This is a genomic window from Aureimonas glaciei, from assembly GCF_014643375.1.
GTDB lineage: Bacteria > Pseudomonadota > Alphaproteobacteria > Rhizobiales > Rhizobiaceae > Plantimonas > Plantimonas glaciei.
Genome location: NZ_BMJJ01000001.1, coordinates 731,240 through 846,582, shown reverse-complemented (window position 1 = coordinate 846,582; position 115,343 = coordinate 731,240). Strand labels below are relative to the sequence as shown.

Sequence of the window (115,343 nt, the reverse complement as noted above, 5' to 3'; positions counted from 1 at the left end):
GATCAGCCCGAGCGGCCAGTCCGGCCGGAAGGCGGCGCAGAGCCCGTAGCCGAGGCTCGCAATCACGCCATTGGCGACCAGCACATCGCGGAACCCGAAGCGCTTGAGGAGGCGCGGTGCCAGCGCCTTCATCAGCAGCGAGCCGAGCGCCGTCGCGATGGTGATCGCGCCGCTCATCGCGGCCGAGAGGCCGAAGCCGAGCTGCATCATCAGCGGCAGCAGGAACGGGTGAGCGCCCTGCGCGATGCGGGTGAGCGAGCCGGCGATCACCGAGGTGCCGAAGCTCGGCACCTTCATCAGCGACAGGTCGAGGATCGGCACGGGATGACGCCGGGCATGGTGGACATAGAACAGGCCGAAGACGAGGCCGATCGCGGCCAGCCCGAGCGCGGCAAGCCCCTCGCCGTCGCGGCTCGCCATCTCGAAGCCGAAGAGCAGCGTGCCGAGCGAGATGCCGGAGAGGAAGAAGCCGCGATAGTCGAAGCGGCCGACGGCTTCGCCTTTCGTCTCGTCGATGAAGAGGGAGACGAGGACCATGCCGAGAAGGCCGATCGGCACGTTGATGTAGAAGATCCAGCGCCAGTCGGCATAGGTCACGATCAAGCCGCCGACCGGCGGGCCGAGGACGGGGCCGATCAGCGCCGGCACCAGCATCCACGACATGGCGGAAACCAGATCCTTGCGCGCGACGCTGCGCATCAGCACCAGCCGCCCGACCGGCAGCATCAACGCCCCGCCGAGGCCCTGCAGCAGGCGCGCGGCGACGAGCCAGGACAGGCTCGGCGCCAGGGCGCAGAAGATCGATCCGGCGACGAAGACGGCGATGGCGGCGCGAAACACCGTGCGCGAGCCGAAGCGGTCGGCCAGCGCGCCGCTCGCCGGAATGAACACGGCGAGGCTGATCAGATAGGAGGTGAGCGCGATGCTCATGGCCGGCGCGCCGACCCCGAAATCGCGCGCCATGGTCGGCAGCGCCGTCGCCAGGATGGTCGCGTCGAGCTGCTCCATGAACATGGCGCTGGCGACGATCAGGGCGATGGTGCGGAAACCGCGCGTGGGCAGGACCGCCGCCGGCGTGGCGTCGGCACAGGACAGGGGGGCCGGCATGGGCAGTCAATGTTTCCGAGGCGGCGAGGGCCGGGCCGCCGGACGGCATGCGAACGGGCGAAAATCGCAAGGCACCCATACGGACTGTCGACAGGCGATGCCATTCACACATGGGGACGAGCGGAGACGTTCCGTGAGCCGGATCGCCCGCGACCCGTGCCGGAAGAGCGTCAGGCCGCCTGCAGGGCGAGCCACGGCGCGAATGCCGTCGCCTCCATCGGCCGCGCGAAGAAATAGCCCTGCGCCTCCTCGCAGGCCAGGTCGCTGAGGATCGTGGCCGTTTCCGCCGTCTCGACACCCTCGGCGACGACGCGCAGGCCGAGATCGCGCGACAGCGCGATCATCGAGCCCACGAGCTTGCGTTCGCGGGAGTCGGCAGCGATGCCGCGGATGAAGGACTGGTCGATCTTCACGACATGCATCGGCAGGCGCTGCAGATAGGCCAGGCTGCTGTAGCCGGTGCCGAAATCGTCGATGGCCAGGCGCACGCCGAGCTGCGCCAGCGCGTTCAGCTGCTGCAGGGCGAGGCCCGTATCCTTCATGATGGCGCTTTCGGTCATCTCCAGTTCGAGCTCCTGCGGCACGACATCGTGCCGCGAAAGGATCTGGCCCATGCGCTCGGCGAAATCCCGCTCCTGAAGGTTGGCCGCCGAGATGTTGAGCGAGAGATTGACGCCGATCCCCGCCTTGCGCCAGCTGGCCAGCTGGCGTGCGGCCGCGTCGACCACGAAGGCCGTCATGGCGCGCGCATGCGTCGAATGCTCGACGATCGGGATGAATTCGGCGGGCCCGATGTTGCCGAGCGTCGGGTGGGTCCAGCGCAGCAGCGCCTCCGCTCCGATACAGGCGCGGCTGGCGAGATCGACGCGCGGCTGGAAGACCAGGCGCAATTGGGACGGATCGGCGATGGCCGCATCGAAGTCCTGCAGAAGCTGGAAGCGCCGGCGGTGCATCTCGTCGATCGCCGGCGAATAGATGCGGACCGGCGCGCCGCCGGTGCGGGCCTCCTTGGCGGCACTGTGCAGCCCCCGCAGGAGGTCTTCGGTCTTGCAGACGCCGAGCCTGAACGGTGCCAAGCCGATGACCGTGGTGGCGATGAAGCGGAATTGGGAGAGCGCCCGGCTCTCGATGAGGCCGGCGGCGACGCTCTGGGCATAGGCGTCGAGCTCTGTGCCGACCGGCGCCAGGAAGGCGAACTGGGTGGCGGAGACATGATAGGCGGCCCGCTCCGGTCCAAGCCTCTCACGCATCAGATCCGCGGCGTATTTCACCATGCCGTCGACATGGGAATAGCCCATGACGCGCGCGAAGTTGTCGAGCTGCGCCGTGTCCGCCAGATCGACCAGAACCGCCAGCCGCGTGCCGCCCGGGTCGCTGCGCGCGAGGTCGAGCAGGTCAGCGACGAACTGGGCGCGGTTGGGAAGGCCGCTGATCGGATCGATCCGGCCAAAAGCATGCTCCAGTTCGACCTGAGTCATCACCATGGCCGCCAGATCGTGCAGGGCCGCCATCTCGGCATCGGTCGCCTCGCGGGGATCGGGCCCCAGCACGCAGAGGGCGCCAATGCCCTGTCCGTCACGCGTCACCAGGGGTGCGCCGGCATAGAAGCGGATGCCGCTGCGCACCAGCTCGCCGTCCCTGAAGCCGTCGTCGGCAGCGAGATCGGCGATAACGGCCGACATGGTCTTTTCGGCCACCTGCGAGCAGGGCGCCTCGCTGCGCGCCATCCAGGCGGGATCGATCCCGACGCGCGATTTGAACCACTGCCGGTCCTGGTCAGTCAAAGAAATGGCCGCATAGGGCAGACCGAAGACCAGACAGGCCGTTCGCGTGATCCGGTCGAAGCTTTCGCTGGCCGGGGTGCCGAGGAGTCTCAGCTGCTGCAGCGACATCAGTCGGGCACCTTCAGCGACATCCGTCATCCCACCATCCTCGTTCGCCGCCCGCATTGCAGTCAGGCGCAGTCTCAGTCATTGCCCCATTGCCGCCCCGGCCCGTTATTTTTCTTCTTTCCCTTGCCGCCGATTTCCTACCAAATCGATGTTCTGACATGCACAATCGGTCGCAAATGCCGATTTAGGCGACGCATTGTACGCTAACGTACGGTCTTTTTCGCCCGTCGAGGAAGCACTCCATCCGTCGATAACTGTCCCGGCGAGCCATGGATGCCCCGCATTATCCTCAGTTGCTTTGCGACAACAGTGCCCGCGCGGTGATCAGGCGCATGATCTCGTTGGTGCCTTCGAGGATCTGGTGGACGCGCAGATCGCGGACGATCTTCTCGATGCCGAAGTCGGCGAGATAGCCGTAGCCGCCGTGCAGCTGCAGCGCCTGGTTCGCGACGTCGAAGGCGGCGTCGGTGACGAAGCGCTTGGCCATGGCGCAGAATTTCGTGGCGTCCGGCGCCTTGGTGTCGAGCTTCCAGGCCGCCTGGCGCAGGAAGATGCGCGCCGCCTGGAGCGCGGTCTCCATGTCGGCGAGGCGAAACTGCAATGCCTGGAAATCGGCGAGTTTCTGGCCGAAGGCCGAGCGCTGCTGGAGATAGAGCACCGACTTGTCCAGCGTCGCCTGCGCCGCGCCGAGGGCGCAGGCGGAAATGCTGAGCCTGCCGCCGTCGAGCCCCTGCATGGCATAGGCAAAGCCGCGGCCCGGCTCGCCGAGGAGGTTCTGCGCCGGCACGCGGCAGGCATCGAAGCGCACCTCGGCGGTCGGCTGCGCGATCCAGCCCATCTTCCTCTCCTGTGCGCCGAAAGAGAGACCCGGCGTGCCCTTGTCGACGAGGATGGCGGAAATGCCTTTCGCGCCGGGCCCGCCGGTACGGGCCATGACGAGATAGAGGTCGGAGAAGCCGGCGCCCGAAATGAAGCTTTTCGTGCCGTCGAGAACAAAGCTGTCGCCGTCGCGACGCGCCGTGGTGCGCAAGGCCGCCGCGTCCGAACCCGAGCCCGGCTCCGTCAGGCAGTAGCTGGCCACGCAGGCCATCGTCGCCAGTTCCGGCAGAAGCTCGGCGCGCTGCTCCTCGCTGCCGAAGGCGTCGATCATCCAGGCGACCATGTTGTGGATCGACAGGAAGGCCGAGACCGAGGGACAGCCGTAGGAGAGGCCCTCGAAGATCAGCGTGGCGTCGAGCCGCGACAGGCCGGAGCCGAAATCGTCGCGGACGGTGATCGCCGCCATGCCGAGGTCGCCGAGCTCCGACAGCACCTCGGACGGCAGCGCCTTGGCATCCTCCCAGGCCTGCGCCCGCGGTGCCATGCGCGTCACGGCGAAATCGCGGGCGATGTCGAAGATCTGGGTCTGCTCGTCGGTCAACGCGAAATCCATGCCGTCCTCCCCGGGCAATCTGTCCGGCGGACTTTCCAGTCCCCGCCGCGTCGCCTATGGCAAAGGTCTAGACGCTCAGACGGGGTGGCGACAATGCGACATTGGCCGGGCTCATCCGAGCCGGGGACACCCCGGTGAGCGACGGCGAGGTCGAACTGACGGCGGCAGGCCCCTTCGGCGACGCCGACCGTGCGGCCGTCTACCGCGCCATCGCCACGCGGCGCGACATCCGAAGCGAGTTTCTCCCCGATCCGATCGATCCGGCGGCGCTCGCCCGCCTTCTCGACGCCGCCCATCACGCGCCCTCGGTCGGCTTCATGCAGCCGTGGAATTTTCTGCTGCTGCGGAGCATCGAGACCCGCGCTCGCGTCCACGCCGCCTTCGTCCGTGCCAATGCGGAAGCGGCGGACCTCTTTGGCGACGCCAAACAGGCGCTCTACCGGCAGCTGAAGCTCGAGGGCATCCTCAAGGCCCCGCTGAACATCTGCGTCACCTGCGACCGCGCGCGCGGCGGCACGGTCCTCGGCCGCACGCACAACGCCGAGATGGATCTCTATTCGACCGTCTGCGCGGTGCAGAACCTCTGGCTCGCGGCGCGCGCCGAGGGCATCGGCGTCGGCTGGGTTTCGATCTACCACGAGCCGGAACTGCGGAAGATCCTGGAGATCCCGGCCGGGATCGCCATCGTCGCCTACCTCTGCGTCGGCCATGTCGCGCGCCAGCATGCCGAGCCGGAGCTGGCGGCGAAGGGCTGGCGGCAGCGTCTGCCGCTGGAGGACCTGGTGTTCGAGGAGCGTTGGGGGCAGAGGCAGGGGTGATGGCTGTCGGCCCAAGCCTTTCTGTCCCTCATCCTGAGCTTGTCGAAGGGCGAGGGACACGGCACCACGCTTCAACGGCGTGCCGACCCTCGTGGTTCGACAGGCTCACCATGAGGGTTTGGGGGTTGTGCCGAACCTGTCGACCTCTCCCTCGCCCTGACGCCCCTCGCCCTCACGCCGCCTGCGCGGCCCCGTCCCGCACGCTGTCGCGGATCGCCTGCATGTTCGCCTCGTAGTGTTCCGGCGTGCCGCCCTTGAAGATGGCGCAACCGTCTTCTCTGTCCCTCATCCTGAGCCTGTCGAAGGACGAGGGACACGGCACCCCGTTTCAACGGCGTGCCGACCCTCGTGGTTCGACAGGCTCACCATGAGGGTTTGAGGGGATGCCCGCCCTCACGCCGCCTGCGCGACCCCGTCCCGAACGCTGTCGCGGATCGCCTGCATGTTCGACTTGTAGTGTTCCGGCGTGCCGCCCTTGAAGATGGCCGATCCCGCGACGAGGACATTGGCGCCGGCGGCGACGACCAGAGGCGCCGTCTCGGGTGTCACGCCGCCGTCGATCTCGATGTCGATCGGCCGGTCGCCGATCATTGCCTTCACCTTGCGCACCTTTTCGACGACGGAGGGGATGAAGGCCTGGCCGCCGAAGCCGGGATTGACGGTCATCAGGAGGACGAGGTCGAGCCGGTCGAGGACGTATTCGACGACGCTTTCCGGCGTCGAGGGATTCAGCGACACGCCCGCCTTCTTGCCGAGCGCGCGGATCGCCTGCAGCGAGCGATCGAGATGTTTCGTGGCCTCGGCATGCACGGTGATGATGTCGCAGCCGGCGGCGGCGAAGGCCTCGAGGTAGAGATCGCAGGGCTCGATCATCAGGTGGCAGTCGAAAACCTTTGCCGAGGACGCCCGGATCGCCTTCACGATCGGCGGGCCGAAAGTGATGTTGGGAACGAAATGCCCGTCCATCACGTCGAGATGGATCCAGTCGGCGCCCGCCGCATCGACGGCGGCCACTTCCGCGCCGAGGCGGGAAAAATCCGCCGAGAGGATCGATGGGGCGATGATCAGGCTCATTGCCAGGTCCTTCCAGAAACGCTCAAGCGGTTGTCGAGGGCGACGGCTTCACATCGAAGACGCGGCTGGCGGCGATGTCGACCGCCTCGATCCGCGATAGCTGCTCGGCCCCGAGCGGTCCATCCATGGTTTCGAACAGGCGGTTCGCCTGCCGAAGCCGCGCCCGGTCGAGCGCGTTGCGGATCGAGCGGGCATTGGCGAAATGCGGCTGCACCCGCCGGTGCTCAATGTAGCGCGCCAGGGTCTCGCGCGCCTCCCCGCTCAGCGTGTAATTCTGCCGCTCCAGCATCCCCTCCGAAATCTGCAGCAGCTCGCCGTTGGAATAATCGGGAAAGTCGATGTGGTGGGCGACGCGCGAGCGAAAGCCCGGATTTGACTCGAAGAACTTGTCCATCCGATCAGCATAGCCAGCGAGGATCACCACCAGGTCGTCGCGCTGATTTTCCATGATCTGCAGCAGGATCTCGATCGCCTCCTGGCCATAGTCGCGCTCGTTGTCGGGCCTGTAGAGATAGTAGGCCTCGTCGATGAAGAGGACGCCGCCCATCGCCTTCTTCAAAATCTCCTTCGTCTTCGGCGCGGTGTGGCCGATATACTGGCCGACGAGATCGTCTCTTGTGACCGAGACGAGGTGACCCTTGCGGATATAGCCGAGGCGGTGGAGGAGGTCGGCCATTTTCAGGGCGACCGTGGTCTTGCCGGTGCCGGGATTGCCGGTGAAGCTCATGTGCAGCGTCGGCGTCTCGTGCGCGAGGCCCATGGCCTTGCGGGCCCGCTCGACCAGCAGCAGCGCCGCGGTCTCCTTGATCCGCTTCTTCACCGGCTTCAGGCCGACCAGCGTGCGGTCGAGCTCGTCCAGCACCTCGCCGACGCCCGCTTCTTCGTATTCGCGGCGGAGATCGACGGTGAGCGGCGGGGCGGGTTCGGCGGTGATGCTCATATGAACTCCTTCATCGAAGAACAGGGCGCCATTCTTCTCCCCTCGGGGGAGAAGGTGGCCGCGTAGCGGCCGGATGAGGGGACCGCCGGATCCGAATAAGTCGCTATTCAGTCAGCTTCCGCCGTCGTGACGACTGGAGCCCCTCTTCCCGCTGCCGCGACCTTCTCCCCGGAGGGGAGAAGAAAGCTTGCCGCCCAAGTCGCGGCTTCAGCAAACGTGGTCGGCGGGCCGTCGGGAGGACCGGCCCACCGACCGGCCGGTCGGAGCGATGCTCAGGAGGAATAGCGATCGCTCTCCGGCAGATCGACCGAATAGCCTTCGGTCGAGTAGCGGATCGTCCGGCCTTCGGTCTCCTGGCGGCGGAGACGGAAACCGGGCTCCGTTGCCGGGCGGTTGACGATGAAGGAGAGCTTCACCGATTCCCAGCCATGGGTGGAGTCGAAGGCGGACATGCGGATGTAGCGATTGCCATAAACCTTGCGGCACTCGTTCAGTTCCATCATCACGCCGGCCGCGTCCGGGACGTCGAACATCGGGTGGCCCCACATGTCCCAATAGGTGTTGCGCGGATGCGGGTCGTCGGTGAACTCGATGTTCACCGCCCAGCCATTGTCGATGCAGTACTGCGCCTGCGCGGCGATCTGGGTGTCGGTGAGGTCGGGCAGGAAGGAAAAGGCGCCTTGGGTGATGCGCATGACAAACTCCTCTCGGGTCGAGTGCCGTCGCCACGCGGGGGCGAGCGGTCGCGGGGGTGAAGCGGAGCCGGGCGAGCCTCGCCCGGCGGACTGCGGGTGTCAGGCGGCGGTGGCCGAGACCTGGTAGTCCGGCGCGTCGGTCGAGGCGTAGTTGAAGGTGACGTCCTTCCAGGTATCCAGCGCCTGACGCAGCGGCGCGCAGGTCTTGGCGGCCGTGGCGAGGATTTCCGGACCCTCGTTGACGATGTCGCGCCCCTCGTTGCGGGCGAGCACCATGCATTCCAGCGCGACGCGGTTGGCGGTGGCGCCGGCGGCGATGCCCATGGGATGGCCGATCGTGCCGCCGCCGAACTGCAGCACGGTGTCCTCGCCGAGAAGGTCGAGGAGCTGGTGCATCTGGCCGCAATGGATGCCGCCGGAGGCGACCGGCATCATCTTGTTGAGCGAGGCCCAGGGCTGGTCGAAGAAGATGCCGTTCTGCAGGTTCTGCGGCGTGAACTCGTCGCGGCAGATGTCGTAATAGCCCTTGGTGGTGGCCGGATCGCCCTCGAGCTTGCCGACGACGGTGCCGGCATGGATATGGTCGACGCCCGCGAGCCGCGACCATTTGGCGATGCAGCGGAACGACACGCCGTGGATCTTCTGGCGCGTATAGGTCGAGTGGCCGGCGCGGTGGAGGTGCAGGATCATGTTGTTGCGCCGCGCCCATTTCGCCATGGACTGCATCGCCGTCCAGCCGATGACGAGGTCGATCATGATGATGGTCGAGCCGAGCTGCTTGGCGAACTCGGCGCGCTCGTACATGTCCTCCATGGTCGCGGCGGTGACGTTGAGATAGGTGCCCTTGATCTCGCCGGTGGCGGCCTGCGCCTTGTTCACCGCCTCCATGCAGTAGAGGAAGCGCTCGCGCCAATCCATGAAGGCCTGGCTGTTGATGTTCTCGTCGTCCTTGGTGAAGTCGAGCCCGCCCTTCAGCGCCTCGTAGACGACGCGGCCATAATTGCGGCCGCTGAGGCCGAGCTTCGGCTTGACGGTGGCGCCGAGCAGCGGACGGCCGAACTTGTCGAGGCGCTCGCGCTCGACGACGATGCCGGTGGCCGGGCCCTGAAACGTCTTCACATAGGCGGTGGGCAGGCGCATGTCTTCCAGGCGCAGCGCCTTCAGCGGCTTGAAGCCGAAGACGTTGCCGATGATCGACGCCGTCAGGTTGGCGATCGAGCCATTTTCGAACAGGTCGAGATCGTAGGCGATGTAGGCGAAGTAGCTGCCCTCGCCGTTCGGCACGGGATCGACGCGGTAGGCCTTGGCCCGGTACTTTTCCGCCGCCGTGAGGCGGTCGGTCCAGACCACGGTCCAGGTCGCGGTCGAGGATTCGCCGGCGACCGCGGCGGCGGCCTCGATCGGGTCGACGCCGTCCTGCGGCGTGATCCGGAAGCAGGCGATGATGTCGGTGTCCTTCGGCTCGTAGTCGGGCTCCCAGTAGCCCATCTTCTTGTATTCCATGACGCCGGACTTGTAGCGGTCCTTGCCGGTAACGGTCTGTGACTTCTCTTGCATGTCCATTCTCCCAAATGCTGCGTTGACTGAGCTATCGAACTCCAGGCCGATCTACTAAGCCGGCTTACTATTATCCTGTACCCCGCCCGGCGTGCCGGCGGTTTTCCCCGCCGGCCTGGGCCGACAGCCTACTCGGCGGCCTCCCTGAGCGCGATCTTCGGCGCCAGCTCGCCCGAGGCGTAGCGGGCCGCCATGTCGTCGAGCGAGATCGGCTTGATCCGCGCCGCCTTGCCGGCGGTGTTGAACTGCTCGTACCGCTCGACGCAAAGCTTGCGCAGCGCGTCCATGGCGGGCGTCAGGAACTTGCGCGGATCGAATTCCTGCGGCTTCTCCATCGCGACGCGGCGGAACTGGCCGGTCATCGCCATGCGGCAGTCGGTGTCGATGTTCACTTTCCGCACGCCATGCTTGATGCCGCGGATGATCTCCTCGATCGGCACGCCCCAGGTCTGGGGCATCTCGCCGCCGTATTTGTTGATGATGTCCTGCAGTTCCTGCGGCACCGAGGAGGAGCCGTGCATCACGAGATGCGTCGTCGGCAGCTTGCGGTGGATCTCCTCGATGATGCCCATGGCGAGGATGTCGCCGTCCGGCTGCCGCGTGAACTTGTAGGCGCCGTGCGAGGTGCCCATGGCGATGGCGAGCGCATCGACGCCGGTGCGGCGCACGAACTCGACCGCCTGGTCGGGATCGGTCAGGAGCTGGTCGTGGCTGAGCACGCCCTCCGCCCCGTGGCCGTCCTCGGCCTCGCCCTGGCCGCTTTCCAGGGAACCCAGCACGCCGAGTTCGCCCTCGACCGAGGCGCCGACCCAGTGCGCCATGTGCGTCACCCGCTCGGTGATGCCGGCATTGTACTCGAAGTCGGCGGGCGTCTTGGCGTCGGCCTTCAGCGAGCCGTCCATCATCACCGAGGTGAATCCGTGGCGGATCGCCGTCAGGCAGGTCGCCTCGTCATTGCCGTGGTCCTGGTGGATGCAGACGGGAATGGTCGGGTGGATCTCGACCAGCGCATCCATCATCTTCGACAGCATGATGTCGTGGGCATAGGTGCGCGCCCCGCGCGAGGCCTGCAGGATGACCGGGGCGTCGCAGGCCGAGGCCGCCTGCATGATCGCCAGGCCCTGCTCCATGTTGTTGATGTTGAAGGCCGGGACGCCGTAGTCGTATTCGGCGGCGTCGTCGAGAAGCTGGCGCAGGGTGATCTTGGCCATGGGCAGGTCTCCTAAACGGTCGATGCGGCGAGCGTCGCCTGGGTCTTGAGGATGTCGATGCCGGGCAGGTCGCGGCCTTCCAGCCATTCGAGGAAGGCACCGCCGGCGGTCGACAGATAGGTGAAGTCCTCGGACGCCCCGGCGGCGTTCAGCGCGGCGACGGTGTCGCCGCCGCCGGCGACCGTCACGAGCTTGCCGGCCTTGGTGAGGCGCGCCGCCTCCTGCGCCACGGCATTGGTCGCGGCGTTGAAGGGTTCGATCTCGAAGGCCCCGAGCGGGCCGTTCCAGAGCAGCGTCTCGCAGGTGGCGAGCGCCGCGACGATCTCGGCGACCGTCTTCGGCCCGACGTCGAGGGCCATGGCGTCCGAGGGGATCGCATCGACGCCGACCGTCTCGTTCTCGGCATGCGCCTTGAACTCGCGGGCGATGACGACGTCGACCGGCAGGTGCAGCTGGCACCCCGATTCCTTTGCCATGGCCATGACCTTTTCGGCCGTTTCCATGGCGTCGGCCTCGTAGAGCGACTTGCCGACATCGTTGCCGAGGGCGGCGAGGAAGGTGTTGGCCATGCCGCCGCCGATGACGAGATGGTCCATCTTCGGCACCAGGAATTCCAGCACCCCGATCTTCGACGACACTTTCGCGCCGCCGACGAGGGCGGCCACCGGCCGCTTGGGTTTGTCGAGCGCCGCTTCCAGCGCCTTGACCTCTGCCATCAGCGATGGGCCGGCATAGGCCGGCAGGATCGTCGCCAGTTCGTAGGTCGAGGCATGCGCCCGGTGGGCACAGGAGAAGGCGTCGTTGACGTAGAGGTCGCCGCCGATGGAGAGGCGGAGCGCGAAACTCCTGTCGTTCTCCTCCTCGCCCTTGTGGAAGCGCAGGTTCTCCAGGACGGCGATCTCGCCGTCCTTCAGATTGCCGACGACCTTTTCCGCTTCCGGCCCGACGCAGTCCGAAGCGAACTGCACCGGACGGCCGAGGATCTCGCCGAGCTTCTCGGCGACGGGCCCGAGGGTGAAGGCCATGTTGCGGTCGCCCTTGGGGCGGCCGAGATGGCTGAGCACCACGACCTTCGCCCCGCGATCGGCAAGGCTGGCGACGGTCGGCGCGAAGCGTTCGAGCCGCGTCGCGTCGGTGATCACGCCATCCTTCATCGGCACGTTCACATCGGCGCGGATCAGCACCGTCTTGCCCTTGACCTCGACGCCCTCGATCGGGCGCAGGGATCCGGCGCTCACCGCGCCAGTTCCTTGCCGGCGGCCAGAACGGCCTCGGCGGTGATGCCGAAATGCTCGTAGAGCAGCGGCGCCGGGGCCGAGGCGCCGAAGGAGTTCATGCCGATGAAGCGGCCGGTCTCGCCGATCCAGCGATCCCAGCCGAAGCGCGCGGCGGCCTCGATGGCGATGCGCGGCGCCGTGCCGAGGACGGAAGCGCGGTAGGCGTCGTCCTGCTCGACGAAGAGCTCCCAGGACGGCATCGAGACGACGGCGGCGCGGATGCCCTCGGCGGCGAGCTTGTCGGCGCCGGCCAGCGCGATCTCGACTTCCGAGCCGGTGGCGAGAATCGTCACCTGACGCTCGCCTTCGGCCTCGCGCAGGACATAGGCGCCCTTGCGCGAGCGGTTCTCGGAAGCGCCGCCGGCGACCGTCGGCAGGTTCTGGCGCGACAGCGACAGCACCGAGGGACGGTGGCGCTCGGTCAGCGCGATTTCCCAGCACTCGGCCGTCTCGATGGCATCGGCCGGGCGGAAGACGAGGATGTTCGGCGTCGCCCGGAGCATGGCGAGGTGCTCGATCGGCTGATGCGTCGGTCCGTCTTCGCCGAGGCCGATGGAGTCATGCGTGAAGACGTAGACGACGCGCAGCCCCATCAGCGCCGACAGGCGGATGCCGCCGCGGGCGTAATCGGCAAACACCATGAAGGTGCCGCCATAGGGAATGAAGCCGCCATGCAGGGCAAGGCCGTTCATCACCGCCGCCATGGCATGCTCGCGGATGCCGTAGTGGATGTAGCGGCCGTCATAGTGGCCGGCCTGGACGCTCTGCATGCCCTTGGTCAGGGTGAAGACCGAATGGGTGAGGTCGGCCGAACCGCCGATGGTGAGCTCGGTCAGGTCGTTGACGAGGCCGAGCGTCGCCTCGGACGATTTGCGGGTGGCGATCTTCGGCTTCTCTTCCGACAGTTTCGCCCGGTACTGGCTCATGCTCTCGGCAAAATCCGCCGGCAGGTCGCCGGTGAGCGAGGCGTCGAAGGCGGCGGCCTTCGGCGAGGCAGCATGGCGCTTTTCCCACTCGGCGCGGGCGGCGGCGCCCTTCTTGCCGACTTCGCGCCAGCCGGCGACGACCTCCTCCGGAATGGCGAAGGGCTCGGCGGTCCAGAGCAGCTGCTTGCGGGTGGCGGCGATCTCCTCGTCGCCGAGCGCGGCGCCGTGGCTCTTCTCCGAGCCGGCGAGTTTCGGCGAGCCGAAGCCGATGATGGTCTTGCAGGCGATCATCGAGGGCTTGTCCGACGCGCGGGCCCGCTTGATGGCTTCGCGCACCGCGTCGGGATCGTGGCCATCGACATGCTCGGCATGCCAGCCGGAGGCCTCGAAGCGCTTCACCTGGTCGGTGGAGGTGGCGAGCGAGGTCTTGCCGTCGATCGAGATGCCGTTGTCGTCGAAGAGGACGATCAGCTTGGAGAGCTGGAGATGTCCGGCGAGGTCGATCGCCTCGTGGCTGATGCCCTCCATCAGGCAGCCGTCGCCGACGAAGACATAGGTGTAGTGGTCGACGAGGTCGTCGCCGTAGCGGGCATTCTGCATGCGCTCGGCGAGCGCCATGCCGACGGCGGTGGTGAGGCCCTGGCCGAGCGGGCCGGTCGTGGTCTCGATGCCGAGCGCGTGGCCGTATTCGGGATGGCCGGCGGTCTTGGCGCCGAACTGGCGGAACTGCTTCAGCTGGTCGATCGTCATGTCGGAATAGCCGAGCAGATAGTGCACGGCATAGAGCAGCATCGAGCCGTGGCCGTTCGACAGGACGAAGCGGTCGCGGTCGGGCCAGGACGGATTGGCCGGGTCGAGCTTGATGAAGTCCTGGAAGAGGACCGTGGCGACATCGGCCATGCCCATCGGCATGCCGGGATGGCCGGAATTGGCCTTCTGCACGGCATCCATGGCGAGCGCGCGGATGGCATTCGCCATGTTGCGGGGATGGTCGCCGGGAGCGTTTGCGGCGGGGGACTGGGTTTTCACGTCGGACATTCTGGCCTCGATGTTCAGGACGCGCGGCGCTTGCGCTCGGTGAGCTGCAGGATCAGCGGCGTCAGGATCAGTTGCATGGCGAGATCGAGCTTGTTGCCCGGCGCCACGATGGAATTTGCCCTCGACATGAACGAATTCGGAATCATCGAGAGCAAGTAGGGGAAGTCTATACCGCGCGGATTGGCGAAGCGAATGACGACCATCGATTCGTCCGCCGTCGGGATCCAGCGCGCGATGAACGGATCGGAGGTGTCGACGATCGGCACGCGCTGGAAGTTGATGTTGGTCAGGGCGAACTGCGGGCAGATGTATTTCACGTAGTCGGGCATGCGACGCAGGATCACGTCCATCACCGCCTCGGTGGAATAGCCTCTTGTCGCTTTGTCGCGGTGGATCTTCTGAATCCATTCGAGATTGATGACCGGCACGACGCCGATCTTGAGATCGGCATGCGCCGCGAGGTCCACCGTGTCGGTCTTCACGCAGCCGTGCAGGCCCTCGTAAAACATCAGGTCGCTCTCGTCGGCGAAGGGCTGCCAGTCGCTGAACGTGCCGGGCGGACTGCCGTAGATCTTCGCCTCCTCGGCGTCGTGGATATAGTGCCGGCTCTCGCCCCGCCCCTTGCGGCCATAGTCCTCGAACACTTCCTGCAGCTTCTCCAGGATGTTCGCCTCCGGGCTGAAGTGCGAGAAGTGCTTGTTGCCGGCGGCGTCCTCCTCGGCGATCTTCTTCTTCATCGCCTCGCGGTCGTAGCGGTGGAAGGCGTCGCCCTCGATGTAGACGGCCTTCACATGCTCGCGCCGAAAGATCTGGTCGAAGGTGTTCTTGACCGAGGTGGTGCCGGCACCGGAGGAGCCGGTGATGGCGATGATCGGATGCTTGGCAGTCATCTCAGCGCCCCTCCCAGAGCATTCGGCGACACGGATCCCTCGGTCTGCCGGGCGTCAGGCCCGGAACAGGCTTCTTTTTCCAAACAGCGGCGAACGCTCGCCGATGGCAGAGGGGTCTGTCAGGTAGCGCGTGACGCGCGCCACTTCGCGCTTGGAGCCGAACACCAGCGGCGTGCGGGCATGCAGGTCCTCCGGCACCAGATCGAGGATGCGGGTGATACCGTCGGTGGCGCTGCCGCCGGCGTGCTCGACGCAGAAGGCGATCGGATTGGCCTCGTAGACCAGCCGCAGACGGCCCTTCGCGTAGCCCTGACGACCGTCGCCGGGATAGAGGAAGATGCCGCCGCGGATCAGGATGCGGTAGCAGTCGGCGACGAGCGAGGCGATCCAGCGCATGTTGAAGTCGCGCTCGCGCGGGCCGTCGGCCCCGGCCAGGAGATCGTCGATGTAGATCCGCATGGCCTCGTCCCAGTGACGATGGTTCGAGGCGTTGATGGCGAATTCCTTCGCCTTTTCATCCACGGCCATCGAGGCATGCAGCTCGACGAAGCCGCCGAAGCTCGGCGAGAAGGCGAAGACATGCGTGCCGTTGCCGAGGCTGAGGACGAGCTGCAGCTGCGGCCCGTAGACGAAGAAACCGGCGGCGATCTGCTTGGAGCCGGGCTGGCGAAACGCGCTGGCGGGATCGGTGCGATGGGCCTCCTCGACCGGAAGCAGCGAGAAGATGGTGCCGACGGAGACGTTCATCTCGATATTGGACGAGCCGTCGAGCGGGTCGATGGCCAAAGCGAAGGCGCCGTCCTTCGACAGGACGACCGGCAGGTCCTGCTCCTCGGAACCGTAGAAGGCGACGGACGAGGCCTTGGCGGCATCGAAGAACAGCCGGTCGGCGACGACGTCGAGCTCCTTCTGGATGTCGCCGCCCGCATTGGCGACCTGGCGCGACTGGCCAAGATGGTCGCTGGTGCCACCGTCGATGATGGTGTTGCGCAGCTTGACGGCGGCCGATGCCAGATGGCGAATGGTCTCTGCGACCTTCGAGCGAAGCGGATCGGCCCCGGCATACGAGCCGAGATGGGCGTCCAATGACGATGGCATGATGTTCTCCCTGTCGGTTCGGAGCTCTGCGGCCCCGTTACCCGATTACAACGAGACTATGACGAGCGCGACGCAGTTAGTAAAATTTAATCTCTTTACGTATGACGTAAGTTTTTATACCAGAGTACCATGCGCACGCTCTCACTCCGCCAACTTCGTTCCATCCAGGAAATCTCAAGGCTCGGCACCATCGCCGCCGCGGCCCGGTCGCTCGGCCTGACGGCGCCCGCCATCACGCTGCAGGTCAAGCAGATGGAGGAGGAGTTCGGCCTCACCCTGTTCGACCGCACCAGCGACGGCATGCACCTGCGCGAGGCCGGCTATGCGGCGCTGAAGGCGGCCGACGCGATCGAAACCGTGCTGCAGGGATTGCAGGACGATCTCGACGCCATCAAGGGCGTGCGGCGCGGCCTGATCCGGCTTGGCGTCGTCTCCACGGCGAAGTATTTCGCCCCCTCGATGATCGCCGGCTTCCGCAAGGACCACCCGGCGATCGAGATCAAGCTTCTCGTCGGCAACCGGTTCGAGATCGTCGAGCAGTTGCGCGCCTACGAGCTCGACATCGCCCTGATGGGCCGGCCGCCGACGGAGATCCCGATCGAGGCCAAGGTGTTCGGCGACCATCCGCTGGTGATGATCGCCGCCCCCGGCCATCCCCTGGCCGCGCTCCGCAGTATCGATAAGGCGCGCCTCCTGCAGGAGCCGATCATCATCCGCGAGCCGGGATCGGGCACGCGAAAATCGCTGGAGACCTTCTTCTCGGCCATTCCCGATGCGCTGGAACGCAACACGACGCAGATGGGGTCGAACGAGACGATCAAGCAGGCGGTCATGGCCGGGCTCGGCATCGCCTTCATCTCCGCCCACACCATCGCCTTCGAGGTCGAGATGCGGCGCCTCGTCATCCTCGACGTCGTCGACATGCCGATCCGCAAGCAATGGTTCGCCGTGACGAGAGGCGACCACGTCCCGGCGCCGGCCGAAAAGGCCTTCGCCACCTTCCTTTCGCAGAAGGGCGCAACCTTTCTGCCGATGCTGGACCGGCTCTATCCCTCCGACGCCAGCCGCCTCGAGCGCTGACTAATCAACCGATGAGCGGCGCGTGCCGCAGCGCCGAGAGGTCGCGCGAGCCGGTGCAGAAGCAGGCGATGCGCAACTGCTCGATCACCGCGGCAAAATGCGCCGTCGCCGCCTCGGCCGAGTGATCGGCGCTGGCGAGCCCCGCGGCCGCCTGGCCGGCGAGATCGGCGCCGAGCCGGATCGCCTTGGCGGCATCGAGGCCCGTGCGGATGCCGCCGGAGCCGATGAGGCCGATGTCGGGGCAGGCGGCGCGCACCGTCCGGATCGCCGTCGCCGTCGGAATGCCCCAATCGGCAAAGACCAGCGCCGTCTCGCGCGTCGCGGCATCGCTCGCCCGCTCGGCCTCGACGGCGGCCCAGCTGGTGCCCCCGGCACCCGCGACGTCGACGATGCCCACCCCCGCCTCGGCGAGCCGCCGTGCCGTCGCCGCGGAGATCCCGGCGCCGACTTCCTTGACGACGATCGGCACGCCGAGATCGCGCACGAGGCCCCCGATGGCGGAAAGGACGCCGCGCCAGTTGCGGTCGCCCCCGGCCTGGACGGCCTCCTGCAGGGGATTGAGATGCACGATCAGGGCATCCGCCTCGATCATGTCGACCGCCCGGCGCGCCTCGTCGCGGCCGTAGCCCATGACCAGCTGGGCGGCGCCGATATTGGCGAGGATGGCGACGTCCGGGGCGCGGGCGCGCAGCGAGCGGTCGAGTCCCCCCTGCCCTCGCCCTTCCAAAGCGATGCGCTGCGAGCCGACGGCGAGCGCGATCTTCAGCGCCTGCGCCGCCTCGGCGAGATGGGCGTTGATGCGGGCCGAGCGGGCCGGCCCGCCCGTCATCGAGGAGATCAAGAGCGGCGCCGCCAGGCTGCGGCCGAGAAACCGCGTCGACAGGTCGATCTCGGCAAGGTCCAGTTCCGGCAGGGCCTGATGCTCGAACACGATCGCGTCGAAGCCGCTCTGCGCCTGACGGGCGGAGAGGCGCGGCGACAGCACGATGTCGAGGTGGTCGCTCTTACGGGCGTCGATGCCCGTTGCCGCGGGGGTCACGATGTCGTCACCGTCGTTCATCACCGGTCCCCCGTCGCGCCCGCCGGGCCGCGCGCCTGATCCGGCAGGATGGACAGGGCCGCTTCCGATCCGTCGCAAACCTGCCTATGGTCTGGCACCGGCACTTGGCACCGGCCGCGGGAAGAACAAGTATCAGGGACGATGGGGACACTGCCAGTGGGCAGCCGAGGAAAGCGATCGCTTTGGGAATGACTGCCGACCTGAACGCCAGTACCGACGAGGCCCGGCGCCGCATCGACACGCGGCTGGGAGAACTGATGCCGCAGGCCCTGCCAGGTCAGCCCGAACTCGCCGCCGCGCTGCGCGACGGCGTGCTGACACCGGGCAAGCGCCTGCGCCCGCTGATGACCCTTTTTGCCGCCGAAGAACTCGGTGGCGCCCGCGAGCCCGCGATCGATGCCGGCTGCGCCGTCGAGATGATCCATGCGGCATCGCTGATCCTCGACGATCTTCCCTGCATGGACAACGCCCTCCTGCGCCGCGGCCTGCCGGCCGTCCACGCCGGCCATGGCGAGGACCTCGCGCTCCTCGTCTCGGTCGCCGCGATCAGCCATGCCTATGGCCTGCTCGCCGGCATCGAGCCGCTGTCGGCGCAGGCGCGGATCGACTGCGTCGTCATCCTGACGCAGGCCGTCGGCGTCGGCGGGCTCGTCGGCGGCCAGTTCGCCGATCTGCGCGGCGGCCGGCACAAGCGGCCGGCGACCGAAATTTCCGCGGCCAATGGGATGAAGACCGGCTCTCTGTTCATCGCCGCCGCGGAGATTGGTGCGGTCGTTGCGGGCGCGGATGCCGAGACGCGCGCGCGCCTGCGACAATTCGCCGACGAACTCGGCCACGCCTTCCAGCTCATCGACGATCTGCTCGACCACGGCACGAACCCCCTCGTGATCGGCAAGGATGTCGGCAAGGACTCGGGCAAGTCGACCCTGATCTCGCTGGTCGGACGCGCCTCGGTGCAGCAGCGCATCGAACGCCATCTCGATGCCGCCGATCTCGGCCTCACCCGCATCTTCGGTCCCCGCAGCCGCCTGCACTGGCTGGTCGAGACCATGCTGGCCCAGGCCCAGCCCGCGGCCCCCGTGCAGGACCGAACGACGCACGGCCTTCCCGAAGAAGTCGGCGCGCGGTAGACTAGCCAAATGGATTTCTCGAGCTGGCCCGTGCTGATCGCCATCGTCCTCCTCGCCGTGGTCGGCATGGAGGGTTTTGCCTGGTGGGCGCACAAATACATCATGCACGACTGGGGCTGGGGCTGGCACCGGTCGCACCACGAGCCGCATGAGGGCATGTTCGAAAAGAACGACCTGTATGCCGTCGTCTTCGCCGGTTTCTCGATCCTGCTCTTCGTCGTCGGCACCGGCTTCGGCATCCCCGTGGTGACGGCCTTGGCGACCGGCATCACCATCTACGGCTTTCTCTATTTCGTCGTGCATGACGGGCTGGTGCACCAGCGCTGGCCGTTCCGCTACATCCCGCACCGCGGCTATGCCAAGCGACTCGTCCAGGCGCACCGGCTGCACCATGCGGTGCGCGGCAAGGAACACGGCGTCTCCTTCGGCTTCCTCTACGCGCCGCCGATTGAAGACCTGCAGCGCCGCCTGAAGGATTCGGGCGTGGTGGCGCGCGAGCAGGCCGAGATCCGGCGCAGCGCCAAGGCCGTCGCCCCGACATCGGACGCTTCGCCGACCCTCTGACGATCCGTCAGCGCGGCTGGTCGTGGCACCAGAGGCCGCTCGGCCGTGGCGCGTCGTCGCCGCGCCTTCGGGCCGCCACCGCAGCGCCACGCAGCACCTGCGACAGCTTTTCCGCCCGCGACGTCGAGACCCTGGTGTCCCAGGCCCGGGGGCCGCGCCGGACGACTTCCGTGCCGATCGCGCGGTAGACGCCGTGCGCGGTCGCGACGGCCCAGGCCGAGCGCCGCGGCAGCGCGTCGATGCCGATCCTAGCCGAGGCGTAGTAGGGCTCGGCCAGCGCCACCAGCCGGGCGGCCAGAACCGCCACCTTGCCGCGGTTTTCCGGCAGCGCGACGCCCTCGGGATCGAGGCCGACCTCGGCGAGCCAATCCGCTGGCAGATAAAGCCGCCCGGCCAGCGCATCGGGGACGATGTCGCGGGCGATGTTGGTCAGCTGGAAGGCGAGGCCGAGATCGGCCGCCCGCTGCAGCGTCGCTGCCTCGCGCGCGCCCATCACCATCGACATCATCGTGCCGACGACGCCGGCGACATGGTGGCAGTAGTCGAGCGTGTCCTCGATCGTCCGATAGCGCCGGCCCTCGACGTCCATGCGAAAGCCGTCGAGATGGGCGAGCGCCAGGGACAGCGGCAGGCCGTGCCGCCGGGCAACGCGCTGCAGAGCGCGAAAGTTCGGATCCTCCAGCGCCTCGCCGGCAAAGGCGCGGCGCGTCAGCCGCTCCAGCGCGGCGATCCGCTCCTCGGGCGTGCCGGGGCCGGCCACGTCGCGGTTGAAGCCGAGATGCTGGTCGTCAACGACGTCGTCGCAGTGCCGGCACCAGGCATAGAGCAAGAGCGCGCCCTCGCGCGTCACCGGATCGAACAGCCGCGCCGCCGTGGCGAAGCTCTGCGACCCCCTGGCGATGGTCTCGGCGGCCTGCGCGGCGAGATCGTCGTCGGGCGGAAGGCTTTCCTCAGGCAAGGGTGGCATCCGCGATCATCAGGCCGGCGGTCGCCTTGGCCGAACCGACGACGCCGGGAACGCCCGCGCCCGGATGCGTGCCGGCCCCGACGATGTAGAGGTTCTCGATCTCGTCGTCGCGATTGTGCGGGCGGAACCAGGCGCTCTGCGTCAGCACCGGATCGAGCGAGAAGGCCGAGCCGACATGCGCGTTCAGCTCGTCGCGGAAGTCGAGCGGCGTGAAGATGCGGCTGGTCACGAGATCGGCCTTGAGACCCGGAATATAGCGCTCCTCGAGATAGTCGAGGATGCGGTCGCGGTAGCGCGGACCCTCCACCTCCCAGTCGATGTCGGCATTGCCGAGATGGGGCACCGGCGACAGCACGTAGAAACTGCCCGCGCCGGGCGGCGCCAGCGAGGGATCGGTGGCGCACGGATTGTGGAGGTAGAGCGAGAAATCCTCCGGCAGCACGTCGCCCTTGAAGATCTCGCCGATCAGCTCGCGGTAGCGCGCGCCAAAACAGACGGTGTGGTGCTGGATGTCGGGGCGGTGCGTCTTCAGGCCAAAATAGACGACGAAGAGCGACATCGAGAATTTCTTGCGCTTCAGGCTTTTGGCCGCCGTGGCACCGCGCGGGGTGCCGGCAAGCAGCTTGTCGTAGGTGTGCACGACATCGGCATTGGACGCGACGAGATCGGCGGCAAAGCGTCGCCCGTCCTTCAGCACCACGGCCTTGGCGCGGTCGCCCTCGACCTCGATGCGCTCGACCTCGGCCGAGAGGTGGACGGTGCCGCCGGTGTCCTCGAACAGTTTCACCATGCCGGCGACGAGCGCGCCGGTGCCGCCGCGCGGGAACCAGACGCCCCACTGCCGCTCCAGTGCATGGATCAGCGCGTAGATCGACGAGGTCGCGAAGGGATTGCCGCCGACAAGCAGCGAATGGAAGGAGAAGGCCTGGCGCAGCTGTTCGTCCTCGATGAAGCTGGCGACCTTGGCATAGACGCTGCGCCAGGCCTGCAGCCGGGCGAGCTGCGGGCCGGCCCGCACCATGTCCTTGAAGTTCAGGAAGGGCACGGTGCCGAGCTTCAGATAGCCCTCCTCGAACACTTCCTTGGAATAGGCGAGGAAGCGGCGATAGCCCTCCAGGTCTTTCGGGTTCTTCGCGCCGATCTGGCGGTCGAGCTCGGCCTGGTCGTTGACGTAGTCGAAGGCGTACCCGTCCTCCCAGCACAGCCGGTAGAAGGGGCTGACCGGCAGGAGCTCGACATAGTCGGAGAGCTTTCGGCCGGTCAGCGCGAACAGCTCCTCCAGCGCCGAGGGGTCGGTGATGACCGTTGGTCCGGCGTCGAAGGTGAAACCCTGGTCTTCGTAGACATAGGCCCGGCCGCCCGGGCGATCGCGCTTCTCGACGAGCGTCGTCTGGATCCCCGCCGCCTGCAGGCGGATTGCCAGGGCCAGGCCGCCAAAGCCCGAGCCGATGACGACGGCGGTCTTGGCGATGGGTCGATCAAGCATCCGAGACAGCCTTGCGGGAACGGGAGGGAAAGGCGAGCACGCGCAGCGCGCTCGAAATGGGGACCGGCGGCTTGCCGGTGAGGATACGCAGCCGGTCGAAGGGTCTCAACCGGTCGGCGTAGAAGCGCTCCACCAGCCCGTCGGGCAGGCGGTAGAAATGCTGCAGGATGCGGTAGCGCAGCGCCGGTGCGCCGGCGAGGAAGAGCAGCCGGTTCAGCATGCGGAAGTACCATCGCCCCTTCCAGCTGCGCACCGAATGCTTTCGCGTCGCGGCGAAGACGGAAGGGGCCGACAGGTCGTGGAGGCCGGCGAGGCGGTCGGCGAGGCGCACGGCGTCCGGCAGCGAATAACCCGTCGTCGGGTGGAAAAGCGCAGCGGCCAGACCGACCGAGGCGATGCCGGCCTTGGCGGCCCAGAACTTATTGATGTCGCCGCCAAGCGCGATCGGCAGGACGCCCTCTTCCTCCCGCAGAATCTCGGCCGCCGTCCAGCCGTGGATGCGCAGATAGGCCGCGATCGACTGCCGCAGCCTGTCCGGTTCGAGCACCGGACCGTCGGCATAATAGGTGTCCTCGACGAGGACGGTCGTGGGAGAGAGCGGCAGGACATAGACGAAATGGTAGCCGTCGGCCTGCGGGATGGTCGCATCCATGATGATCGGATGGGCGAGACCGTGCGGGGCCTCGAGGGCGATTTCCTGGCCGAGGAATTTCTGGAAGCCGAGGGTGAGATGGGGACTGTCCGTCGGCCCGCGCCCGTCGACGACGCAGGCGGCGCGGATGCGCTCGCCGCCGGCCAGCGTCACCGAGCGCGCGTCGAAACCAGTGACCTCGGCGCCGCAGCGCAGGCTGTCGCCGAGCTCAGCTGCCAGCACCGCGGCGAAACGCTCCGAGGTGACGCTCTGGTAGCCGGTGGCGAGGTTGCGCGTCAGCTGCGGAAAGCGAACGCTGTAGGCCGGCCAGCGGTGCACCACAAAGGGCTCGAGCCAGGCATGCTGCTCGGGCGTCAGGTCGCCGTCGTGGAAGGACCAGGTGTGGTTGCCGCCGATGCACTCGCCCGCTTCCAGCACCAGAAGGCGCAAAGTCGGACGCAGCTGCGCCAGGCGAAAGGCGAGGAGCCCGTTGGCCAGACCGCCGCCGACGAAGACGAGGTCGTAGGGATCATCGTGCTGCGACGGGCGATCGGTCGCCATCGTCATCGCCAGCCGACCGCAGGCAGGGCCCTTGCCGTCTCATCGCGCGTCAGCAACCGCTCCGCCCCCCCGTCCCTGCTCTCTTATCCTCAACCGTTAGGTAGCGGCTGGAACGATTGACGCAAGAGATCCGGCACGCGTCAAGACAAGAGGCCGCAGGACACGGCACCTGCCCGCCGGCGCGAGCGGCGCGCCGGGCGGCTTGGCTCACTGCCCGCTGAGGCGTGCGGCACGGCGCAGGCGCGCCTCTTCCATCGCCGCCGGCAGTTTCGGCGCATTGCCGCGCTGCGAGGCGCGCCAGGACGTGCCGGCGATGGTGACGACGCGGTTGCCGCGAAAATCCGCCTCGGCGGTGATGAAGCCGCGATCGGCCATGAAGCCGAGCAGGAACCGCCCGCGCGAGGGCGAATGGCTGCCATAGGCCCGGGCGAGGGCCGCGTCGTCGGGGCATTCCTCGCCGTCGCGCGCGGCGCGCGCCAGCATGAGATAGACGCCCTGCATCTCCTCCGGCAGCGCCTCGGAGCGCTGGATGACGCCCTGCCATTCCTCGTCGGCATCCTCGTCCGAGACACCGGCGCGGGCGAGCGACAGGCGGCGGCGGAAGGCCGGCATGTCCGTCTCGGCGCCGCCGAGGCGCTTCAGCCGGCAATGGACGAGAAAGTCCTGGTAGAGAATCGGCACCGGGCGGAAGGCGGCCTCGGGATCGGTCAGCATCTCGGCAAAAATGTCTTCCACCAGGGCGCGGCGATCCTCGGGGCTGCGGAGATCCTCGCTTTCGGGCTCCGGACGGGGCGCGGAGACGCGCTCCAGGAGTTCGCGCATCGGCGCCGGCGTGCTGCGCGCCGCCCGCGGCGGGGCCGGCAGGGCATCCTCGGCACCGGAAGAGAAGATCAGGTCGGCCATGGCCTCGGGCGCCATTTCCGGGCGCGCCAGAAGCGTCGGTCGCCCCGTCCGCCCGGCGGTCTCCACCGTGCCGATGCGAATCGGCACCGGGCGGCGCGACAGCGCCGGGCCGAGCGCCACGAAATGCCCAGGCTCCAGATCGCGAAAGCGCTCGGCCTGGCGGCGGTCCATGCCGAGGAGATCGGCGGCCCGGGCCATGTCGATGTCGAGAAAGGTGCGGCCCATCAAAAAGTTGGAGGCCTCGGCGGCGACGTTCTTGGCGAGCTTGGCCAGCCGCTGCGTCGCGACGATGCCGGCCAGACCGCGCTTGCGGCCGCGGCACATGAGATTGGTCATCGCCGCCAGCGAGACCTTTCGCGCGTCGTCAGAGACGTCGCCGGCTATCGCCGGTGCGAACAGCTGCGCCTCGTCGACGGCGATCAGCATCGGGAACCAGAGCGAATGGTCGACGTCGAAGAGGCCGTTGAGGAAGGCGGCGGCGCACTGCATCTGCACCTCGGCGTCGAGACCCTCGAGGTTGAGGACGACCGAGGCGCGGTGCTGGCGGATGCGCCCGGCGATGCGCGTCAGTTCGGCCGGCGTGCGGTCGGCGTCGACGACGATGTGGCCGTAGCGCTCGGCGAAGGAGACGAAGTCGCCCTCGGGATCGATGATCGCCTGCTGCACCCATTCCGCGCTCTGCTCGAGCAGGCGGCGCAGGAGATGCGACTTGCCCGAGCCGGAATTGCCCTGGACCAGAAGCCGCGTCGACAGCAGCTCCTCGAGGTCGAGCTCCGCCGGCTCGCCCGTGGCGGTCGTGCCGAGGTCGACGGCGATGGTCATGGACGTTCCTCCTCGGACGGGTTGCGGGACAGGTTTCGTCTAGCACCTGCGGTTAGCGAGGAGTCGCCGCCGGCGGGGTCTCTCCACAGTTTCGGTGCCGGCCGGGAGCGGCTGCCGGTCGCCCGCCGCGGCAAGGCGTTGGGCGGCTCCCCGCAGGCTGACATGATCAGCCTTCTCTGGCGAAGAACCGGTCGTAGTCCGAGACCAGGAGATGCATCGGCGCCTCGTCCTCCTCGATGGTGGAAAAGCGCCCGATCGGCTCGCGAAAGATGTTGTCGGTGACGTCGTCATTGACGGTCGAGACCTCGCCGATGAGGACGTCGGCGCCCTCGCCCCAGAAGGCGTGCCAGTGGTTCGGCATCAGGGTGACGCTCTCGCCGGGGGTGAGGCGCAGCTTGTCGCCGGCGGCAAGCGTCCGGGCGATGCCGTCGCAAAAGACGCTGACGGGCGCCTCCTCGTCGATCCCGCCGTCGGGGGCGCGCGAGAAGAGCTGCAGCGTCAGCGTGCCGCCGCCGCGGTTGATGATGTCCTCGGCCTTGATGTTGTGCCGGTGCATCGGCGAGATCTGGTCTCGGCGCGAGATCATGATCTTCTCGGCGTAGAGCATGCCGCGGCCGGAGGCGAGATCGGCATTGTCGCCATTGCGGACGGTGAACAGGAACAGGCCGAGCGAATCGAAATTGCCCTTGCCGTAGTCGGTGACGTCCCAGCCGAGGCGGCGCTCGCGGATCTGCGTGAGATCCGCGGCCCGCGCCTCCATCTCTTCGGGCGAGAGATAGGCGAAGGGCGGCATGACATAGCCGAAGGAGCGGATGAAGGCGTCGCCCTCGGTGAGGATCTCGTTGACGCGGCTGCGTTTCATGCTCGGTCTTCCCTGTTCATCCAATCGCTCGCGCGAAGAGGCATAGCGCCGGCGGCGTTCTCACGCCATGCCGCCGCCGACCAGAATGATGCGGCAATCGTTCACATTCGTCAGCGTCGGGCCGGGCACGAAGAGGTCGTTCAGCGTCTCGAAGAAGGCGGTGGAATCGTTGTTCGCCAGCGCCGCCTGCGGGTCGAGGCCGGCCGCGCGGGCTCTTGCCAGCGTGTCCGGCGAGACGAAGGCGCCGGCGGGGTCCGAGGCAAGGCCCGTGCCGCCGTCAGTGCCGTCCGTGTCGGCGCTGAGCGCGACGATGCCCGCCGCGCCATCCAGCGCCAGGGCCAGCGCCAGTGCGTATTCCTGATTCGGGCCACCGCGGCCCGACCCCGTCATCGTCACGGTGAGCTCGCCGCCGGAAAGGATCGCCACGCGCTCGCCGCGCGCGCGGGCGTCCAGCGCCAGCGCCGCATGCTCGCGGGCGACGTCGCGCGCCTCGCCCTCGACATCCGTGCCGAGGAGGATCGGCCGGTAGCCGGCAGCGACGGCTGCGGCGATGCCGGCCTGCATGGCCGAATGCGGCGTCGCGACGATGGTGTAGGCCTGGCCGGCAAAGACGGGATCGCCGGGTTTGGGCGTCTCGCAGGAATCACCTTCCAGAACGCGGCGGCAGGACTCGGGCAGGGCGATGCCGCGGCGGGCAACGATCGCCAGCGCATCTTCTCGCGTGGTGGGATCGGGCACGGTCGGGCCGGAGGCGATGACGCTCGGATCGTCGCCCGGGACGTCCGAGATGGCGAGCGTCACCAGCGTCGCCGAGCCGCAGGCCACCGCCAGCCGGCCGCCCTTGATCTCGGAGAGGTGTTTGCGGATGCAGTTCATTTCGACGATGCCGGCGCCGCTGCGCAGCAGCGCGCGGGTGACGGCCTGCTTGTCCTCCAGCGTGATGCCATCGCGCGGCAGCAGCCAGTTGGCCGAGCCGCCGCCGGAGATCAGCGCCAGCACCAGGTCGTCCGGCCCCGCGCCCCGCGCCAGGTCCAGCACGCGGCGCGTCGCGGCGAGGCCGGCGGCGTTGGGCAGGGGGTGGCCCGCCTCGACCACCTCGACCGGCCCGGCCGCGCAGCCATAGCCGTCGCGGGCGACGGCTATGCCGACCAGCCGCTCATCCCCGACGCCACGCTCGCGGTAGTAGGCAACGGCCGCCGCGGCCATGCTGGCGCCCGCCTTGCCGGCGCCGAGCATGATCACCCGGCCCTTCGGCGCTTCCGGCAGATGCGCGGCGAGGACGCCGCCCGGATGGCTGGCGGCCACGACGGCATCGAAAATGGCGCGCAGGGTCTCTGTTTCCGATCCGCCCATGCTATCGGCCAAGCCCACTGTCCTGACGGTTGGTCGCACCCATGCCTTCGTCTCCTGCCGCTCACCATTCGTGCGATCGCTTCTAGCCCAGGCTGCCCGCATATTGAACGGGGAACCGGTCTTTGGAGCACAAGCCCTTACCCGGAACGGCACAAAAGGTCGCATGGCGGTCTTGCCGCATCGCAACCGGCGCTAGTTCCTGAGAGAACACGGCCTGACAACGCCACCGCCCGGCACCGATGCCCGCGAGGAGACCGCCATGTTCGAAGGTTTCGATCCCGTCCTTCTGGCCCGCATCCAGTTCGCCTTCACGATCTCCTTCCACATCATCTTCCCTGCCTTCTCGATCGGCCTCGCCTCCTATCTGGCGGTGCTGGAAGGGCTGTGGCTGTGGACGGGCAAAAGCGTCTATCACGACATCTTCAATTACTGGCTGAAGATCTTCGCCATCGTCTTCGGCATGGGCGTCGTCTCCGGCATCGTGATGAGCTACCAGTTCGGCACCAACTGGTCGGTGTTCTCCGACAAGACCGGACCGATTCTCGGACCCTTGATGGGCTACGAGGTGCTGTCGGCCTTCTTCCTCGAGGCCGGATTCCTCGGGGTGATGCTGTTCGGGCAGCAGCGGGTTGGCAAGGGCCTGCATTTCGCCGCCACGGTCATCGTCGCCGCCGGCACCTTCATGTCCGCCTTCTGGATCCTGTCGGTGAACTCCTGGATGCAGACGCCGGCCGGCTACGGCATGAACGCCGCCGGCCAGTTCGTCCCCGAGGACTGGTGGGCGATCATCTTCAACCCCTCCTTCCCCTACCGCCTCGTCCACATGCTGCTCGCCGCCTATCTGACGACGGCCTTCATCGTCGGTGCCGTCGGCGCCTTCCATCTCCTGCGCGACCGCACCAATGCCGCCGCCCGGGTGATGTTCTCGATGGCGCTGTGGATGGCGACCGTGGTCGCGCCGATCCAGATCGTCGCCGGCGATTTCCACGGCATCAACACGCTGGAGCACCAGCCGGCCAAGGTCGCGGCGATGGAAGGGCATTTCGAGACCAACACCGACGGGCCGATGCCGCTGACCCTGTTCGGCATCCCGAACATGGCGGAAGGCCGCGTCGACTACGCCATCGAGGTCCCCTACCTCTCCTCGCTGATCCTCACCCACAGCCTCGACGGGCAGGTGAAGGGGCTGAACGAGTTTCCGCGCGATGACTGGCCGAATGTCGGCATCGTCTTCTGGACATTCCGGGTGATGGTGGCGATCGGCTTCGCCATGCTCGGCATCGGTCTGTGGTCGCTCTATGCCCGCTGGCGCTCGTCGATCTACGAGGCGACCGGGCTGCAGCGCGCCGCCATCGCCATGGGCCCGGCCGGCTTCGTCGCCGTGCTCTGCGGCTGGATCACCACCGAGGTCGGCCGCCAGCCCTTCACCGTCTACGGCCTCCTAAGGACGTCGGAGAGCCACTCGCCGATCGCCGCCGAAGCCGTCGGCACCTCGCTCATCGCCTTCGTCGTGGTCTACTTCCTGCTCTTCGGTGCCGGCACCTTCTACATCCTCCGGCTGATGGGCAAGACGCCGCATCCCGGCGAGGAGGAGCCCTCGCGCGACGAGCCGACCCGGACCGCCGGCATCACCCCGGCGTCACAGGCGATGCACCCGGACAACAAGGTCGGCGGCGCCAGAGCCGCCCCGGCGGAGTAGGAGAGCACCATGGACCTCACCATCGTCTGGGCCGGGCTCATCGCCTTCGCCGTCCTGGCCTATGTCGTTCTCGACGGCTTCGACCTCGGCACCGGCATCCTGTTCCCGCTGCTCGGCCGGCACGAGAACCGCGACACGGCGATGAACACCGTGGCGCCTATCTGGGATGGCAACGAGACCTGGCTGGTGCTCGGCGGTGGCGGGTTGTTTGCCGTCTTCCCGCTCGCCTATGCCATCATCATGCCGGCGCTCTACGCGCCGATCATCGTCATGCTGCTCGGCCTGATCTTCCGCGGCGTCGCCTTCGAGTTCCGCTTCAAGACGGTGCGCGGCCGGGTGCTGTGGGACTTTTCCTTCGCCTTCGGCTCGATCGTCGCGGCGCTGGCGCAGGGCATTGCCCTCGGCACGCTCGTGCAAGGCATCGACGTCGAGGGCCGGGCCTATGCCGGCGGCTGGTTCGACTGGCTGACGCCCTTCTCGATGATGACGGGCCTGGCCGTCGTCGTCGGCTACGCGCTGCTCGGCGCGACCTGGCTGATGATGAAGACCGAGGGCGAGTTGCACGGCATCGCCCGGCGCTACGCCTTCATCACCGGCATCGGCACGCTCGCCCTCATCGGCGCCGTCAGCCTGTGGATGCCATTTCTGCAGTCGGGATTCTATTCGCGCTGGTTCGGCTTTCCGCAGATCTTCTACGTCGCGCCGGTGCCGATCCTCGTCGCCGTCGCCGCCTGGAGCCTCTTCGACAGCATCGCCCGGGAAAAACATGTCCGGCCCTTCCTGTCGGCGCTGGCGCTGTTCACCCTGTCCTTTGCGGGCCTCGGCATCAGCTTCTGGCCACACATCATCCCGCCCTCGGTGACGATCTGGGACGCGGCGGCGCCGGAATCCAGCCAGGCCTTCCTGCTCGTCGGCGCCGCGGTCCTGATTCCGCTGATCCTCGCCTACACCGCCTATGCCTACTGGGTATTCCGCGGCAAGGTGGTCGAGGGTGAGGGCTATCACCATTAGCCCGCGCCCCGACCAGCTGAGCGACGCCGGGACCCGCCCGTCCCGCCTGTCGCCGCGGGCGCGTCAGATCCTCTGGTTCGCCGGCCTCTGGCTCGGCAGCATCCTGGCGCTGGGCACGGTCTCGCTGGTGATCCGGTCAGTGCTGCTGTAGCGGCCGGCCTCGCCCCGCAGCGCCGCCCGATCAATCCGCGCGGTATACCGCGAGTTCCGGCACGGCCGACAGGACCCGCCCCATATCCTCGCGAAACAGCACCGTCTCGCGCGCCTGCGCTTCCGGATCCGGCAGGCGAAGGATGTAGGAGGGGTGCACCGTGACAAGCAGCTGGGTGTCCGCGTCGAGATCGATCAGGCGCGAACGGGTGTCGCGGATGGAGACGGTCTTGCCGAGCACAGCCGCCGCCGCCGTGGCCCCGAGGGCGACGATCAGCCGGGGACGCACGAGGTCGCGCTCGAGGTCGAGCCAGAAGCGGCAGGCCTTCACCTCGCCGATGGTGGGCTTCTGGTGGATGCGGCGCTTGCCGCGCGGCTCGAACTTGAAGTGTTTGACCGCATTGGTGACATAGGCCCGGCTCCGGTCGACTCCCGCCTCCGCCAGCGCCTGGTCGAATACCTTGCCGGCCGGGCCGACGAAGGGATGGCCGGCCAGATCCTCTTGGTCGCCCGGCTGCTCGCCGACAAAAATCACCGGCGCGTCGTCCGGTCCCTCGCCGAAGACGGTCTGCGTCGCCGGCTCCCAGAGCGGGCAGGCCTTGCAGTGCTTTGCCTCTTCCCGCGCCTGCGCCAGCGTCTGCGGCTGGTTGCCCTGCCGTGCCGGTCGCTGTGCTATCTCAACCATGTCGCGCTCCACCTGTCTCTCGTGCCGGAAACTCGGCAGGCTCGGCGCGGTTTCCAGCATGCGCTGCGCCGCCGCCTCGGCGCCGGCGATGAGCGGCGCGATGAGCTTCGCCTCGGGCAGGTTGTGCCAGTATTTTCGCGGCATTTCCGCCTGCATCGCCTTCACCTTCAGCCGCGCCGGGTTGAAGATCGAGGCGTAGTAGGTCAGCCACAGCGCCTCCATGTCGTCGTCCGCGGGACGGTCGGCGACCGAGCCGCCCGGGCCGAAGGTCAGGCGCTCGCCATCCCAGGCGACGGAGCGCAGCGGCGTCAGGATCGACCAGCGCATGCCGGCAAAGCGCCGCGCGAAGAAGGGCGCCGTGCGCTCGACGATGTGGTGGAACGGCTCGAACCAGGCGACAAAGAGCTTTTCCGGCGGCCCTTCCGGCACCGCGACCTCGATCTCGCGAAAGCGCACGAAGGCCTTCATCTTGTGGCTGTCGCGCCGGACTTCCTTCTCCATCTCGACCGCCTTCAGGACGTCGGGATCCGACGCGATCTCCAGCAGCTTCTTCTCCCGCTGCAGCCGCCAGAGCAGGCGATAGGCGAGATCGAAGCGCTCCGGCCCAGCATGGCAAACGAGGGTTTTCGCCAGCTCCGGAAAGGCCTTTGCGACGCTCGGCTGCGGGGCGGCGGCGGGGGCTTCCGGCAGGGGGTCGGCGAAGAGGCCGGGGGCTTCGTCGCCGACGGTGAAGCTCATCTGGTCGGGGGCAAGGCCGAGCGCCAGCGCGGTGCGCGCGGTCGCGCGCCAGCCGTCGAAATCGGCGGGGTGGTCGAGGCGGGCAAAGAACATGGAAGGCTCCTTTCCAGCCAGACGCTTTGGGGGCGGCGAGGGTTGCAGCTCATCCTGCGCGACGGCGATGGCAAGCCGCGAGGCCGACGCATTTTCTTCTCCCCTCCGGGGAGAAGGTCGCGGCAGCGGGATGAGGGGCCGGCGCAGCCGGGCCACGCTAACGAGGTCGCTCCCCTCATCGCCCTGCCGGGCACTTCTCTCCGAAGGGAGAAGAACAAGCTTTGCCGTGGTGCGTGACTCTTGCACTTCGACAGGCTCAGCATGAGGGTCAGGGATGCGGCGGAGGGCACTGACGCCAAACAAGTGGCTGACCCTAACCTCAAAACAGCGACAGCTGTTCCGCCTTCGGCTTCGGCGCCACCACGGCGCGCAGCCCGGCGCTGTCGGTCAGCCCGCCCGGCGTCCAGTCCAGCGTCTCGATGAAGGGCCGCGCCTTGGCGATCGACTGGCAGAGTTTGGCCACGTCGTCCAAGCGGAGCGTGCGGTGACGACGGGTGGAGAGGATGCGCTTCACCGCTTTGGTGCCGAGGCCGGGCACGCGCAGCAGCATCTCGCGGTCGGCGCGGTTGACGTCGACCGGAAAGCGCGCGCGGTGTTTCAGCGCCCAGGCGAGTTTCGGGTCGATGCCGAGATCCAGCATGCCGTCCTCGCCGCCGGAAACGATCTCGCCGCGGTCGAAGCCGTAGAAGCGCATCAGCCAGTCGGCCTGGTAGAGCCGGTGCTCGCGCATCAGCGGCGGGCGCAGCAGCGGCAGGCGGGCGGAAGCGTCCGGAATGGGCGAGAAGGCTGAGTAGTAGACGCGCTTCAGCTGGTAGGAGCCGTAAAGGTTCTCCGAGCGGGCCAAAATGTCGTTGTCGTCGGAGGCGTCGGCGCCGACGATCATCTGCGTCGACTGCCCGCCGGGCGAGAATTTCGCGGGCTTTGCCCTGTCGCTGCGCTCGCCCTTGTGCTCCTCGATCTTGGCCCGGAGCTGCGCCATGGCGAGGCGGATGTCGCGCGCGTCCTTTTCCGGCGCCAGCGCCTCGAGGCCAAGATCGGTCGGCATCTCGATGTTGATCGACAGGCGGTCGGCATAGAGGCCCGCCTGCTCGATCAGCCGCGGCGCGGCGTCGGGAATCGTCTTCAGGTGGATGTAGCCGGCAAAATTCTCCTGCACGCGCAGCCGCCGGGCGATCTCGACCATCTGCTCCATCGTGTGGTCGGAGCTCTTGATGATGCCGGAGGAGAGGAACAGGCCCTCGATGTAATTGCGCTTGTAGAAGTTCATCGTCAGGGCGACGACCTCCTCCACCGTGAAGCGGGCCCGCGGCACGTTCGACGAGGAACGGTTGACGCAGTAGACGCAGTCGAAGACGCAGAAGTTCGTCATCAGGATCTTCAGGAGCGAAATGCAGCGGCCGTCGGGCGCATAGGCGTGGCAGATGCCTGAGCCCTCCGTCGAGCCGATGCCCTTCGTCTTGGCGGAATCGCGCCGCGTGGTGCCGCTGGAGGCGCAGGATGCGTCGTATTTCGCCGCATCGCTGAGGATCGCCAGTTTCTGCTGAATGTTCATGACTGCCATGGGCATGACATAGCGTTCATGCATTGTTCTGGCGAGGGCGACACGGATTGTTGACCGGCCGAAACGCCGGCCTGGCGAGTGACCCGGCGCGGCGCGCGGTTCATTCATCGTTCGTTCAGCCGGGCTTTGGCACAGTCGGGTCGAAATCTGCACCAGGCCGAATGGCGCAGTCCGCGGAACACGCGGCACCAGCCGGCGTTATGGTTCTTTTCTCTATCGTCGCGGGCTCCGACGATACGGTGGTTGTGCACCGGATCCACTCGAGCCCCAGAGGTGTGTCATGAAGAAGTTTCTTGCAGCATTGAGCGCCGTCGCCATTCTCGCAACCGGCGTGATCGTGCCGTCGGCACCGGCTGCGGCCGATGGCTATTATCGCGATTACGGCCGCCACGGCCACTATCGCGGGCACTACCGGGGCGGCTACCGCGACCACTATCGTCACCGCGGCTATCGTCACCATGGCGGTGGCGATGCGCTGGCGGCCGGCGCGATCGGCCTGGGCGTCGGCGCCCTGATCGGCAGTGCCATCGCGGCCGACCGGCCGAGCTACTCCGACCGCGGCAGCTACCAGATTCTCGAAGGACCCGTGGAATACGGCCGTCCGGCGCCGGTCTACCGCGCGCCCTACGATCGCACGGCGGCCTGCTATGCGCGCTACCGCACCTACGACGCCAGCTCGAACACCTTCATCGGCAATGATGGACGCGCCCATCCCTGCCGGCTCTAGAGCCTCCTAGCCCCGGACCGCCGCTCGGCGACGGTTCGGGGGGACGGCCCCATCGAAAGGCTCGCCCCGTGGCGAGCCTTTTTCGTTTTCAGACGACGCCGCTTCGCCTCAGGCGAGGCTTTGCCTCAGTGGCTCTGCGCCTTGCGGACCGCGCGCTTGGTGACGACCTTCACGAGATTGGCGCGGTAGGCGGCCGAGCCGTGCAGGTCGGAGAGCATGTTGTCGGCGCTGACGGAAAGACCGTCGATCGCCGCGGCATCGAACTGCCCGGACAGGGCGGCCCCGGCCTCCTCCCACAGATAGGCCCCGCCCTGGCTGGCGCCGGTCACGCCGACCTTGGCGCCGTCGGAGCGCTTCGAGACGAAGACGCCGCACATGGCGTAGCGCGAAGCCGGGTTGCGGAATTTCTCGTAGCCACACTGGTCGGGCGCCTCGAAGGAAACGCCGGTGACGATCTCGCTCTCTTCCAGGGCCGTCTCGAACATCGAGACGAAGAACTCGCTCGCCGCGATGTCGCGGTTGTTGGTGTGGATGGTCGCCCCGAGCGCCAGCAGCGCCGCGGGATAATCGGCGGCCGGATCGTTGTTGGCGACCGATCCGCCGATCGTGCCCATGTGGCGCACGGCCGGGTCGCCGATCAGGCCGGCGAGATGCCGGAAGCCCGGGCAGACCGCGCCGATTTCCTCGCTGGCGGCGATCTCGGCATGGGTCGTGCCGCCGCCGATGCGGATCGAGCGGCCGTTCACGGCCATGCCCTTCATCTCCGCGACATGGCGCAGGTCGACGAGATCGCTCGGCGCGGCGAGGCGCTGCTTCATCGTCGGGATCAGCGTCATGCCGCCCGCCAGGAATTTCGCTTCGCCGCCGCCGCCGGCGACGAGCGCGGAGGCTTCGGCGAGGGTCGTCGGGCGATGATAGTTCGTCTCGTACATCGGTTCGTCCTTCGTGATGGGCCGGGTCTCAGGCATCCCCTCGGGATGGAGCCGCACGGCGGAGGAAACGGGCGGCCCCATGGCCACCCGCAGTACGGATCAGGCGACGGCGTTGAGCGCCTTCCAGACCTTTTCGGGGCTCGCCGGCATGGTCAGGTCGTTGTTGCCGATGGCGTCGGTGATGGCGTTGATCACCGCCGGCGGCGAGCCGATGGCGCCGGCCTCGCCGCAGCCCTTCATGCCAAGCGGGTTGGAGGGCGACAGGGTCTCGGTGGTCGACACCTTGAAGTTCGGCAGGTTGATCGCGCGCGGCATGGCGTAATCCATGTAGGACGCCGTCACCAGCTGGCCGGTCTCGTCGTAGGAGGTGCCCTCGAGCAGCGCCTGGCCGATGCCCTGCGCGATCCCGCCATGCACCTGGCCGTGCACGATCATCGGGTTGATGACGCGGCCGAAATCGTCGGAGGCGACGAACTGGATGATCTCGACGCCGCCCGTCTCCGGGTCCACCTCGACCTCGCAAATGTAGCAGCCAGCGGGGAAGGTAAAATTCTGCGGATCGTAGAAGGCGCCTTCCTTCAGGCCCGGCTCCATGCCGTCCGGCAGGTTGTGGCCGGTATAGGCGCCGAGCGCGATCTCGTGCCAGCCGAGCTTCTTGTCGGTGCCCTTCACGCGCACTTCGCCGTTCACGATCTCGATGTCGCCCTCGTCGGCCTCGAGGAGGTGGGCGGCGATCTTTTTGGCCTTGGCCTCGACCTTATCGAGCGCCTTGACGATCGCCGACATGCCGACGGCGCCAGAGCGCGAGCCGTAGGTGCCCATGCCGAACTGCACCTTGTCGGTGTCGCCGTGGATCACCTGGACATTGTCGATGGGCAGGCCGAAGCGCTCGGCGATGAGCTGGGCGAAGGTCGTCTCGTGGCCCTGGCCATGGCTGTGCGATCCGGTGAGGATCTCGATCGTGCCGACCGGATTGACGCGGACCTCGGCCGATTCCCACAGGCCGACGCCGGCGCCGAGCGAGCCCACCGCCTTCGACGGCGCGATGCCGCAGGCCTCGATGTAGCAGCTCATGCCGAGACCGCGCAGCTTGCCGCGGCCCTTCGCCTCCGCCCGCCGCGCCTCGAAGCCGGCGACATCGGCTTCCGCCATGCCGGCATCGAGCGAGGCTTCGAAATTGCCGGCGTCATAGGTCATGATGACCGGCGTCTGGTGCGGGAAGGAACGGATGAAGTTCTTGCGGCGAAGCTCGGCCGGCGAGATGCCGAGCTCGCGCGCCGCCGTCTCCATGGTGCGCTCCATGACATAGGTCGCCTCCGGCCGCCCGGCGCCGCGATAGGCGTCGACCGGCACGGTGTTGGTGTAGACGGCCCGGACATTGGCGTGGATCGCCTTGATGTCGTACTGGCCCGACAGCAGCGTCGCGTAGAGATAGGTCGGCGTCGCCGAGGAGAACAGCGACATGTAGGCGCCGAGATTGGCGATGGTGTCGACCTTCAGGCCGAGGATCTTGTGGTCGGCATCGAAGGCCATCTCGACCTCGGTGACGTGGTCGCGGCCATGCGCGTCGGTGAGGAAGGCTTCCGAGCGCTCGCTGGTCCACTTCACCGGCACGCCGGTGCGCTTGGAGGCCCAGAGGCAGACGATCTCTTCCGGGTAGATGTAGATCTTGGAGCCGAAGCCGCCGCCGACATCGGGCGCGATGACGCGCAGCTTGTGCTCGGGCGCGACATTGTAGAAGGCGCTCATCACCAGGCGCGCGACATGCGGGTTCTGCGACGTCGTCCAGCAGGTGTAGTGGTCGTCGGCCGCCTCGTAATGGCCGAGCGCGGCCCGCGGCTCCATGGCGTTGGGGATCAGCCGGTTGTTGACGATATGGAGCTTCGTCACATGCGCGGCGCCGACGAAGGCGGCGTCGGTGGCGGCCTTGTCGCCGATCTCCCAGTCGAAGACGATATTGCCCTTGGCTTCCGGATGCAGCTGCGGCGCGCCCTCGAGGATGGCCTTGGCGGCGTCGACGACGACGGGCAGCTCGGTATAGTCGATCTCAAGCGCCTCGGCGGCGTTGCGGGCCTCGGCCTTGGTCTCGGCAACGACGACGGCGACGGCCTGGCCGACATGGCGGACGGTGCCGACGGCGAGCGCCGGCCAGGCGCCCATGGCCATCGGCGAGCCGTCCTTGGAATTGACCGCCCAGCCGCAGATCAGATTGCCGATGCCGTCGGCCTGCAGCTGCGTGCCGGTGAGGACGTCGATGACGCCGGGCATCGCCTTGACGGTGGATGTGTCGATGGCACCGAAGGTCGCATGCGCGTGCGGCGAGCGCACGAACACGGCGTGCTTCATCCCCGGCACCTGCATGTCGTCGACATATTTGCCGCGGCCGGTGATGAACCGCCGGTCTTCCTTGCGCAGAACGCTCGCGCCGATACCCTCAATGCCCATCGTCAAAACCTCCCAGTTTCGGTTGCCGCCCTCGCCGGTCGCCCTGTGGCGCCGCGTCGGGCCTGAAAATCCTCGCCGTCGCCGTTCTTGTTGTTATTCGGCGGCGATCCGCTCCGGCGTTCCGCCCATGGTCTCGGCCGCGGACAGGATCGCCTTGACGATGTTGTGGTAGCCGGTGCAGCGGCAGATATTGCCGTCGAGCTCCTCGCGCACGGTCGCCTCGTCGAGCTTGCCGTCATGACGCGCGATCATGTCGACCGCCGTCATGATCATGCCGGGCGTGCAGAAGCCGCACTGCAGGCCGTGATGCTGGCGGAAGGCGGCCTGCACCGGGTGCAGTTCCTGGCCGTTGGCGAGGCCCTCGATGGTCAGAATCTCGCTGCCGGACGCCTGGACGGCGAGCAGCGTGCAGGACTTCACGGCATGACCGTCGACGTGGATCACGCAGGCGCCGCACTGCGAGGTGTCGCAGCCGACATGGGTGCCGGTGAGGCCGAGCTGGTCGCGCAGGAACTGCACCAGCAGCATCCGGTCCTCGACCTGGCCGGTGATGGCGCGGCCGTTCACCGTCATGGAAACTTCGGTCATGGAAATCCTCCCCTTCGGGCGGAGCCGCGCTCTTGAAGCCGTCGGCCCGCCTCACTCCCTGTCCACGGGGGAAGCCCCCGGCTCGGCGCGAGATTGCCCCCAACCGGCCGCGGACGGCAAGCGCTTTCTGGAATTATTCCATCATGGCTGGGTCCCCGGGAAGCGCCGCCGCAGGGCGTTCGGGCCGGGTGACGACCGCCGAACGACCTGTCCGGACAGCGTCTTTCAGCCGCGCGCCGCTGTGACCGCGTGACAACAAACTCCCACCCGAATGGGCCCGATCACGGGATGGTCAGCCAGAGGTAAGCGTCACCTGTTGTTATTTAACGTTTTATCCGCATTTTAGCCTCGACATGTCCCGGCGCGGCTTCGAGCCCCACCGTGATGGAGGAAGCGCGTCCCGCGGGCGCAGTGTCGAGGTGCGTGTGATTTCTCCCAAGCCTTTCGCCCTGCTGAGAAGATCAGGCCGCCCCGTCGCGCAGGCCCGGTCCCGCCTGCAACGGACCGGCTTCGGGCTTTTTGCCGCACTACCCTGCCTCCTCCTGCTGCCCCAGCCGGCCCGCGCCTTCGAAATCCTCGGCTTCGAGTTCTTCTCCAAGAAGGACAAGGCGGCCGAGGGCGTCATCGATCCCCTGAACTACAGCGTGACGCTCGCCGTCACCGAGGAGATCGAGGACCTCAAGGAGGACCTCGGAAAGGCATCGACCCTCGTCTCCGACGAGGACCAGCCCGTCTCCGGCTCGCTCGGCCTCCTGTCCAAGGCCAAGAACGACCGCAAACGGCTCGTCGCCTCGCTCTACGAGAACGGGCGCTATGACGGCGTCGTCACCATTTTGATCGAAGGCCGCGACATCGACGACCTTGCGCCCGATGCCGAGTTCGGCGCCGGCCCGGTTCCCGTCACCATCACCGTGGATCCCGGCCAGGAATTCACCCTCGGCGCGGTCGCCATCACCGCCAACGGCGTTCCGGTCGATCCGACGACTTTCGACCTCGATTCCGGCTCGTCCGCCGCCTCGACGCGCCTTCTCGCCCAGGAGGCCAAACTTCTCGAGGCGCTGCGCAATGAAGGCCGACCCTTCGTCGCGGTGACGCAGCGCGACGTCGTCGCCGATTCCAAGACCGGTAGGCTCGACTATACGCTCGGCATCTCGCCCGGCGATCCCGTCCCATTCGGCACGACCTTCGTCGAGGGCGCCAAAGACGTCGACCCCAGCTTCATCGCCTACATGGCCGATATCGAGCCGGGCAAGACGTTCAGCCCCGAAGACCTGAAGCTCGCCCGCGAACGGCTGCTCGGCCTCGACGTCTTCTCCAGTGTCACGGTCAAGGAGGGAAAAGGCCAGGCGGCGGACGGTACGCTGCCGGTGCAGGTCGAGGTCGGCGAGCGCAAGTTCAATTATTACGGCGTCGGCGCGACCTATTCCAACACCGAGGGCGCCGGCGTCTCCGGCTACTGGGGGAACCGCAATCTGTTCGGCCGGGCCGAGAGCCTCAGGCTCGACGCCTCGGTATCGCGCATCGGCGCGACCGCGCTCAGCGACACCGTGCGCGAGACCGACGAGTTCGACTACAAGGCCTCGGCGGTGTTCAAGAAGCCGGGTGTGCTGGGTCCCGACTCGGTCTATGTCGGCTCGCTCGAGGCGACGTCCGAGCATCCGCTGGCCTATGACCGCCGCTCGATCGCGGCCACCAGCGGCGTGCAGTACAAGCTGACGAAGGAACAGACGATCGAGGCGCGCATCCGCGGCGAGTACGAGGAGATCACCGACTATCTCGGCGATGCCAACTATCTCATCGCCTCGGTGCCGATCACCTACACCTATGACGGCCGCGACGATAAATTGAACCCGACCGAGGGCCTCTTCGCCAAGTTCTATGCCGAGCCCTCCTACGAGTTCGAGAACGCCAAACCCTTCGTCAAGACGCGGATCGACGCCTCGACCTATCTGTCGCTGACGGAGTCCAACCGCTTCGTCCTTGCCGGGCGCGTCGCCTACGGCACGATCTTCGGCGCCGACCTCCAGGACATTCCGAACGACCGGCGCTTCTACGCCGGCGGCGGCGGTTCGGTGCGCGGCTACCAGTTCCAGACGATCGGGCCGTTCTTCCCCGATTTCGACCGGCCGGGCGGCGATTCCAACTTCAACGACACGCCGACCGGCGGCCTGACTTTGTTCGAAGCCTCCGCCGAGGTGCGGATCGGGGTCACCGAGAACATCCAGATCGTGCCCTTTGTCGATGCCGGCACGGTTTCCGACGACCTCGTGCCGGACTTCGGCGACCTGAAGATCGGCGCCGGCGTCGGCGCGCGCTATCTGACGAGCTTCGGCCCGATCCGCGTCGACGTCGGCATCCCGCTCGATCCGGGATCGCGCGATGCCAGCTACCAGATCTATGCCGGCATCGGACAGGCGTTTTGACCATGAATTTCGGCCTCTTTCCGACCCGCCCGATCGTCGCACGCACCGGTGGACTCGTGCGCGCGGTGATGATGGCGCTTGTCGTCCTCGCCGGCCTCGGCGCCCTCGCCCGTCCCGCGGCGGCGCAGGATTTCCTGGCGCGGCAGATCGAGGGCCTGATCTCGACCGACACGATGCAGGTGAAGATCGACGGCCTCAGCGGCGCGCTGTCGGGGAACCTGCGCATTTCGAGCGTCACCGTCGCGGATGCCCAAGGCGTGTACCTGACCGCCCGCGACCTCGCGATGGACTGGTCGCCGCTGGCGGTGATCCGCTCGCGCGTCGCGGTGGAATCGCTGACGGCCGGGCAGATCATCCTGGAACGTCTGCCGGAAAGCCCACCGGCCGATCCCAATGCCAAGCCCTCGTCGGGCCTGCCCAACATCACCGCCGATATCCAGAAGATCGCCATCAACGAATTCGTGCTGGGCGAGGCCATCGCCGGCGTCCGGGCCCGGCTCTCGGCCAGCGGCAAGCTCGTCCTCGACAGCGACCCGACGAAGCTCGACGTCGCAATCGGCGTGAAGCGCCTCGACCAGCCCGGCGACATCGCCGCAACCCTCGTCTTCGCTCCCGAGGAAAACCGGCTGGAGATCAAGGTCGATGCCAGCGAGCCCGCTGGCGGCCTCGTCGCGACGCTTCTGAAGCTGCCCGGCGCCCCGCCGGTAGCGCTCACCGTCAACGGCTCGGGCCCGCTCGGCGCCTTCATGGCCAATGGCGCGCTCACCGTCGACGGCGAGCCGGCCGCGACCCTCACCGCCAAGGTCGACGACGTCGCCGGCGGCCGCCGCATCGGCGCCGCGCTGCAGGTCGCTGCCGAACGCTTCGTGCCCGAGGCCTACAAGGCCTATGCCGAGGGCGGCGCCAATCTCGACGTCCAGGCGGTGCTGCGCGACGACGGCGTGGTGGCGATCGACCGGGCGCAGCTCGCCTCCGGCCAGATTACCGCGACGGTGTCCGGCACGCTCGACCGCGCCGGCCCGCAGACCGCGCTCGACCTTGCCATCGCCTCCCGCGACGGCGGCTCGATCCCGCTGCAGTTCGGCGCCGAGGACAGCCGGACGATCATCGACATCGCCTCGCTGAAGGGCAGGATCGCCGGCGCACTCGCCGCCGCCAATGTCGACCTGACGGCGACGCTGCCGACCGCCGGCTACGGCGCCTATGTCGCGACCGACCTCACCGCGCATGCCGTCTCGGCCGACTTCGATCTCGCCGACCTCGCCGGCCCGCTGCAGATCGAGCTCGCCGCCGCCTCCGTCGCCGCGCCCGACGGCACGGCCAAACGCTTCCTGTCCGGACCCGTCACGATTGCCGCCAATGGCGCGCTCGGCGAAGACGGCATCACCCTCAGCCAGAGCCGGATCGCCACCGAGGTCGCCAATGCCGCGATCACCGGCACGGCGGCGATGAATTTCTCGACCTTCGACCTGACGCTGTCGAGCGACTTCGACACGCTGGCCCTGTCGGCCGCGCTCGTCCCGCTCGCCGGCGACCGGCTGCAGGTTGGCGGCCGCGTTGCCCGGGACGCCGCCGGCGCCCTGGCGGCCGAAAACCTCGCCATCACCGGCACCAGCCTCAGCGTCACCGGCAGGGCCGGCCTTGCCGGTGGCCAGATCAGCGCCGACATCGCCGGCTCGATCGATGCCGCCAGCGGCGAGGATGCCGCGATTTCCGGCAAGGCCGACTTCGCGCTGACGGCTTCGGGCCCCTCCGACAAGCCCGATGTCGACGTGACGCTGACCAGCCAGGGGCTGAAGGTCAACGGCCGCGAGCTGGCCGACCTCAAGGTCGAGGCGCGCGGCGATTTCGCCTCGGCGGCGCCCGCCGGTTCCGTCGCCATTTCCGGCACGCTCGACGGAAAGCCGCTGTCGGGCACCGCCCGGCTGGAAACCCTGCCCTCCGGCGAGCGGCGCATCTCCGATCTCGCCATCCGCCAGGGCGCCAACGCCATCACCGGCGAGCTGACGCTGGGCGAGGCCCTCGCCCCGGTCGGCACGCTGACCGTCGACGTCGGCGATATCGGCCCGCTCGCCGCCCTGGCGCTGCAGCAGATGAGCGGCGATCTCGACGGCACGATCGCGCTGTCGGTCGTCGACGAATTTCCTGTCGCCAAGGTCGATCTCGCCTCGCGCGAGCTCGCGGTCGCCGGCAACACGCTGTCCGGCGTCGCCATCGACCTCACCGTCACCGACTATCTCGGCCAGCCCTTTCCGGACGGCTCGATCCGCGCCGACACCATTGTCGCCGGCGGCGCGACCGTGGACGGGGCGGAGATCCTGCTCACCCGAAAGGGCGAAGTCACCCAGGTCGACGCCAAGGCCCGCGCCAATGGCGTGCCCGTGGCGCTTTCCGGCCAGGCGAAGATCGCCCCGACCGAAACCTCGGTGGCGCTCGACACGCTGACGGCGGCGATCGAGAACGCCGCCGTCGCTCTGCAGCAGCGCGCCACGGTGCGGATCGCCGACGGCGTGACGACGCTCGACGGCCTCAGCCTGTCGGTCGGCGAGGGTACGCTGGCGCTGACCGGTTCCGTCGGCCCGAGCTTCGACATCCAGGCCGAGATGACGAATGTCCCGGCCGCCGTCGCCAATCCCTTCGTCACTGATCTCCAGGCCGCCGGCACGGTGTCGGGCAGCGCGGCGGTGACGGGCGCCGCGGCCGAGCCGCAGGCCCAGTTCGACGTTAGGGCAAGGGACATCGAGACGCGCCACACCCGCGCGGCCGGCATCGCCCCGGTGCAGGCCGTGGTCGGCGGGCGCTATGCCGGCGGCGCGCTGGCGCTCGACACGGCCGACATTTCGCTCGGCGACGGGCGCATTTCCGCCACCGGCACCGCCGGCGACACGCTCGACGTCACCGTCATCTTCGACGCCATCCCGGTGTCGCTGGCCAACGGATTTGTCGACGGCATCGACGCTGCCGGCACGATCTCGGGCACCGCCAGGGCCACCGGCACGCTCGCCGCGCCGGAAGCGACGTTCCAATTCGACGGACAGAACATCACCGCCGCGGAGGTCGCCGCTGCCGGCGTACCGCCGATCGCCCTCACCCTCGACGGCAGCTTTGCCGGGAAGACGCTGACGCTCGGCACCGCGCGCGCGACGCTCGGCGACGCCTCGCTGGAGGCCACCGGCAGCGTCGGCGAGGCGCTCGATCTCAGGGTCGCGATGACGGCCCTCCCCGTGGCGCTCGCCAACGGCTTCGTGCCCGGCCTCAACGCCACCGGCACCCTCGACGGAACGGTGACGGCGACGGGAACCCCGACGCAGCCGCAAGCCGTCTTCGACATCACCGGCTCGGGCATCACCACCGAGGCGATCGCCGCCGGCGGCATCCCCACGGTCGAGCTGCGGCTCGCCGGCAGCTTTGCCGACGGCACCGCACGGCTCGAGACGGGCGTCGCCAATATCGGTGCGGCCTCGCTGACGGCCACCGGCACGGTCGGCGAGACGCTCGCCCTCGACGTCGCGATGAACGCCCTCCCGGTCGGCCTCGTCAACGGCTATCTGCCGGACCTCAAGGCCGAGGGCACGCTCTCCGGCACGGCCAAGGCGACGGGCACGCTGTCCGATCCGCAGGCGACCTTCAACTTCGCCGGCACCGGCATCACCGCCGAGCAGATCAAGGCGTCCGGCATCGCGCCGCTCAGCCTCGACCTTGCCGGCAGCGTCGCCGATCGCACCGCGACGATCGAGACCGCGCGCGTCCTTGTCGGCGACGGCAGCCTCACGGCCACCGGCACCGTGGGCGACGCGATGAACCTCGACGTCGTGCTGAGCGAAATCCCCGTCGGCCTCGTCAACGGCTTCGTGCCCGGCCTCGACGCCACCGGCGCGCTCTCCGGCAACGCCAAGGCGACGGGCTCGCTCGCCGACCCCCAGGCGACCTTCACGCTTCGCGGCACCGGCATCACGGCACGTCAGGTCGCCGACGCCGGCATCGCACCCATCGAACTGGCCGTCGACGGCAGCTATGCCCAGGGCACCGCCACCATCGGAACGGCTCGCGCCGACATCGGCGACGCCTCGCTGACCGCGCGCGGCACGGTCGGCCAGGCGCTCGATCTCGACGTCGTGCTCGACGCCCTGCCCGTCGGCCTCGTCAACGGCTACCTCCCCGACCTCAAGGCCGCCGGCACGCTGTCCGGCACGGCCAAGGCCACGGGATCGCTCGCCGATCCGCAGGCGACGTTCCAGCTCACCGGCCGCGGGATCACCGCCGAGCAGGTGCGCGCCTCCGGCGTCGCGCCGATCGATCTCGACGTCGCCGGCACCTATGCGAAGGGCACGGCGACGCTCGACACCGCCCGCGCCGCGATCGGCGACGGCTCGATTGCTGCGACCGGCACGGTCGGACAGGCGCTGGATCTGTCCGTGACGCTCGACCGGCTGCCCGTCGGCCTCGTCAACGGCTTTGTCCCGAACCTTAAGGCAACGGGCACCCTGTCCGGCTTGGCCGAGGCGACAGGGTCGATCGCCGATCCCCGCGCGACCTTCAACCTCACAGGCAGCGGCATCACCGCCGAAGCGGTGCGTGCCTCCGGCGTCGCGCCAATCGATCTCGCGGTGGCCGGCAGCTATGCCGGCGGCACCGCCACGCTCGACACCGCCCGCGCCGAGATCGGCGAGGGATCGCTGGTCGCGACCGGCACGGTCGGTCAGACGCTCGACCTCGACGTCACGCTGGATCGCCTGCCGGTCGGCCTCGCCAACGGCTTCGTCCCCGATCTCGGCGCGCAGGGCACGGTGTCCGGCACGGCCTCGGCCGAAGGCTCGCTCACCAGCCCCAATGCCGTCTTCGATATCCGCGCGGCAGACGTGTCGGTGGCGCAGACGCGCGCCGCCGGCGCACCGGCCATCGCGGCCGTCGCCAAGGGCAGCTACCGCGATGCGCGGCTTGCCATCGAGACGGCCCGTGTCGACGTCGGCGGCGGCACGATCACCGTTGCCGGCAGCGCCGGGAACGAGCTCGATCTCACCGTCGGCATCGCCGACCTACCCGCCTCGCTCGCCAGCGCCGCGGCAGCCGGCATCGACCCGCAGGGCACGATCAACGGCAGCATCCGCGCCACCGGCCCGGCCAGCAATCCGGCGGCGACCTACGATCTCCGCGTCTCCGGCCTCTCGCTGGCGCAGACGCGCGATGCCGGCGTCGGCCCGCTCGACCTCACCGCCAATGGCCGCTTCGCCGACCAGAACCTGACGCTCGACGCCAATCTCGCCGGCAGCGGGCTCGCTTTCACGGCGGGCGGTTCGGTCGGCCTCGCCGGCACGCCACAGCTCGACCTCGCTTTGAACGGCACCGCGCCGCTCGCCATCGCCAACCGCATCCTCGCCGAAGGCGGCCGCTCGGTGGATGGCACCGTCCGGGTGGACGCCACCGTCACCGGTCCGGCCTCGGCGCCCAACGTCAACGGTACGGTCTCGACCGCCGGCGCGAGCTTCACCGACACCGGCCTCAATCTGGCGATCAACGACATCACGACCACCATCGCGCTGACGGGCCAGACGGCGACGATCCAGTCCTTTTCGGCCCAGCTCGCCGCCGGCGGCACGATCTCGGTCAGCGGCACGGTCGGGCTGGCGAACGGTTTTCCCGCCGACATCACGGTCCGGATCGCCGAGGGTCGCTACAATGACGGCGAGCTCCTGGCCGCGCGCCTCAATGCCGATCTCACCCTCACCGGGCCGTTGACGGGAAGCCCGCTGCTCGCCGGCACGATCAATGCCGCGTCCATCAACGTGCTGGTGCCCGAGCGCCTGCCGACTTCGCTCGCCCGCATCGACGTGCGCCACCGCGATGCCCCCGAGGCTGTCCTCCGGCAGCAGCGCGCCATCGCGCCGAAGGGATCGAAGGGCGCCTCCTCGGCAGGTCTCGCCCTCGATCTCACCTTCAATGCCCCGTCGCGCGTCTTCGTGCGCGGCCGCGGCCTCGACATCGAGCTCGGCGGCTCGGTGAAGATCACCGGCCCCGCCTCCTCTCCCGCGGTCACCGGCGGCTTCGAACTGCAGCGTGGCCGCTTCATCATCCTGTCCAACCGGCTCGACTTCGAGCGTGGCCGGCTGACCTTCACCGGCGACCTGATCCCGACGCTGGATCTGGTGGCCACCTCCGACTCGGGCGGCGTGACGGTGACGATCGCCGTCACCGGGCCGGCCAACGATCCAAGCTTCAACTTCTCCTCGACGCCGGCGCTGCCGCAGGACGAGGTGCTGGCGCGGCTGATCTTCAAGCAGGGCACGGCGAACCTCTCGCCGCTGCAGATCGCCCAGCTCGCCGAAGCGGCCGCGCAGCTGGCCGGCGTCGGCGGGTCGAGCGGCCTTCTCGACAATCTGCGCTCGCAGCTCGGCGTCGATGATCTCGACATCAAGACCAATGCCGACGGGCAGACCGCCGTCGGCGTCGGCAAATATCTGAACGACAACACCTATGTCGGCGTGGATTCGACCGGCCGGGTGTCGATCGACCTCGACCTCGGCAAGGGCCTGAAGGCCCGCGGCGCCGTGACGGCCACCGGCGGCGGCGAGGTCGGCGTGTTCTACGAAAACGAGTACTGAGCCGGCCCGGGCGGGCGAGCCGGCCCCCTCTCGAACCCGGTCTTTGCGGCGCGTCGGGCCGGCGGACCTCGCGCCGCCGCGCGGCCCATCCGGCAGCTGGACCCGATGTTTCGGGCACCCGGCTCTTGATCCCTGGCACCCCGCATGCATCTTGCCGAGCGAGAACGGGGATCGGCACCCTTGCCGGACCTCCTCCCCGTGCAGACAGGATTGGAGCCCGACGATGGCCAAGAGCATCAACCCCGCCAATGGCGAGACCATCGCCGACTACCCCGAGCATTCGAACGCCGACATCGAGCAGGCCCTCGCCAGCGCCGACGATGCCTTCCGCAGCTGGCGCCGGACGCGCTTCGCCGAGCGCACGGCGCTTCTCCTGCGGGCCGCCGATCTTCTCGACGAACGCCGCGACCGTCTCGCCGAGATCGCCACGCGCGAAATGGGCAAGCGGCTCGCCGAGGCCCGGGCCGAGGTGGAGAAATGCGCCGCCGGCTGCCGCTTCTATGCCGAGAATGCCGAAAAATTCCTCGCCGACGAGGTCCGCGAGGGACCGGCCGGGCGCAATTTCGTCGCCTACCGGCCGCTCGGCCCGGTGCTCGCCGTCATGCCGTGGAATTTTCCCTTCTGGCAGGTGTTCCGCTTTGCCGCGCCAGCGATCATGGCGGGCAATGTCGGCCTCCTGAAGCACGCCTCCAATGTCAGCCACTGCGCGCTCGAGATCGAGAAGATCTTCACCGATGCCGGCGCGCCCCATGGCGTGTTCCAGACGCTGATCATTCCCTCGTCGAAGGTCGAGACGATCATCGACGACGCCCGCGTCAAGGCGGCGACCCTCACCGGCAGCGAGCCCGCCGGGCGCGCGGTCGCCGCGCAGGCCGGCCGCCAGCTGAAGCCCGTCGTCCTCGAACTCGGCGGCTCCGACCCCTTCATCGTCATGCCCTCGGCCGATCTCGCCAAGGCGGCCGAGGTCGGGGTCAAGGCGCGGATGCAGAACAACGGCCAGAGCTGCATCGCCGCCAAGCGCTTCATCGTCCATGCCGATGTCTATGACGACTATCTCGAGCGCTTCCGCACCCGCGTCGACGCCATGACGGTCGGCGATCCCATGAGCGACAAGACGGACATGGGCCCGCTGGCCACGTCGAAGATCCGCGACGAGCTTGCCGAGCAGATTTCGAAGAGCGTCGCCATGGGCGCACGGCTCGTCAGCGGCGGTTCGGTGGTCGAGGGGAAGGGCAACTTCTACCAGCCGACGATCATCGCCGACATCCCGGCCGAGGCGCCGGCCTATCGCGAGGAGCTGTTCGGGCCCTGCGCCATCTTCTTCAAGGTGGACTCGATCGATGCGGCCATCGATTTGGCCAATGACAGCGATTTCGGCCTCGGCAGTTCCGCCTGGACGAACGAGCCGGCTGAGCAGGAGCGCTTCGCCCGCGAGCTCGAAGCCGGGGGTACCTACATTAACCGCATGACCGCTTCGGACCAGCGGCTGCCCTTCGGCGGCATCAAGAACTCAGGTTTTGGCCGCGAACTTTCGCATGAGGGCATTCGCGAATTCGTCAATGTGAAAACCGTGACGATCGATTGAGCCGGATAGGGAAAGGGGCACCGGTCGGTCGACCGGTGCCCCTTGAACGCGAAGGTTATTTCGGAATCAGGTGGTACGGTCGTAGATGACAACCTGGCCGTTCGGCTGGACCGAGATGGCCCCAATCTCTTCGACCGCGACGCCCTGCTTGGCCAGTTCTTCACCGAGACCCGGATTGGCGTCGATGGTGCGCTGGATGTCGGCCGGGGTGGTGTTGGTATTGGCCGTCGTCGCTACCGTGCCGTCGGAGCTGCGATCCTCCGTCTGCATCTCGCCGACGGTGCGCCGCACGATTGTGTAGCTCCCGGTGGTATCGGTCGTGCTCGACATGGCGCCGGCAGGGGTTGCCTCCTGCGCCACTACGGCGGTGGGCAAAATGAAAGCGGCGACGGCGCCGGCGAGAATCAGGCTACGGGTGGTCATGATCGATCTCCGTTCTTTAGCGGTGCGCCGGCTGCTGTCTGCATCGGCGCTTCGCAAGGGAAACCCGCCCACCGCTGCCTCGTTCCCTAACACTTTGATAATCCGTTGACTTACCCGTGAGGTGGGCAAATTCCAGGAACCTCGATGACGGTCGGTGAGGCGCGTCCCGTGGCGAATTCTGCTTCCAAGCTATCGATCATTGCGGCGATTGCCTTTACTCTTTCGGAATCGCTGTGACAGACAGGCGTGAGGCAACACAGCGCGAGAGAATTTCTGATGACGGACCGCTCGGAGCCCAGCCCGGCCATTCAAGACCTCATTCGCCGCGGCGAAGCCGCCCGCAGAGAAGGCATCGGCTCTAGGTTCGCCGCTGATCCCCAGAGGTTCGCGACCCTGTCGGCGCGGCTCGACGACCTCCTCCTCGATTTCTCCAAGACCGCATTGGGGACGGAAGACATGCGCGCGCTGCTGGATCTGGCGAACACCGCCGAGGTCGAAGGCAAGCGCGACGCGATGTTTGCCGGCGCAGCGGTCAATGCCACCGAAGGCCGCGCCGTGCTCCACGTCGCCCTGCGCGGTCATGTGGGGGATGGGTTTGCCGTCCACGGCGCGCCGGTCGGACCGGCGGTGGAAGACGTGCTGCAGGCGATGGGACAGTTCTCGGCGTCGGTCCGCGACGGCACGATGACCGGCGCCACCGGGAAGGCCTTCACCGATGTCGTCAACATCGGCATCGGCGGCTCCGACCTCGGCCCGGCCATGGCGACTTTGGCCCTCGCGCCGTTTCACGACGGCCCGAAGACGCATTTCGTCTCGAACGTCGATGCGGCCCACATCGCCGATACGCTGCGCCGTCTCGACCCGGAAACGACGCTGTTCATCGTCGCCTCCAAGACCTTCACCACCATCGAGACGATGACCAATGCCGCGGCTGCCCGAGCCTTCGTCGCCGATGCGCTCGGCGAGGACGCGGTGGCCGCGCATTTCGTCGCCGTCTCAACCGCCCTCGACAGGGTCGCCGATTTCGGCATCGACGCCACCCGCGTGTTCGGCTTCTGGGACTGGGTCGGCGGGCGCTACTCGATCTGGTCGGCCATCGGCCTGCCCTTGATGCTGGCGATCGGCCCGGAGAATTTTCGCGCCTTCCTGAACGGCGCCCGGGCGATGGACCGGCATTTCGCCACCGCGCCGGCGGGCGAGAACCTGCCGATCCTCTTCGGCCTCATCGGCTGGTGGCATCGCGTCGCGCAGGGCTACGGCGCACGGGCCATCCTGCCCTACGACCAGCGGCTGGCGCGCTTTCCTGCCTATCTCCAGCAGCTCGACATGGAATCCAACGGCAAGCATGTCGGTCTCGACGGGCAGCGGACGCCGACCGCGACCGGTCCGCTGGTCTGGGGCGAGCCCGGCACCAACGGCCAGCACGCCTTCTACCAGCTGCTGCACCAGGGCACGGACACGATCCCGGCGGAATTCATTCTCGCCGCCAACGGCCACGAGCCGGCGCTGTCGCACCACCACGACCTTCTCGTCGCCAACTGCCTCGCCCAGAGCGAGGCGCTGATGCGCGGCCGCAGCCTGAGCGAGGCGCGCAGCCAGCTGCTGGGCAAGGGCGTCGACCCCGCGGAAGCCGAGCGCATCGCTCCCCATCGCCAGTTCGACGGGGACCGGCCCTCGATCACCATCCTGCATGCCCGCCTCGACCCCTATACGCTCGGCCGCCTGATCGCTCTCTACGAGCACCGCGTCTTCGTCGAGGCGCAGCTCTTCGGCATCAATGCCTTCGATCAATGGGGCGTCGAACTTGGCAAGGAACTTGCAACCGGACTTCTGCCCGTCGTCACCGGTGAGACCGATGCGACCGGGCACGACAGTTCGACCGCGGGCCTTGTCGCCGCCCTTCATGCCATGAGGAACTGAGATGACATCCGCTCTCGATACGCCGCGCCCGTCCTCGCACTCGGCCGACGCGGACGACGACACCACCCTGATGGCCCCGACGCCGCAGCGGCGCCAGAACGACAGCGCGACCTTCGCGTCGGAAATCCTGGAAAAGCTCACCTACGCGATCGGCAAGAACCCCGCCGCCGCCCGCCGCCATGACTGGCTCGAGGCGACGACGCTGGCGGTGCGCGACCGGATCATCGATCACTGGCTGGAATCCAACCAGAAGACGACCGAGAGCGGCGAGAAGCGCGTCTGCTATCTCTCGATGGAGTTTCTCATCGGGCGCCTCTTGCGCGATGCGATCAGCAATCTCGGCCTGACGCAGTCGGTGACCGAAGCCCTCGCCGTCTACGATGTCGAACTCGACATGATCGAACTGCTCGAGCCCGACGCCGCCCTCGGAAATGGCGGCCTCGGCCGCCTCGCCGCCTGTTTCATGGAATCCATGGCCTCGACCGGCGTTCCCGCCTTCGGCTACGGCATCCGCTACGTCCACGGCTTCTTCCGCCAGGAGGTCGTCGACGGCGAGCAGGTGGAATTGCCGGAAAACTGGCTGATGCACGGCAACCCCTGGGAGTTCGAGCGGCGCGAGAATTCCTACGAGATCGGCTTCGGCGGCAAGGTCGCGGCGATCGACGAGCCCGGCAAGCCGCCGCGCCAGATCTGGCGCCCGGGCGAGCGGGTGCTGGCCGTCGCCTACGACACGCCCATCGTCGGCTGGCGTGGCAATCATGTGAACACGCTGCGCCTCTGGAGCGCGCAGTCGCTCGACCCGATCCTGCTCGACGCCTTCAATTCGGGCGACCATATCGGCGCGCTGCGCGAGGCCAACAAGGCCGAGGCGATCACCCGCGTGCTGTATCCGGCCGATTCGCACCAGGCCGGCCAAGAGCTGCGGCTGCGGCAGGAGTACTTCTTCTCGTCGGCCTCTCTGCAGGACATCATCCGCCGCCACCTGAAGGCCTACGGCACGCTGCATAACCTGTCCGACAAAGTGGCGATCCAGCTGAACGACACCCATCCGGCGGTCTCGGTTGCCGAGCTGATGCGCCTCCTGATCGACGTCCACGGCTTTGCCTGGGACGAGGCCTGGACGATCACCCAGGCGACCTTCTCCTACACCAATCATACGCTGCTGCCCGAGGCGCTGGAGACCTGGCCGATCCACCTTTTCGAGCGGCTCCTGCCGCGCCAGATGCAGATCATCTACGCCATCAACGCCCAGACCATCCGCGAGGCCACGCAGAAGGGTCTCGACGGCGGCAAGATCACCGCCATCTCGCTGATCGACGAGAACAACGGCCGACGCGTGCGCATGGGCCAGCTCGCCTTCGTCGGCTCGCATGCCATCAACGGCGTGTCGGCGCTGCACACCGAGCTGATGAAGGAGACCGTGTTCCACTCGCTGCACGAGCTCTACCCCTCGCGCATCCAGAACAAGACGAATGGCGTGACGCCCCGGCGCTGGCTGATGCAGGCCAATCCCGGCCTGACCGCGCTCGTCACCGACGCGATCGGCCCGGCCTTCCTCGACAATGTCGAAAAACTCGCCGACCTCGACGCGCTGGCCACCGACGCCGCCTTCCGCGAAAAATTCATGGCGGTGAAGCTCGAGAACAAGCAGCGCCTGGCCAAGGTGATCGAGGAGCGGCTCGCCATCTCCGTCGATCCCGGCGCCATGTTCGACATCCAGGTCAAGCGCATCCACGAATACAAGCGCCAGTTCCTCAACATCATCGAGGCGATCGCGCTCTACGACCAGATCCGCTCGCATCCCGAGCGCAACTGGCAGCCGCGGGTGAAGATCTTTGGCGGCAAGGCGGCGCCGAGCTATGCGCAGGCCAAGGAGATCATCCACCTGATCAACGACGTCGCCCGGGTGGTGAACGCCGATCCGTCGGTGCAGAACCTTCTAAAGGTGGTGTTCATCCCGAACTACAATGTGAGCCTTGCCGAGATCATCATGCCGGCGGCCGATCTGTCGGAGCAGATCTCGACCGCCGGCCTTGAGGCCTCGGGCACCGGCAATATGAAGTTCGCCCTCAACGGCGCGCTGACCATCGGCACGCTCGATGGCGCCAATGTCGAGATGCTGGAGCATCTGGGCGAGGAGAACATCTACATCTTCGGCCTGACGGCGGCGGAAGTCGCCGCGAGGCGGCGCGAGGCGCATAGCGGCCGCTCGATCATCGAGAACTCGCGCCTTCTGCGCGAGGCGCTGGATTCCATCGTCAAGGGCGTGTTCTCGCCCGACGGGCAGGAGCGCTATGCCAGCCTCGTCTCCAACCTCTACAACAATGACTGGTGGATGATCGCCGCCGACTTCGAGGCCTACTGGCAGACCCAGCGCAAGCTCGACGACCTCTGGCAGGACACGCCGTCCTGGGGCGAGAAGGCGGTGCGTAACACCGCGCGGATGAGCTGGTTCTCCTCCGACCGGTCGATCCGCGAATACGCCAAGGACATCTGGCGCGCGGGGCCGGGCGCGCCCGCCTCCTGAAGCTCTGGCGGGCCGACAGCCGGCCCGCCTCTCCCCCCGGGGGACCCATCCTAAAAAGCTGTGACGATCGAAGCCGTCGATTGCGCCGGCACAATCTTTGCCCTTAGGTCTGACCTTTGTGGAAGCCTCCGGCGGCGGCGCTATCTGTCTCGTCGGGCCGCCGACCAGACAGGACGTCGGAGAATGTAAAGCGGCCGGAAAAAGGGGAACCGGTCGCAGCGACACGGCTCCCCGCGGGCAATCTGGGAGGACTTTCGCAAATGACCGATCGCAAGCGCCACGCGCCGATATCGCGCGACACCATGGCCTATGTGCTTGCCGGCGGGCGCGGCAGCCGGCTGATGGAAATGACCGACAACCGCGCCAAGCCCGCGGTCTATTTCGGCGGCAAGACGCGGATCATCGATTTCGCTTTGTCGAACGCGATCAATTCCGGCATCCGCCGCATCGGCGTCGCCACCCAGTACAAGGCGCACAGCCTGATCCGCCACCTGCAGCGCGGCTGGAACTTCCTGCGCCCCGAGCGCAACGAGAGTTTTGACGTGCTGCCGGCGAGCCAGCGCGTCTCCGAGGACCAGTGGTATGCCGGCACGGCCGACGCCGTGTACCAGAACATCGACATCATCGAGGACTACGCGCCGCAGTACATCATCATCCTGGCCGGCGACCACGTCTACAAGATGGACTACGAGATCATGCTGCAGCAGCATGTCGACACCGGCGCGGACGTGACCGTCGGGTGCCTGGAAGTGCCGCGCATGGAAGCCGTCGGCTTCGGCGTGATGCATGTCGATGAGACAGGCCGCATCACCGACTTCGTCGAGAAGCCGAAGGACCCGCCGGCCATCCCCGGCCGCCCGGACACCGCGCTGGCCTCGATGGGCATCTACGTCTTCGAGACGAAATTCCTGATGGACCAGCTGCGGCGCGACGCCGCCGACCCGAAATCGGCGCGCGACTTCGGCAAGGACATCATCCCGCACATCGTCCGCCACGGCACCGCCCAGGCGCATTCCTTCAACCTCTCGGTCGTCCTGTCGGAAAACGAGCACGACGCCTACTGGCGCGACGTCGGCACCGTCGACGCCTACTGGCAGGCCAATATCGACCTCACCGACGTCGTGCCGCCGCTCGACATCTACGACCGCAACTGGCCGATCTGGACCTATTCCGAGATCACCCCGCCGGCGAAGTTCGTCCATGACGAGGAGGGTCGGCGCGGCCAGGCGATCTCCTCGCTGGTCTCGGGCGACTGCATCATCTCGGGCGGCAGCCTCCGGCGCTCGCTGCTGTTCACGGGCGTTCGCCAGCGGTCCTATTCCAGCCTCGACCATGCCGTCGTGCTGCCGCATGCCACGATCGGGCGCAGCGCAAGGCTGACGAATGTCGTCATCGATCGCGGCGTCGACATTCCGGACGGCCTCGTCATCGGCGAGGATCCGGTGCTCGACGCGCAGCGCTTCCGGCGCACGGAGTCAGGCATCTGCCTCGTCACCAAACCGATGATCGACCGGCTTACCTATCGATGACATCGACTGTTCTCTCCGTCGCCTCGGAGGTCTATCCACTGATCAAGACGGGGGGCCTGGCGGACGTCGCCGGCGCCCTGCCGCTGGCCATGGCAGCGCGCGGCGTCGCCATGCGCACCCTCATGCCCGGCTATCCCGACGTCATCGCCCGCATCGGCGCGGCGGACAGCGTGCTCGCCATTCCCGAACTGTTCGGCGGGTCGAGCCGGATTCTGTCGGCCAGAGTCGAGGGGCTCGACCTGCTCGTCCTCGACGCGCCGCATCTCTATGCCCGCAGCGGCGGACCCTATGTCGGCGCCGACGGGCAGGAATTTCCCGACAACTGGGCGCGCTTCGCCGCCCTGTCGAAGGCCGGCGCCCTGGTGGCAGAGGGCGCGATCGAGGGCTACCGCCCGGACGTCCTGCACGCGCATGACTGGCAGGCAGCGCTCGCCCCGGTCTATCTCGCCTTCTCGGCCGGTGCGCGCCGGCCCAAGACCGTTCTGACCGTGCACAACCTCGCCTTCCAGGGCAGCTTTCCCTTCGACGTCTTCCCGCGGCTCGGCCTGCCGAATGCCGCCTGGTCGCTCGAGGGCCTCGAATATTACGGCAGCGTCGGCTTCCTGAAGGGCGGACTGCACGCCGCCGACGTCGTCACCACGGTCAGCCCGACCTATGCCGAGGAAATCCTCACCAGCGCCGGCGGCATGGGCCTCGACGGCCTGCTGCACGGCCGCGGTGACCGGCTGGTCGGCATCGTCAACGGCATCGATACCGACATCTGGAATCCGGCGACCGACCCCGACATCGCCCGCAACTACACGGCCCGGACCCTGAAGGCCCGGCGCGCCAACAAGCGCGCCCTGGAGACCGAGTTCGGCCTGGCCCGCGACGATAGCCCGATCCTCGCCGTGGTCAGCCGGCTGACCTGGCAGAAGGGCATGGACGTGCTCGTCGGCCTCTGCGACGAGATCGTCGCCATGGGCGCGCGGCTCGTCGTCATCGGCTCGGGCGACCGCATGATCGAGGGCGGCTTCCTCGCCGCGCATGCGCGCCATCCCGGCCGCATCGGCGTGCGCATCGGCTACAGCGAGGTGCTGTCGCACCGGCTCCAGGCCGGCGCCGACGCGCTGCTCGTGCCCTCGCGCTTCGAGCCCTGCGGCCTGACCCAGCTCTACGCCCTGCGCTATGGCTGCATTCCCGTCGTCGCGCGGGTCGGCGGGCTTGCCGATACGGTGATCCACGCCAATTTCGCGGCCATGGCGGCGGGCGTTGCCACCGGCGTGATCTTCGCGCCCGTCGCGCATGATCCGCTGCGCGAAGCCGTGGCCAAGCTGATCCGGCTTTACGACGACCCCGTGCTCTGGCAAGCCATGCAGAAGCGCGGCATGGCAACCGATGTCGGCTGGGACGTCAGCGCCGCCCGCTATGCCGCTTTGTACCGCGACCTGACAGGGGAAGTGTCACCATGATCGAGACCGTCGCGACGAAGCCTTTCGACGACCAGAAGCCGGGCACGTCGGGCCTGCGCAAGAAGGTCGCGCATTTCTCGCAGCCGCATTATGCCGAGAATTTCCTGCAGTCGATCTTCGATGTGGCCGAGCGTGGCCCCGGCGCGACGCTGGTGATCGGCGGCGACGGCCGCTATTTTAACCGGCCGGTGATCGAGAAGGCCATCCGCATGGCCGCCGCCAACGGTTTCGGCCGCGTCGTCGTCGGCCAGAACGGCCTGCTGTCGACGCCCGCCGCCTCCCATCTCATCCGCCAGCGCAAGGCCGCCGGCGGCATCGTCCTGTCGGCCAGCCACAATCCCGGCGGTCCGGACGGCGATTTCGGCATCAAGTACAACATCGGAAATGGCGGCCCCGCCCCCGAGGCGATCACCGAGGCGACCTTCAAGCGCTCGCGCACGCTGCAGGAATACAAAATCTCGGACGCGCCGGCGCCCGACCTTTCGGTCGTCGGCGAGACAACGATCGAGGCGATGGTGGTCGAGGTCGTCGATCCCGTCGCCGACTATGCCGAACTGATGCAGACCCTGTTCGACTTCGGCAAGATCCGCGCCTTGATCGCCGGCGGCTTCACCCTCTCCTTCGACGCCATGCACGCCGTCACCGGCCCCTATGCCAAGACCATTCTGGAAGGCCTCCTCGGCGCCCCCGAAGGCACCGTCGTCAACGGCGTTCCGCTGGAGGATTTCGGCGGCGGCCATCCCGATCCCAACGCCGTGCACGCCGCCGAGCTGATCGCCCGGATGATGGGCCCGGACGCGCCGGACTTCGGCGCGGCCTCGGACGGCGACGGCGATCGCAACCTCATCGTCGGCCGCGGCATCGTCGTCTCGCCGTCCGACTCGCTCGCCATGCTCGCCGCCGACATCCAGCGCGCGCCGGGCTATACCCAGGGGATCACCGGCATCGCCCGATCGATGCCGACCAGCCAGGCGGCCGACCGGGTCGCCGCCAAGCGCGGCGTGAAGCTCTACGAGACGCCGACCGGCTGGAAGTTCTTCGGCAACCTGCTCGACGCCGGCATGGTGACGATCTGCGGCGAGGAGAGCGCCGGCACCGGCTCCGACCATGTGCGCGAGAAGGACGGGCTGTGGGCCGTGCTGCTCTGGCTGAACATCCTCGCCGACCGCAAGGAGAGCGTGAAGGCGGTGGTCGAGGGTCACTGGCAGGAATTCGGCCGCACCTACTACCAGCGGCACGACTATGAGGAGATCGATTCCAAGGCCGCCGAGGGGCTGATGGGCTCCTTGCGCGACCGCCTCGCCTCGATGTCCGGCCAGCGCTTCGGCACGCTCGTGGTGTCGGAGGCCGACGATTTCTCCTACAAGGATCCGATCGACGGCTCGATCTCGACCGGCCAGGGCGTGCGGATCCTGTTCTCGGGCGGCGCCCGCATCGTCTTCCGCCTGTCGGGCACCGGCACCAAGGGCGCGACCTTGCGCGTCTACATCGAACGCTTCGAGCCGGACGCCGCCAAACACGATATTGCACCGCAAGAAGCGCTCTCGGAACTCATCGATACAGCCGATGTTATCGGTGAGATCACCAAACGAACCGGTCGGTCGGCGCCCGACGTGATCACCTGACGCCTCACCTCCTGACGGGACTTCCATGTCAAACACCATCACGGCCGAACGCGGCAAGCCCGCCGAACTCGGCGCGACGCTCGACGCCGACGGCATTCACTTCGCCGTCTACTCCGAAAATGCCGATGCCATCGAAGTCTGCCTCTTCGACGAAGCAGGGACGCAGGAAACCGACCGCCTGACGCTGGAAGGCCTCGACGGCGAGGGCTTTCGCTACGGTTTCGTGCCGGGCCTTGCCGCCGGCACCCGCTACGGCCTGCGCGCCAAGGGTCCCTACGCCCCGCAGGAGGGGCATCGCTTCGACTATTCGAAGCTCCTCGTCGATCCCTACGCCATCCAGCTCGACCGTCCCTTCATCTACCAGCCGGGCCTGACTGCCCCGCCCGAGCGCGAGCTCGACAGCGCCGCCTTCATCCCGCGCGCGGTGGTGATCGATCCCGCCCGCGACGCCTCGCCTTTGCCCTTCGCCGCGCCCGGCCTCACCTACGAGATGTCGATCCGCGCCTTCTCGCAGCGCAATCCCGACGTTTCCGCCGAACTGCGCGGCACCGTGGGAGCGCTCGCCGAGCCGCATTTCCTCGACTATCTCGAGCGCGTCGGCATCGACACGGTCGAATTCATGCCGCTCGCGGCGTGGATCGACGAGGGGCATCTGATGCTCAACAACCTGACGAATGCCTGGGGCTACAACCCGATCACCCACATGGCGCCCGATCCGCGGCTGTCGCCGGGCGGTCTTGCCGAGGTCCGTCGCGCCGTCGAGGCGATGCACGAGCGCGGCATCCGCGTCCTCCTCGACGTCGTCTTCAACCATTCCGGCGAAGGCTCGGAAGTCGGCCCGACGATCTGCTATCGCGGTCTCGACAACCTGCTCTACTACCGTCATCCCGACGGCCAGCCGGAGTTCATGATCAACGACACCGGCACCGGCAACACCTTTGCCACGCACAAGCCGCCGGTGGCGAAGATGTTCGTCGACGTGCTCAGGACCTGGGTACAGACGACCGGCATCGACGGCTTCCGCTACGATCTCGGCACGGTTCTCGGCCGCCTGCCGGAGGGCTTCAGCCACGACGCGCCCTTCTTCAAGATGGTCGCCGAGGACGAAGTCCTGAAGGACCGCATCCATGTCGCCGAGCCCTGGGACGTTGGTCCCGGCGGCTACCAGGTCGGAAACTTCCCGAAACCCTGGTTCGAGTGGCAGGACAAGTTCCGCGACGACGTGCGCAAGTTCTGGAAGGGCGAGGACGGCATGATCGGCGCCCTGGCGACGCGCCTCGCCGGCTCGGCCGACCTCTACAACCATGACGGCCGCAAGCCCTCGGTCGGCGTCAATTTCCTCGCCGCGCATGACGGCTTCACCCTCGCCGACATCGCGATGTACGAGGAGAAGCACAACGAGGCGAACGGCGAGGACAACCGGGACGGCCACAACGACAACCATTCCTGGAACAACGGCGTTGAGGGCCTGACCGACGATCCCGCGGTCATCGAAGCCCGCGGCAAGGACATCCGCGCCATGCTGGCGACGCTGCTCGTCTCGCGCGGCAATCCGATGATCGTCGCCGGCGACGAGTTCGGCCGCACGCAGGGCGGCAACAACAACGGCTATGCCCAGGACAACGAGATCACCTGGCTTGACTGGGAGCACGCCGACGAACTGCTGATCGACTTCACCGCCAAGCTCGCCAAGCTGCGCAAGGCGCATCCGGCGCTGAACGCCGATGCCTTCCTGACCGGCGACACGGTGAAGGGCGGCGACATGCCCGACGTCGTCTGGCTGCGCGAGGACGGCGAGGCGCTGTCGGACGACGACTGGAACGACGGCAGCCGGCGGTTCCTCGGCATGAGCGTCTACGCGCCGCGCGAAGACGACCAGGAGACCGAGAGCGAACGCGCGGTAATCTACATCAATGGCGGCCATGACGACGCCACCGTGCGCCTGCCGGCGCCGCGCGAGGGCGCGCATTTCACGCTCTACGTCCAGTCCGACTGGCCCGACATCGAGCCGCGCGTCGTCGACCACGAGGCCGAGTTCGTGGTCAAGGCGCGCTCGGTGTTCATCATGCTGGAAGAGCATGGTGCCCTGGAAGACCAGGACTGAACGGAGCTTCTTCACTGGCGGGTTTGATCCCGCCGGTCCGAGCGACTAGTTTCGATCACCTGCCCGGCCCGCCGGGCGGGTGATTTTGTTTCCAGCCCTGCCCGAGCGCCCATCCCCATGTCGATCCGCCAGCTGTCCGAGACCGTCATCGACCAGATCGCCGCCGGCGAGGTGGTCGAGCGGCCGGCGAGCGTCGTCAAGGAACTGGTCGAGAACGCGCTCGATGCCGGCGCGACGCGCATCGACATCGTCACGGCAGGCGGCGGCAAGAGCCTGATGCGCATCACCGACGACGGCACCGGCATCGCCGTGGGCGACCTGCCCTTGGCGGTGCGCCGGCACTGCACCTCAAAGCTCCTCGACGACCTGCATGCCATCGAGACGCTCGGCTTTCGCGGCGAGGCCCTGCCCTCGATCGGCTCGGTCGCCAAGCTGTCTCTGCGCTCGCGCCAGGCGGGCGCCAGCGACGCGCACGAGATCCTGGTCCATGCCGGCCAGGTCGACGGTCCGCGCCCGGCGGCGCTCAGCCGCGGCACGGTGGTCGAGGTGCGCGATCTCTTCCATGCCGTGCCGGCGCGGCTGAAGTTCCTGAAAAGCGAGAAGGCCGAGGCCGCGGCGATCACCGACGTCATCCGGCGCATCGCCATCGCCTTTCCCGATGTGCGCTTTTCGCTTGCCGGCAGCGACCGGACGGAGACGGTGTTCGAGGCGGCGAGCCCGATCCGGCGCATCGGCGCCGTCGTCGGCCAGGATTTCGCCGACAACAGCCTGGCGATCGACGCGGCGCGCGAGGACGTCCGGATCGAGGGTTTTGCCGGCCTGCCGAGCTTCAGCCGCGGCAATGCGCAGTTCCAGTATATCTACGTCAACGGGCGGCCGGTGAAGGACCGCCTTCTACTCTCGGCGCTGCGCGGCGCCTATGCCGACGTGATGGCGCGGGACCGCCACCCGATCGCGGTGCTGTTCATCACCATCGACCCGCGCGCCGTCGACATCAACGTCCACCCGGCCAAGGCCGACGTGCGCTTCCGCGACCCGGGCCTGGTGCGCGGCCTCATCGTCGGCGCCATCCGCGAGACGCTGGCACGCGCCGGCCTGCGCGGCTCGACCGAGGGCGCCGCGGGCCTCCTCGGCCGCTTCCGCCCCGGCGGCCAGGCCGAGGGCTTCGCCGGGCCGGGCGCCGGCGGGACAGGGTGGGAGGTCGGCGGCCTCAGCTGGAACGCCCGCGATCCGCAACGCGCCGCCGCCACGGGCTTTGGCCAGGGCGCGCAGGCCGCCTATGCGGCGGAACGGTCGCCCTTCCGTCCACTGGACGGCGCCGAGGCCGAGATCACGGGGCGCCCGCGACTGGCGGAGGAATGGTCCTTTGCCGGACTGCCGCCCGCGGCGCGCGCGCCCGATACGCGGCCCGATGCCCCGTCCGAGGGCGACGGGCGGGCCGCCGACACGCTCGCCGACTATCCGCTCGGCGCAGCGCGGGCGCAGCTGCACGACGCCTTCATCGTCTCCGAGACCCGCGACGGCTTCGTCCTCGTCGACCAGCACGCCGCGCACGAGCGGCTCGTCTACGAGGCGCTGAAGACGGCGATCCATGCCCGGCCGCAGCCCGCGCAGATGCTGCTGATTCCCGAGATTGTCGACCTCCCGGTTGAGGACGCCGACCGGCTGGCCGAGCAGGCGCCGTCCTTCGAGCGCTTCGGCCTCGTGCTCGAGCGCTTCGGGCCCGGGGCGGTGGCAATCCGCGCGGTGCCGGCGATCCTCGGCAAGGTCGATGCGCCGGCGCTGGTGCGCGATCTCGCCGACGAGCTCGCCGACTGCGAGACCGCCGACAAGCTTCTGCAGAAGATCGACCACGTCGCCGCCACCATCGCCTGCCATGGCTCGGTGCGCGCCGGCCGGACGCTCAAGCCGGAGGAGATGAACGCGCTCTTGCGCCAGATGGAGACGACGCCCGGCGCCGGCACCTGCAACCACGGACGGCCGACCTTCATCGAGCTGAAGCTCGCCGATATCGAGCGCCTGTTCGGCCGGCGCTGACACGATCGCTCGGGGCCGGACCGGGGCCACGGCGTGCCGGAATGCCGCGCGCCGAGCCAGAACCGGGCAAGCCGCGACCGCCGCGGCGTTGACTTCGGCGGCCGTTGGATGTTTCACGGGCGGAAGAACCGATGCGGCCGGGCCGCGACGAAGGCAGCGACGATGATGAACCGCATGGACAGCGCCGGCGAGGCCCGGCTGAAATATCTCGACGGCGACTTCGCCATCCTCGTGCCCGGGGCCTTCGTACGCTGCGCCGTCACCGGCGAAGCGATCCCGCTCGACATGCTGCGCTACTGGAGCGTCGCCCGCCAGGAGGCCTATGTCGACGCCGCGACCTCGCTGAAGCGCGAGATGGAAGCCAATCCGAAACTGGCCGCCCGGTTGAAGCAGGCCTGATCCGCCGCAAGGTCAGCGGCGGTCGCGAAAGGCCGCCATGGTTTCCCGGATGAGGCGCTCGGCCAGGGACGGCGGATCGAAGACGAGGTCGATGTCGAGCACGGCAACCGTCTCGGCAAAGGCCTTCGCCGCCGCGCCGCCCGCCTTCAGCCGCACGACGTCCTTGCGCGTCGTGACCAGCAGCAGCCCCTCCCGGTCCGCCCTCGCCGCCAGCGCGTCCCGCTCGGCGGGCGTGAAGGCATGGTGGTCGGGAAAATCCTCTGTCGCGACGACGTCGGCGCCCAGCGCCTCCAGACTGCGGTAGAATTTACCGGGATCGGCGATGCCGGCGAAGGCGAGGAGCCGCCGGCCTGCGAAGGTCGCGGCGTGGCGCGGCACCAGTTGCGCCTCGTGCACCGGCTTGCCGCCCTTGGCGGCGCCGCGGATCGCCGCTTCGCCGGCCTGGCCGCGGCCGATGACGAGGACGGCGTCGGCACAGCGGATCTGGTCGACGAGCGGCGCGCGCAGCGGACCGGCCGGCACGACACGGGCATTGCCGAGGCCGCGGCCGGCATCGACGACGAGGATCGCCTGGTCGAAGCGCAGGCGCGCCGACTGAAAGCCGTCGTCCATGATGACGAGATCGCAGCGGGCCTCGCGCCGGAGCAGCTCGGCGCCGCGCTTGCGATCGACGGCGATCGCCGTCGGCGCGAGCCGGGCCAGAAGCATGGGCTCGTCGCCGACGCCGCCGGCGTCGTGGCGGGCAAGGTCGACCAGAAGCGGCCCGGCGAGCGCGCCGCCATGGCCGCGCGACAGGAAGCCGGGCCTCAGGCCCATGGTCAGGGCGGCGCGGCCGAGGGCGAGCGCCGTCGGGGTCTTGCCGCCGCCGCCGACGGTGAAATTGCCGACGCACAGGACGGGCAGACCGACCTCCGCCCGCTCGCCGTGGTCGAGGCGCCAGCGCGCCGCCGCGCCATAGGCCACGGCGAGCGGCGACAGAGCCAGCGCCCGCCAGCCCGGCCGGGTCCACCAGAAGCCGGGGGACCGTGCCGGGATCACCGGTGGGCGCTCGCCGGCAGGGTCTCGGGCGACAGGTGGCGGTGCCGGATCATCGCGGTCCGCCCGTCCTGTCGCCATGGCCGTCGAGGCCCATGGAGAGGCGCAAGGGGTTCAGAAAGGGGTCGAGCGCCTGCATGGTGCGGGCCAGCCCGCCCTGCATCTCGCCGACGGTGCGGTCGGCCGCGCTGATCATCCGGTGCCGGAGGTCCGGCTGGCTGAGAAGCTGTCCGACGAGGTCGCGCAGCATGGCCTCGTCCTGCACCAGCCGCGCGCCGCCGTTCTTCAGGAGCCGCTGGTAGGAATCGCGGAAATTCTGCACGAAGCGGCCGGACAGGATCGCGGTCCCGAGCATGGCCGCCTCGAGCGGGTTCTGGCCGCCCTCGGCCGACAGCGAGCGGCCGACGAAGGCGATCTCGCTGAGCCGGAGATATAGACCCATCTCGCCCATGCTGTCGCCGAGAAGAATGTCGGTGTCCGGTCCGGGGAGGACGCCGGCGGAGCGCCGGACGACCTTCAGCCCCTTGGCGACGAACGTCTTCTCCAGCGCGTCGGCGCGTTCGGCATGGCGGGGCACGATGACGGTGAGAAGCCGCGGGTGCAGCGGCTTCAGCGCCGAATGGACGGCGGCGGCGATGTCCTCCTCGCCGGCATGAGTCGACACGGCGGCCCACACCGGCCGCGCGCCGATCGCATCGGTGAACAGGCGCAAAGTGAGCGGGTCGTGCGGCGGCGGGCTGGTATCGGCCTTCAGATTGCCGGCGACGCTGACGGTGCGCGCGCCGAGGAGATGGTAGCGCTCGCCGTCGATGTCGGACTGCGCCACTACGTGGCTGAGGTTTTCTAGCAGCGCCTCGGCCAGCGCCGGCGCCGCCTTCCAGCGGCGGAAGGAGCGGTCGGAGAGGCGGGCATTGACGAGGATCTGTGGAATGCGCCGGCGGCCGAGCTCGAGCATGGTCATCGGCCAGATCTCGCTTTCCGCCACGATCGCCACGTCCGGATGCCAATGGTCGAGAAAGCGCGCGACGGAGGGCTTGAGGTCGAGCGGGACATATTGGTGGATGACGGTCCCGGCGAGCCGCTCGCGCACAAGGGCGGCCGAGGTCACCGTCCCCGTGGTCATGACGATCTGGATGTTCTGCGCCGCGATCTGGCGCACCAAGGGCGCCACGGCCGAGCTCTCGCCGACGCTGGCGGCATGGACCCAGACCAGCGGGCCGGCCGGCCGCGCCGCGCCGGCAAAGCCGTAGCGTTCCCGCCGCCGGCCGGCTTCTTCCTTGCCGTGCGCCGCGCGCCAGCCGACATAGGGCCCGAGCAGCGGATAGGCGATCGCCCCGGCGATGCGATAGGCCGTCAAGGCCGCCCTGGCCACCCCGTGGCTCATCGTCCCGCCTCCGCGAGCAGCGCCAGCGCCTTGGCATTGGCAGCCTCGATCGCCAGCGTGACGGTGCGGCGCACCGCTTCCATGCCTTCGGCGTCGATCCCGGCCGGAACATGGATCGGCTCGCCCAGCACCACGGCGAGCGTACCATAAGGCAGCGGGATGGTCGTCTTGTCCCAGGATTTCTCGACGACGTAGCGCCGCGACGTCACGGCGGCGGCCGGAATGATCGGGCGGCCGGACAGGCGCGCCAAAGTGACGATGCCGAGGCCCGCCTCGCGCGGCGTCCCCTTCGGCACGTCGGCGATCATGCACACGCCCGATCCCTCCGCCAGCTTTCGGCGCAGGACGATCAGCGCCCGGGCGCCGCCCTTCTCGGCCACCGCCTGGCGCACCCTGCCGCCCGAGCCGCGCACCGTGTCGATGCCGAAGCGCTCGACCACGCCGGCATTGATCTCGGCATCGGCATTGCGCGACAGCAGCGCGACATAGGGGAGCGTCTCCGGGCGGAAGAACGGGGCGAGGAGATGCTGCCCGTGCCAGAGCGCGACGATGGCCGGATGCTCCCTTGTCAGGATCGGCGTCCAGTCGCTCGAGCCGGGGGCCACGACCTGGGTGCGGCGGACGAAGCGCAGGGCGCCGTGGATGAGCCAGCCGGCGGCCTTCGTCACCGGCGGGCGCCGCAAAGCGCGCTGGCCGAGGCGCTTGACGCGGCGCGCAAGGCGGCTGCGACGCGTGCGCCCGCTCTCGCGCGGCTTCTCCGCCTGCTCGGGGGGGCCGATGTCGCCGGTCCGCATGATCAAGCGGGCATCTGGCCCGAGGTCATGCGCCATCCGGATCGAGAAGCCGGTGCATATGGACGATGAAGTAGCGCATGGCGGCATTGTCGACGCTCTGCTGCGCCTTTGCCCGCCAGGCCGTCAAGGCGCTGGCGTAATCGGGATAGATGCCGACGATGTCGAGGCCGGCGAGATCCTTGAACTCCACCGTTCCGAGCGATTTCAGCTCGCCGCCGAAAACCAAATGGAGACGCTGCTTGGTATCCTCTGGCGCGACCATGGCATTATCCTCTCGGGGCGGGTGGGGCAGTCTCCGGCGCCGCCGCGGCGGTGGCGAGTTCGACCATAGCAGGCAGAGCGTGGCGGGCGGCCGCAACCAGCAGGCCATGCCTTCTGCCGGCAAGCTTGTAAAGCCTCATTTCGCCGGCGAGATCGACCAGCGCTCCCCCGGCCCGTTCCAGAATGAGGTCGCCGGCAGCAATGTCCCAGTCGTTGGCCTCGGGACGAATGAGCGTGCCATCCAGACGCCCGGCGGCGACGAGCGCCAGCCGGTAGGCGAGCGAGGGCGCGTTGCGCTCGAGGGTCAGGCCGGCGAGCGCGGCGGGGCCGAGCCGGCGGCGCATGGGATCGGGCATCGAGACCGAAAGCCGCCCGCCGCCGCCGGCAATCGACACCGTGAGCTCCGCCCCGTTCAGCCGTGCCGTGCCACCGGCGACCGCCGAGAAGGCCTCGCCCTTGGCGGGCGCGTCGATCACGCCGGCGACCGGACGCCCGGCTTCGACGACGGCGATCGAGACGCACCAGGTGTCCTCGCCGCGAATGTAGGAGCGTGTCCCGTCGATCGGGTCGACGACGAAGAAGCGCCGCGGCGAGGCGGCGGCGGCAATGGCGGCCAGCGTCGGATCGGTTTCCTCCGACAACCAGCCATAGTCCGGCCGGGCCCCAAGCAGCGTCTCCTTGAGATAGGAATCGACCGCCAGATCGGCCTCGGAGACCGGCGAATTGCCCTCCTTGAACCAGACCTTCGGATCCTGTCGGAAGAAGCCGAGGGCGATCCGCCCGGCCTCGCGCGCGGCGGTCTCGATCAGCACCAGGTCCTGGTCAAAGCTCGCCGCGACCATCTCAGGCGCCCGCGACCGTCATGACGCCGAGCCCGAGGGTCGGCGCGACGATGGAGAAGCGGGTGTCGAGGTCGTTGGCGGGCGTCAGCTGCAGCAGCATGTCGGCGAGATTGCCGGCGATCGTCACCTCCGAGACCGGATAGGTCAGGACGCCGTTCTCGATCATGAAGCCGGAAATGCCGCGGCTGTAGTCGCCGGTGACCATGTTGACGCCCTGCCCGATCAGCTCGGTGACGTAGATGCCGGTCTTCACGCCGTCGATCAGCTCGGCCGGGGTAATCGCGCCGGGCGTGACGATGACGTTGGTCGAGGAAGGCGAGACGCCGCCGCTGGAGCGCGAGGCGCGCGCATTGCCGGGCAGGCCGAGCTCGCGGCCGGTGGCGCCGTCGAGAATCCAGTTCTTGAGGACGCCGTTCTCGACGAGGCTCAGCGGCGCGCCGCGCAGGCCCTCGCCGTCGAAGGCGCGCGATCCCGGACGCCGGCGGAGCAAGGGCTCATCGGTGATCGACATCGACTGCGGCAGGATGGGCATGCCCATCCGGTCCTTCAGAAAACTCGTCTTTCGCGCGATCGCCGCGCCGTTGATGGCGCCGATGACATGGCCGATCAGGCCGCGGGCGACGCGCGGATCAAAGACGATCTCGTATTTTCCGGTCGGCACCATGCGCGGATTGACCCGGGCGACGGTGCGCTCGCCAGCCCGCCGGCCGATGTCGGCACTGGCGTCGAGATCGGCGGCAAAGAGGCGCGAATCATAGTCGTAGTCGCGCTGCATCTTCACCCCCTCGCCGGCGATGACGCTGACCGAGCGGGAGAAGTTGGAGCGCTGGCGCGAACCGGAAAAGCCGGCCGAGGTGACGAGGACGAGGCCGCTGGCGCTGACCGAGGCGCCGGCGCCGCCGGAGTTCGTCACGCCCGCCACGGCGCGCGCGGCATCCTCCAGCGCCATCGCCTCCTCGACGAGGACGGTGCTGGGAATGACGGTGCCGTCGTAAAGATCGAGGTCGAGATCGTCACGGGCGAATTGCTCGGGGTCGGCGAGACCCGCATAGGGGTCCTCCGGCGAGACCCTGGCCATCGCCACGGCGCGCTCGACCAGGGGGCCGATGTCGGCGCGGATGTCGGCCGAGACGGTCGCGACCCGCCGGCCGACGAAGACGCGCAGCGCCACATCCTCGCTCTCGGCCGATTCGGTGTCCTCGACCTTGCCGAGCCGCACCGAGGCACCGCGCGACTGCGAGCGGACGACGGCCGCGTCGGCGGCGTCGGCACCGGCCCGGAGGGCGGCGTCGATCAGCCGTGCGCCGGCATCGAGGAGGCCTTGCGTCTCGTCATCCATGGATTTTGCCTGCTGGTTTGTGCATGGGGAACATCTATGGTGCAATGCCATGGAAGCCAAGCGGCGCGGCCCGCTTATGTCGTGGCGCTCCGGCAGCGCCTCCCTCAATCAACCTGTCGGACGCCCCCCGTGGACGAATCACGCGCGCTGTTTCTGGAAGTCATCCTGCTGCTCGGCGGCGGAATCCTGGCCGGCACGATCTTCAAACGGATCGGCCTCGGCACGGTGCTCGGCTATCTCTTCGCCGGCATCGTCATGGGCCCGGTGCTGCGCCTCGTCGAGGGCGACGGCACGGAGATCCTGCATATCGGCGAACTCGGCGTCGTCTTCCTCCTCTTCATCATCGGGCTGGAACTGAAGGCGAGCCGCCTGTGGGCGCTGCGCCGGCAGATCTTCGGCCTCGGCCTTGCCCAGGTCGCCCTCAGCGGCGCGGCGATCATGGGGATCGCGGTGTATCTCGGAATCGACTGGCGCGCCGGCTTCGTCATCGGCTTTGGCCTCGCGCTGTCCTCCACCGCCTTCGGCCTGCAACTGCTCGAGGAGGCCGGCGAGACCAATACGCGGCACGGCCAGGCGGCGTTCTCGGTGCTTCTCTTCCAGGATCTCGCCGTCGTGCCGCTGCTGGCGGTGCTCCCCTTCCTCGCGCCGACGTCCGATCCCGCGGCGGGCTTCGACCCGATGCAGTTCGGCCTCTCGGTCGGGGCGATCCTCGCGCTGATCGTCGCCGGCCGCTACCTCCTCAACCCGCTGTTCCGCATCATGGCCAATGCCGGCGCGCGCGAGGTGATGATCGGCGCGGCCCTGTTCGTCGTCCTCGGCTCGGCCATGCTGATGGCCATGGCCGGCTTCTCCATGGCCATGGGCGCCTTCATCGCCGGCGTGATGCTGGCGGAATCGAGCTACCGGCACGAGCTGGAAGCCGACATCGAGCCGTTTCGCGGCATCCTCCTCGGCCTGTTCTTCATCGGCGTCGGCCTGTCGGTGGACCTTGCGATCGTCGCGCGGGAGTGGCTGACGATCCTCGTCGCGACCCCGGCCCTTCTCACGGTCAAGGCGGTGATCCTCTATTGGCTGTCGCGCCTGTTCGGCGAAAGCCACAACAGCGCCGCCCGCGTCTCCGCGCTGCTCCCCCAGGGCGGCGAATTCGCCTTCGTGCTGTTTGCGAGCGCGGCGGCCAATGCGATCTTCTCGGTCGAGACCTCGTCGCTGCTGGTCGCCATCGTCACCCTATCGATGGCGCTGACGCCGCTGACCGCCTTTATCGGCAACCGGTTGTCGGCCGAGTTGCAGGAGGAGCAGCTCGACGAGGATTTCGAGGGGGCGGGCTCGGATGTCCTGATCATCGGCTTCTCGCGCTTCGCCCAGATCACCGCGCAGGTGCTTCTGTCGAACGGCACGGACGTGACGATCATCGATTCCTCGGCCGAGCGCATCCGCAATGCCGCCCGCTTCGGCTTCCGCATCTATTTCGGCTCGGGCCTCCGGCGCGACGTGCTGGAAGCGGCCGGCATCCGCCGAGCGAAGATCGTCGCGGTCTGCACCAACAACCAGGAGACGACCGACCAGATCGTCGATCTCATCCGCGCGCAGTTTCCGACCATCCGGCTTTATGTCCGGTCGTATGACCGCAATCACTCCCTGTCGCTGCTCGCCCGCGGCGTGGAATACGAGATCCGCGAGACGCTGGAGTCGGCGCTCGTCTTCGGCGCCGAAACGCTGGAGGGCCTCGGCGTCGACGCGGAGACGGCCGATGCGATCGTCGACGACGTGCGCCGCCGCGATTTCGAGCGCCTGAAACTGCAGCAGGTCGAGGGCCTCTATGCCGGCATGGACATGATGAACCAGCGCAAGGCGACGCCCGAGCCGCTGATCAAGCCGAAGCCGAAACTTCAGCTCGTCGAGCCGAAGACCGACCCGTCGTCGGCGGCCCCCACACCCCCCGCCGCGCCGCGGCGCCGGCTTCTCGGTCGCCGCCGTATCCGCCAGGAATAGAAGCGGCCGCCATCCACACGCCCCATCCCCCTTCGAGAGAGCCTCATGTCGATCACGCCTTTCCACCTCGCCTTCCCCGTCCGCGATCTCGAGGAGACGCGCAGCTTCTATCAGGACGTGCTGGGCGCGAAGATCGGCCGGTCGTCGCCGAGCTGGGTCGATTTCGATCTCTTCGGGCACCAGCTGTCGGCGCATCTGAGGCCCGGCACGGGCGCATCGGCCGATCTCGGCCAGGTCGACGGCCATGCCGTGCCGATCCCGCATTTCGGCGTCGTGCTCGCCATGCCGGACTGGAAGGCGCTGTCCGAGCGTCTGACGGAACGCCAGGACGTGCGGTGGATCGAGCGGCCGATGCTGCGCTTCGCAGGCGAGCCCGGCGAGCAGGCGACGCTCTTCCTCTACGACCCCTCCGGCAATGCGCTGGAGTTCAAAGGCTTTGCCGACATGGCGTCAGTCTTCGCCGCCTGATCTGCGGGCCGGCTGGGCCTTTATTCCAGCCGACCGCCAGAACTGGGCGATCGGCCCGGCAGGACCTCAGCGTTTCTTGGTCAGTTCCGAACCGCTCTTCAACGCCTTGCCGCCGTCCTCCTGGACGACGGTATAGGCCGGCTCGTCCTCGTCCGCCTTGCGGGTGATCGACTTGCCCTTGATCTTGCGGGTCACCTTGTCGGTGAACACGGCGTCCACCTCGCCCTCGGCCTTCCCGCGCCCGTAGTTCCAGGTGACCTCGTCGCCCTTTTTCAGTTTCTTCATCTGTCTTCCTCCCGCTGCTGCAGCCGGGAGAGCGCTGAAGATGCCGAGACGTTCCGCGCCTCACGCGGAGTTGCGCTTTGTCAGGCGTCTCCGGTTTGTTGCAGAGCAGCGAGGGAACCCCCCTCCCAGGCCACCGTTCTCTGCCGGCACCGATGGAGGCCGGCCGATGAACAAGCGACTTTCCTTTCATGCCGACCGTTTCGGTCTCGTGATGGTCGATCCTGCCGATTTCGAGATCGAGCGGCTACCCTGCGACGACGGCCACCGCATCTGCTTTCGCGAGGGCGAGGACATCGCGGACGAGACGCTCAGGGCGCGCATCGATGCGCTGGTGCTGCCGCCCGCCTGGCAGGACGTGCGCATCTGCGTCGACGAGAACGGGCATATCCAGGCGATCGGCCGCGACGAGAAGGGACGGCTGCAATACCGCTACCACGACCGCTGGGTGGACGTGCGCAATGCGGTGAAGACCGAGCGGCTGCTGCGCTTCGGGCGGTCGCTGCCAAAATTGCGCAAGCGCATCCAGAAGGACATGCGGCGCAAGACGATCGACCGGATGGCGACCTCCGCTGCCGCCGCCCGTCTCGTCGACCTCTCGGCCATGCGGCCGGGCCACGAGAAATACGCCGAGGACGGCGGCCGCGGCGTCGCCTCGCTGCGCAAGGAGAACCTGCGCCTGTCGAAATCGGTGGCGGTGCTGAAATTCGTCGGCAAGTCCAACAAGGCGCAGCAGGTACAGGTGAGCGACCGGCCGCTGCTGCGCTCGCTGGAGCGCATCCGCAAGACGCGCGGACCTCGCCTGTTCAGCTTCAAGGAGCAGGGCGCCAAGAAGCCGAAACTGCTGACGGCGAACCTCCTCAACGACTATCTGCGCGAGGCGGCGGCCGCCCGCATCTCGGCCAAGGATTTCCGCACTTTTCATGGCTCGGCTGAGGCCCTGCGCTTCCTCATCGAGGAGGCCGGGGTCGAGCAGAAGAGCGAGGCCAAGCGTCGCCGCGCCGTCGCCGCCGCGATGCGGTCGGTGAGCGAGGTCCTGCGCAACACGCCGGCCGTGGCGCGGGCCTCCTACGTGCATCCCGAGATCGTCAGCGCCTATGAGGAGGAGCGGCTCGATCCCGATCTCTTCAAGGGCCGGCTGCGCGCCGGCCTGACGCGGGTGGAGACGGGGCTGATGCGGTTCCTGGAAGAAGTCGCGACCCATTGAGCGCCGCGGCTGCCGGAGGTGTAGGGGTCGTCAGCCGGCATGCAGGGCGGCGATCGACTCCTCCAGCGGCGCCGGCCCCTTTTCGAGCAAAGGCCCCAGCAGCCGCTTGACCTCTTCGCGCAGCGGCGCGGTTCCGTCGAGGATCGCCCGCGTCTTCAGAAAGTCGAGGACGCCGTAGCCGTCGACGGAGGGGCGCAGCAGGATATCGGGCGGACAGACGCTGAGCCGCGTCTCGGTGATCGACTGCTGCATCAGCTGCGAGGCGCCGATCAACGCCTCGAACGGGCTCGGCAGGCGCTCGGGCTGGGCACTGGACGGCCCGCCGTTCACATCGCTGGCGACGATGAGGCCGACCTGTCCGCGCAGATGGTCGAAGGGCAAGGGGTTGTAGATGCCGCCATCAATCAGCACCACGCCCTCGCGCCGCACCGGCCGGAAGACGGCGGGAAGCGCGGCGGAGGCGGCGAGCGCGCTGATCAGCTCGCCGCTGCGGATCGCCAGTTCCCGGCGGCCGTAGAAATCCGTCGCGATCACCGTCAGCGGGATCGGCAGGTCCTCGAAGTTCTCGTGCATGCCCTTCGGCAGGAAGGCGCTGAGGATGCGCAGGATGTTCAGCTGGCCGAAGCGCACGCCGCCATCGGCCCAGAACTCGGCGAAACTCGGCGGCCGCGTCGCCCAGATCCGCCCCGCGACGCTGCGCGAGGTGGCGAAGCTTTCCAGCGCAAAGGCGTGGATGTCGGCGCCGGACATGCCGCTGGCATAGGCGGCGCCGATGATGGCGCCGATCGACGATCCGGCGATGTGCGCGGGCCGGACGCCGAGATCATCGAAGGCCGACAGCACGTGGATGTGCGCCAGCCCCCTTGCGCCGCCGCCGCCCAGCGCCAGACCGATGCCGCCGGAAACGGCCACGGGATCAGGCTCCGGCGGGGCCGACGGTGACGACGGTCGGATCGACCGACAGCAGCGTCTTGGCGACGCGCTTGACGTCGTCGAGCGTCACCGCGTCGATCAGGCCCTGCCGTTCGTCGATGTAGCCGATGCCGAGATTGTCGAGCTGGATGCCGACCAGCGTCGAGGCGATCGACAGCGAGGAATCGAGGTTCTGGATGGCGTAGGAGCCCTTCACGAAGGCTTTCGCCTTGTCGAGTTCCTCGACCGTCGGGCCTTCCTCGGCCATGCGCTTCATCTCCTTGCGGATGATGTCGATCGATTCCTGCGCCTTGTCGGCGCGGGTCGCGGTCGAGGCGCCGAGAATGGCGGCATGGTCGAAAGACGCCAGGAACGAGTTGGCGCCGTAGGCGAGACCCCGCTTCTCGCGCACTTCCTGGTAGAGACGCGAGGAGAAGGAACCGCCGCCGAGGATATGGTTCATCAGATAGGCGGCGAAAAAATCCTTGTCGTCGCGCTTCACGCCGGGCAGCACGAACTGGATCGTGGTCTGCGGCACGTCGAGCGTGACCGCCGTGGTCTTGCCGGCGACGGGCATGACGTCGGCGATCTCCGGCAGCTCGGCCTTGGCCGGCAGCGCGCCGAAGACGGCGTCGAGCTGCTTGCCGAGCTCCTCCGGATCGATCGCGCCAACCACGCCGATGACGAGATTGTCCTTGGCGAAGCCTCGGCTGCGATAGGTCTCGAGGTCCTCCTTCGTCACCTTGTCGAGGCTTTCGACGGTACCGTCGCTGGGCCGGGCATAGGGATGGCCGGGAAAGGCCGTCTCGCGCCAGGCCTTCGAGGCGAGCTCGCCCGGATCGTTCTCGTTGGCGATGATGCCGGTTTCGATCTGGGCGCGGATGCGTGACACCGGCTCCTCGTCGAAGCGCGGTTCGTTGATCGACAGGCGCAGGAGATCGAAGGCCTCCGCCTCGTTGTCGACGAGGGTGCGGAAGCTGCCGGTGAAATTGTCGTAGCTGGCGCTGTAGGAGAGGCTGACGCCGAGCGTGTCGAGCTTCTCCTGGAATGCCTGGCTGGTGATGTCGCCGGCGCCTTCGTCCAGAAGGCCCGACATCAGGTTGCCCGTCCCCTCCTTGCCCGGCGCGTCGGCAGTCGAGCCGGCGCCCTCGAAGGCGAAGTTCACCGCGATCAGCGGGTTCGTGTAGTCCTCGACGAGCAGCGCCTTGATGCCGCCGGGGCTGACGACTTCCTTGATGTCGACCGCTTCGGCCGGCGCCATGGCGGCGAGCGAAATGCCGGCGGTGAGGAAGAGCGCCGCGGCGGCGGAGAAGTGTCGCGTGATCAGGTTCATGGGTCGCAGGCCTCGATGTCGGATCAGGAGCGGGTGTCGGTCGGGGGCGCCGGCAGGAGATAGCCGGTGACCGAACGCTTCGGCTGCAGATATTTGCGGGCGACGGCGGCGACGGTCTCGACCGTCACCTTCTCGATGCGGTCGGGGTAGCTGTCGACATCGGCGATGGTGCGCCCGGTCGAGATCGCCGCGCCGTAGCGGCGGGCGAGCGCGGTCTGGCTGTCGCGCTCGTAGACGACCTGCTTGCGGACCCGGTTCTTGGCGCGCTCCAGCTCCTCGGGCGTGATGCCGTCCTTCAGGAGTTTTGCGATCTCGGCGTCGATCGCGGTTTCGATCGCCGCGATGTCGCCGCCGCCGCGCGGCGTGCCGTAGACGCCGAACTGGCCTTCCTTCAGCGCGGTGCCGGAATTATAGGCTCCGACGCCGGCGGCGATGGCCTGATCGACGACGAGCGCGCGGTAGAGCCGGCTGGTGGTGCCACCGCCGAGGACATCGGCGAGAACGTCGAGCGCTTCCGCCTCGCCCGGCTCGGCCGTCGTGTCGGAGGGCGTCAGATAGGCGCGCTGCAGCGTCGGCTGGGTGACGCGGGCGTCGGTCAGCGTCACCGTGCGGGCGGCCAGCGGCTCGGGCTCGGTCGGCCGGAGCGCCGCCCGGTCCTCGCTCTCGGCCCGGCGCTTGACCGTGCCGAACGTCTTCTCCGCCAGGTCGCGGACTTGCTCGGTCGTGACATCGCCGGCGACGATCAGCGTGGCGTTGTTCGGCGTATAGAACTTGTCGTACCAGGCGATGGCGTCGTCCTTGGAGAGCTTCTCCATCTCGTGCCGCCAACCGATGATCGGGATGCCGTAATGGCTGTTCTGATACATCGTGGCCTGCACCGCCTCCTGCAGCTGCGAGCCGGGATCGTTGTCGATGCGCTGGCGCCGCTCTTCCAGGATCACGTTGCGCTCGGGCAGGACGGCTTCGTCGGAGAGAACGAGGTTCTCCATCCGGTCAGCCTCGAACGCCATCATCTGCTCCAGCGACTGCGAGGGCACCTGCTGGTAGTAGGCGGTGTAGTCGTAGGAGGTGAAGGCGTTCTCCTCGCCGCCGATGTCGGAAACGGCATTGGAGTAGACGCCGGCCGGATGCGTCGTCGTGCCCTTGAACATCAGGTGCTCGAGGAAATGCGCGATGCCGGAGACGCCCGGCTGCTCGTCGGCGGAGCCGGCGCGGTACCAGACCATCTGCGTCACCACCGGGGCGCGGTGATCGGGAAGGACGACGACCTGCAGGCCGTTTTCGAGCACGAAGCTCTCGTTCTTCGGGCGCTTCGCCTCGGCCTGGGCAAGGCGCTCGGCCGAGGTCATGGCGGTGACCGCGGACGGCGCCGGAGCGGTCGCCATCTCGGCGAAGGCCGCGGACGAGAGGAAGGTGGAGAAAGCGAGAGCGCACAGTGCCGCGCGCCGGGAAACTCGGTGCATTGTCGGTTCGATCCCTATGCTGCTGACGATACTCAGGCTGAGCTATGGCCGAGCCGACCCGTCGGCGCCAATTACGTTTTTGTTAGGGTCCACAAGGCTTTCGGCCCGGCGGTCGGACGTCTCAGGCCGGATCGGCCAGACGCAGGAAGCGCAGCACCGTCTCGCCCGTGGCGCGCGCGTCGTCGAGGACGAAACCCGTCGGCAGGTCGAAGGGGGCGCTCGCCGCCTCCTCGAGGATGCAGAGCGCCTCCGGTGCCAGCCAGCCCTCGCGCCGCGCCTCGGCCAAAGCCGCCTCGCCGAGACGCTTGCCATAGGGCGGATCGGCGAACAGCACGTCGAAAGGCTGGAGCGCGCCGACCGGGCCGAGCTTGGTCGCATCGCGGCGAAAGATCCGCGTCGCGCCGGTGAGGCCGAGCGCCTCGATGTTGGTGCGCAAGAGGCCGCGCCCCTCGGTGCCCTCCTCGACGAACAGGCAGTATTTCGCCCCGCGCGACATGGCCTCGAGGCCGAGCGCGCCGGTGCCGGAGAACAGGTCGAGGACGCGGGCCCCGTTCAGCACCTGCGCATAGCCGTGCTGCAGGATGTTGAACAGGGTTTCGCGGATGCGGTCGGTGGTCGGGCGGATGGCGTCGGTCTTCGGACCGGCCAGCGCCCGGCCGCGAAACGTCCCGCCGACGATGCGCATCCGGGCTTAGCTCCGCGGGCCGCGCTTCGGACCGTCGGAAGGCCCCCGCTTGGCGCCGTCGCGCGGCGCGCCGGGACGGCTGCGCGGCGCATCGCCCGAGCCCGGGCGGCTGCGTGGGCCGTCACCGCCGGCAGGCCGGCTGCGCGGACCGTCGCCGAGCGGGCGCGGTTTTGGCCGGTCGCCGGCGCCGGAAGCGCCCTGCGGACGGGGTGCGCCCGGGCCGCGCGAGGGACGGTCGGCATCGGCATTGTCGCGCGCGCGGCCGAAGACGGGCTTCGCGCGGTCGCCGCGACCCTTGGCGCGCTCTTCGCGCACGGCCGCCTTCTTTTCGCCGATCGGACGGGCGCCGGGCGCCATCCAGACATTGGCCATGCGACGCGGGCCGGAGGGCTTCTTCGGCGCCTCGGCCTCTTCGCCGGGCTTGGCCGAGCGCGAGCGCGAATCGTCGCGCGGCGGACGGGCGGGGCGGTCGTCGCGCGACGGACGGTCCGAGTAGGACGGGCGGTCACCCTGGGCCGGCCGGGCATCGCGGGCCGGGCGGTCGTCGCCGCGCGAAGGACGCGCGTCGCGATCGGGCCGCGGCGGCCTTGTGTCCATGCGGCCGAGCGCGTCGGTGCGCTTGGCGTCGCCGAACTTCTTCTTGTTCGGCCGCTCGCCGGCTGCCGAGACCCATTCGCTCTTCGGCTTCGGCGCCTCTTCCTTCTTCTCCGCCTGCACCGTCTCGTTGGTGAAGGTGTTGATGATCGGCGCGTCGAAATCGGCGCCCGATTCCTCGATCAGCCGGTCGCCGAGCTGGTCGCGCAGCATGCGGCCGTTGATCTCGCGCACCGCGCCTTCCGGGATGTCGCCGAGCTGGAAGGGGCCGAAGGACAGGCGGATCAGGCGGTTCACGTCGAGGCCGAGATGGCCGAGAATGCGCTTCACCTCGCGGTTCTTGCCTTCGCGGAGGCCCAGCGTCAGCCAGACATTGGCGCCCTTCTCCGAATCCAGCGTCGCCTCGATGGCGCCGTAGAAGACGCCGTCGACAGCGATGCCCTGGCGCAGCGCGTCGAGCTGTGCCTGCGTCACCGTGCCATGGGCGCGCACGCGGTAGCGGCGCAGCCAGCCGGTCGCGGGCAGTTCGAGGATGCGGGCGAGGCCGCCGTCATTGGTGAGGAGGAGGAGGCCTTCCGTGTTGATGTCGAGACGGCCGACCGAGAGGACGCGCGGCAGGTCTTCCGGCAGCCGGTCGAACACCGTCGGACGGCCCTCGGGATCGCGGTTGGTGGTGACGACGCCGGCCGGCTTGTGGAACAGCCAGAGCCGCGTGCGCTCGATCGGCGTCAGCGGCTGGTTGTCGACCTCGATCCGGTCCTTGCCGGTGACGACGAGGGCCGGCGTATCCAGCACCTTGCCGTTCACCTTGATGCGGCCGTCGGCGATCATGCCTTCGGCGTCGCGGCGCGAGGCGATGCCGGCGCGCGCCAGCCGCTTGGCGATGCGCATCGAGCCGGCGGGCTCGTCGGTCTCGGGCGCGGAGGAGCGGCCGGGACGGGCGTCGTCGCGCGGCTTGCGGTCGCCGCCGCGCGGCTTCTCGGCCGAGCCGGGGGCGTCGGTGTCGAACTTGGTCGGATAGGATTTGCGCGGCGCGCCGGCGGCGGGGCGCGGCGCCGCGCCCACGGGCCGCGGCTTGAAGACGCGCTTCTCGCCCGTCGCGTCGGCCTTGCCGTCGCGGGGCTTCCAGCCCTTGGTCTCGTCCTTGCCGTCGCTTCTGTCGTTCATGATCTTTGCCTTTTGCTCGGCGGTGCTTATCAGGTCCGCGGAGGTCGGGCGAGTGCCGGACGACGGGGAACGCCATGAGACGCCAGAATTACATGGAACTCGCCTTGGAAGAAGCGCAGGGCGCTGCCGCACGGGGCGAGGTGCCCGTGGGGGCGGTTCTCGTTCGGGACGGGGTCGTGGTCGCCCGCGCCGGCAATCGGACGCGCGCGGACAATGACCCGACCGCCCATGCCGAAATGCTGGCGATCCGCGCCGCCTGCCGTTCCCTTGGCCAGGAACGGCTGTCGGGCTGCGATCTCTACGTGACGCTGGAGCCCTGCGCGATGTGCGCCGCTGCCCTGTCCTTCGCACGGATCAGGCGATTGTACTACGGCACCGGCGATCCGAAAGGCGGCGCGGTCGACAACGGTCCGCGCTTCTACGCCCAGCCGACCTGCCATCATGCGCCGGACGTGTATCCCGGCATGGCCGAAGCGGAATGCGCGACGCTGTTGCGCGACTTCTTTCGGGAAAGACGCAGCTGACGCCCATCGGGCAGCGCCGGCTTATAGGCCAGGCCGTCGCGGCAGGCCCCGACGCCGGACGCCGCGGGGCTTTCCCCGCGACGGGTTCGGCAGGCTAGAACGGCAGCAGGTTGCGCAGCTTGCTGCCGATGCCTTCGTCGTCGCCCTTGATCCGGGCTTCCTTCACGCGCTCGTCGACGCCGGGATCGCCCACCGGGGCGGAGGCGGCGGGCTGACGGTAGGCGACGGGCGGCTCGCTCAGATATTTGCGCGTCGTCGGCGAGCCCTGCTTGCTCTCGCGCAGCCGGGCCTGGAAGGCCCCACGGCTCGAGTCCAGCTCTTCCGGGGACATGGTCGTCTTGGCGCGGTCGTGGACGGGCGGCGAAGACACACGGCTATTGGCCGCGATCTGCTCCTGGGTGACGCCCTCCTTGTCGGCGATTGCCACGTCGGCGCTGATCACGTCCCGGCCACCCTCCCGGGCATCGGCAGCCGCCTTGATGCGAGCGCTGCGCACTTCCGGCGATTCGGGCCAGTTCGGATCGTTCTCGGCCGAGACGCTGTCGCGCGGCGGCGGCAGGACGGAGGTGTCCGTCGGCTTCACCAGTTCGGCGCGCGGCGCGTAGGAGATCGCCTTCGCCTCGTCCTTGGTGGCGCCCAGCGACAGCATGCCGTCGAGATCGCCGAGCATCTGCTCGCCCGCGGTCTTGCCGGTGCCGTAGGTCGGACCCACGCAGCCCGTGAGCGCCAGGGCCATGGCGGCGACGGCGATGCCGCGCGTCGAAATGCGTGTCTCACGAAGCTTCATCGTCTTGTCGGCCCCCTTGCCGATTTGCCGTCCTGGCCTGCGACCGGTGTCCCCAACCACCGCAGCCTTAGACAGCAAATTCTGTCGATTTCCGGGCCGGTTCTACGGCAAGCACAAGTTTCACGCAAGAAAGCCGGCGATCGTTGCCGCGATGGCGCGCCGACGGGACACGCCACCGTTTCCCGCGCGCCCGCGCTCGCCTCAGATCGCCAGGCGGCCAAGGGCGGCAAGTTCGTGCAGGGCCGCCGCGTCGCGGGCCGAGACCTCGGGGAAGACCGGATCGCTGCCGACATCCCGGGTGATCTTCCAGGACCGGGCGCATTTCTGCCCTTCGGCCAGCGCCGGCACGACCGCGACGCCCGGCGTATCGGGCAGCGCGAAGGCGCCGGCGGGCGCCGCCTCGCCGGAGATAGCGAGACCGCTGGTGATGGCGATCTCTGCGAAATCGAGCGACTGCGCCAGGGCCCGCATCTCGGCATCGGCGATATAGACGACCGGCGCCGCCTCCAGCGAGGAGCCGATGCGCTTGGCGCGGCGCTCTTCCTCGAGCGCGCCGGTGACGACGCGGCGGATGCGCCGAACCGTCTGCCAGCGAGCCGCCAGCGCCTCGTCGGCCCAGAGCGGATCGACGGTGCGGAACTGCTCCAGATGCACCGAACGGGCGCCCGGATGGCGCGACAGCCAGGCCTCCTCCATGGTGAAGGGCAGCATCGGCGCGAGCCAGGTGACGAGGTGGTCGAAGAGCGTGCGCACCACCTGGATCGACGCCTTCCGACGCAGCGAGGACGGCGCGTCGCAGTAGAGCGCGTCCTTGCGGATGTCGAAGTAGAAGGCCGAGAGCTCGATGCCCATAAAGTCGATCAGCGCCCGCGACACCCGCTTGAAGTCGAAATCGTCGTAGCCCTTGCGCACGACCTTATCGAGCTCGTGCAGCCGGTGCAGCATCAGCCGCTCCAGCTCGGGCATGTCGGCGAAGGCGATGGTGTCGCCGGCGTCGTGGCCGAGCGTGCCGAGCATCCAGCGCAGCGAATTGCGCAGCTTGCGATAGGCGTCGATGTTGGTCTGCAGGATCGTCTTGCCGAGGCGCAGGTCCTCGGAATAGTCGGAACTGACCACCCAGAGGCGCAGGATGTCGGCGCCCGACTGCTTGATCACCTCCTGCGGCGTGACGACGTTGCCGAGCGACTTCGACATCTTCCGCCCGTCCTCGTCCATGACGAAGCCGTGCGTCAGCACCGCGTCGTAGGGCGCCCGGCCGCGGGTGCCGCAGGATTCGAGCAGCGAGGAGTGGAACCAGCCGCGGTGCTGGTCGGAGCCTTCGAGGTAGAGGTCGGCGGGCCATTTGAGGTCCGGCCGCTTCTCCAGACAGAAGGCGTGGGTCGAGCCCGAATCGAACCAGACGTCGAGGATGTCGCGGACCATGGTCCATTTCGTGCCGTCGTGCTCGTTGCCGAGAAAGCGCTCCTTGGCACCGGTCGCGAACCAGGCATCCGCCCCTTCGGCGGCAAAGGCCTCGAGGATGCGGGCGTTCACCGCCTCGTCCTTCAGCACCGTACCGTCCTCGTCGACGAAGACGCAGATCGGCACGCCCCAGGCGCGCTGGCGCGACAGCACCCAGTCCGGCCGGTCGGCGATCATGCCGCGCAGGCGGTTCTGGCCGGAGGCCGGGACGAAGCGCGTGTCCTCGATCGCCTTCAGCGCGCGGCCGCGCAGCGTGTCGTCGGCAAGGCCGAGCTTCTCCTTGACCAGATCGAGCCCGCCGAGGCCGTAGCCTTTCAGGTCCTGGTCCATGTGGACGAACCATTGCGGCGTATTGCGAAAAATCACCGGCTTCTTCGAGCGCCAGGAATGCGGGTACTGATGCTTCAGCCGGCCGCGCGCGAGGAGATTTCCTTCCGCGATCAGCGCGGCGATGATGCGGGCATTGGCGTCGCCCTTCTTGCCCTTGTCGTCAATGACGCGCGCGGGCCCCTCCGGCGCGTCCGGGCCGAAGCCGGGCACGTCGCGGGTGTAGAAGCCGTCGTCGTCGACGGTGAAGGGGATGGTGGGATCGATGCCGCGGGCGACGAGATCGCGGCGCAGGCTCGTCCACACGTCGAAATCCTCGCGGCCATGGCCGGGCGCGGTGTGGACGAAGCCGGTGCCGGCGTCGTCGGTGACGTGTTCGCCCGGAAGGAGGGGAACGGGGAAGGCGTAGGCGTCAGAACGTTCGATCTCCCCCCTTGAGGGGGAGATGGCCGGCAGGCCAGAGGGGGGCACGCTGCCGCCGACGGTGGCGAGCCGCTCATTTGCGAGCGCAGCACCTGGGCCACCCCCCTCTGCCTTGCCAGGCATCTCCCCCTCAAGGGGGGAGATCGGCTGTTTCGGCGTGGGACGGAAGCCTTTCAGCGGATGATCAAGCGTGAGTTGCGCGAGATCGACCGCGGAGACGTCAGCAACGCGCTCGAACCCGCCCTCCGGCACGCGTGCCTTGGCGAAGACGTCGGCGGCGAGCTTGTCGGCGAGGATCAGCCTCTCGCCGAAGGCGGCCCAGCGCGGCGCCGCGGCGTCGTCGGGCGCGGTGACCTCGTAGAGGCCGTACTGGACGCGGTCGGAATAGGCCACGGCACGGTTGCCGGGCATGGTCCAGGGTGTCGTCGTCCAGATGACGACGGATGCGCCGGCCAGTTGGGATGACGCGCCACCCGGCTCGACATCGGCCATGGAAACGGCCCTGTCGACCGCAGCAAGCGAGGGGGCGCCCGTCGCCGACCGAACCGGAAACTTCACCCAGACCGTGTCGCTCTCGTAGTCCTCGTACTCGACCTCGGCCTCGGCGAGCGCGGTCTTCTCGACCACCGACCACATGATCGGCTTGGAGCCGCGGTAGAGCTGGCCGGACATGGCGAATTTCAGGAGTTCGCCAGCGATCACCGATTCCGCGCCGAAATTCATGGTGAGATAGGGATCGGCGAAATCGCCCTCGACGCCGAGGCGGCGGAACTCGGCCGACTGCACGCCGACCCAGTGCGCGGCGAATTCGCGGCATTCCTGCCGGAACTCGTTGACCGGCACCTCGTCCTTGTTCTTGCCCTTGGCGCGGTAGGCCTCCTCGATCTTCCACTCGATCGGCAGGCCGTGGCAGTCCCAGCCCGGGACGTAGTTGGAATCATAGCCGCGCATCTGGAAGGAGCGGGTGATGACGTCCTTCAAGATCTTGTTCAGCGCGTGGCCGATGTGGAGCGTGCCGTTGGCATAGGGCGGACCGTCGTGGAGGACGTATTTCGGCCGGCCGGCCGCGTCCTTGCGCAGTTCCTGGTAGAGGTTCTCAGAATCCCAGCGGGCGATCCATTCCGGCTCCCTCTGCGGCAGGCCGGCGCGCATGGGGAAATCGGTCTCGGGCAGGTACAGCGTCTTGGAATAGTCGGTGGCAGCGTCGCTCATGTCGGGTCTTTTCGGGTTCGCGGGCCGGAAAGCGGCTCTGCGCGGAGAATGGCCTCGCCGCGGTGCGGGCGGCGCGTGATCGCTGTCCCGGCCGCCGGCTCAGAAGGCGCGCGCGACCGGGCGGATAATTCGCATGGGCGAGACAAGGGTCATGGCGCCTCTCTAGCAATACGCGCCGCACGTATAAAGCGGAATTCGCGGCGCGTGGTGTGCGGCACTGGCTCTGCTGCCGAACGCCAGAAGTCGTCATCCTCGGAGCCTTGGCTCCGGGGATCCACGCCGTGACGACGATGCTGGCAATCCGGCGCCGGACGGGCGCCGGATCGCGGAGGCATGAATCCCCGCGCTCCGCTCGAGGATGACGACGGTTGAGGCTGGCGCTGTACCGGAGAGCAGCCTCAGAAGGCGATCGCCGCATCCAGCGGCGACAGCGGCGTCGCATGGGCGAGAAACGCCCGCGCCTCGGCCGCGTCGCGGTCCATCTGCGCGACGAGCGGCGCGATGCCGTCGAACTTTTCCTCGCCGCGCAGATAGGCAAAGAGCGAGACCTCGGCGGTCTCGCCGTAGAGGTCGCCGGAAAAGTCGAACAGGTAGGTCTCGAACAGCGCCGCGCCATTGTCGAAGGTCGGCCGCCGGCCATAGCTCGCGACGCCGCCATGGAGCGTGCCGTCGGCCCGGCGGAATTTCACGGCATAGATGCCGTGGGCGAGAAGGTCGTCGCTGGCGAAGGCCATGTTGGCGGTGGGATAGCCGAGGGTACGGCCGAGCTTCTGGCCGTGCACGACGGGGGCCTCGACCGTCCAGCGATAGCCGAGAAGGCCGGCCGCGACGGCCACGTCGCCGCGGCCGAGGTCGGACCGGATGCGGCTGGAGGAGACGATCGCCCCGCCTTCGTCGGCAAATCCCTCGACCACCGTGACGCCGAAGCCGCGGGCGGCCCCTTCCGCGACGAGGAAGGCCGGCGTTCCCGTCCGGTAGGCGCCGAACTGGAAGTCGAAACCGACGACGACATGGCGGGCGCCGAGCTCATCGACCAGCACCTTCGCGACGAAAGCGTCGGCACTCAGCGACGCGGTCTCGCGGTCGAAGCGGTGCTCGACGACGGCGTCGAAGCCGAGCGCCGACAGAAGCCGCGCCTTCATCGGCGCCGGCGTCAGCCGCGGCACCGGCTGGTCGGGCCTAAACAGGGTGCGCGGATGCGGCTCGAAGGTGAGGCAGACGAGCGGCGCATCTCGGCGCACGGCTTCGCTCCGCGCGGCGTCCAGCACGGCCTGATGGCCACGGTGCACACCGTCGAAATTGCCGATTGCCACGACCGCGCCGCGACATTCGGCAGAAAGTGCGCGCGGATCGCCGCACCGCTGGATCATGCGAGGGCGGGCATGAAGTAGCGGGCTTTCAGGTCCTGCGCCGCCAGCAGGGCTTCGAGCGGCTTCGCCTCGCCGCCGGCATCATCGAGCTCGGCACCGTGGATGCCCCCGACGATGAGCAGCGCGTCGAGCCCAAAACCGTTGGCGCCGCGGATGTCGGTGTTGAGGCCGTCGCCGATGGCCAGCACCTTCTCGTCCGGGCCGAGTTCCGCCATCAGGCAGGCCTCCTCGTAGATCGGGCGATAGGGCTTGCCGGCCATGCGCACCTCGCCGCCGAAGGCGGCGTAGTCGCGGGCGAGCGCGCCGGCGCAGAAGATGATGCGGTCGCCGCGGTGCACGACGACGTCAGGATTGGCGCAGATCATCGGCAGGCTGCGCGCCTTGAACTGCGCGAGCATGCCGGAATAGTCCTCCGGCGTCTCGACCTCGTCATTGACGAGACCGGTGCACACGACGGCCTCGGCCTCGTCAGCCGGCACGAGCGTGATGTCGAGGCCGGCGAAGAGATCCACGTCACGCGCCGGTCCGAGATGGAAGAGTTTCCTCCCGGCCTTGGCGATCAAGGCACGGGTCACGTCGCCGGAGGTCACGATGCCGTCATAGGCGGCGCGCGTCACGCCGAGCGTATCGAGCTGGCGGGCGACGCCTTCGGCCGGACGCGGCGAATTGGTGAGGAGAATGACCTTGCAGCCGACCTGGCGGGCGGCGGCGAGCGCCGCCTCGGCACTGGCCGATTTCTTCTCGCCATCGTGGACGACGCCCCAGACGTCGCAGAAAATCGCGTCGTAATCGCCGGCGACCGCCGCCAGCCCGTCAATGCCTGCCAGATCCGTCATGCGCCTGCCGTCGCCCTTTCCGCCAGGGATCCAGGGCGCGCGGGATTGGCCCCGCGCGGCCTGTGCTGAAAAGACTGTCGCCATCCCCGCGCCGCGATGCTGGCTGCGATAGTCAGCCACGGCCGGCGGGTCAAGTCTCGGCACCCGTGCCCTGTGCTTCGAGCGACGCGGCGACGGCGCGCGGCGCCCGGCTCAGTGCGCGATGCGCATCTTGGACAGCGAGGCGGCGATGTCGGAAAAGGCGGCGTCGAGTTCCGCCGCGTTCTTCACCGAATAGAAGTTCTTCTTCTTCTGGGCATAGGGCAGCGTCGTCTGGCGCAGGTCGTCGGTCCGATAGGAGGCGCAGTCGCTGAGCAGCGCGTTGACGCGGGCCGCGGAACTGGCCGGAATGTCGAAGGCGATGGTGTAGATCACGATCCCGTCCTTCTGCACCGTCCCCTGCCCGTCGGTGAGCGTCACCCCGTTGATGTCGGTCATCGGCCGGGCGCCGTCCTTCTTGGCATTGGCGCAAACCTTGCGGGTGCGACCGTCCATGGCCGCCGTATAATTGGTGTTGGTATGGGTCGTCGTCGTGCCCGCTTCGTTGAAGATGCGTCCGGGGCGATACCCTTCCAACTGGGCGAAACCATAAGAACTGAAGCGCGACTCGTTCTGGTTGCTGTTGTTGCTGGTCGTATAGGAGGTGTTCTCGCCGTCGGTCATCAACACCAGCGCCTTGATGTTCTCGTCGTCGCTGTAAGCCCTGCCGTTGGCAAAAGGCTCCGTCGGGGAGAGAACGCGCCAGCCCCAGCCGACCCCCTCGTCGACATTCGTGGCACCGACGGCCTGCAGGCCGCTGATCGCCGTGTCGACCGTGGAAGCGCTGGCGGTCAGCGGGACGATCGGCGCGGAGTCACAGATGAAGTTCGGGCTGTACAGATTGTTGGTCGACACATTCTTGTACTTCGTCGGGTGCAGCAGGTATTTGTTGACGTTGACCTGCTGCTCGAAGAATCCCTTGCCCTTCAGCGGAAACACCTTGGGCGGGAACTCGTAGCCCTCGTCGCGCAGAAAGGTGTTGTCGCCAGCGCCGTCGGGCTCGTCGACCGCCATGTAGGGAACGAACAGAGTCTGGGGAACAAGCTCGTTCGGGGTTGCGTCGTTAATGCCGTAGGTGCCGCCGCGCGCCTCGACGCAGCCGTTCAGGTTGTACATCGGCTGACTGGCATAGGTGATGCGGTAGGGATGGCAGCCGGTCGGGTCGTTCGCCTGGGTGCAGACCGTCACCAAGGCCAGCTTCATCACCCAGGCCCCGTCCGACCCCGACCAGCTGCAGAGCGGATAGTTCAGGCCCTTGTAGGTGCAGATCGAGGTGTCCCGGACGTAGGTCGGCGTCTTCATGTTCTTCATGAGATATTGCCGGGTGAGCGAAACGGTCGGGCTGGCCGTGAGAAACCACCTCTTGCTGAGCACGTCCTGGGTCGCCAGACGGTTGCCGCGCGCGTCGGTATAAGTCTTCCAGTCGAGATTCTCGTGGTGCAGCGGCGACAGGCCCTTGGGGTCCATCCACCAGGCATCGAGATTGGTCGCGCCGACATTGACGGCGCCGGAGAAGGGAACGACGGCGACCATGGTCGGCTTTTCCGACCCGGTCCCCGAAGCGGCGAAGAATTTCGCCGCGGCCGAGCGCGCTGTGCGGCGCAGGGTGACGATCTTGGATTCGCCGCCGTCTTTGGGAGAATCGGCCATCGAGCCGGAGGTGTCGAGCACCAGCGCCACCTCGACGGTGGTGTCGGAGACCATCACGGCGCTCTGAACCCGGATTGTGGGGCTCGACAGCCCCACCCCCAGCGGCAGGAACATGGGGCTATAGGTGAAGTCGGCATGCACCTGGACCTGCCGGGCGTGGTCGTCTGTCCAGCTGGTGCCCTCGTAGGTCAGCGTCGCGGCGGTTCGGTAGAGATCGCCGACATTGCTGCGGAAGAAGCTTTCGGCATAGGCCGCCAGCCGGGTCGGATCGGGATCGACGGCATACTGCTTGGCGGCGGCGAGCGCGGCGGAATCGGCGGCGTTCTGCACTTTCACCCGGGCAGAATACATCATCGAATAGTCGATCACTCCGCCCGTCGCCAAAAGCAGGGGCAAGGCAACCAGCGCGCCGATAATGGCGAAGTTGCCGCGCTCGTCGCGCATGAGACGACGCACTGCAGAGCGCAGGGAAAAAGGCATCATTCAGGTTCGACTCCGTCATGCAGGTCTGGCGGGGGCGATCAGGCCGGTGCAACGCCAAGGCCAGACCGGGAGTCTATGCCCGCGCGCTTAAGATTCCCTTCGGTCGACGAGTCGCATTTGAAGCAATTTTTGTCGGTCTTTTCCCGCGGGTTCGGCCGAGACGGATGCGTCCCGTCGACGGCCGTGCCTTGACAAACGGGGAGGCCAGGGCCTATCTCAGGGCCGCTAGCACTCAGTCAAGGCGAGTGCCAACAATCCGGACCGGCGGCCGAACTCGGCGCTGGTTGTCCTCTACAGCTGAAGGTCCAACGACTATGGCAACTGTGAACTTCCGTCCTCTCCACGATCGTGTCGTCGTGCGTCGCGTGGAGTCCGAGACCAAGACGGCCGGCGGGATCATCATCCCCGACACCGCCAAGGAGAAGCCGCAGGAAGGCGAGATCATCGCCGTCGGCGCCGGCGCGCGCGACGAGCAGGGCAAGATCCAGCCGCTCGACGTCAAGGCGGGCGATCGCATCCTGTTCGGCAAGTGGTCGGGCACCGAGGTCAAGCTCAACGGCGAAGATCTGCTGATCATGAAGGAATCCGACATCATGGGCGTCGTCGGCTGATCAGCCGACTGTCGGACCTCCCGGTCCGGTGACGGGTCGACCTGTCCCGCGGGGCGTCCAAACTCTCATAATCCCTCAACTCAACACGGTGTGGCTTCATAAGAGCGCACCGAGGAGACATTCAAATGGCTGCCAAGGAAGTAAAATTCGGCCGTGACGCCCGCGAACGCATGCTGCGCGGCGTCGACATCCTCGCCGACGCCGTCAAGGTGACGCTCGGCCCCAAGGGCCGCAACGTCGTCATCGACAAGTCGTTCGGCGCGCCGCGCATCACCAAGGACGGCGTCACCGTCGCCAAGGAGATCGAGCTCGAGGACAAGTTCGAGAACATGGGCGCCCAGATGGTGCGCGAAGTGGCCTCGAAGACCAACGACAAGGCCGGTGACGGCACCACCACCGCGACCGTTCTGGCCCAGGCGATCGTCCGCGAAGGCGGCAAGGCCGTCGCCGCCGGCATGAACCCGATGGACGTCAAGCGCGGCATCGACATGGCCGTGCTCAAGGTCGTCGAAGCCCTGCAGGCCTCGGCCCGCAAGATCGAGACATCGGACGAAGTCGCCCAGGTCGGCACGATCTCGGCCAATGGCGAGCGCGAAATCGGCGAAATGATCGCCTCCGCCATGCAGAAGGTCGGCAACGAGGGTGTCATCACCGTCGAGGAAGCCAAGACCGCTGAGACCGAACTCGAAGTCGTCGAAGGCATGCAGTTCGACCGCGGCTACCTCAGCCCCTACTTCGTGACCAACCCCGAGAAGATGGTCGCCGAGCTCGAGGACCCCTACATCCTCCTGCACGAGAAGAAGCTCTCGAACCTCCAGGCCATGCTCCCGGTTCTCGAGCAGGTCGTCCAGTCCGGCAAGCCGCTCCTGATCATCTCGGAAGACGTCGAAGGCGAGGCTCTCGCCACGCTCGTCGTCAACAAGCTGCGTGGCGGCCTGAAGATCGCCGCCGTCAAGGCGCCGGGCTTCGGTGATCGCCGCAAGGCCATGCTGGAAGACATCGCGACCCTGACCGGTGGCCAGGTGATCTCGGAAGACCTCGGCATCAAGCTCGAGACCGTCACCCTCGACATGCTCGGCCGCGCCAAGAAGGTCTCCATCACCAAGGAGAACACCACCATCGTCGACGGTGCCGGCGAGAGCGAGCAGATCCAGGCCCGTGTCGGCCAGATCAAGCAGCAGATCGAGGAGACCACCTCGGACTACGACCGCGAGAAGCTCCAGGAGCGTCTGGCCAAGCTCGCCGGTGGCGTCGCGGTCATCCGCGTCGGCGGCGCGACGGAAGTCGAAGTCAAGGAAAAGAAGGACCGCGTCGACGACGCCCTCAACGCGACCCGTGCGGCCGTCGAAGAAGGCATCGTGGCTGGCGGCGGCGTCGCTCTCCTGCGCGCTTCCAACGCCCTGACCATCAAGGGCGCCAACCAGGACCAGGAAGCCGGCATCACCATCGTGCGCCGTGCCCTCCAGGCTCCGCTTCGCCAGATCGTCACCAATGCCGGTGAAGAAGGCTCGATCGTCGTCGGCAAGATCCTCGACAATTCCTCGGTCACCTTCGGCTACAACGCCGCGACCGGCGAATACGGCGACATGATCCAGATGGGCATCGTCGATCCCGTCAAGGTCGTTCGTTCGGCCCTGCAGGATGCGGCCTCGGTCGCCGGCCTGCTCGTTACCACCGAAGCCATGATCTCGGATGCCCCCAAGCGCGAGAGCGCCGGTGGTGCCGGCGGCATGGGCGGCGGCATGGGTGGCGGCATGGGCGGCATGGGCGGCATGGACTTCTAAGAAGTCCTCCCTTCCCGGCAGTTCTCGAACTTCCGTTGATGCTCAGAGGGCCCGGCGACATCGCCGGGCCCTTTCTGCGTCTACGCCGCAGTGCAAAGTCGGACAAATCGGCTCACGACAGGCGGAAAATTGGAAAGCGCCGCCTGTTCCCGGGCGGCACGGTTGATAGGGTGGCCCGTCACTTACAGGCGAACCCTCCCCATGGATGATTTCCTTCTCTTCTTCTTCGTCGGCGCCCTGGCGCAACTGGTCGATGGCGCTCTGGGCATGGCCTATGGCGTCATCTCCTCGTCGGTGCTGCTCAGCTTCGGCGTTCTGCCCGCCCAGGCATCCGCTTCCGTCCATGCCGCAGAGCTCTTCACCACCGCAGCCTCTGGCGGCGCGCATCTCTTGAACAAGAACATCGATTGGAAGCTGTTCTGGCGGCTGGTGCCTTTCGGCATCTGTGGCGGCGTGCTCGGAACCTATGTCCTGACCAGCATCGACGGCAGCACCATCCGGCCCTGGGTCGCCGCCTATCTGGCCGCCATCGGCGCCTACCTGCTGCTGCGCTCGTTCCGTCCTGTCCCGCGCCAACCCGTTCCCGCCAGGATCGTCCCGCCTTTGGCCTTGACGGGCGGACTTCTCGACGCCATCGGCGGCGGCGGCTGGGGACCCATCGTCACCTCCGGCCTCCTCGGTGCCGGCGGACAGCCGCGCTACGTCATCGGGTCGGTGAATGCCGCCGAATTCCTCGTCACCCTGTCGGTGTCCCTCACCTTCGTCATCGCCTTGGTCACCGGCCACTGGGAAGAGGCCCCCGACCTCGCCGCCAATGCCGTGGCCGTGGGCGGCCTGATCGCCGGTGGCGTGGTCATCGCTCCTTTTGCCGGCTACGCCGTGCGGATCATTCCCGCCACCTGGCTGCTGCGCGCCGTGGGCCTCCTGATCTGTGGCCTGGCGATCAACCAGATCGTCGGCTTGCTGTAGGAGCACCTCCCGGGGACCGCCGGTCCGGGGGAACCCGGTACGGCCTCCCCCGTTGTTTCGACAACCCGTGCGATATCAGCAGACGGGACTTGGAAAGGTGCGAACCATGGACAAGCACGAAGTTACCGGTGGTGCGAAGCAGGCCGGCGGCGCCATCAAGGAAGCCGCGGGCAAGGCTGTCGGGAACGACCGGCTGCAGGCCGAGGGCGCCATCGACAAGACGGAAGGCAAGGCCGAAAAGAACTATGGAAAGGTCAAGGACGCCGTCAAGGACAGACTCGACTAATATTTTTTACCGATCGGTAGAACGGCCGCCCAGCCATGGGGCGGCCGTTTTTGTTTTTATTTACAGTAGTTTGACATTTCTCAAGGTGGCTCGCGACCCCAGCCATCGGCGGGTTTCGTCCCGCAGTGCAAGGTCTCGTGACTTTCCCTCCGGCACCGCCTCTGGCAAATTAGAACCATAACAATTCGACATGCCGGCGGTTCGGGCCAGACCCGACCGCAGCCGATTCCACGAGGAGAGATGCCGTGATCACCTTCACGCTCAACGGCCAAGAGAAGACGTTCGACGGCGATCCCGAGACGCCTCTGCTGTGGGTCATCCGCGATTTCGAGAAACTGATGGGCACCAAATACGGCTGTGGAGTCGCCCAGTGCGGCGCCTGCACCGTGCATCTCGACGGCATGACGCGGCGCTCCTGCATCACGCCGATCTCCACCGTCGACGGCTCCGATGTGGTGACCATCGAGGGTGTCGAGGGCACCGAGGCGGAAGCCGTGCGGGCGGCCTGGGTCGCCATCGACGTCCCGCAGTGCGGCTACTGCCAGTCCGGCCAGATCATGTCGGCCGTGTCGCTCCTGCAGAACACGCCGAAGCCGACCGACGCGGACATCGACGGGGCGATGGCGGGCAATATCTGCCGTTGCGCCACCTATCAACGCATCCGTCAGGCGATCCACAACGCCGCCGACACGCTGGAGGGCTGAGCCATGACCATTCACGCCTTCTCCCCCACCCGCCGGGGCTTCCTGGCCGGCGCCGGCCTCGTCATCGGCCTGACGCTCGCGCCCAAGGGGCTTTTCGCCGCCGAGGGCGTGCAAGCCGGCGGCGGCGACGCGCTGACGACGCTCGATGCCTTCGTGCGCATCGGGGCGGACGACACCGTCACCATCCTGTCCAAACACATCGAATTCGGCCAGGGCCCGTTCACGGGCCTCGCGACCCTCGTCGCCGAGGAGCTCGACGCCGACTGGAGCCAGATGCGCGCCGTGCACGCCCCGGCCGACGACAAGGTCTATGCGAACCTCGCCTTCGGCCTGCAGGGCACCGGCGGCTCCTCGTCGATTGCCAATTCCTACGAGCAGCTGCGCAAGGCCGGCGCCACCGCCCGCGCCATGCTGGTGGCGGCCGCCGCCAAGGAGTGGGGCGTTCCCGCTTCCGAGATCACCGTCTCGAAGGGCCGCATCGCCCATGCCGCCTCCGGCAAGGAGAGCGGTTTCGGCGCGCTTGCCGACAAGGCCGCGCAGGAGACGCCGCCGGCCGAGCCGGTACTGAAGGACCCGAAGGATTTCGTCCTGATCGGTCAGGAACTGCCGAAACTCGACACCGTCGCCAAGTCGAACGGCACCGCCGTCTTCACCCTCGACGTGACCGCCGACAACATGCTGATCGCCATGGTCGCCCATCCCGACCATTTTGGCGCCACAGTGAAATCCTTCGACGCCACCGAAGCCCTGAAGATGCCCGGCGTTGTCGCCGTCAAGCAGATCCCGCAAGGCGTCGCCGTCTATGCCGAGGACACCTTCTCGGCGCTGAAGGGCCGGGCGGCGCTGACCGTCGAATGGGACATGGCCAAGGCCGAGACGCGCTCCAGCGACGCCATCGCCGCCGACTATGCCAAGCTCTACGAGGAGACGGGCCTCGAGGCGACCAACCGCGGCGATGTCGACAAGGCCTTCGGCGCGGACGGCGTGGAGACGATCGAGGCGGAACTCGTTTTCCCCTTCCTCGCCCATGCGCCGATGGAGCCGCTCGACGCCGTCATCGTCAAGAACGCCGACGGCTCGATCGACTGCTATAACGGCGCCCAGTTCCCCGGCCAGGACAAGCAGGCGCTCTCCCAGGTGCTCGGCATCGACGAGGCGAAAATCCGCGTCAACACCCAGCTCGGCGGCGGCAGCTTCGGCCGGCGCGCGCAGTTCGGCTCGCCCTACATGCGCGAGGTCGCCGAGGTGTTCAAGGCGACCGACGGCACGCGTCCGATCAAGCACATGTGGACGCGCGAGGACGACATCCGCGGTGGCTTCTACCGCCCGATGTACGCTCACCGGATGAAGGGCTCGATCAATGCCGAGGGCCAGATCACCGGCTGGCGCCAGTCGATCGTCGGCCAGTCGATCATGGGCAAGGCGGACCTCGATTCGACCTCGGTCGAAGGCGCGTCGGACCTGCCCTATGCGGTGGAGAACCTCCACGTCGTCGCCCACAACACGCAGCTCTCCGTGCCGGCGCTGTGGTGGCGTTCGGTCGGCCATACCCATACGGGCTTTGCCGTCGAGACTTTTGTCGACGAACTGCTGCAGAAGGTCGGCAAGGATCCCGTCGAGGGGCGCCTGGCCATGCTCGGCAACGAGCCGCGCCACATGGGCACCTTGAAGAAGGTCGCCGAGATGGCCGACTGGGGCTCGCCCGTGCCGGAGGGCCGCGAGCGCGGCGTCGCCGTGGTGCAGAGCTTCAAGACCTATGTCGCGCAGATCGTCGAGGTGTCGGTCGGCACCGATGGCCTGCCGCGCGTCCATAAGGTCTGGTGCGCCGTCGACTGTGGCGTGGCGATCAACCCGAATGTCATCGCCGCCCAGATGGAAGGCGGCATCGGCTACGGCCTCGGCGCCGTCCTCTTCGACGCGGTGACGCTCGGCGAAGGCGGAAAGATCGTGCAGTCCAACTTCCACGATTACCGGTCGCTGCGCATCAACGAGATGCCGCATGTCGAGGTGGCGGTGATCCCGTCGAACGAGCCGCCGACCGGCGTCGGCGAGCCGGGCGTTCCCCCGATCGGACCGGCCGTCGCCAATGCCTGGCGCCGCCTCACCGGCAGTCCGGTGCGGCGCCTGCCCATCGTCAACGTCGTCGTTTCGTGAAGGTGCGTACTGTGAAGCCTATCCTCGTCCTCGCCGGCGCTGCCGCGGCGCTTGCCATCGCCGTCGCGCTGATGGCTCCAACGCTGTCCAACGCTGAGGAAAACGACGCGAAGACCCTGAAGCCCGTCTCGGCCTTCGATTCGATCACGGACGAGACGGCGCGCTCGGTCGCCATCTTCGAGGAGACCGGCAAGGTGCTGCAGCATCCGCGCTGCCTCAACTGCCATCCCAAGGGCGACAGCCCGCTGCAGGGCATGGAGATGAAGGTGCATGTGCCGCCGGTCAGCCGCGGCGAGTCGAACTTCGGCATGCCCGGCATGACCTGCAACACCTGCCACGGCCCGGCGAATGTCGACGTGCCGGCGCAGGCCGAAACGATCAAGTCGATCCCGGGCAATCCGAACTGGCATGTCGCGCCGATCGAGATGGCCTGGGTCGGCAAGTCGCTCGCCGAGATCTGCGTGCAGATCAAGGACGAGAACCGCAACGGCGGCAAGACGCTGGCCGAACTCGTCGAGCACATGGCCAAGGACGATCTCGTCGGCTGGGGCTGGAACCCCGGCGAGGGCCGCGAACCCGCCCCGGGCACGCAGGCCGAGTTCGGCGCCCTGTACGAAGCCTGGGCCGCCACCGGCGCGCACTGCCCGGCTTCCTGATCCAAAATCGACGGGCCAGGCGATACCGCCCGGCCCGTCGCGGCTCAGTCGGCGACGCTCGCCGATTCCGGGTCGCGCCGGATCGTCATCTCGGCGATCGCCAGGACGTCGCCCTCCTCCGCCATGAAATCATGGCCGCGGCCGACGACACGGACGGCGCAGCCGGTCGGGCAGGATTCGCGCACCGAGGCGCCGACGGCAATTTCGTGAAGCGTTTCTTCCGTGCCCTTGTCGAAGGTCACTTCTCGCGTTTCGGTGTCGCGGTTGTGCACCGTGACGGCACTGGCGGGGATCGCGGCCAGAACGCCGGCGGCGAGAATCAGACTTCTCAGCATGATGCATCTCCCAGTTCGTGTTGTTAGAAGGCGGGTGGGGCAGCCGACCCCTGACCGCGCCTCCCGTCTCAAGATTGGAAGCCTCGAAACGGTGCGAAAGAGGCCGATGGCCGCACGCGGCTTTCAACGCTTCTTGATCAGCCCTGCAGACTATTTCTGGGGACGCCCTCTTGGCGGACGCTGAGCTTCGGCGGAGGCAGACAGGGCTTTTGCTTTGGCGTGAACCGGAATAGGTATGCCGCAACGCGATGAGCGGGCGAGGCCCGCTGCAGATCAGGGGCGGATCCGATGAGCCAGACGAGGCAGGAAAAAGACACTTTCGGCAGCATCGATGTGGCCAGCGACCGCTACTGGGGTGCGCAGACGCAGCGCTCCATCGGCAATTTCCGCATCGGCACAGACAAGCAGCCGATTCCGCTGATCCACGCGCTGGCGCTGGTGAAGAAGGCCGCCGCCACCGTGAACGCTCGCATGGGCAAACTCGACGCCGGACTCGCCGCCGCCATCGAGAAGGCGGCGGACGAGGTCCTGTCCGGCGCGCTCGACGACCATTTCCCGCTCGTCGTCTACCAGACCGGTTCGGGCACCCAGACCAACATGAACGTCAATGAGGTGATCTCGAACCGGGCGATCGAAATGCTCGGCGGCGAGATGGGCTCAAAGAAGCCCGTTCATCCGAACGACCACGTCAACATGGGCCAGTCGTCGAACGACGTCTTCCCGACCGCCATGCATGTCGCCGTCGTCGTCGAGACGATGAAGCGCATTTTCCCCGCCATCGACGCCCTGCACGCCAGCCTCCATGCCAAGGCGCGGGAGTTCGACCACATCATCAAGATCGGCCGTACCCACACCCAGGATGCCACGCCCATCACCCTCGGCCAGGAATTCTCCGGCTATGCCGCGGCGCTGAAGCTCGGCCGCCGGCGCATCGAGCAGGCGCTCGGCGACGTGCTGGCGCTGGCGCAGGGCGGCACCGCCGTCGGCACCGGCCTCAATGCGCCCGTCGGCTTCGACACCGCCATCGCCGCCGAGATCGCCACCCTCACCGGCCACCCCTTCCGCACCGCCGAAAACAAGTTCGAAGCACTCGCCTCGCACGGCGCGCTCGCCTTCTTCCACGGCAGCCTGAACGCGCTGGCGACCGACCTGTTCAAGATCGCCAACGACATCCGCTTCCTCGGCTCCGGCCCGCGTTCGGGCCTCGGCGAGCTTTCGCTGCCGGAGAACGAGCCGGGCTCCTCGATCATGCCGGGCAAGGTGAACCCGACCCAGGCCGAAGCCCTCACCATGGTCGCCTGCGCGGTCTTCGGCCACGAGACGACGGTGACGGTCGCCGCCTCCCAGGGCCATTTCGAACTAAACGTCTTCAAGCCTGTGATCGCCAAGGCCGTGCTGTCCTCGGTCCGCCTGCTCGGCGACGCGATGGACAGTTTCCGCGAGCATTGCGTCGACGGCATCCAGGCGAACGAGGACCGGATCGCCAGCCTGATGCAGCAGTCGCTGATGCTGGTGACGGCGCTGGCGCCGACGATCGGCTACGACAATGCCGCCAAGATCGCCAAGACCGCGCACCACAACGGCACCACGCTGCGCGACGAGGCCCTTGCCTCCGGCCTCGTCACGGCGGCGGACTACGACCGGATTGTCGATCCATCCCTGATGACGCGTCCGGGCTGAGCGATCTCGCGCCGTCCTTGACTTATTGAGCCGGTTTCAGTGAACAATCGGTCGCCGTGGGCTGGTCCTGCGGCGACCGTTTTTTTCGGCTATTACGGTGCATCATTACTCGCGGGAAACCCTTCCATGAACGGCAGCATTCTCATCTTCCTCGGCCGGATCCTCCTGTCGATCCTGTTCATCGTCGCCGGCTACGGCAAGCTGACCGGCGGCGCCGAGGGCCTGTCCGGCATGCTCGGTGGCATGGGCCTGCCGCAGCCCCTCGCGCTCGCCTATCTCACCGGCCTCTGCGAACTGGTCGGCGGCCTTGCCGTGCTGGTCGGCTTCCAGGTCCGCATCGTCGGCATCCTGCTGGCGCTGTTCTGCCTGTTCACCGGCTACATCGCCCATATGGGCCCTGACCAGGCGACGGCGCTGATGAAGAACATCGGCCTTGCCGGCGGGTTCCTGGTCCTCGCCGCCAACGGTCCCGGCGCCTTTGCCATGCAGCGTCGGACGGGCCGAGTGTCGGCGACGGTCTGATCCTTCAAGGTCATTTGCGAACAAGAAAGAGGCGGCCCCGGGGTCGCCTCTTTTCGTTGGAAGGCAGGGCGGTATCCCTCTGCGCCGTGAGCCCCAGCGTCCGTGCCTGCACAGAGACAGGTGAAGCAGGGCAATCCGGTTTTCGCCAATCGGCGCGGCACGCTCTAGGCGCGGCGGTCCGCCGGCAGCGCTGGCCCGATCGGCCAGCGGCACACCCTGTTGCGCCCGCGCCGCTTGGCCTCGTAGAGCGCGTCGTCGGCCTGGTTGCCGAGCAGCTCGGCGCCGATATCGTCCCGCGCCATCGCGACGCCGAGGCTCAGGGTGACGGTCAGGACGCCCGTCTGCACCCCGGGCGCCTCGATCTCCAGCGCTTCGACGGAGCTGCGGATGCGCTCGGCGATTAGCATGGCGGTCTCCGCCGAGGCATCGGTCAGCACCACCATGAATTCCTCACCGCCATAGCGCGAGACGAGGTCGAGGCCCCGGCGGGTCGACGCCACCATGGCGTCGGCGACCTGGCGGATGCAGGCATCGCCCGCGGCATGACCGAAGGCATCGTTCAGGCGTTTGAAATGGTCGATGTCGGCCATGATCACGGCGACCTGGTTCTTGTCGACGCCGTCGTTCTGCCAGAGGCAGTCGGTATGGTCCTGGGCAGACCGGCGATTGGCGATCCCGGTCAGGGGGTCGAGCGTCGCCAGGCGGTGGAGGTTGCGGTTGGCCTCGGCCAAAGCGCGGCTGTGCTGGGCGTCCCTGACCGTCAGCAGAAAGCCTTTGTGGGCGAGAATGGTCGCCGTGCGCCGCGCCTCGATGGTCGCAGCGACCCCAAATCCGAAAAAGGCGATGGAAAAGAAGACCTGGGTCGGCTCCACGTGGAGATTGAAGATCTGGAACAGGGCGAAGATCAGCAGCGCACTGACGCCCAGCGCGGTCGACCAGCCGAGCGTCATGTCGAAGACCACCAGAGCGATGGTCGCCAGAAACAGGGCGCCCGTGAGGTAACGCTCCTGATCGTACCCGCCGATCAAGGCACCGAAAATGCCGTAGACGACCATGGTCGTCAGCGTCACGACGACCAGCGACAGCGGTTCGATCCATGGACCGCGGGGCCGTCTCCAGAGCCGGTGGACGACAAAGTTGGCGGCCGGGACGAACAGCCCCACGGCGACGAGGCTGAAAGCGAGGAACATGGGGACGAAGAGCAGGCCGATGACGCTGAGAAAGATGTTGAGGCCTGCGACCCACAACATCCAGGCCCGCACGATCTTGGCACGACGCGGCCAGGACCAGGCCTGGTAGCGCGCCATGACGGGGCCCCGAAGCCGGATGTCGCGGGTTCTCCCGGCCAGAAGACGCTCGGCTTCGGCCTCGATGCAGGCGTCGATCGGGCCCAGCCGGGACGAGGGTCCCGTCTGCAGATAGGCGGTCGGAGGAAATTCGAAGGTCATCGCGATCCGGACACAGCGGCATGCGCCAGCTTCGGTCGCACCTACCTTATCCTAGTCCGGCAAGCGTAAACTAATGGTTTTAAAAGAATTATCAGAACCTGCCGCGGCAGCCGGCGGCGCCTCGCCGTCACGGGCCCGCTAGAAATCGCTTCCGGACGGCGTCGATCGCGGCATCCGGCGCCTCGCCTGCCGCCCCGCGCCGTCGCACCAGGCAGGCCTCCGACGCCAGGATCAGGCCGTCGCGCAGCACCTTCAGCCGGTTGGCGCGCAGCGTCGAGCCGGTCGAGGTGATGTCGACGATGATGTCGGCCGAGCCGGCGGCCGGCGCGCCCTCGGTGGCACCGAGGCTTTCGACGATGCGGTAGCTCTGGATGCCGTGGCCGCGCGAGAAAAAGCCCTGCGTCAGCCGCTGATACTTCGTCGCGATGCGCATGCGCCGGTGATGGCGCTGGCGAAAGCTGGACGCGACGTCGCCGAGATCGGCCATGGTCTCGACGTCGACCCAGGCCTCCGGCACGGCGACGATGACGTCGGCCTGGCCGAAGCCGAGGCGGGCGACGATCTCGACCCGCGCCTCGGCGTCGGCGATTGTCTCGCGCACCAGGTCTTCGCCGGTGATGCCGAAATCGATCGCGCCGATCTCCAGCTCGCGGGCGATCTCCGAGGCCGAGAGCAGCACGACCTCCAGGCCGTCGATGCCGGCGACGGTGGTGCGGTAGCTGCGGGAATCCTCGGCCGAGGTGACGCTGATGCCGGCGCGACCGAGGGCGGCGATCGACTCGTCCTTGAGGCGTCCCTTGGAAGGAATGGCGAGGGTCAGGGTCACGGACGTCCTCCTCCGGGGATCGCCAGGGCGATCCGGTCGAGCCAGAGCGAAAAGCCGACCGCCGGGATCGGTGCCCTGGCGCCGAGGAAGGTCAACAGCCGGTCGAAGCGGCCACCGCCCGCCAGCGGGTCGCGCGCGCCGGGAATGCGGGCCTCGAACACCATGCCGGTATAGTAGTCGATGGTCCGGCCGAAGGCGGCGCGGTAGCGGACAGTGCCGAGGTCGACGCCGGCCGCCTGCAGGGCGGCATTGCGCGCCTCGAAGACGGCGAGCGCCGGGCCGATGTCGAGGCCGCTCGCGCCGGTCATCTCGCGCAGCAGTGCTGCGGCCTCCGGCAGCGGGCAGTCGATGGCGAGAAACCGCCGGAGGCGATGCAGGGCCGTGTCGGACAGCGCGGTCTCGGCGACGGCGACCTTTTCCACCAGCCGCTGGGCGATCTCGGCCGGCGTGCGGCCGGCATGCGGCGAGAGGCCGGCTTGCTCCATCATCTCCGCCACCGCAACGGCCAGCCGGCCGGTCTCGCCCACTTTGGCCAAAGCGTGCAGCGAGGGCGAAAGCCCGGCCACGGCCTGGCCGTCGTGGCGGCTGAGATCGTCGAGCGCCGCGGCGAGCAGCGTATCGTCGCCAAAGGTGCGCACCAGCCGGCGCTGCCAGCCGTCGGGCAGGCCGAGGGCGGCGAGAAAGGCCTCGAATAGGCCCTGGTCGCCGAGCACCGTGTCGAGCGGACCGCGATAGCCGGCGGCCCCGAGCCCTGCGAGCGCATCGGCGAGCGCGCGCGCATCCGCGGCGGCAAAGTCGCCATCGCCGAGATCTTCGATGCCGGCCTGGCGGAATTCAGAACCCTCGGCGCGGAGCTGGCGGAAGACGAGGCCGAGATAGGAATAGCGCCGCGGCAGCACGCCGCCGAGACCGATATGGGCGAGGCAGACCGGAATGGTGAAATCAGGCCGCAGGCACAGCGCCTCCCCGCCCTCTCCGCGGGTCAGAAAGATTCGCCGGCGCAGCGCCTCGCCGGCGGTGTCGAGATAGGGATCGGCCGGCTGCAGGATCGGCACGGTGACAGGCACCGCGCCGCGCGCGGCGAAGAGGGATTCCAGCGCGGCATCCATCGCAGGGGTGCTGGCGGGACCCACCTCAGGCGTCGGCCGGCGGCAGAGCGGCGCCCGCCGCCCCGTCCGCCGCCTGCGCGGCGAGGATCTTTTTCACCGCGTCCAGGAGCTCGGCCTCGGGCACGGTGACCTGTGCCGGCCGGCTCGCGCGCCAGGTGGCGTTGTCCTCGATCTCGGCCGAAAGCCGCTTGCCCTCGATGAGGTCCTTCACCTGCACCATGCCGGCCGCCTTCTCGTCGCCACCCTGGATGACCACCAGCGGGCTGTTGCGGCGGTCGGCATATTGCAGCTGCTTGCCGAACTGCTTTGGGTTGCCCTGGAACATTTCCACGGGCACGACGGGGCCGACGTACTGACCGGTATGGTCCTTCGGGTTGAGGCCGTCGCGCAGGATCGTCGTCAGGCGCTGGTAGTCGGCGAGGCGGTCGCGGTCCATCACGGTGACGACGATCGGCCCGGTGCGCTCGCTCTCTTCCAGCCGACCGAGATTCTTCAGCGCCGTCATCAGGCGCGAGACGCCGATGGAGAAGCCCGTCGCCGGCACAGCCTCGCCGCGAAAGCGCGCGATCAGCCCGTCATAGCGCCCGCCGCCGCCAACCGAGCCGAACTGGACCTTCTGGCCCTTCTCGTTGGTGACGTCGAAGAGGAGTTCCGCCTCGTAGACCGGGCCGGTATAATATTCGAGGCCACGGACGATCGAGGTATCGATCAGGACGCGCGTGTCGTCGTAGCCGGCGGCCTGGCACATCGCCGAGATCTGCCGGAGTTCGTCCAGCCCTTCGGCCACTCGCGCATTGTCGCCAAAGGCTTCGCTCGCCTTGGCCAGCCGCACTTCCCCGGCGCCGTGGGCGTCGACCGCCTCGGCGGACAGACCCGAAATGTCGAACAGGCGCAGCACGCGTTCGATGCTCGTGGTCTCGAGCTCGGCGCCCTTGGTGAAGTCGCCCTTGCCGCCGCTTTCGTCGAGCCGTCCCTTGCCGAGCAGCTCGTGCACGCCGGCAATGCCGAACTTGTCGAGCTTGTCGAGGGCGCGCAGCACGGTCAGCCGGCGCTCGGCATTCTCGGGGCCACCGAGGCCGATCGCTTCCAGCACGCCGTCGAGAACCTTTCGGTTGTTCACGCGGATGACGTAGTCGCCGCGCGCGATACCGAGCGCTTCCATGACGTCGGCCATCATCATGCACATCTCGGCATCGGCCGAGACGCCCGGCGAGCCGACCGAGTCGGCGTCGAACTGCATGAACTGGCGGAAGCGGCCTGGGCCCGGCTTCTCGTTGCGGAAGACGTAGCCGGCGCGGTAGCTGCGATAGGGCAGCGCAATGTCGTTGAAATTTTCGGCCACGTGGCGCGCGAGCGGCGCCGTCAGGTCGTAGCGCAGCGACAGCCACTGCTCGTCGTCGTCCTGCAGCGAGAACACGCCCTCGTTCGGCCGGTCGCTGTCGGGCAGGAATTTGCCCAGCGCGTCGGTGTATTCGAACATCGGCGTTTCCACCGGCTCGAAGCCATAGCGCTCGTAGACGCCCTTGATGACCGCAATCATCCTGTCCTGCGCACGCAGATCGGCCGCGCCGCGGTCGCCGAAACCGCGCGGCTGGCGCGCCTTTACCTTGATCGGCTTGGAAGCCATGTCATGCCGCCCGAAACGCGCGCCGCGGCCCCGCGCGTATCCGGGCGATACGGGGGCGGCGACGACCTGTTGACCATGGCATGGGTCCTAGCCCATCCCCGCCGCAAAACCAAGGTTTTGGCCGTAACCGGCCGGAGCGGCACGCCCAGAAACGAAAATGCCCGGTCGCAGACCGGGCATGATGTCACGCATCGACGGGGATGATCGACGCCGATGTCAGTTGTTCGGGCCGTCGATCCGGCTCGGCGGAACGGGGTCGGAGGCCGGAAAGGTATCGTCGATCGCGTTGTCGAGATCCTCTTCCTCGGTCAGCGGGCGCTTCTGCTGGCCGGGGATCGTCTTGTCCGTGCCGAGCGGATGGGTCTCTTCGTCGGTCGGCTTGTTGTCGTTGATCTCGGTCATGGCGTTGTCCTTGTCTGGTTCCCCTCAGCAACGTGCGCGCCGCCCCGCCGTTCCCTGCGTCAGGCGGCGCGGCGGGCAAACAGCGCGGCGACGCCGGCGGCCATCAGGAAGCCGCCGCCGGCCCGCGTCACGGCCCGAAGCACGGCCGGACGGCGGATCGTCGCGCGCGCCCGGTCGGCGAGGAGCATGTAGCCGTAGGCGTTGAGGATGCCGAGAAGGACGAACAGCGCCACATAGGTTGCCGCCTGCGGCACGAAGGGCCGGTCGGCGGCGATGAACTGCGGCACGAAGGCGACGAAGAAGACGATGCCCTTGGGATTGAACAAGGTGACCAGGAAGGCGTCGCGGAAGACGGTCCGGCGCTGTCGGGGCGTGCCGGCGCCGAGATCGGCAAAATCCAGCGGCGGCGCCCGCCACAGCGTCAACCCGACATAGACGAGATAGACCGCGCCGATGATCTTCAGCACCATAAAGGCCGTCGCCGAGGCGGCCAGCAGCGTGCCGACGCCGGCGAGCGACAGGCTGGCCGCGGCAAGGTCCCCGAGCCCGACGCCGAGGACGCTGGCGAACGCCACCCGCCTTCCCTGCGCCAGCGCCTGCGACACGACCATGACGATGGTGGGCCCCGGGATGACGAGAAGGATCATGCTGGCGACGAGGAAGGGGACGAGATCGGCAGTGGCGACGGGCATGGCGGGCTCCTCGGGAACAGCCGATCCATCCCCAGTCCGGCCGCTTTGTCCAGAGGCCGGTTTTTCCAAGCTCGCGACGATCCAGTTGGCCAGGATGGCGTCAGGCGTCGCGGAGGAGACGCGAGCCTTCAGGGTCTGCGGACAGTTTCAGCGGAAGAGGTCGAGGATCGCCTGCGCCGCGGGGCTGGGCTTCGGCAGCATCGGGGTCGGCAGCTGAGCGGCGTTCAGGCTGGCGCGGCGTCTCACGGTGCAAAGGGTCATGTCGCTCTCGCTTCTGTTCTGTCGGCACGGGGCCGAACCTCTTCCTGGCAACCGGTTCCGGGCGTGATGTGTTCCGCCCGATTGCCGGTGTGCGAGTAGAAAATGCGCCGCGGGCATGAACAAACCCGTTCGAGTTTTACTTAACGGCCTCTCAAGACGGGGGAATGGTAAAGCGATGCTTCGGTGCCACGGCGGCTATTGTCATCTCTGCAAGACCTGTTGAGGAATGACGAAGATGTCGGCGGCCGAAGAAGGGCGCCAGCGCACCGGCGATGCGGCCGGCCGAGCGCGGCGAGCCCGCCTTGCGGCCGCTGCGCCTCGCCCCCGTGCCAGTTCTCCACCCTGCTGCGTCAGACCGGGAGCCGCCCCAGCCTACCCCACCAGGATGATGTGCAGGGCCCTCGGTCCATGTGCGCCGAGAAGCAGCGTCTGTTCGATGTCGGCCGAGCGCGACGGCCCGGTGACGAAATTGACCGAGCGCGGCATCAAGCCCTTGCCTGAACGCGATCGCACCACGCCCCACAGCGCCTCCATGTCGCCGACGATGTCGGCCGCGGCAACGACGGCGATGTGGTTCTCCGGCAGGAAATTCAGGCTGGTCGGATTGGCCGGGCTGGAGACGAACATCAGCGTCCCGGTCTCGGCGATGCCGCCCTCGGCATGCGAGAGGGCGTTGAGGTCGTCGCCGCCGCTCGCGCCCGTCGTCATGTCTAGGGTCGTGGTGCCGAAATCCGCCGCGGCGAGGCGCGGGTCTTCGCCCATGCGCAAGCTGGCGGGGAAATTGTTCTGCCGCAGCCAGTCGGCGACCGCTGCCGGCACCGCCGCATAGCTTTCGACCCGCAGGACGCTGGCGCTCGCCCGCTGGGCCATGTCGACGAACAGCGCTATGCGCGCCTCTGAGTCCAGCTGGCCGCGCGCCGGGATGACACCCGGCCGCGCCTCGGCGAGGCGCGCGTCGACCACGGCCTGGCGGGCGGGGTCGCGCGGGCGGCCGCCATTGGCATGGCGGATGCGCGAGAGGATCGCGTCGCGCGCCGAGCCGCTCATGCCGGCACCTTCGCGGTCTGAGCTGGCGCTCGGTGGCGCTGCGCCTCGGCATATTGCTGCTGGAACGTCTTGCCCTCGGGCGCCGGCAGGTCGCGCCATTTCGTCCAGCCGCCGGCGAGCGGCAGCGAGGCGAAGCGATGCTTGGCGCCGCCCAGGCGGGCGAGGATCGGCATGCCGATCGAAGCGGCGAGACGATAGAGCTTTGGCCGGCGCGCCGCGTAGGCCCAAAGCTTCAGCCCGGCGCGGGCGGGTTTCGGCTGCAGGTTCTGCTCGAACTCCTTTTCGCGCCAGTGCCGCATCATCTTCGGCAATGGGATCTTCATCGGGCAGACGGATTCGCAGCGGCCGCAGAAGGTCGAGGCGTTGGGCAGATGGCCGGCCTTGTGGATGCCGGACAGGCTGGGGGTGAGCACCGCGCCCATGGGGCCGGGATAGACCGAGCCGTAGGTGTGGCCGCCGACCGCGTGGTAGACCGGGCAGTGGTTCATACAGGCGCCGCAGCGAATGCAGCGCAGCATCTCCTCGAACTCCGTGCCGAGCATGGCCGAGCGGCCGTTGTCGAGGAGGATCACGTGATACTCCTCCGGCCCGTCGAGGTCCTCCGCCCGCTTCGGCCCGGTGGAGAACGAGGTGTAGACGCTCATCTCCTGACCCGTGGCCGACCGGGCGAGAATGCGCAGGATCTGCGCCGTGTCCTCCAGCGTCGGCACCAGCTTCTCGATCGAGGCGAGCACCACGTGGCACTTGCCGAGCAGCTGCGTCAGGTCGCCATTGCCCTCATTGGTGACGATCACCGAGGTGCCGGTCTCGGCGACGAGGAAATTGGCGCCGGTGACGCCGATATCGGCCTCGCCGTATTTCTGGCGGAGGATGGCGCGCGCCTCGGCGAGCAGCGTCACCGGCTCGGTGAGGTTGCGGCCGATGTCGAGATGGGTGTGGACGCGGCGAAAATCGGCCTCGACCTGGTCGCGCGTCAGATGCACAGCCGGGGCGATGATGTGGCTGGGATGCTCGCCTCTGAGCTGGATGATGTATTCGCCGAGATCGGTCTCGACCGGGATGATGCCGTTCTCCTCGAGAAAGGCATTGAGGCCGATCTCCTCGGAGATCATGGTCTTGCCCTTGGTCACCGTCTTCGCCTTGCGGCGGCGGGCGATGGACAGGAAGATCGCCTTGGCGTGGTCGGCATCCTCGGCGAAATGCACGGTACCGCCGGCCGCCTCGACCCGTTTCACATAGGCCTCGATGTAGAGGTCGAGATGTTTGAGCGTGTGGTTCTTGATCGCCACGGCGCTGTCGCGCAGCGCGTCGAACTCCGGCAGCAGGTCGACGGCCTTCTGGCGCTTGCCGATGAAGCCCTTTTCGACATTGCCCATCGCCCGCTGCAGCTCTGGATCGGCCAGCGCCTTGACGGAATTGGCCTTGAAGGCGTGCGAGGTGATTTGCATGGGGTCTACTCCGGCATCGCGTCGTGGTCGCGCAGGAAATCGAGGCTGTAGGGACAGGTGGGCGGGAAGGTGGCGAGCGGCAGGCCGGTTTCGCGGGCGGCGTCGCGGGCCGCGATGGCGTATATTTCGCCGACAATGGCGTTCGCATCTGCTGCCAGAGAGGGGTTGTCGCGCTCGTCACTCTGGATCGTGCCGCGCTCCCGGCCGATCGTGTTTTTCCAGGAGCGGCTACGCTTTTCCCGCTGAAACTGCCACTTCAGGAGGTGCATGATGACCAGTCGATAGCTCGATTTCAGTGCCCTGCGCTGGGAGCCACCCACACTCTCGATCTCCTCGATGATATGCGGCCAATCCGCCTCCGAGAACCTTCCGTCGCGCAATAACTCGGCCTGTCGGCGTGACCAGGCATAGATGTCATGCTCGTAGCCAGAGGGATCGGTTGGTAGTGTCTTCCTGACAAGGCTCATGACAAAACCTCCGGCATCGCGTCGTGCTTGCGCAGGAATTCTAGGCTGTAGGGACAGGTAGATCGGAAAAGTTGCGGCGGCAGGCCCGTTTCCTTGGCGGCCTCCCTGACTGCATCAGGGTAAACGTCGTCGGCCAATTCCTGAGCGCGCGCGCGCAGCGAGTGATTGCGCTTCTCGCGACGCAAGAACAACCCCCGCTCCCGCGAGATCGTGCTGTCCCACGATCGGGACCGTCGTGCCGACTGGAAATGCCACTTCAGGAGATGCAGTATCAGGATACGATAGCTCGACTCCAGGGCGTGGCGCTGTTCGCTTCCCAAACTCTCAATCTCCTCGATCACGTTGAGGATATCGAGTTCGCTGAAACGGCCCAGGCGAAGGAGTTGCGCCTGCTCGGAAGCCCAGGCGTAGACATCATCATCGTAGTCCGAGGGTTTGGCGTAGCAAGGCTTGTCCTTGGCAAGGCTCATGTTTCGGCCTCCGCTGCGAGCGCATCGGCGTAGACTAGCGTGTCCGTTTCGGAAAAGCAGCACAGCACGATGCGGTCGATTCCTTCCGCCGCCGCCCGGCATTCGCGCACGGCGATGCCGGCGGCCAGCGCCTTGGGATAGCCGTAGATGCCGGTCGAGATCGCGGGAAAGGCGATGCTGCGGACACCATTCTCTGCTGCCCGTGCGAGTGAGTTGCGATAGGCGCTTGCAAGGAGGGCAGGCTCGCCCCGTTCTCCGCCGTGCCAGACCGGGCCGACGGTGTGGATGACGTGGCGGGCGGGAAGCCGATAGCCGGCGGTGATGCGCGCCTCGCCGGTCGGACAGCCGCCGAGCGTGCGGCATTCAGCCAGGAGGTCCGGCCCCGCCGCGCGGTGGATGGCGCCGTCGACGCCGCCGCCGCCGAGCAGGCTCTCGTTCGCGGCGTTGACGATCGCGTCCACGGCCAGACGCGTGATGTCGGCCGTCACGACCTCGATCACGGTGCTGCCGCGGCGGATCGTCAAAGCTTGCCGCCGATCGGCGGCGTGTCGGTCATTCCTGCCAGCACCTCGGCGACATGACGCACCTCCATCGCGACGCCGCGCCGCTTCAGCTTGCCGTCCATGTTCATCAGACAGCCGAGATCGCCGGCCAGCAGCATGTCGGCGCCGCTCTCCTCGATCGCCACCGACTTCTTGGTGACGATGGCGTTCGAGATATCCGGATATTTGACGCAGAACGTGCCGCCGAAGCCGCAGCAGACGTCCGCGTCGCGCAGTTCCATCAGCGCCAGACCCTCGACGCTGGCGAGCAGCGCCCGCGGCTGGTCATGCACGCCGAGTTCGCGCAGGCCGGAACAGGAATCGTGGTAGGTCACCGTGGCATCGACCCTGGCATCGACGGCCGTGAGGCCGCGCACATCGGCGAGAAAGCTCACCAGTTCGAAGACCTTGGTCGCAAAGGCGGCCGAGCGGGCTTCCCAGGCTGGGTCGCCGGCGAAGAGCCCGGGATAGTGCTTCTTTAGCATCGAGGCGCAGGAGCCCGAGGGCGCCACGACGTAGTCAAAAACCTCGAAGGCGGCGATCACCTGCATGGCGATGGCACGGCTGTCGGCGCGGTCGCCGGAATTATAAGCCGGCTGACCACAGCAGGTCTGACTGGCCGGCACCGACACCGCGCAGCCCGCATTCTCCAGCAGCTTCAGCGCGGCAAAGCCGACGCTCGGCCGGAACAGGTCGACCAGGCAGGTCACGAACAGGCCGACCGACGGCGTATCTGCCCTCACCTCGCCACGCAATTCCATGTTCATGCCGCTCGCTTCCCTGAGATTTCCGCCGATATCCCGGATGACACCGGCCTGGCGCGTTCTTGTCCCGCTTCAAGAGTTAGAGCGTTTCCAATCACATGGCGAGGCCATGCGGCAAGAGAACCTGACAAAGCCGCAAGTGCGGCGGGCGCGGCAAGGCGCCGCGGGTGGACTTGCCGGTATTCCCCTCCTAGTTTCAGCGGGTTGGCGACACGGGTCGCCTGGGAGAAACGTATGGCAGTGCTGATGCCAAAACCCAGCGCGGCGGTTCTCGGACGCCGGGCAGCGATCGTTTCGGCGCTCAAGGCGATCGTGCCGGGCGAAGGCGTGGTCGACGCCGCAAACGAGATGCGCGTCTTCGAGAGCGACGGCCTCACCGCCTATCGCCAGATGCCGCTCGTCGTCGTCCTGCCGGAAACCGTAGACCAGGTCGCCGCCGTCCTGCGCTACTGCCATGCCGAGCGCATCCCCGTCGTACCGCGCGGCTCGGGCACCTCGCTCTCCGGCGGCGCGCTGCCACTGGAAGACGGCGTGCTTCTCGTCCTGTCGCGCTTCAACCGCGTCCTCGACATCGATTTCGACAACCGCTGCGCCGTGGTGCAGCCGGGAGTCACCAATCTCGGCATCACCCGCGCTGTGGAACACCGCGGCTTCTACTACGCGCCCGATCCCTCCTCGCAGATCGCCTGCTCGATCGGCGGCAATGTCGCAGAGAATTCCGGCGGCGTGCACAGCCTGAAATACGGCCTGACCGCCAACAACGTGCTTGGCATCGAGTTCGTGACCATCGAGGGCGAGGTCATCCGGCTCGGCGGCAAGCACCTGGATTCCGAGGGCTACGACCTGCTCGGCCTGATGACCGGGTCGGAAGGCCTGCTCGGCGTCGTCACCGAGGTCACCGTGCGCATCCTGCAGGCGCCGGAAACCGCGCGCGCGGTGCTGATCGGGTTCCCGTCGTCCGAGCAGGCCGGGGCCGCGGTGGCGGCGATCATCGCCGAGGGCATCATCCCCGGCGGCATGGAGATGATGGACCGCCCGGCGATCCACGCGGCGGAAGATTTCGTCCATGCCGGCTATCCCCGCGACGTCGAGGCGCTGCTGATCGTCGAACTCGACGGGCCGAAGGCTGAGGTCGATCATCTCCTCGCTGCCGTCGAGCGCATTAGCCACACCCATGGCTGCGCCAGCGCGAAAGTCTCGCAGTCGGACGAGGAGCGCGCTGCCTTCTGGGCCGGGCGCAAGGCGGCCTTTCCCGCGGTCGGCCGGATCTCGCCGGACTATTACTGCATGGACGGCACCATCCCGCGCAAGGAATTGCCGAAGGTCTTGGCCGGCATGAAGGACCTGTCGGTCAAGCACGGCCTGCGCGTCGCCAACGTCTTCCATGCCGGCGACGGCAATCTGCATCCGCTGATCCTCTACGACGCCAACAAGCCGGGTGAGCTCGAATCGGCCGAAGAATTCGGCAACGACATTTTGCGCCTCTGCGTCGCGGTCGGCGGCGTCCTCACCGGCGAGCATGGCGTCGGCGTCGAGAAGCGCGATTTGATGCCGGAAATGTTCTCGGACGACGATCTGAAGCACCAGCAGCGGGTGAAGTGCGCCTTCGATTCCGAGCATCTGCTCAATCCCGGAAAAGTGTTTCCGCTGCTCCACCGCTGCGCCGAGCTCGGGCGCATGCATGTCCACAAGGGCCAGGTCGCCTTTCCCGACCTACCGCGGTTCTAGGAGGGCACATGACGGTTCTGCCGCCCCATCCAAGCCCCAACAAGATGTCGACCGATGCCTTCCTCGCCATGATTGGCCCGCGGCCGCGCGAGGAGCGCTGGCAGCTGATCGACGGAGAGCCGTTCCTGATGATGTCGCCGCCGACGCTCGTCCATCAGCGGATCGCGCTCAATCTTGCTGCGGCCCTGAACAATGCCATCGAGACGGCGCGTCCGGATCTCTTCGCGCTGGTCGAGGTCGGCCTGATTGTGGATGCGCATAAGGCCTTCCGGCCCATCGCCGACGTCGCAGTCTTGGATGCCGAGATCGACTCCGTGTCGTATGCGACGCGCTTCCACCTGGTCGCGGAGATCCTGTCGCCATCCAACTCGCTCGAGCACATCAGCCGGAAGCGCGCACTCTATGCCGATGCGCCGGACTGCACGCATGTCCTGATCATCGGGCAGGACGATGTCTGCCTTGAGCTCTGGTCCCGTGCCGAGAACTGGCAGGGCCGGGTGTTCCGTTCCGCTGAGGACGTCATCACCCTGCCCGAGATCGGCTTCTCCTGCCGCCTCGGCGACCTCTACAAGGGCACGCCCGTCCGATGAGCATGGCCGAGATTCTCGAGAACCACAGCATTCTCTCGCCCTCCAGCGTGGCGGAGGTGCGCGACATCATCGCCGCCGCGATCTCGGCGGACGAGCCGCTGGCGATCGAGGGCACGGGATCGAAGCGCGGTCTCGGCCGGCCTGTCCAGGCCGCCCGCACCCTTTCGCTAACCAGAATGTCGGGCGTCACGCTCTACGAGCCGGAGGAACTGGTGCTTTCGGCCCGCGCCGGAACGCCGATCGCCGAGATCGAGGCGCTGCTCGACCAGCACCGGCAGCGGCTGGAATTCGAGCCGATGGACTACGGCCCGCTCTTCGGCCTGCCCGCGGGCCAGGGCACGATCGGCGGCGTGGTCGCCTGCAACCTTTCCGGCCCACGCCGGCTGAAGCAGGGGGCCGCGCGCGATCACGTGCTGGGCGTCGCCGCCGTCTCCGGCCGGGCCGAAATCTTCAAGTCGGGCGGGCGGGTGGTGAAGAACGTCACCGGCTACGATCTGTCGAAAGGGCTGACGGGTTCCTTCGGCACGCTCGCGGTGATGACTGACCTCACCGTGAAAGTCATGCCGAAGGCCGAGACCGAGACGACGCTGGTGCTGCGGGGCCTGGGCGACGAGCAGGCGGCCGGTGCCATGGCGGCGGCGATGGGCTCGTCGGCCGAGGTTTCGGGTGCGGCGCACCTGCCGGCGCTGGTCGCCCGAAGGGTCCTGTCAGGTGAACTGGGGAGCGATCCCGCGACGCTGATCCGCCTCGAAGGGTTCGGGCCCTCAGTCGCGGCAAGGGCAGCCCATCTCGGCGCGGCGCTCTCCAAGGTCGGCCGGCTGGAGCGGCTGGAGGGCGAGGCTTCGGTGGCGCTCTGGCGCGACGTGCGCGATGCCAAACCCTTCGCCGACGGCACGATGCGGCCCGTCTGGCGCCTGTCCTGCGCGCCGACACGGGGCCATGAAGTGGTAATGGCGTTGCGGATGCATCTGGCCGTCGATGCCTTCTACGACTGGCAGGGCGGACTCGTCTGGCTGCGGCTCGACGGCGAGCCGGAAGCGGCCATGATCCGCGCCGCGCTCGCCGCCCATGGCGGCGGCCACGCCTTTCTGGCACGGGCCGAGGATGGCGCGCGCGCCGCCACCCCGGTCTTCCAGCCCCAGCCCGGCCCGCTCGCCGCGCTGAGCGGCCGCCTGAAGGACCAGTTCGACCCGAAGGGCGTGCTCAATCCCGGGCGGATGGGGTAGGAATGGCGAAGTGGAGAAGCAGAATGGATAGGAGTGAAATCTTGTCGGCCGATCCGGAGATCATGTCCGGCGCCACGGTCTTTCGCGGAACGCGGGTACCGGTCGAGACGCTGTTCGAGAACCTTGCGAGCGGGATGTCGCTGGATGAATTTCTTGGCGAGTTTCCGACGGTCGAGCGGGCTCAGGCGGAGGCAGCGCTTCTTCTGGCGGCCGAGGATTTAAAGCGGCTCGTCGCCTGATATGCCTGCCATGCTCGACGAGAATGTCCCGCGGGCGGTGGCCTCCCTCGTCAGTGCCCACGGCGCCGACCTGTTGCCTTTCCCCAGGACATGGAAGGGTCTGAGGAATGGTGTGTTGCTGCTTCACCTTCGAGAGCGCGGCATCCACGTCTTCGTGACCTGCGACAAGAACATTGCGTTCCAGCAGCATTTCGGACCGCTGGCACTGATCGTCCTGCCGACACCAAAACTGGATCTCCTTGCGCCGCTGGCTCCTGCCATCGCCAAGGCGATCACCCTCGCTATCCCGGGAACCGCCACACTGATCGCCCCGTCGTGATTCGAATCGCATCGAAGCCGACGACCACAGCATGGCTGCAAGGAATGACAGATGCAGACCACCTTCTCCCCGGCGCAGCTCGCCGATCCCGCGGTCGCCGAATCCGAGGGAATCATCCGCAAATGCGTGCATTGCGGCTTCTGCACGGCCACCTGCCCGACCTATGTGACGCTCGGCAACGAGCTGGATTCGCCGCGCGGCCGCATCTACCTGATCAAGGACATGCTGGAGAACGACCGGCCGGCCGACGCGAAAGTGGTCAAGCACATCGACCGCTGCCTGTCCTGCCTCGCCTGCATGACGACCTGCCCCTCGGGCGTGAACTACATGCACCTCGTCGACCACGCGCGGGCGCATATCGAGAATACCTATGAGCGGCCTTTCGTCGACCGCATGATCCGTCTGGTGCTGGCGAAGACTTTGCCCTTTCCCCGGCGGTTCCGCGCCAGCCTCGCGCTCGCCCGCCTCGCCCGGCCGCTCGCCCCGCTCTTCGATGCGGTCACGCCGCTGAAGCCGCTGGCGGCGATGCTGCGTTTGGCGCCCGCCCGCCTGCCAGCGGCGTCAGAGCGCGGCGCCGCGCCGGCTGCGGCTGCCGCGCCGGCTCTGCGGGGCCCGGCCACGGGCCGCGCCCCGCGCGTGGCGATTCTGTCCGGTTGCGCCCAGTCCGTGCTCGATCCCGGCATCAACCAGGCGACCACGCGCCTCCTGGCGCGGCTCGGCATCGCCGTGGCACCGACGCCGGGGGAAGGCTGCTGCGGCGCACTGGTCCACCATCTCGGCCGCGAGGACGAGGCGCTGGATTTCGCCCGCCGCAATGTCGACGCTTGGATGCGTGTTGCGGAAGACGGCGGCCTCGACGCCATCCTCGTCACCACCTCCGGTTGCGGCACGACGATCAAGGATTATGGCCACATGCTGCGGCTCGACCCGGCCTATGCGGCGAAGGCGGCAGCGGTCTCGGCGCTGGCCAAGGACGTCACCGAATATCTCGCCGGCCTCGATCTGCCGGCACCGGTCAACGCCACCGGCCTGACGCTCGCCTATCACTCCGCCTGCTCGATGCAGCACGGCCAGAAGATCATAAAGGCGCCCAAAATCCTTCTGGCGCAGGCGGGCTTCGTCGTGCGGGACGTGCCGGAAGGGCATCTGTGCTGCGGCTCGGCCGGCACCTACAACATCCTGCAGCCGGAGATCGCCGCCACCTTGCGCGACCGCAAGGTCGCCAACATCGCCCGCACCGGCGCACAGGCCATCGCCACCGGCAACATCGGCTGCATGACGCAGATCGGCTCGGGAACGGCGGCGCCCATCCTGCACACGGTGGCACTTTTGGACTGGGCCTATGGCGGGGAAAGGCCGGCGGCTCTGGCGGGGATCGAGCCGGTCGTGCCGGCCATCGCGGCGGAATAAGTTGTCGCGCCGCTGCCGCCGGATATCCGATGGCGCGTCAGAAGCCGGCTGAGCACGCTGCAAGGACGGCCCGGCGCCTGAATGGCACGATGAGCCCCGCCCGCTTTGCCGCAAAGGCGTCCGCTGCTTCTTCTCCCCACCGGGGAGAAGTGCCCGGCAGGGCGATGAGGGGGCGCGCCCTTCCGGAGAGGTTGCACCCCCTCATCCGGCCGCTTCGCGTCCACCTTCTCCCCGGCGGGGAGAAGAATGGCGCTCTATCAATTGGGCCCCATCCACGCGGCGCTTTACAGAACGCGCTGCTGCACCGCACAGTCGCGCTGCCGGAAGCGCTCGCCGCTCTCCGTCGCCGAGCGAACCCCTGCCGAAATGACCGAGGTCCGATGCCGTCTTCCGCCGAACACCTCGACCGCGTCATTCAGGAGATCGCAGCGGAAATGGCCGCGCGGCCCGACCGTGGCACGGTGGCAACCTACATCCCGGAACTCGCCCGCGTCGATGCCGGCGCCTTCGGCCTCGTCGTCATCGACGCCGACGGCCACGTGGCGGCGGCCGGTGACTGCGACACGCCCTTCTCGATCCAGAGCGTGTCGAAGGTGTTCACGCTGACGCTGGCGCTGGGCATGGTCGGCGACCGTCTGTGGCGGCGCGTCGGCCGCGAGCCCTCCGGTACGGCGTTCAACTCGATCGTCCAGCTGGAGCGCGAACAGGGCATTCCGCGCAATCCCTTCATCAATGCCGGCGCCATCGCGGTCACCGATCTCATTCTCTCCGGCCACAAGCCGCGCGAGGCACTGGGCGAGATTTTGCGCTTCATGCGTTTCCTCGCCGAGGACGAAACGATCACCATCGACGAGGCGGTGGCGGCCTCCGAGCAGCGCACCGGCTTTCGCAACAACGCGCTGGCCTACTACATGAAATCCTTCGGCGTGCTGGACAATCCGGTCGAGTTCACGCTCGGCGTCTATTTCCACCATTGCGCCATCGCCATGTCCTGCCGCCAGCTCGCGATGGCCGCCCGCTTCCTCGCGCACAGCGGCCGCAATCCGTCGACCGGCCTGTCGGTGGTGAACCCCGAGCGGGCGCGGCGCATCAATGCGATCATGCTGACCTGCGGCCATTATGACGGGTCGGGGGAGTTCGCCTACCGCGTGGGCCTGCCGGGCAAGAGCGGCGTCGGGGGCGGCATCATGGCGGTCGCGCCGGGCAAGGCATCGATCGCCGTCTGGTCGCCCGGACTGGACGCCGCCGGCAACTCGCATCTCGGCCGCATCGCGCTGGAAAGCCTGACGAAACGGATGGGCTGGTCGATTTTTGGCGCCTGAAGCGCCGGCCGATCACGGACACACAAGTCAGCCGTTGCCCTGTAGGACGGGTGCGGCTCAGAGCCCCGGCGGCTTAGGATAGGCGCGTCTTGTCCGCGTCTGTGAGCGCTGCCTCGTGATACCAGCTGTCGCAGGCGGCATAGCTGCCGATCTCGGCGACCGCGGCCTTTT

95 protein-coding genes (2 of these 95 running past the window's edge) are annotated in these 115,343 nt (G+C 67.9%); 39 read left to right on the top strand and 56 right to left on the bottom strand.

What is annotated here, in order from left to right; translation table 11 throughout:
- The 3 genes from IEX88_RS03835 to IEX88_RS03825 form a co-directional block, all read right to left on the bottom strand.
- Window positions 1-1,107 carry the 5' portion of an MFS transporter gene (locus IEX88_RS03835; RefSeq protein WP_188849205.1) on the bottom strand. Its footprint begins 387 nt before the window's first position, so 1,107 of the gene's 1,494 nt are visible here — the first part of the coding sequence; it begins with the start codon at window positions 1,105-1,107; its stop codon lies beyond the left edge, outside the window.
- 170 nt (window positions 1,108-1,277) lie between these two features.
- The gene (locus IEX88_RS03830) at window positions 1,278-3,029 is read right to left on the bottom strand and encodes a putative bifunctional diguanylate cyclase/phosphodiesterase (protein WP_188849204.1); all 1,752 of its coding nucleotides are present in this window, start codon (window positions 3,027-3,029) and stop codon (window positions 1,278-1,280) included.
- A 259-nt stretch (window positions 3,030-3,288) separates the two neighbouring features.
- A complete protein-coding gene (locus IEX88_RS03825) occupies window positions 3,289-4,431 on the bottom strand; it encodes an acyl-CoA dehydrogenase family protein (protein WP_188849203.1) in 1,143 nt (380 codons plus the stop codon).
- 134 nt (window positions 4,432-4,565) lie between these two features.
- On the opposite strand from IEX88_RS03825, the gene bluB reads away from it, so the two are divergent.
- Window positions 4,566-5,249 carry a 5,6-dimethylbenzimidazole synthase gene (gene bluB / locus IEX88_RS03820; RefSeq protein ID WP_188849202.1) on the top strand — a complete coding sequence of 228 codons (684 nt, stop codon included), beginning with the start codon at window positions 4,566-4,568 and terminating at the stop codon, window positions 5,247-5,249.
- Window positions 5,250-5,642: 393 nt separating this feature from the next.
- Here bluB and rpe read toward each other — a convergent pair whose 3' ends face one another.
- The 9 genes from rpe to IEX88_RS03775 all read right to left on the bottom strand — a co-directional run bounded on the left by rpe (window position 5,643) and on the right by IEX88_RS03775 (window position 15,958).
- Window positions 5,643-6,323 carry a ribulose-phosphate 3-epimerase gene (rpe, locus tag IEX88_RS03815; RefSeq protein ID WP_188849201.1) on the bottom strand — a complete coding sequence of 227 codons (681 nt, stop codon included), beginning with the start codon at window positions 6,321-6,323 and terminating at the stop codon, window positions 5,643-5,645.
- Window positions 6,324-6,345: 22 nt separating this feature from the next.
- Entirely contained in the window at window positions 6,346-7,263 is a 918-nt protein-coding gene (gene cbbX / locus IEX88_RS03810; RefSeq protein ID WP_188849200.1) for a CbbX protein, read from the bottom strand.
- Window positions 7,264-7,535: 272 nt separating this feature from the next.
- Window positions 7,536-7,958, bottom strand: a complete 423-nt coding sequence (locus tag IEX88_RS03805; protein ID WP_188849199.1) for a ribulose bisphosphate carboxylase small subunit — start codon at window positions 7,956-7,958, stop codon at window positions 7,536-7,538.
- Between the two features lie 99 nt (window positions 7,959-8,057).
- Complete coding sequence (locus IEX88_RS03800) at window positions 8,058-9,515, bottom strand: form I ribulose bisphosphate carboxylase large subunit (protein WP_188849198.1); 1,458 nt, start codon at window positions 9,513-9,515, stop codon at window positions 8,058-8,060.
- Window positions 9,516-9,643: 128 nt separating this feature from the next.
- Window positions 9,644-10,726, bottom strand: coding sequence for a class II fructose-bisphosphate aldolase (gene fba, locus IEX88_RS03795; protein WP_188849197.1), 1,083 nt, complete (start codon window positions 10,724-10,726; stop codon window positions 9,644-9,646).
- Window positions 10,727-10,737: 11 nt separating this feature from the next.
- Window positions 10,738-11,964: a phosphoglycerate kinase gene (locus IEX88_RS03790; protein WP_188849196.1), complete on the bottom strand. Its 1,227-nt coding sequence runs from the start codon at window positions 11,962-11,964 to the stop codon at window positions 10,738-10,740.
- Window positions 11,961-13,967, bottom strand: a complete 2,007-nt coding sequence (gene tkt / locus IEX88_RS03785) for a transketolase (protein WP_188849195.1) — start codon at window positions 13,965-13,967, stop codon at window positions 11,961-11,963. The genes IEX88_RS03790 and tkt overlap by 4 nt, the downstream gene beginning before the upstream one ends.
- A 14-nt stretch (window positions 13,968-13,981) precedes the next feature.
- The gene (locus IEX88_RS03780) at window positions 13,982-14,857 is read right to left on the bottom strand and encodes a phosphoribulokinase (protein ID WP_188849194.1); all 876 of its coding nucleotides are present in this window, start codon (window positions 14,855-14,857) and stop codon (window positions 13,982-13,984) included.
- 54 nt (window positions 14,858-14,911) lie between these two features.
- A complete protein-coding gene (locus tag IEX88_RS03775; RefSeq protein WP_188849311.1) occupies window positions 14,912-15,958 on the bottom strand; it encodes a class 1 fructose-bisphosphatase in 1,047 nt (348 codons plus the stop codon).
- Between the two features lie 126 nt (window positions 15,959-16,084).
- On the opposite strand from IEX88_RS03775, the gene IEX88_RS03770 reads away from it, so the two are divergent.
- Window positions 16,085-17,035: a LysR substrate-binding domain-containing protein gene (locus tag IEX88_RS03770; protein WP_188849193.1), complete on the top strand. Its 951-nt coding sequence runs from the start codon at window positions 16,085-16,087 to the stop codon at window positions 17,033-17,035.
- A gap of 4 nt (window positions 17,036-17,039) precedes the next feature.
- On the opposite strand, the gene fni is transcribed toward IEX88_RS03770, so the two are convergent.
- On the bottom strand, window positions 17,040-18,095 hold the full coding sequence (gene fni, locus IEX88_RS03765; protein WP_188849192.1) for a type 2 isopentenyl-diphosphate Delta-isomerase: 1,056 nt from the start codon (window positions 18,093-18,095) through the stop codon (window positions 17,040-17,042).
- A gap of 188 nt (window positions 18,096-18,283) precedes the next feature.
- Between fni and IEX88_RS03760 the strand changes: the two genes are divergently transcribed.
- A complete protein-coding gene (locus IEX88_RS03760) occupies window positions 18,284-19,225 on the top strand; it encodes a polyprenyl synthetase family protein (protein WP_188849310.1) in 942 nt (313 codons plus the stop codon).
- Window positions 19,226-19,234: 9 nt separating this feature from the next.
- Window positions 19,235-19,789 (top strand): sterol desaturase family protein, encoded by a 555-nt coding sequence (locus IEX88_RS03755; RefSeq protein ID WP_188849191.1) that lies wholly within the window; start codon window positions 19,235-19,237, stop codon window positions 19,787-19,789.
- Window positions 19,790-19,796: 7 nt separating this feature from the next.
- Here the strand turns inward: IEX88_RS03755 and IEX88_RS03750 are convergent, their stop codons facing one another.
- The 6 genes from IEX88_RS03750 to IEX88_RS03725 all read right to left on the bottom strand — a co-directional run bounded on the left by IEX88_RS03750 (window position 19,797) and on the right by IEX88_RS03725 (window position 27,374).
- Complete coding sequence (locus IEX88_RS03750) at window positions 19,797-20,747, bottom strand: phytoene/squalene synthase family protein (RefSeq protein WP_244639792.1); 951 nt, start codon at window positions 20,745-20,747, stop codon at window positions 19,797-19,799.
- Entirely contained in the window at window positions 20,740-22,242 is a 1,503-nt protein-coding gene (locus IEX88_RS03745) for a phytoene desaturase (protein WP_188849189.1), read from the bottom strand. The genes IEX88_RS03750 and IEX88_RS03745 overlap by 8 nt, the downstream gene beginning before the upstream one ends.
- The gene (gene crtY, locus IEX88_RS03740) at window positions 22,235-23,434 is read right to left on the bottom strand and encodes a lycopene beta-cyclase CrtY (RefSeq protein ID WP_188849188.1); all 1,200 of its coding nucleotides are present in this window, start codon (window positions 23,432-23,434) and stop codon (window positions 22,235-22,237) included. The genes IEX88_RS03745 and crtY overlap by 8 nt, the downstream gene beginning before the upstream one ends.
- Before the next feature lie 207 nt (window positions 23,435-23,641).
- Window positions 23,642-25,159: a helicase HerA domain-containing protein gene (locus IEX88_RS03735; protein ID WP_188849187.1), complete on the bottom strand. Its 1,518-nt coding sequence runs from the start codon at window positions 25,157-25,159 to the stop codon at window positions 23,642-23,644.
- Window positions 25,160-25,325: 166 nt separating this feature from the next.
- Window positions 25,326-26,021: a D-lyxose/D-mannose family sugar isomerase gene (locus IEX88_RS03730; protein ID WP_188849186.1), complete on the bottom strand. Its 696-nt coding sequence runs from the start codon at window positions 26,019-26,021 to the stop codon at window positions 25,326-25,328.
- A 60-nt stretch (window positions 26,022-26,081) separates the two neighbouring features.
- Window positions 26,082-27,374 carry a glycerate kinase type-2 family protein gene (locus tag IEX88_RS03725; protein WP_188849309.1) on the bottom strand — a complete coding sequence of 431 codons (1,293 nt, stop codon included), beginning with the start codon at window positions 27,372-27,374 and terminating at the stop codon, window positions 26,082-26,084.
- Window positions 27,375-27,633: 259 nt separating this feature from the next.
- Here IEX88_RS03725 and IEX88_RS03720 point away from each other — a divergent pair, with 259 nt between their 5' ends.
- Genes IEX88_RS03720 through IEX88_RS03710 form a run of 3 tightly spaced genes read left to right on the top strand, consistent with a single transcriptional unit; the run spans window position 27,634 to window position 30,235 of the window.
- On the top strand, window positions 27,634-29,073 hold the full coding sequence (locus tag IEX88_RS03720) for a cytochrome ubiquinol oxidase subunit I (protein WP_188849185.1): 1,440 nt from the start codon (window positions 27,634-27,636) through the stop codon (window positions 29,071-29,073).
- A gap of 9 nt (window positions 29,074-29,082) precedes the next feature.
- Window positions 29,083-30,084, top strand: coding sequence for a cytochrome d ubiquinol oxidase subunit II (cydB, locus tag IEX88_RS03715; protein ID WP_188849184.1), 1,002 nt, complete (start codon window positions 29,083-29,085; stop codon window positions 30,082-30,084).
- On the top strand, window positions 30,065-30,235 hold the full coding sequence (locus IEX88_RS03710; RefSeq protein WP_244639791.1) for a DUF2474 family protein: 171 nt from the start codon (window positions 30,065-30,067) through the stop codon (window positions 30,233-30,235). The genes cydB and IEX88_RS03710 overlap by 20 nt, the downstream gene beginning before the upstream one ends.
- Before the next feature lie 30 nt (window positions 30,236-30,265).
- Here IEX88_RS03710 and IEX88_RS03705 read toward each other — a convergent pair whose 3' ends face one another.
- The gene (locus tag IEX88_RS03705; protein WP_188849182.1) at window positions 30,266-31,750 is read right to left on the bottom strand and encodes a UdgX family uracil-DNA binding protein; all 1,485 of its coding nucleotides are present in this window, start codon (window positions 31,748-31,750) and stop codon (window positions 30,266-30,268) included.
- Between the two features lie 319 nt (window positions 31,751-32,069).
- Window positions 32,070-33,317 (bottom strand): putative DNA modification/repair radical SAM protein, encoded by a 1,248-nt coding sequence (locus tag IEX88_RS03700; RefSeq protein ID WP_373289540.1) that lies wholly within the window; start codon window positions 33,315-33,317, stop codon window positions 32,070-32,072.
- A gap of 274 nt (window positions 33,318-33,591) precedes the next feature.
- Here IEX88_RS03700 and IEX88_RS03695 point away from each other — a divergent pair, with 274 nt between their 5' ends.
- Window positions 33,592-34,038: a BA14K family protein gene (locus tag IEX88_RS03695; RefSeq protein WP_188849181.1), complete on the top strand. Its 447-nt coding sequence runs from the start codon at window positions 33,592-33,594 to the stop codon at window positions 34,036-34,038.
- Between the two features lie 125 nt (window positions 34,039-34,163).
- On the opposite strand, the gene IEX88_RS03690 is transcribed toward IEX88_RS03695, so the two are convergent.
- The 3 genes from IEX88_RS03690 to IEX88_RS03680 all read right to left on the bottom strand — a co-directional run bounded on the left by IEX88_RS03690 (window position 34,164) and on the right by IEX88_RS03680 (window position 38,003).
- Window positions 34,164-34,970 (bottom strand): FAD binding domain-containing protein, encoded by an 807-nt coding sequence (locus tag IEX88_RS03690; RefSeq protein ID WP_188849180.1) that lies wholly within the window; start codon window positions 34,968-34,970, stop codon window positions 34,164-34,166.
- A gap of 99 nt (window positions 34,971-35,069) precedes the next feature.
- Window positions 35,070-37,415 (bottom strand): xanthine dehydrogenase family protein molybdopterin-binding subunit, encoded by a 2,346-nt coding sequence (locus IEX88_RS03685; RefSeq protein WP_188849179.1) that lies wholly within the window; start codon window positions 37,413-37,415, stop codon window positions 35,070-35,072.
- 93 nt (window positions 37,416-37,508) lie between these two features.
- A complete protein-coding gene (locus tag IEX88_RS03680) occupies window positions 37,509-38,003 on the bottom strand; it encodes a (2Fe-2S)-binding protein (protein WP_188849178.1) in 495 nt (164 codons plus the stop codon).
- Window positions 38,004-38,428: 425 nt separating this feature from the next.
- Between IEX88_RS03680 and IEX88_RS03675 the strand changes: the two genes are divergently transcribed.
- The 3 genes from IEX88_RS03675 to IEX88_RS03665 all read left to right on the top strand — a co-directional run bounded on the left by IEX88_RS03675 (window position 38,429) and on the right by IEX88_RS03665 (window position 48,610).
- Complete coding sequence (locus IEX88_RS03675; protein WP_244639789.1) at window positions 38,429-40,426, top strand: autotransporter assembly complex protein TamA; 1,998 nt, start codon at window positions 38,429-38,431, stop codon at window positions 40,424-40,426.
- 2 nt (window positions 40,427-40,428) lie between these two features.
- Window positions 40,429-47,025: a translocation/assembly module TamB domain-containing protein gene (locus tag IEX88_RS03670; RefSeq protein ID WP_244639822.1), complete on the top strand. Its 6,597-nt coding sequence runs from the start codon at window positions 40,429-40,431 to the stop codon at window positions 47,023-47,025.
- A gap of 223 nt (window positions 47,026-47,248) precedes the next feature.
- Entirely contained in the window at window positions 47,249-48,610 is a 1,362-nt protein-coding gene (locus tag IEX88_RS03665; protein WP_188849175.1) for an NAD-dependent succinate-semialdehyde dehydrogenase, read from the top strand.
- 66 nt (window positions 48,611-48,676) lie between these two features.
- On the opposite strand, the gene IEX88_RS03660 is transcribed toward IEX88_RS03665, so the two are convergent.
- Complete coding sequence (locus IEX88_RS03660; protein WP_188849174.1) at window positions 48,677-49,033, bottom strand: hypothetical protein; 357 nt, start codon at window positions 49,031-49,033, stop codon at window positions 48,677-48,679.
- A gap of 276 nt (window positions 49,034-49,309) precedes the next feature.
- Here IEX88_RS03660 and pgi point away from each other — a divergent pair, with 276 nt between their 5' ends.
- The 8 genes from pgi (at window position 49,310) to IEX88_RS03620 (ending at window position 62,625) form a co-directional block, all read left to right on the top strand.
- Window positions 49,310-50,953 (top strand): glucose-6-phosphate isomerase, encoded by a 1,644-nt coding sequence (gene pgi, locus IEX88_RS03655; RefSeq protein ID WP_188849173.1) that lies wholly within the window; start codon window positions 49,310-49,312, stop codon window positions 50,951-50,953.
- A gap of 70 nt (window positions 50,954-51,023) precedes the next feature.
- On the top strand, window positions 51,024-53,480 hold the full coding sequence (locus IEX88_RS03650; protein ID WP_188849307.1) for a glycogen/starch/alpha-glucan phosphorylase: 2,457 nt from the start codon (window positions 51,024-51,026) through the stop codon (window positions 53,478-53,480).
- Window positions 53,481-53,740: 260 nt separating this feature from the next.
- On the top strand, window positions 53,741-55,009 hold the full coding sequence (glgC, locus tag IEX88_RS03645; RefSeq protein ID WP_188849172.1) for a glucose-1-phosphate adenylyltransferase: 1,269 nt from the start codon (window positions 53,741-53,743) through the stop codon (window positions 55,007-55,009).
- Window positions 55,006-56,460 (top strand): glycogen synthase GlgA, encoded by a 1,455-nt coding sequence (glgA, locus tag IEX88_RS03640; protein WP_188849171.1) that lies wholly within the window; start codon window positions 55,006-55,008, stop codon window positions 56,458-56,460. Before glgC ends, glgA begins: the two co-directional genes overlap by 4 nt.
- On the top strand, window positions 56,457-58,085 hold the full coding sequence (locus IEX88_RS03635) for an alpha-D-glucose phosphate-specific phosphoglucomutase (RefSeq protein ID WP_188849170.1): 1,629 nt from the start codon (window positions 56,457-56,459) through the stop codon (window positions 58,083-58,085). Before glgA ends, IEX88_RS03635 begins: the two co-directional genes overlap by 4 nt.
- A gap of 25 nt (window positions 58,086-58,110) precedes the next feature.
- A complete protein-coding gene (gene glgX / locus IEX88_RS03630; RefSeq protein WP_188849169.1) occupies window positions 58,111-60,189 on the top strand; it encodes a glycogen debranching protein GlgX in 2,079 nt (692 codons plus the stop codon).
- 117 nt (window positions 60,190-60,306) lie between these two features.
- Window positions 60,307-62,226 carry a DNA mismatch repair endonuclease MutL gene (gene mutL, locus IEX88_RS03625; RefSeq protein WP_188849168.1) on the top strand — a complete coding sequence of 640 codons (1,920 nt, stop codon included), beginning with the start codon at window positions 60,307-60,309 and terminating at the stop codon, window positions 62,224-62,226.
- A gap of 162 nt (window positions 62,227-62,388) precedes the next feature.
- The gene (locus IEX88_RS03620) at window positions 62,389-62,625 is read left to right on the top strand and encodes a DUF2093 domain-containing protein (protein ID WP_188849167.1); all 237 of its coding nucleotides are present in this window, start codon (window positions 62,389-62,391) and stop codon (window positions 62,623-62,625) included.
- Between the two features lie 12 nt (window positions 62,626-62,637).
- Here the strand turns inward: IEX88_RS03620 and lpxK are convergent, their stop codons facing one another.
- Genes lpxK through IEX88_RS03590 form a run of 6 tightly spaced genes read right to left on the bottom strand, consistent with a single transcriptional unit; the run spans window position 62,638 to window position 68,280 of the window.
- The gene (gene lpxK / locus IEX88_RS03615; RefSeq protein WP_308423820.1) at window positions 62,638-63,663 is read right to left on the bottom strand and encodes a tetraacyldisaccharide 4'-kinase; all 1,026 of its coding nucleotides are present in this window, start codon (window positions 63,661-63,663) and stop codon (window positions 62,638-62,640) included.
- Between the two features lie 49 nt (window positions 63,664-63,712).
- Entirely contained in the window at window positions 63,713-65,044 is a 1,332-nt protein-coding gene (gene waaA, locus IEX88_RS03610; protein ID WP_188849165.1) for a lipid IV(A) 3-deoxy-D-manno-octulosonic acid transferase, read from the bottom strand.
- The gene (locus IEX88_RS03605) at window positions 65,041-65,838 is read right to left on the bottom strand and encodes a lysophospholipid acyltransferase family protein (protein ID WP_188849306.1); all 798 of its coding nucleotides are present in this window, start codon (window positions 65,836-65,838) and stop codon (window positions 65,041-65,043) included. The genes waaA and IEX88_RS03605 overlap by 4 nt, the downstream gene beginning before the upstream one ends.
- 25 nt (window positions 65,839-65,863) lie before the next feature.
- Window positions 65,864-66,100 carry a DUF4170 domain-containing protein gene (locus IEX88_RS03600; protein ID WP_188849164.1) on the bottom strand — a complete coding sequence of 79 codons (237 nt, stop codon included), beginning with the start codon at window positions 66,098-66,100 and terminating at the stop codon, window positions 65,864-65,866.
- A gap of 4 nt (window positions 66,101-66,104) precedes the next feature.
- Window positions 66,105-66,941: a 3'(2'),5'-bisphosphate nucleotidase CysQ gene (locus tag IEX88_RS03595; RefSeq protein ID WP_188849163.1), complete on the bottom strand. Its 837-nt coding sequence runs from the start codon at window positions 66,939-66,941 to the stop codon at window positions 66,105-66,107.
- Between the two features lies 1 nt (window position 66,942).
- Window positions 66,943-68,280 (bottom strand): TldD/PmbA family protein, encoded by a 1,338-nt coding sequence (locus IEX88_RS03590; RefSeq protein WP_188849162.1) that lies wholly within the window; start codon window positions 68,278-68,280, stop codon window positions 66,943-66,945.
- A 129-nt stretch (window positions 68,281-68,409) separates the two neighbouring features.
- On the opposite strand from IEX88_RS03590, the gene IEX88_RS03585 reads away from it, so the two are divergent.
- Both IEX88_RS03585 and IEX88_RS03580 read left to right on the top strand, forming a co-directional pair.
- Window positions 68,410-70,272, top strand: coding sequence for a monovalent cation:proton antiporter-2 (CPA2) family protein (locus IEX88_RS03585; RefSeq protein WP_244639788.1), 1,863 nt, complete (start codon window positions 68,410-68,412; stop codon window positions 70,270-70,272).
- Between the two features lie 51 nt (window positions 70,273-70,323).
- Window positions 70,324-70,740: a VOC family protein gene (locus tag IEX88_RS03580; RefSeq protein ID WP_188849305.1), complete on the top strand. Its 417-nt coding sequence runs from the start codon at window positions 70,324-70,326 to the stop codon at window positions 70,738-70,740.
- A gap of 66 nt (window positions 70,741-70,806) precedes the next feature.
- On the opposite strand, the gene IEX88_RS03575 is transcribed toward IEX88_RS03580, so the two are convergent.
- A complete protein-coding gene (locus tag IEX88_RS03575) occupies window positions 70,807-71,025 on the bottom strand; it encodes a hypervirulence associated TUDOR domain-containing protein (RefSeq protein WP_188849160.1) in 219 nt (72 codons plus the stop codon).
- 166 nt (window positions 71,026-71,191) lie between these two features.
- Here IEX88_RS03575 and IEX88_RS03570 point away from each other — a divergent pair, with 166 nt between their 5' ends.
- Window positions 71,192-72,229, top strand: a complete 1,038-nt coding sequence (locus tag IEX88_RS03570) for a DNA topoisomerase IB (RefSeq protein WP_188849159.1) — start codon at window positions 71,192-71,194, stop codon at window positions 72,227-72,229.
- Window positions 72,230-72,259: 30 nt separating this feature from the next.
- Here IEX88_RS03570 and IEX88_RS03565 read toward each other — a convergent pair whose 3' ends face one another.
- From IEX88_RS03565 to IEX88_RS03545, 5 genes are all read right to left on the bottom strand, one after another.
- Complete coding sequence (locus tag IEX88_RS03565) at window positions 72,260-73,141, bottom strand: patatin-like phospholipase family protein (RefSeq protein ID WP_188849158.1); 882 nt, start codon at window positions 73,139-73,141, stop codon at window positions 72,260-72,262.
- A gap of 4 nt (window positions 73,142-73,145) precedes the next feature.
- Complete coding sequence (locus IEX88_RS03560) at window positions 73,146-74,474, bottom strand: M16 family metallopeptidase (protein WP_188849157.1); 1,329 nt, start codon at window positions 74,472-74,474, stop codon at window positions 73,146-73,148.
- A 23-nt stretch (window positions 74,475-74,497) separates the two neighbouring features.
- Window positions 74,498-75,937 (bottom strand): M16 family metallopeptidase, encoded by a 1,440-nt coding sequence (locus IEX88_RS03555; RefSeq protein ID WP_188849156.1) that lies wholly within the window; start codon window positions 75,935-75,937, stop codon window positions 74,498-74,500.
- A 121-nt stretch (window positions 75,938-76,058) separates the two neighbouring features.
- The gene (rsmD, locus tag IEX88_RS03550) at window positions 76,059-76,622 is read right to left on the bottom strand and encodes a 16S rRNA (guanine(966)-N(2))-methyltransferase RsmD (RefSeq protein ID WP_188849155.1); all 564 of its coding nucleotides are present in this window, start codon (window positions 76,620-76,622) and stop codon (window positions 76,059-76,061) included.
- A 6-nt stretch (window positions 76,623-76,628) separates the two neighbouring features.
- Window positions 76,629-78,383 (bottom strand): pseudouridine synthase, encoded by a 1,755-nt coding sequence (locus IEX88_RS03545; protein ID WP_188849154.1) that lies wholly within the window; start codon window positions 78,381-78,383, stop codon window positions 76,629-76,631.
- A 74-nt stretch (window positions 78,384-78,457) separates the two neighbouring features.
- Between IEX88_RS03545 and IEX88_RS03540 the strand changes: the two genes are divergently transcribed.
- The gene (locus IEX88_RS03540; protein WP_188849153.1) at window positions 78,458-78,907 is read left to right on the top strand and encodes a nucleoside deaminase; all 450 of its coding nucleotides are present in this window, start codon (window positions 78,458-78,460) and stop codon (window positions 78,905-78,907) included.
- A 94-nt stretch (window positions 78,908-79,001) separates the two neighbouring features.
- Here the strand turns inward: IEX88_RS03540 and IEX88_RS03535 are convergent, their stop codons facing one another.
- From IEX88_RS03535 to IEX88_RS03515, 5 genes are all read right to left on the bottom strand, one after another.
- Entirely contained in the window at window positions 79,002-79,694 is a 693-nt protein-coding gene (locus IEX88_RS03535) for a hypothetical protein (protein WP_188849152.1), read from the bottom strand.
- Window positions 79,695-79,895: 201 nt separating this feature from the next.
- A complete protein-coding gene (ileS, locus tag IEX88_RS03530) occupies window positions 79,896-83,117 on the bottom strand; it encodes an isoleucine--tRNA ligase (protein ID WP_188849151.1) in 3,222 nt (1,073 codons plus the stop codon).
- Between the two features lie 398 nt (window positions 83,118-83,515).
- A complete protein-coding gene (locus tag IEX88_RS03525; RefSeq protein WP_188849150.1) occupies window positions 83,516-84,487 on the bottom strand; it encodes a bifunctional riboflavin kinase/FAD synthetase in 972 nt (323 codons plus the stop codon).
- Window positions 84,484-85,323: a TIGR01459 family HAD-type hydrolase gene (locus IEX88_RS03520; protein ID WP_188849149.1), complete on the bottom strand. Its 840-nt coding sequence runs from the start codon at window positions 85,321-85,323 to the stop codon at window positions 84,484-84,486. The genes IEX88_RS03525 and IEX88_RS03520 overlap by 4 nt, the downstream gene beginning before the upstream one ends.
- A 192-nt stretch (window positions 85,324-85,515) precedes the next feature.
- Window positions 85,516-87,534 (bottom strand): pilus assembly protein TadG-related protein, encoded by a 2,019-nt coding sequence (locus tag IEX88_RS03515; RefSeq protein ID WP_188849148.1) that lies wholly within the window; start codon window positions 87,532-87,534, stop codon window positions 85,516-85,518.
- Between the two features lie 314 nt (window positions 87,535-87,848).
- On the opposite strand from IEX88_RS03515, the gene groES reads away from it, so the two are divergent.
- The 7 genes from groES to IEX88_RS03480 all read left to right on the top strand — a co-directional run bounded on the left by groES (window position 87,849) and on the right by IEX88_RS03480 (window position 94,698).
- Window positions 87,849-88,145 carry a co-chaperone GroES gene (groES, locus tag IEX88_RS03510; protein WP_188849147.1) on the top strand — a complete coding sequence of 99 codons (297 nt, stop codon included), beginning with the start codon at window positions 87,849-87,851 and terminating at the stop codon, window positions 88,143-88,145.
- A 125-nt stretch (window positions 88,146-88,270) separates the two neighbouring features.
- Entirely contained in the window at window positions 88,271-89,929 is a 1,659-nt protein-coding gene (groL, locus tag IEX88_RS03505) for a chaperonin GroEL (protein ID WP_188849146.1), read from the top strand.
- Window positions 89,930-90,130: 201 nt separating this feature from the next.
- A complete protein-coding gene (locus IEX88_RS03500) occupies window positions 90,131-90,898 on the top strand; it encodes a sulfite exporter TauE/SafE family protein (protein WP_188849145.1) in 768 nt (255 codons plus the stop codon).
- A 106-nt stretch (window positions 90,899-91,004) separates the two neighbouring features.
- Window positions 91,005-91,184 carry a CsbD family protein gene (locus tag IEX88_RS03495; RefSeq protein WP_373289538.1) on the top strand — a complete coding sequence of 60 codons (180 nt, stop codon included), beginning with the start codon at window positions 91,005-91,007 and terminating at the stop codon, window positions 91,182-91,184.
- 245 nt (window positions 91,185-91,429) lie between these two features.
- Entirely contained in the window at window positions 91,430-91,888 is a 459-nt protein-coding gene (locus tag IEX88_RS03490) for a (2Fe-2S)-binding protein (protein WP_188849143.1), read from the top strand.
- A 3-nt stretch (window positions 91,889-91,891) separates the two neighbouring features.
- The gene (locus tag IEX88_RS03485; protein WP_188849142.1) at window positions 91,892-94,042 is read left to right on the top strand and encodes a xanthine dehydrogenase family protein molybdopterin-binding subunit; all 2,151 of its coding nucleotides are present in this window, start codon (window positions 91,892-91,894) and stop codon (window positions 94,040-94,042) included.
- Window positions 94,043-94,113: 71 nt separating this feature from the next.
- Complete coding sequence (locus IEX88_RS03480; protein WP_244639820.1) at window positions 94,114-94,698, top strand: Isoquinoline 1-oxidoreductase subunit; 585 nt, start codon at window positions 94,114-94,116, stop codon at window positions 94,696-94,698.
- A 44-nt stretch (window positions 94,699-94,742) separates the two neighbouring features.
- Here IEX88_RS03480 and IEX88_RS03475 read toward each other — a convergent pair whose 3' ends face one another.
- A complete protein-coding gene (locus tag IEX88_RS03475) occupies window positions 94,743-95,033 on the bottom strand; it encodes a hypothetical protein (protein WP_188849140.1) in 291 nt (96 codons plus the stop codon).
- Between the two features lie 288 nt (window positions 95,034-95,321).
- Between IEX88_RS03475 and fumC the strand changes: the two genes are divergently transcribed.
- Together fumC and IEX88_RS03465 are read left to right on the top strand one after the other, a co-directional pair.
- Entirely contained in the window at window positions 95,322-96,713 is a 1,392-nt protein-coding gene (gene fumC / locus IEX88_RS03470; protein WP_188849139.1) for a class II fumarate hydratase, read from the top strand.
- A gap of 126 nt (window positions 96,714-96,839) precedes the next feature.
- Window positions 96,840-97,235: a DoxX family protein gene (locus IEX88_RS03465; protein WP_188849138.1), complete on the top strand. Its 396-nt coding sequence runs from the start codon at window positions 96,840-96,842 to the stop codon at window positions 97,233-97,235.
- A gap of 164 nt (window positions 97,236-97,399) precedes the next feature.
- On the opposite strand, the gene IEX88_RS03460 is transcribed toward IEX88_RS03465, so the two are convergent.
- From IEX88_RS03460 to IEX88_RS03405, 12 genes are all read right to left on the bottom strand, one after another.
- Window positions 97,400-98,683, bottom strand: a complete 1,284-nt coding sequence (locus IEX88_RS03460; protein WP_188849137.1) for a GGDEF domain-containing protein — start codon at window positions 98,681-98,683, stop codon at window positions 97,400-97,402.
- Between the two features lie 127 nt (window positions 98,684-98,810).
- Window positions 98,811-99,509 carry an ATP phosphoribosyltransferase gene (gene hisG, locus IEX88_RS03455; protein WP_188849136.1) on the bottom strand — a complete coding sequence of 233 codons (699 nt, stop codon included), beginning with the start codon at window positions 99,507-99,509 and terminating at the stop codon, window positions 98,811-98,813.
- A complete protein-coding gene (locus tag IEX88_RS03450; RefSeq protein WP_188849135.1) occupies window positions 99,506-100,618 on the bottom strand; it encodes an ATP phosphoribosyltransferase regulatory subunit in 1,113 nt (370 codons plus the stop codon). Before IEX88_RS03450 ends, hisG begins: the two co-directional genes overlap by 4 nt.
- Before the next feature lie 25 nt (window positions 100,619-100,643).
- Window positions 100,644-102,245 carry a histidine--tRNA ligase gene (gene hisS / locus IEX88_RS03445; protein ID WP_188849134.1) on the bottom strand — a complete coding sequence of 534 codons (1,602 nt, stop codon included), beginning with the start codon at window positions 102,243-102,245 and terminating at the stop codon, window positions 100,644-100,646.
- A gap of 216 nt (window positions 102,246-102,461) precedes the next feature.
- Window positions 102,462-102,647, bottom strand: coding sequence for a hypothetical protein (locus IEX88_RS03440; RefSeq protein ID WP_188849133.1), 186 nt, complete (start codon window positions 102,645-102,647; stop codon window positions 102,462-102,464).
- A gap of 59 nt (window positions 102,648-102,706) precedes the next feature.
- Window positions 102,707-103,339, bottom strand: a complete 633-nt coding sequence (locus IEX88_RS03435) for a LysE family translocator (protein ID WP_188849132.1) — start codon at window positions 103,337-103,339, stop codon at window positions 102,707-102,709.
- A gap of 633 nt (window positions 103,340-103,972) precedes the next feature.
- Window positions 103,973-104,647: a LutC/YkgG family protein gene (locus IEX88_RS03430; protein WP_188849131.1), complete on the bottom strand. Its 675-nt coding sequence runs from the start codon at window positions 104,645-104,647 to the stop codon at window positions 103,973-103,975.
- Entirely contained in the window at window positions 104,644-106,095 is a 1,452-nt protein-coding gene (locus tag IEX88_RS03425; RefSeq protein ID WP_188849130.1) for a LutB/LldF family L-lactate oxidation iron-sulfur protein, read from the bottom strand. The genes IEX88_RS03430 and IEX88_RS03425 overlap by 4 nt, the downstream gene beginning before the upstream one ends.
- A gap of 5 nt (window positions 106,096-106,100) precedes the next feature.
- The gene (locus IEX88_RS03420) at window positions 106,101-106,562 is read right to left on the bottom strand and encodes a DUF29 domain-containing protein (protein ID WP_188849129.1); all 462 of its coding nucleotides are present in this window, start codon (window positions 106,560-106,562) and stop codon (window positions 106,101-106,103) included.
- On the bottom strand, window positions 106,559-107,032 hold the full coding sequence (locus tag IEX88_RS03415) for a DUF29 domain-containing protein (protein WP_188849128.1): 474 nt from the start codon (window positions 107,030-107,032) through the stop codon (window positions 106,559-106,561). Before IEX88_RS03415 ends, IEX88_RS03420 begins: the two co-directional genes overlap by 4 nt.
- The gene (locus tag IEX88_RS03410; RefSeq protein ID WP_210319228.1) at window positions 107,029-107,556 is read right to left on the bottom strand and encodes an O-acetyl-ADP-ribose deacetylase; all 528 of its coding nucleotides are present in this window, start codon (window positions 107,554-107,556) and stop codon (window positions 107,029-107,031) included. The genes IEX88_RS03415 and IEX88_RS03410 overlap by 4 nt, the downstream gene beginning before the upstream one ends.
- Window positions 107,553-108,341, bottom strand: a complete 789-nt coding sequence (locus IEX88_RS03405) for a (Fe-S)-binding protein (protein WP_244639787.1) — start codon at window positions 108,339-108,341, stop codon at window positions 107,553-107,555. Before IEX88_RS03405 ends, IEX88_RS03410 begins: the two co-directional genes overlap by 4 nt.
- Window positions 108,342-108,572: 231 nt before the next feature.
- On the opposite strand from IEX88_RS03405, the gene IEX88_RS03400 reads away from it, so the two are divergent.
- The 7 genes from IEX88_RS03400 to IEX88_RS03370 all read left to right on the top strand — a co-directional run bounded on the left by IEX88_RS03400 (window position 108,573) and on the right by IEX88_RS03370 (window position 115,172).
- Window positions 108,573-110,066, top strand: coding sequence for an FAD-linked oxidase C-terminal domain-containing protein (locus IEX88_RS03400; protein WP_188849127.1), 1,494 nt, complete (start codon window positions 108,573-108,575; stop codon window positions 110,064-110,066).
- Window positions 110,067-110,074: 8 nt separating this feature from the next.
- A complete protein-coding gene (locus IEX88_RS03395; RefSeq protein WP_244639786.1) occupies window positions 110,075-110,656 on the top strand; it encodes a Uma2 family endonuclease in 582 nt (193 codons plus the stop codon).
- 2 nt (window positions 110,657-110,658) lie between these two features.
- Window positions 110,659-111,882, top strand: a complete 1,224-nt coding sequence (gene glcE / locus IEX88_RS03390) for a glycolate oxidase subunit GlcE (protein WP_188849126.1) — start codon at window positions 110,659-110,661, stop codon at window positions 111,880-111,882.
- Between the two features lie 23 nt (window positions 111,883-111,905).
- Entirely contained in the window at window positions 111,906-112,121 is a 216-nt protein-coding gene (locus IEX88_RS03385) for a DUF433 domain-containing protein (protein ID WP_188849125.1), read from the top strand.
- Between the two features lie 10 nt (window positions 112,122-112,131).
- Window positions 112,132-112,440 carry a hypothetical protein gene (locus IEX88_RS03380; protein WP_188849124.1) on the top strand — a complete coding sequence of 103 codons (309 nt, stop codon included), beginning with the start codon at window positions 112,132-112,134 and terminating at the stop codon, window positions 112,438-112,440.
- A 51-nt stretch (window positions 112,441-112,491) separates the two neighbouring features.
- Complete coding sequence (gene glcF / locus IEX88_RS03375; RefSeq protein WP_188849123.1) at window positions 112,492-113,850, top strand: glycolate oxidase subunit GlcF; 1,359 nt, start codon at window positions 112,492-112,494, stop codon at window positions 113,848-113,850.
- A 380-nt stretch (window positions 113,851-114,230) separates the two neighbouring features.
- Entirely contained in the window at window positions 114,231-115,172 is a 942-nt protein-coding gene (locus tag IEX88_RS03370; protein WP_188849122.1) for a glutaminase, read from the top strand.
- Window positions 115,173-115,245: 73 nt separating this feature from the next.
- Here the strand turns inward: IEX88_RS03370 and IEX88_RS03365 are convergent, their stop codons facing one another.
- Window positions 115,246-115,343: the 3' portion of a DUF2735 domain-containing protein gene (locus tag IEX88_RS03365; protein WP_188849121.1), read on the bottom strand. The gene runs 85 nt beyond the window's last position; only the last 98 of its 183 coding nucleotides appear in the window; its start codon lies beyond the right edge, outside the window; it ends in the stop codon at window positions 115,246-115,248.

Coding starts and splice junctions, on each gene's coding strand:
- IEX88_RS03700 (WP_373289540.1), bottom strand. CDS start 33,317: ATGCCCATGGCAGTCATGAACATTCAGCAGAAACTGGCGATCCTCAGC.
- IEX88_RS03385 (WP_188849125.1), top strand. CDS start 111,906: ATGGATAGGAGTGAAATCTTGTCGGCCGATCCGGAGATCATGTCCGGC.
- IEX88_RS03415 (WP_188849128.1), bottom strand. CDS start 107,032: ATGAGCCTTGCCAAGGACAAGCCTTGCTACGCCAAACCCTCGGACTAC.
- IEX88_RS03690 (WP_188849180.1), bottom strand. CDS start 34,970: ATGTACGAGACGAACTATCATCGCCCGACGACCCTCGCCGAAGCCTCC.
- IEX88_RS03520 (WP_188849149.1), bottom strand. CDS start 85,323: ATGACGGATCTGGCAGGCATTGACGGGCTGGCGGCGGTCGCCGGCGAT.
- fni (WP_188849192.1), bottom strand. CDS start 18,095: ATGAACGACGGTGACGACATCGTGACCCCCGCGGCAACGGGCATCGAC.
- IEX88_RS03395 (WP_244639786.1), top strand. CDS start 110,075: ATGACGGTTCTGCCGCCCCATCCAAGCCCCAACAAGATGTCGACCGAT.
- glcF (WP_188849123.1), top strand. CDS start 112,492: ATGCAGACCACCTTCTCCCCGGCGCAGCTCGCCGATCCCGCGGTCGCC.
- IEX88_RS03430 (WP_188849131.1), bottom strand. CDS start 104,647: ATGAGCGGCTCGGCGCGCGACGCGATCCTCTCGCGCATCCGCCATGCC.
- IEX88_RS03560 (WP_188849157.1), bottom strand. CDS start 74,474: ATGAACCTGATCACGCGACACTTCTCCGCCGCCGCGGCGCTCTTCCTC.
- IEX88_RS03525 (WP_188849150.1), bottom strand. CDS start 84,487: ATGATCCAGCGGTGCGGCGATCCGCGCGCACTTTCTGCCGAATGTCGC.
- tkt (WP_188849195.1), bottom strand. CDS start 13,967: ATGTCCGACGTGAAAACCCAGTCCCCCGCCGCAAACGCTCCCGGCGAC.
- IEX88_RS03620 (WP_188849167.1), top strand. CDS start 62,389: ATGATGAACCGCATGGACAGCGCCGGCGAGGCCCGGCTGAAATATCTC.
- IEX88_RS03480 (WP_244639820.1), top strand. CDS start 94,114: ATGGCTCCAACGCTGTCCAACGCTGAGGAAAACGACGCGAAGACCCTG.
- IEX88_RS03440 (WP_188849133.1), bottom strand. CDS start 102,647: ATGACCGAGATCAACGACAACAAGCCGACCGACGAAGAGACCCATCCG.
- hisS (WP_188849134.1), bottom strand. CDS start 102,245: ATGGCTTCCAAGCCGATCAAGGTAAAGGCGCGCCAGCCGCGCGGTTTC.
- IEX88_RS03605 (WP_188849306.1), bottom strand. CDS start 65,838: ATGCGGACCGGCGACATCGGCCCCCCCGAGCAGGCGGAGAAGCCGCGC.
- IEX88_RS03800 (WP_188849198.1), bottom strand. CDS start 9,515: ATGCAAGAGAAGTCACAGACCGTTACCGGCAAGGACCGCTACAAGTCC.
- IEX88_RS03670 (WP_244639822.1), top strand. CDS start 40,429: ATGAATTTCGGCCTCTTTCCGACCCGCCCGATCGTCGCACGCACCGGT.
- IEX88_RS03650 (WP_188849307.1), top strand. CDS start 51,024: ATGGCCCCGACGCCGCAGCGGCGCCAGAACGACAGCGCGACCTTCGCG.
- IEX88_RS03435 (WP_188849132.1), bottom strand. CDS start 103,339: ATGCCCGTCGCCACTGCCGATCTCGTCCCCTTCCTCGTCGCCAGCATG.
- glcE (WP_188849126.1), top strand. CDS start 110,659: ATGGCCGAGATTCTCGAGAACCACAGCATTCTCTCGCCCTCCAGCGTG.
- IEX88_RS03760 (WP_188849310.1), top strand. CDS start 18,284: ATGACTGCCGACCTGAACGCCAGTACCGACGAGGCCCGGCGCCGCATC.
- crtY (WP_188849188.1), bottom strand. CDS start 23,434: ATGGCGACCGATCGCCCGTCGCAGCACGATGATCCCTACGACCTCGTC.
- IEX88_RS03555 (WP_188849156.1), bottom strand. CDS start 75,937: ATGCACCGAGTTTCCCGGCGCGCGGCACTGTGCGCTCTCGCTTTCTCC.
- IEX88_RS03475 (WP_188849140.1), bottom strand. CDS start 95,033: ATGCTGAGAAGTCTGATTCTCGCCGCCGGCGTTCTGGCCGCGATCCCC.
- IEX88_RS03730 (WP_188849186.1), bottom strand. CDS start 26,021: ATGAAACGCAGCCGCGTCAACGAGATCCTCACCGAGGGCGACGCCTTC.
- IEX88_RS03545 (WP_188849154.1), bottom strand. CDS start 78,383: ATGAACGACAGAAGCGACGGCAAGGACGAGACCAAGGGCTGGAAGCCC.
- IEX88_RS03745 (WP_188849189.1), bottom strand. CDS start 22,242: ATGCTTGATCGACCCATCGCCAAGACCGCCGTCGTCATCGGCTCGGGC.
- IEX88_RS03485 (WP_188849142.1), top strand. CDS start 91,892: ATGACCATTCACGCCTTCTCCCCCACCCGCCGGGGCTTCCTGGCCGGC.
- IEX88_RS03665 (WP_188849175.1), top strand. CDS start 47,249: ATGGCCAAGAGCATCAACCCCGCCAATGGCGAGACCATCGCCGACTAC.
- IEX88_RS03465 (WP_188849138.1), top strand. CDS start 96,840: ATGAACGGCAGCATTCTCATCTTCCTCGGCCGGATCCTCCTGTCGATC.
- groL (WP_188849146.1), top strand. CDS start 88,271: ATGGCTGCCAAGGAAGTAAAATTCGGCCGTGACGCCCGCGAACGCATG.
- IEX88_RS03380 (WP_188849124.1), top strand. CDS start 112,132: ATGCTCGACGAGAATGTCCCGCGGGCGGTGGCCTCCCTCGTCAGTGCC.
- IEX88_RS03500 (WP_188849145.1), top strand. CDS start 90,131: ATGGATGATTTCCTTCTCTTCTTCTTCGTCGGCGCCCTGGCGCAACTG.
- mutL (WP_188849168.1), top strand. CDS start 60,307: ATGTCGATCCGCCAGCTGTCCGAGACCGTCATCGACCAGATCGCCGCC.
- IEX88_RS03460 (WP_188849137.1), bottom strand. CDS start 98,683: ATGACCTTCGAATTTCCTCCGACCGCCTATCTGCAGACGGGACCCTCG.
- IEX88_RS03400 (WP_188849127.1), top strand. CDS start 108,573: ATGGCAGTGCTGATGCCAAAACCCAGCGCGGCGGTTCTCGGACGCCGG.
- IEX88_RS03420 (WP_188849129.1), bottom strand. CDS start 106,562: ATGAGCCTTGTCAGGAAGACACTACCAACCGATCCCTCTGGCTACGAG.
- IEX88_RS03535 (WP_188849152.1), bottom strand. CDS start 79,694: ATGAAGCTTCGTGAGACACGCATTTCGACGCGCGGCATCGCCGTCGCC.
- IEX88_RS03405 (WP_244639787.1), bottom strand. CDS start 108,341: ATGAACATGGAATTGCGTGGCGAGGTGAGGGCAGATACGCCGTCGGTC.
- IEX88_RS03660 (WP_188849174.1), bottom strand. CDS start 49,033: ATGACCACCCGTAGCCTGATTCTCGCCGGCGCCGTCGCCGCTTTCATT.
- cydB (WP_188849184.1), top strand. CDS start 29,083: ATGGACCTCACCATCGTCTGGGCCGGGCTCATCGCCTTCGCCGTCCTG.
- IEX88_RS03495 (WP_373289538.1), top strand. CDS start 91,005: ATGGACAAGCACGAAGTTACCGGTGGTGCGAAGCAGGCCGGCGGCGCC.
- IEX88_RS03805 (WP_188849199.1), bottom strand. CDS start 7,958: ATGCGCATCACCCAAGGCGCCTTTTCCTTCCTGCCCGACCTCACCGAC.
- IEX88_RS03705 (WP_188849182.1), bottom strand. CDS start 31,750: ATGTTCTTTGCCCGCCTCGACCACCCCGCCGATTTCGACGGCTGGCGC.
- ileS (WP_188849151.1), bottom strand. CDS start 83,117: ATGAGCGACGCTGCCACCGACTATTCCAAGACGCTGTACCTGCCCGAG.
- IEX88_RS03590 (WP_188849162.1), bottom strand. CDS start 68,280: ATGGATGACGAGACGCAAGGCCTCCTCGATGCCGGCGCACGGCTGATC.
- IEX88_RS03575 (WP_188849160.1), bottom strand. CDS start 71,025: ATGAAGAAACTGAAAAAGGGCGACGAGGTCACCTGGAACTACGGGCGC.
- fumC (WP_188849139.1), top strand. CDS start 95,322: ATGAGCCAGACGAGGCAGGAAAAAGACACTTTCGGCAGCATCGATGTG.
- pgi (WP_188849173.1), top strand. CDS start 49,310: ATGACGGACCGCTCGGAGCCCAGCCCGGCCATTCAAGACCTCATTCGC.
- IEX88_RS03635 (WP_188849170.1), top strand. CDS start 56,457: ATGATCGAGACCGTCGCGACGAAGCCTTTCGACGACCAGAAGCCGGGC.
- IEX88_RS03450 (WP_188849135.1), bottom strand. CDS start 100,618: ATGGATGCCGCGCTGGAATCCCTCTTCGCCGCGCGCGGCGCGGTGCCT.
- glgA (WP_188849171.1), top strand. CDS start 55,006: ATGACATCGACTGTTCTCTCCGTCGCCTCGGAGGTCTATCCACTGATC.
- IEX88_RS03720 (WP_188849185.1), top strand. CDS start 27,634: ATGTTCGAAGGTTTCGATCCCGTCCTTCTGGCCCGCATCCAGTTCGCC.
- IEX88_RS03825 (WP_188849203.1), bottom strand. CDS start 4,431: ATGGATTTCGCGTTGACCGACGAGCAGACCCAGATCTTCGACATCGCC.
- IEX88_RS03830 (WP_188849204.1), bottom strand. CDS start 3,029: ATGACGGATGTCGCTGAAGGTGCCCGACTGATGTCGCTGCAGCAGCTG.
- IEX88_RS03770 (WP_188849193.1), top strand. CDS start 16,085: ATGCGCACGCTCTCACTCCGCCAACTTCGTTCCATCCAGGAAATCTCA.
- glgC (WP_188849172.1), top strand. CDS start 53,741: ATGACCGATCGCAAGCGCCACGCGCCGATATCGCGCGACACCATGGCC.
- IEX88_RS03725 (WP_188849309.1), bottom strand. CDS start 27,374: ATGGGCGGATCGGAAACAGAGACCCTGCGCGCCATTTTCGATGCCGTC.
- rsmD (WP_188849155.1), bottom strand. CDS start 76,622: ATGCGCATCGTCGGCGGGACGTTTCGCGGCCGGGCGCTGGCCGGTCCG.
- glgX (WP_188849169.1), top strand. CDS start 58,111: ATGTCAAACACCATCACGGCCGAACGCGGCAAGCCCGCCGAACTCGGC.
- IEX88_RS03540 (WP_188849153.1), top strand. CDS start 78,458: ATGAGACGCCAGAATTACATGGAACTCGCCTTGGAAGAAGCGCAGGGC.
- IEX88_RS03570 (WP_188849159.1), top strand. CDS start 71,192: ATGAACAAGCGACTTTCCTTTCATGCCGACCGTTTCGGTCTCGTGATG.
- IEX88_RS03600 (WP_188849164.1), bottom strand. CDS start 66,100: ATGGTCGCGCCAGAGGATACCAAGCAGCGTCTCCATTTGGTTTTCGGC.
- IEX88_RS03780 (WP_188849194.1), bottom strand. CDS start 14,857: ATGACTGCCAAGCATCCGATCATCGCCATCACCGGCTCCTCCGGTGCC.
- IEX88_RS03515 (WP_188849148.1), bottom strand. CDS start 87,534: ATGATGCCTTTTTCCCTGCGCTCTGCAGTGCGTCGTCTCATGCGCGAC.
- fba (WP_188849197.1), bottom strand. CDS start 10,726: ATGGCCAAGATCACCCTGCGCCAGCTTCTCGACGACGCCGCCGAATAC.
- IEX88_RS03680 (WP_188849178.1), bottom strand. CDS start 38,003: ATGACCGAAGTTTCCATGACGGTGAACGGCCGCGCCATCACCGGCCAG.
- IEX88_RS03425 (WP_188849130.1), bottom strand. CDS start 106,095: ATGCAAATCACCTCGCACGCCTTCAAGGCCAATTCCGTCAAGGCGCTG.
- cbbX (WP_188849200.1), bottom strand. CDS start 7,263: ATGAGCATCACCGCCGAACCCGCCCCGCCGCTCACCGTCGATCTCCGC.
- rpe (WP_188849201.1), bottom strand. CDS start 6,323: ATGAGCCTGATCATCGCCCCATCGATCCTCTCGGCGGATTTTTCCCGC.
- IEX88_RS03695 (WP_188849181.1), top strand. CDS start 33,592: ATGAAGAAGTTTCTTGCAGCATTGAGCGCCGTCGCCATTCTCGCAACC.
- IEX88_RS03755 (WP_188849191.1), top strand. CDS start 19,235: ATGGATTTCTCGAGCTGGCCCGTGCTGATCGCCATCGTCCTCCTCGCC.
- IEX88_RS03685 (WP_188849179.1), bottom strand. CDS start 37,415: ATGGGCATTGAGGGTATCGGCGCGAGCGTTCTGCGCAAGGAAGACCGG.
- IEX88_RS03735 (WP_188849187.1), bottom strand. CDS start 25,159: ATGACCATCGCCGTCGACCTCGGCACGACCGCCACGGGCGAGCCGGCG.
- IEX88_RS03595 (WP_188849163.1), bottom strand. CDS start 66,941: ATGGTCGCGGCGAGCTTTGACCAGGACCTGGTGCTGATCGAGACCGCC.
- waaA (WP_188849165.1), bottom strand. CDS start 65,044: ATGAGCCACGGGGTGGCCAGGGCGGCCTTGACGGCCTATCGCATCGCC.
- IEX88_RS03370 (WP_188849122.1), top strand. CDS start 114,231: ATGCCGTCTTCCGCCGAACACCTCGACCGCGTCATTCAGGAGATCGCA.
- groES (WP_188849147.1), top strand. CDS start 87,849: ATGGCAACTGTGAACTTCCGTCCTCTCCACGATCGTGTCGTCGTGCGT.